Genomic DNA, 115,343 nt, shown 5'->3' with positions numbered 1-115,343 from the left:
GGGCACCCCTCCCCCAGTGGCCGGACCGCTCCTCTTCCGCCCGCCCCCTTGTCTACGCAAGTCTCGGCACCCTGACCACCGCGATGCCGGGGCTCCGCACCGTCGTCGAGGACGTTTACCAAGAGACCATGGCCGCGCTCTCCGCCATCGACTGCGACGCGGTCGTTTCCGCGGGAGACCTCGCGGAGCACCTACAGAGCCCGGACCCCCGCATCCGAATCGCCAAGCACTTACCGCAGCCCGCGCTCCTGCATCGTGCCGACCTGTTCGTGACGCACGGAGGCCGGGCGTCCCTGCTCGACTCGGTACAGGGGAAAACTCCCGTCCTGGGCATGGGCATTCTCGCCGACCAGCCCGGCAACACCGCCGCATTCGCAGAGCGCGGCCTCGGCCGGGCACTGGAACTCACCGCGGCACGCGACGAGATAGCCGACGCCATGACGGATCTCCTCGGCAATTCCCGATACGGCGACGCCATGGCCGCCGCCAACACCGAGCTGTCACAGCTGCCACCACTGGACATCACGCAATTGCGGGACAGTAGGTGATGCCCACCCTTACGACGACCGAATGCCGCGGTGCAATTCCTGCCGTGGGCCACAGCCGGCCGCGCCACGGGGCGCGGCCGGCCGTCAGCACCGCGGTCAGCCCCGCAGCCGCGCCATCCATGCCTCCACCTCGTCAGCGGCCCGGGGAAGACCGGCCGAGAGGTTCTCGTTGCCCGCCTCGGTGACCAGGATGTCGTCCTCGATCCGGATGCCGATGCCGCGGAACTCCTCGGGAACGGTCAGGTCGTCCGACTGGAAGTACAGGCCCGGCTCGACGGTGAGCACCATGCCCGCCTCCAGCGTGCCGTCCACGTACAGCTCGGTGCGGGCCTTGGCGCAGTCGTGGACGTCCAGGCCGAGCATGTGCCCGGTGCCCGTCAGGGTCCAGCGGCGGTACAGCCCCAGCTCGTACGCCTCGTCCGCCGAGCGGTCGCCGAACAGGCCCCAGGCGGCCAGGTGCTCGGTCAGCACCCGCTGGGCGGCGTGGTGGAAGTCCCGGTACGCGGCGCCGGGCTTGACCGCGGCGATGCCGGCCGACTGCGCCTCGTACACGGCGTCGTACACCTTGCGCTGGACCGGCGTGAAGCGGCCGTCGACCGGCAGGGTGCGGGTGACGTCGGCGGTGTAGAGGTTGCGGCTCTCCACTCCGGCGTCGAGCAGCAGCAGGTCGCCCGGGCGGGTCTCGCCGTCGTTGCGGACCCAGTGCAACGTCGTGGAGTGCGGTCCCGCCGCGCAGACCGACGCGTAGCCGACGTCGTTGCCCTCGGTCCGCGCCCGCATGAAGAACGTGCCCTCGATGGCCCGCTCCGGGGTGGGGGTGTCGGTGCCGAGGAGGCGTACGACGTCCTCGAAGCCCCGCACGGTGGCCTGGCAGGCGTGGCGCAGGTCGGCTATCTCGAACTCGTCCTTGACCAGGCGCATTTCGGAGAGCGCGACGCGGAACTCGATGTCGCGCTCGGCGGTCACCTTGTCGTTCAGTGCGGCGTCGACGTGGGCGTCGTAGCCACGCAGCAGGCGGATCGGCCCGGTGGCCGCGGCGAGCCGCTCGGTCAGCGTGCGGACGTCGCGGCAGGGCAGGCCGAGGAGCTGCTCGTTCTCGCCGAGGCTGTTGCGGCGGCCGTCCCACAGCTCGCCGTGGTAGTCGAGCCAGAATTCGCCGGATTCACGGTCGGAGCGGGGCAGCAGGTAGGCGGCGGCCTCGTGTGCGCCGTCCCGGCCGGGTTCCAGGACCAGTACGGCGTCCTGGGACTGGTCGCCCGTCAGGTAGACGTAGTCGGAGGAGGGGCGGAAGGGGTAGGCGGTGTCGTTGGCGCGGACCTTCGGGTTGCCTGCGGGGATGACCAGCAGCTCACCGGGGAACCGTGCGGCGAGCGCCGCCCGGCGGCGCGCGGTGTGCGCCGCCTGCGCGATGGGCTTGAGGTCGCGCCGCTCGGTGTCGGCCCAGCCCTGCTTCATGTTCTCGGCGAGTTCGGTGCTCACGCCCCCGTACAGGCCGTTCTTCCGCGTCCTGTTCTCGTCTGTCTCTTCCGTCACCACAGCCTCCTGGAGTGAATCGCTCACGCACGTGCCTCCTGAATCGCAGACAGCCGGCTTCCAAGGGAGCGACCGACTGGGAAGTATCTCAAGGGAGCTGCGCCGTTCCGGCAACCACCCTTCGGGGCAATCGCCTTGAACCGCACCCGTACGTGCCGGACATCGCCTGGCAGGGCCCCTCATGCAAGGCGACAGGTCTTCTTGCCGCGAACGGCACTCTCGCAGACCCCCATCACTCTTACGTCATACAGATGCATGAAAGATCGCGGACGCTTTTGTGTCATCTGTCGATGGGGGGAGCACCGCGGTCCGGCTAGGTTCTCTTCGCTGCCTGGTGCCGGACGCCGCTTCGCCCCGCCCCCCTTCGCCCCGCTCGCGGATGCCCGCTGAGGCGAGTGCCGACCATCACCATGCGCAGGGCCTGTTCGGCGGCATCGGTCAGCAGTGCGGTGGCGTCGTCCATGGCCTCGCGCCGGGACATGGGGCCGCAGACGATGCAGGCGTAGGCGTCGATGCCGACCGGGCGGGTCTGCGCGGCGCCCCGGCCGATGACGCCGGCCAGCGCGATGACCTGCTTCCCCTGCAGTTTGGCGCGACGCGCGACCTCGGCGGGGATCTTGCCGTGCGGAGTCTGGTGGTCCAGCGCCCCTTCCGCGGTGACGACCAGGTCCGCCGCCGCCAGTTGCGTGTCGAGTTCCGGGTACCCCGGGAGCGCGTCGAAGCGGGGCACCAGCCGGGCGCCGAGGGCGGCGGCCAGGCCCGCGCCGAGGCCCCCGGAGGCCCCGCCGCCCGGTGTGAGCCGTATGTCTGTGCCGCACCGGTGCTCCAGCAGCGCGGCCCAATGCTCCATGGCCGAAGCCAGTTCTTCCACTTGGGCGTCCGTGGCGCCCTTTTGCGGCCCGAAAACCCGTGCGACGCCGCGCTCGCCGGTCAGGAGGTTGTACGGATTGCAGGCGACGAGGATCTCCGTACCGGCCAAACGTACGTCCAGGCCGCCGAGTTCCAGGGTTGCGGCGCGGAGCAGGCCGTTGCCGCCCGCCGGGACCGGGCGGCCGTCGGCGCCGAGCACGCGGGCGCCCAGCGCGGTCAGGGCGCCCGCGCCGCCGTCGCAGGTGCCGGAATCGCCGCAGCCCACCACGATCCGTTCGCAACGCTGGTCGAGGGCGGCACGGATCAGTTCACCGACCCCGTGGGTGGTGGTACGGCCGGGGTCCCGGGCATCGTCGGGTACGAGGGCGAGCCCGGCCGCCGCGGCCATTTCGACGACCGCGGTCAGCGGGCCGGCGCCACCCAGAACGGCGATGTGCGAGGAGACGGCGTCCCCGGTGGGCCCGGTGACCGTCACCGGCACCAGCCGTCCGCCGCTGGCGGCGGCCAGCGTGCGGGCGGTGCCCTCGCCGCCGTCGACCAGGGAGACGGCGGTGACGCAGGCGTCGGGCAGCACGCGCCGGATCCCGTCACTGATCGCCGCGCCGACCGCCTCGACGGGCAGACACTCCTTGAAGCCACTGGGAGCGACCAGAACGCGCAAGGTCATGAGTTCTTCCCGGTTCCTCGGCGGCGGCCCCGGCCGGGGCCACCACGGCGTACACGCGTCGCGGAACGCTCAGCGCAGGGGCAGGCCCAGCCACGGCCAGACAGTCAGGGCACAGCCGACGGTCACCGCGGCGGTGACCGGGCCGAGCCAGGCAGACAGGCGCAGCAGGTCCTGTTCGCCGAAGACCGGGGCGCCGCCGCCGCTCTGGGCGAACAGGGCGAGGGGCTTGGCCGAGGCGACGGTGGTGTGGCAGAACCCGGCGGCGGCGGTCGAGGCGAAGGCCAGCGCGGCCGGTTGCAGGCCCGCGGTCGAGGCCAGCGGGATGACCAGCGGCACCAGTACCGACGAACGCGCCGAACGTGACTGGAGCACCAGGTGGGAGGCCGTACTGACCACGACGACGGCCAACAGGACCGCGACCGGGCCCGCGGCGGCGGGAAAGACGAGGGAGGTGAGCCAGTGCGCCGCTCCCGAGGAGGCCAGGGTCCCGCCCAGCACGGTCGTGGTCACCATGAACATCAGCAGTGACCACGGCACCGCGTCCAGGGCCGCCGACATGCCGATGGTGCCCCACTTGGGCGCGGTGATCAGCACCGCGCCGCCGAGCGCCGTGACGGCGGGCGGGATGCCGTGCAGGGACTCGGTGCACCACAGGGCCATGACCACGAGGAGGACCGCGCCGGCCCGGGCCTCGTCCCGTGTGAGCCGCCCGTGCCGTACGGGCTGCCGCGGCTCCTGCTCGCCCACCGCGGAGCCGTTGCGCATACGCGGCAAGGGGGCGCGGCGCTCGTCGCGGTCGGTCATCGTCCGCAGCAGCCCCTCCGTCGCCAGGTGGGAGCAGATCAGCGCGAACGGGAGCCCCAGCACCAGCCAGCGCAGATAGCCGATGCCGTCGCCCGTCGTGCCGGCCAGGAGCTGACTGGTGATCAGGTGGGCTCCCGCGCCGGTCAGGGTGGCCATGGCGGAGAGCAGCACCACGGCGGGGAACAGCAGGGACAGGGCGCGTACGACCGTGACGCGCTCCCGCACCGAGGCGGCCAGCGCCGTGAAGACGGGAAGCACCAGGGCCGCCCGGCCCGCGGTGGCCGGGAGGGCGAAGGCCGTCAGTACCAGCGCCGCCGCCACCAGGTGGAACAGCTGGCGCACCGTACGGGCGCGGGCGCACAGGGCCAGGGCCGCCCGGGCCGGCAGGCCCGTCGCGCCGATGCCAGCCGCCAGTACGAAGGCCGCGATCAGCAACCACACCGTCTCGTTCCCGAGCCCGGCGAACAGCCGCTCCGGCGCCACGGTTCCGGCGGCGACGAGCACCAGTACGGCGATCAGGCCGACGAAGGTGGCGTCGCCCCGGCCGGACACCCACGCCAGGGTGGCCCCGGCGAAAACCGTCAGCGCGATCGCCGCCTGCGCGGACGGGCCCGCACCCGACCAGACGACGCCCAGCGCGGCGGCCACGGCCAGCAGGACGCCTGCCCATACGACGGCGGGCCACTGTTTGAACAGTCCGGGCAGCGCCGTGACGGACCTGCCGGTCGTCCCGGCCGTCCTCAGCAACAGGCAACGTATGTGCCGGTACGGATATCGCACGGTGGACCTCCCTGGTCGATCCCGGTGGGGCGCCGAGCGGCGGTCGGCGGTCCGGGCCGGTCATGGCAGGCGGGAGCGGACAACGGTGATCGTGATCAGTGGTTCCCGCTCCGGTCCCCGATGCCTCCCTGGTTCACCCCAGCGCCACGGATTGGGAGGGGTCCCGCCGGTCGTGCGCGTCCGCAGGCCCGTGCGCAGGCGCCGGATGCCCGTGCGCATACGTAAGCGGCATTGAATGTTTCGGAAATAAAAGCTAACTGGAGCTTTCCTTTCCGGCAGGGGACGCTGGAGGCATGTCCTCGCGCATCCCCTCCCCCCACGTCTTCGCCCTGGCCGGCACCGTCGTGCTGTGGGCCTCGGCCTTCCCTGCCATCCGGGTCGGCATCGACGGCCTGGGTGTGGCCGCGTTGTCGTTCCTGCGGATTGTGATCGCGGCCCTGGCGCTGCTGCTGGTGGCGCCGCTCGCGAAGGTGCGGCTGCCCCGGCGCCGGGACCTGCCGATGATCTCCTTGTGCGGGGTCACGGGCGTCACCGCCTACCAGGCACTGCTCAACTGGGGCGAGGTGCGGGTGGCGGCCGGGACCGCGAGCCTGCTGATCGCCGTCGCCCCCGTTTTCAGCGTGCTGCTGGGAAGCCTGTTCCTCGACGAGCGGCTGTCCCGCACCATCGTCGTCGGCAGCGCCGTCGCGCTCGCCGGTGCGGCCTTGGTGAGTCTGGCCGGAGGCGCCGGCGGGTTCACCGTCTCCGCCCTCATCGTCCTGGCCGCCGCCGTGGTCCAGGGGGTGTACCACTTCGCCACCAAGCCCCTGCTTCGCCGGTACACCGGCCTGGAGGTCGCCGCCTACGCCATGGCCGCAGGTGCCGTCTTCGCCCTGCCCTTGCTCCCCGCGACCTGGCACGCGGCCCTCCACGCACCGGCAGGCGCGCTGGCCTCCGCCGTCTACCTGGGCCTGCTGCCCTCCGCGCTGGGCTTCGTCATCTGGGCCTACGCCGTCGCCCGCCTGCCCCTCGCGGCCTCCACAGCCGCCCTGTACCTGGTGCCGCCGGTGGCGTTGCTCGTCTCCTTCGTCTGGCTGGGCGAGGTGCCCCATCCCGTCGAACTTCTCGGCGGGGCTGTCAGCGTCGCCGGCGTGGTCCTCATCAACCGGCGTAAGCGAAGCCGGTCTCCCCTCGGCCCCTCGGCTGAAAACGTGTCCGATGCCACCGCAGGTCAGGCGGCCGCCCGCCCGGCACCGGCACGGTGAAGGGCCCGGGGTCCGGTGCGTCCGGGCCGTTCGTTCTCCAAGCCCAGCCGTGATCCGAGTAAGGAGTCGCCCGTGCTCGACGTACGCCGCTTGCGGATCCTCCAGCACCTCGCCGCGTACGGAACCGTCGCGGCCACCGCGGAGGCCCTGCACCTGACCCCGCCCGCCGTCTCCCAGCACCTCGCCGCGTTGCAGAAGGAAGCGGGCACGCCCGTGGTGGAGAAGCAAGGGCGCACACTGCGCCTGACCGCGGCCGGAGAGCTGCTGGTCGCCCACGCCGAAATCATCCTGGCGGAACTGGCGGCGGCGGAATCCGGCCTGGCCGCCCTGCAGAGCGGCCGGCACGGCGTGGTGCGGATCACCGCCTTCGCCTCCGCCGCCCGCACTCTCGTGGCGCCCCTGTGGCAGCGTCTGGCCGGCACTGACGGCGCCCCGGACCTCTCGCTGCGGCTCTCCGTCGAGGAACCCGAAGAGGCCCTCGACGCGTTGCGCAAACGTTCCACCGACCTCGCGCTCGTGCACAGCTACACCGTGCTGCCGCGCAACTTCCCCGCCGTATACGAGCACGCCGTCCTTCTGGAGGAGCCGGTGCTGCTCGCTCTGCACCCCCAACAGGCCGACGCGCTGCACCTGGCCGCCGGGCAGGCCGCGGACCTCTCCCGCCTGTCGCACGTGCCGTGGCTGACTCCCGGGCCGGAGACCTCCTGCTACGAAATGGTCCAGCGTGCCTGCGGCGCCGCCGGTTTCGTCCCGGACATCCGGGCCCGCAGCAGCGACTTCTCCGCGCTGACGGCCCTGGCCGCCGCCGGCGCCGGCGCCGCCCTGATCCCCCGCATGGCCCTGCCGGACACCACCGCACCCCTCAGCCTGCACCCCCTGGTCCAACCCGTCTCCCGGACCGTCTTCGCCGTCAGCCGCGCAGGCACCGGCAACCACCCCGACCTGAGACGCGTACGGCAACTGCTCCACGACTCGGCCAACTCCCGCGACGACGGGGACGGTTGGCGCGACCCGCTCCGCGGCTACTGACGCGTGCCGTGCCGGTCGTGCTCGTCGGGGAACGTGGTGCGGTCCGCCTCGTCCTGGACGAGCAGGGACAGCAACGAGGCCACGGTCAGACCGGCTTCGGCCGGGTGGCGCAGGATCTTCCCGGGTTCGATCCGGTAGGTGTTGGCGCGCCCCTCCCGTATGTGCGAGAGGTACCCGTCCCGCTCCAGGTCGGCGATGATCTTCTGGACCGCGCGCTCGGTCAGCCGGCAGCGAGCGGCGATGTCACGGATGCGGGCGTGGTGGTCGTCGGCGATGGCCGCCAGCACCCGGGCGTGATTGGTCACGAACGTCCATCCGGTGTGCGGCTCGGGCACGTCATTCATGCGCCGATCATACCGACCAGGGATTCGCGCACCCAGATGCACGTAATTTCCTTCGTGTATTGGTTGACGTGTATCTGCGAGTGGGTAAGCCTGGATGCGGAGCCGGACAAGCCGACAAGGAAGAGGAAGGCCATGCCGGAGCCTGCGCACACCACTCCTCCCTGCGCGGGGCGAGACACCGGACACGCCGCCACGACGACACCGGTGGAGCCCGAACCGTGCCTGGTCGTCATCGAGGTCGCCGCGGACGGCGACCGCACCGACGTCGCGGTCAGAGGAGAACTCGACCTGGACACCGACCGGCACGTCGAAACGACCCTGCACGCGTCCCTCAATCACGCCGTTCACGGCCTCGACCTGCACCTCGGCGCCGTGCACTTCTGCGACTGCGTCGGCTTGGGCATGCTGCTGCGCCTGCGCAGCCTGGCCCTGGAACAGAAGAAGACCGTCACCATCCGCACCACCAGCCGCGCCGTCGGCCAGATCCTGGACCTGACCGGCACCCGGGAACTGTTCGGCAGCCCGGCCCCGCACGGCCGGAGCGCGCCCCGCTCCCCCACCCGAAGCCGGGCCGCCCCGCGCCAGGACGCCGACGAAGAACTCCGTACGGAGCTGGGCCAATTGCGCCGCGCCATGCAGACCCGCCCTGCCATCGACCAGGCCCGCGGCATCCTCATGGCCGCCTTCGGCCTGTGCCCCGAGGCCGCCTGGACCGTCCTGGTCACCACCTCCCAGAAAACCAACACCAAACTGCACCGCCTTGCCCAGTCCCTGATCGACAGCCTCCAGGGAACCGCACTGCCCAGAGCCACCCAGAAGCAACTGGCCACCGCAATCAACGCGGTCAACTCCACTTCCCCGGCCCCGGCCTCCTCACCGGCCGGCTCGCAGAGAAAGTGACGGAGTCCGGCGTGAGGATCTTGGTCCTGGCAAGGTGATCCGCCTGCTGCTGTGGGTGCCGCTGTTCGGCTGATCGCTACCTGCGAGGTAATCGACGGCGCGAGCCGCGCTGCCGGAGCGGGGCACGGCATCTTCATCACCCACGCCGGGCAGATCAATCAGGACCTGCTCGGCTTCATCGCAGCCACGTCATCCTGACGACCGCTCGGCCGGGTCGATGCCCTGCTCCCGTGCCATCTCCTTGGCCACGCGAGGAGCGGTCCAAAGAGTCGGGAGCATGATGAAGCCCACGGGCACCGCCGTGACGACGATGAACGACTGCAGCGCGGTGATGCCACCGTCGCCGACGAGGATGAGGACGGCAGCCGCTGCGCCCATGAGCAGGGCCCAGAAGGCGCGTACCGCACGGGTGGGTTCGCCGGTCCGCGTGCCGGCGGCGGCGATGCTGTACGACATCGAGTCGGTGGTGGTCACCACGAACGTGATGGTCAGCAGGAGCAGCGCCACCGCGACCACGGCCCCCATCGGGAGCTGTTCGGCCATGGAGATGACGGCGGCGTCCATGCCGACGGCCTTGAGCGGGCCCGAGACGGTGCCGGGGTGCTGCTGTTCGAGGAAGATGCCGGTGCCCCCGAACACGGTGAACCAGAACATGGTGGCCAGTGGCGGGATGATCGCGGTGGAAACGACGAGGTCGCGCACCGTACGGCCCTTGGAGATGCGTGCCACGAAGATCGACATCAGCGGTCCATAGCCGAGGAACCAGCCGAAGAAGAAGACGGTCCAGGAGCCGAGCCACGCGTGATCGCCCCGGTTGAGGGCCAGCGGTACGAAGTCCCGTGCGTACTGGCCGAGCCCGCCGAGGAAGGAGTCGAGTACGAAGCCGAGCGAGCCGAGTACGAGGAAGACGGCCATCAGGGCGACGGCGAGCCAGATGTTGGCCCTGCTGAAGAACTGGATGCCGCGGTCGATGCCGCTGGCGACGGACAGGACGGCGACGGCGGTCAGCAGGACAATGACGCCGAGCTGTACGGGGTAGCCGCCGGAGATGCCGAACACCTCGGACAGGCCGTAGGAGACCTGGAGCCCGAGGAAGCCGATCGGCCCGACGGTTCCGGCCACCACGGCGATGACGCAGACGATGTCGACGGCGGCCCCCAGCCGGGAGTGCCGGATGCGCTCGCCGAGCAACGGGTACAGCAGCGTCCTCGGACGCAGCGGCATCCCGCGCTCCTGGCCCCGGATCATCACGATCGAGGCGAGGGTCCCGAGGACGGCCCAGGCGAGGAAGCCCCAGTGCGCGAAGCTCTGGGAGAGCGCCGCGTCGGCCGCCTGCCGGGTGCCGCTCTTGACGCCCTCGTAGTAGGGAGGCGTCTCGACGTAGTGCTGTACGGGCTCCCCCGCCGCGAAGAAGACTCCGCCGCCCGCGAGCAGCGTCGACATGATCATCGCGACCCACTGGAACCTGCCGTACTCCGGGCGTGCCCCGGCGCCGCCCAGCCGTACCTTCCCGTACCGGGAGAAGCCCAGCCACAGCGCGACGCCGAACGTCGCGAGCAGCAGCACCTGCCACAGCGGGCCGAACCAGCGCGCGACGAACGTGAAGACGGCGTTCACCGCGTCGCCCGTGGCCGTGGGCGCGATCAGCGCGGCCAGGACGAACGCGGTGAGCAGTCCGCCGCTGACGGCGAGCACCGGTACGTCCGTACGTCTGCGGTCACCGGGCGGCGACGTGGGCGCCGTATGGCACTCCTCGTCACCGTCGGCGGTCGCTTCCGCGCAGGCGGGGGCGGCCGCGCCGGTGACGGTTCGGGCAGGGGGAGTCGGCATGGGGTTCCTTGCTGACGGGGTCATTCGCACACGGGGGCATGACGCATCGCAAGGACGCACGCGCTCACGAGACGCAGGACCGCTCGGTGCGCGGGTCAGAGGGGAAGGCTGCTATCCGTAAGGCGGTGTGGTCAAATTCGGGACAGACGCCCACAACCTGTCGGCACCTCCCCGGCCTGCCATTCCGCCCTTGAAGAGCCCGGTGGTTGATAAAGATCACTCCCGGGCCCGTACGGCTCCGGCCGCCCCCTGTCACGTACGGACCTCCCGGTGCGCGACGGCGAGGGCCGGCAGCGGCACGAGCCCGGCGGTCAGCCAGGCCAGGTGGACGTCGTCCCATCGAGGGCTGCCGAGGTAGGGCCAGACACCTTCCACGCAGGGCAGCGTGCTCACCGCGATGGTGAGCAGAGCGGCCGCCCCGGTCACCGCGGCGAGCCGTTCGGGCCGCCGTCGCACGGCCACGGCGGTGCAGGCCAAGCCGCCAAGCAAGCAGACGGCCGCCTCGGTCGCCAGCCCAGACGCTCGCAGCTGCGTACCGTCCGCCGTCCGGGCTGCCAGGACGAGGAATGTCGCGGCCCAGGCGGCAGCGGCCGCGCTCGTGACGAGGAGCGTACGGATCCACTGCCGCAGCCAGCGCGGTACCGGGGTCGCGGTGGTGGCCGCCGCCGCGACGTCGACCAGGGCGAAGCCGGCCGCAGCGCCGAGGAGCACCCCGGCCAGCCGCAGAGTGACGGCGGCACTGTCCGGCTCCACGACGGCGCCGGGCGCCGTCGCTGCTGCCGTGCCGAGGGACACCACAGCCGTGGCGAGCACGGGTGTCCAGTCGACGGCCCGGGCGAGCGGTCCCAGCAGGACACCGGCAAGGCTGATCAGTCGCACGGGGTTGATCCATCGCGTCGATCGCATCAATCGCACGGGGTTCCCTCCGGTGTCCGGGAGGCGGCTGTGCGATCCAGGCGAAGAAGCGGCAGGGCTTGGTCGACGGTGGTGGCGGGGTCGGTAAGGGCGGACCAGTTGGCCCGGACCCGCTCGCGGGCTTCGGGACGTGCCATGAGCCGTCGGGCGTAGGCGAGTTCGGCTTGGCCGTAGCGCACGGCCCCGAGATCGGAGGTCGGCACCTCGCGGTCCGAGAGGTCGCCGCCGTCCGTACGGACGGACATGCGGGTGCTCGTGGCGGGCAGCGGCTCCTCGGTCTGGCCGATCAGCCACAGCGCCACCACGGTCCTGGCTTGCCCGCTGGCATCGCAGCCTGCCGGGCCGGCACCGTGCCGGGTACCCCACGGGAAGCCGGTTGCTGCCGCCGCCATCTGCGCCGCGAGGGCCCGCCGGGAATCCTGTCCGGCGCCGTTGCGTCCCCAAGACGTCGTGGTGAGGACGCTGCGGTCGGTGACTGCGGGATCGAAGGTGCCGGTCTCGGCTCGCTGCGTCTTCCTGAGGTCTCCGGCGAGCGCAGCGGCGGCCGCAGCCGGGGAGTGCAAGGTCATCACGGTGGCGACCGCTACGGCCGCCGCGCTGCCCACCGAGGCGAGGACGAGTCCCAGAGATCGGCTGTGCCGGAGCAGGGCTGCGGTTCCGGCCACCAGGATCAGCGCAGTGACGTAGACCAGATGCCAGGCAGGCGGCCGCACGGGCTCGATGGCGAGCTTCAGGTAGGGCACCACCGGCAGCAGCCAGGACTGAGGGAACTGCATCAGCGTCCAGAAGAACAACAGAATGCCCACCGGGGCCGCGAACAGGTTGGGGGCCCAGCGCCCCACTGCCGTACCGAGCACCGCCATCAGACCGACCAGCAAGACGCCGGAGAGCAGCTCCCGGATGTCGAGATGCCCGATGGGCCGGCTGCCGACCAGCATGCCGGCCAGCTGGACTCCCATGGCGATCGCGGCATACGCCATGGCCACCGGCGGATACGCGAGCAGCACGGCCAGCGTGCGGGTCTGCGGACGTACCGGTAGCGGGCCGGTCAGTTCGACTGCGTCCGCTCGCCGGTCCCGGAGCGTTGCCAGGTTGGCGGCCAGCATCGCAGCAGCGCCGACCAGCAGGGCCGAGGTGGCTGTATCCACCGTCGCGACGGACCAGTTGGGCATCTCCTGCCAGGTGGCAAGGGTTCGTCCGGTCGCCGTCAGCAGCGTCAGCAGCCACAGGAGGGGGCTGCGCAGAGCGATGCGGGTTTCAGCCGCGGCGAGCGGAATCAGCGCGTGGTTCACGCTCGTACCCCCGTGCCCAGGAATTGCAGATACCCGTCCTCGACGGTGGGAGCGACCGCAGTGCTTCCCGGCGGGCGTTCGCCGGACGAACTCTTCATCACAGCAGCCACCGCGAAATCCCACGTGGCACGGCTGCTCGCCAAACTGAACGCCCGCGACCGGGTGCAGCTCGTGATCACAGCCTACGAAACGGGCCTGGTCACACCATCACCGTGACCGGGGTGTGCGGCGGGCGGGCGGCTCACTGGCGGCGTTCCGCTACGCCTTCTGGATTGCCGCCGGGCTCCTCGGGCTCACCGCCGCGACCGCGACCGCCATGCACGGTCGTCGTCCTCCAACGCCTCACGGCCCGCCCCGCGTACGCGGACGGAGCAGGCCATGAGGGCTGTGGGCGTTGGTACCGCGGTGCACCTGAGCCGACAGGCGGGGCTGGCAGTCAGGAGGCCGCGTGCCGGTTCAGGCTGCGTACTGGCCGCGCCCCGGACGCTTCAACAGCCCCGCCTTGACCGCGCGTTCCAGAGTGTTGCGCAGCGATTCGCGCTGGCCGGCGGTGTCCTCCCGCCCCAACTCGGTGTTGATCTCGGCCGGACGCATCGGGGCTCCGTGCTTCTGCAGGATCGTCAGGGCCGCGCTCAGGAGCGGCGAAGCCGCCTTCGTAAGCTCGTCAGCCGCCGAAGCAGTCGCGCGCGAACCGGCGGCCGTCTTCTTCTTGGCCGCCGCCTGGGACGACCTCGGCTTCTTCGAGGCTGCCTTGCCCTTGTCCGTCGCCGGCTTCTTGCCTGCCGGGGCGGCCTGGCGAGTCGTTCCGGTCGACTTCGTGGCCGTGCGGGGCTGGGGCACCGTGGTGGCGGCTTCGGCCGCCGGCGCGGAAGCCTCGGGTTCCGCGAGCGGCTGCGACGCCTCAGCGGGGGCTTCGCCGACCGGTTCCGGCTGCACCTCGTGCTCCGGAGCCGTGGCCGGCCCGGGCGGGACCGCGCCAGTCAGAACGCGCAGGTGCTGGAGTGCCTGCTGCGCCGATGCCAGGCGCTGCTCGACCTCACGGAGCTCGTTGCGCAAGGTCTCCTCGCGTGCGGTCAGTTCCGGCAGCTGTCGTTCGAGGTCGGAGATGGCCTGCTGGAGAGCGGACGTTTCGACGGTAGGAGTCACCTGTTGTCCTTAGGTCGTTGCCTGACAGTGGTTCAGTCACCGTACGCGCCCCACGGAACATTGGGGTCCGATTCCGCGCACATTGTGTTCCCGGCGGCCCTACCAGGCAAGGGCATACGCCTGGCAGGGCGCCGCTCCGATGCCTGGTGACGGCGCCATAGCTCCCGCGGAGTCCGCGCTTGGGGCCGTCGCGCCTCCTCACTCGGCGGGGCCCGCCACGAACGAGTCGCCACCAGCCAGCGCATTGACGGTCTCCCGCGCGCCGGCCTCGCTCGCGGGCCTGGTCCGGTTGCGGGGCACTACGACTCGCGTCAGGCGAGCGCCCGGTGCAGGAAGGTGTTGCACTCCTTGTCCCACAGATCGTCACCGCTGAGCGGACATTCCTCGAACTCGGCCTTGAACGTCTTCTTCAGGAACTCCGTCATGCCGCAGTCGTAGACCGACCACCGGGTGTCGGTGTGTCGTCCCCAGACAGCCACCGGCCACTGGTCGGGATCGTCGCCAGTGGTCAGCCAGCACAGAATGTCGGCACTGGCGTCCACTCCCCAGGCGATCAGCGGGGCTGCGTCCGGCCCGTCGACAGGCACGGGCTCCCATTCACCGCGTGCGTTGCATGTCTCCTCTTCCATCTCCGACGCGGAGCCATCGTCGTCTGCGGTGCATGGCGAAACAATTTCCAGGTACTCGTTTATGGCACCCTCGCCGTAGGTCGCAATGAACCTCTGGTAATCGGCCGGAAGCCGGGTGCCCCAGGTCTTTTCGACGCGCGCCCAGTCGACGTCCGGGCTTCCTGCGCCGGCATGCGGGGGCATAAGGCGGACCAGTTCGTCCCAGGCCGCTTCGTCCATTGTGACTTCTCCCTGTTTTACGGTGAACGCCCCACATTATTCCAGCCGGGGCCGCGGGTGCGGGCGCAGGCAAGCGTGAAGCCGCCGCTGAAGTTCAGCGGCGGCTACGGAGTTTGCGGAATGCCGTGAAGTCACGTGGCCGGCCGGGTCCGGACGCGGCGTTTACCAGGGCACGACCTGTCCCTGGTAATCAACGAAGTGGAGCCCGGGCTTCCCGCGGTGACGCTCGATCGATTCCGCCACTCCGGGAATGCTCTCTTCCACGCTGAGTTCGGCTTCGGGCCCGCCGAGTTCGGTGCGCACCCAGCCCGGGTCGACGAGCAGCAGCGCCCGCGCGTCCCCGGCGTAGCGGACGGCGTAGCTGCGCATCAGCTGGTTGAGCGCGGACTTGCTGGCCCGGTACAGGTCCTGCCCGCCCTCGGTGTTCAGAGAGATGCTTCCCTGGTCGGAGGACATGATGCCGATAGTTCCGGTGGGCTCGACCAGCGGGCGGAGGTACTCCACGACGCGCATCGGGGCGAGCGCATTGGTGATCATGACTTCGGTGAACATCTCCGTCGGTACCTCGCCGATCGGGAGGTCGCCGCGCGTGATGGCGGCGTTGACGAAGAGCAAATCGAGGGCGCGCCCTTCCAGTCGGTCGCGCAGTGACAGTATCTGCTCCGGGTCGGTCATCTCCAGCGATTCGACGGTCAGCCGCCCTTCGGACGCATCGGCCAGGTCGTGCAGGCCGGTGCGCCCGCTGCCGCGGACCGTGCCGATGACGTCCCAGCCCCGGCGCAGGTACTCGGCGACGAGTCCGAGACCCAGGGTCCGGGAGGCCCCGACGACGAGGGCGGTCTTGCGGGTGTCGGTCATGTGATTCCTATTCGTGGGTCGGGATCGGGTCGAGAGACTCGGCGGTGTCGTTCAAGCCGGTCACGTCGTCGACGCACTCATGGTCGGCACCGGAGGCTCGGCGGGACGCGCACGATGCCCCTGCCTCGTGCTGACGATCATGTTTCAAGTCTCCGGGCGCTTCGGCCGGGCGTCCAATACTCTTCCGACCGCATTGATACCGTTGCGGTATGGATCCGGTTTTAGATCTGCGAAAGCTGCGCTATTTCGTCGCGGTGGCCGAACACCGACACTTCGGCCAGGCGGCTCAGGCACTGTTCATCGCACAGCCGGTCCTCAGCCGGCAGATCCGCGCGTTCGAACAAGAGCTGGGCTGCCGGCTGTTCACCCGGACCACGCGCAGCGTCGAGCTGACCTCCGCCGGACAGCAGCTGTACGACGAGGCGCGGAGTATCACCACGGTGGTGGCCGCGGCGCTGCGGCGCGTGCACGAGGCCGCGCGGGGAGAGCAAAGGCTCGTCGTCGCCTTCTCCCCCGGCCTGCACGTGTCGGACGCGATCCGGGCGTTCACGGCGAGCCACCCGGAGGTCGGTATCGATGTCTTTCCGCTGCGCTGGTGGGAGCAGGACGCGCCGCTTCGCGACGGCCGCGCGCACGTCGGATTCCTGCGGCGCCCCTTCGACGACTCGGGGTTGCGCACCGTGCCCATCGGTCGCGAGACCAAGGTCGCGTGCCTGCCCGTGACGCATCCGCTGGCCGGCCGTCACACACTCACGTCGGCCGACCTCGACGGCGAGGCGATCCTCGACGTCAAGAAGCGGCGGACGTCCTCACTGGAGGAGAAGTTCGAGCTCATCGCCTCCGGGCAAGGCATCGCCCTCGTCCCTCTCAGCATCGCCGGCTCGTATTCCCGCCCCGACCTCGTCTACCTGCCCATCACCGACGCCCTGCCGGTCGAGACCTGCCTGGCGGTACCGGAGAGCAGTTGCGCGGACCCCGTACTGAACTTTTTGGACATCGCCACCGCGACGCTGCGCCGGCGCTCCGGCACCGTGGAGGAGGCCGAGGACGCGAGCCCGGCGTCCGGCGTCCGGTGACTGCGGCAAGAAATGGCGACTGTTGGCGTACCGAAGGCACGGGGGATCAGGAAGGCTTGGCGGGCGGCGGCAGCCCCGCCGACCTCGCCTCGCATGGGAGCCCGGATGCGCATTTCGGCCAAGGCACGATGGCAGCCGACTGAATCGCTGGACGACGAGCGCATTCTCAAGGAGCTCGGCTACACCCAGCAACTGCGCCGCGGAATGGGAGCGTTCGGCAATTTCTCCGCCTCCCTTTCGGTCATTTCCATCATGTCCGGGACCCTGCTGCTCTTCGGCTACGGTCTGAACTCCGGCGGCCCGGCCGTGGTCATGTGGGGGTGGCTCGCCGTCGGACCGCTGGTGCTGTGCCTGGCAGCAGCCCTGGCCGAGATCACCTCCCGCTACCCCACCAGCGGCGGCCTGTACTACATGGCCCGCCAGCTCGGCGGTGAGCGGTGGAGCTGGTACACCGGCTGGCTCAACCTCATGGGTCTGCTCGGCGGTATCGCGGCCCAGGACTACGGCATCGCGACCTTCACCGCCGCGTGGCTGAACCTGCAGTTCGGTTTCGTGCCGTCCCCTGGCTCCCTCCTGGCCCTCTACGCGGTCGTCCTCGCGCTGCACGCGGTCCTCAACCTCTTCGGCACCCGGTTGATGAACCTTCTGACGTCCCTGAGCGCGTGGTGGCACCTGGCCGGGGCCGTCGTCATCATCGGCGCCCTGGCGCTTCTCCCCGCCCACCACCAACCGGTCGGCTTCGTGCTCTCCGCGTTCACCAACAACACCGGTTGGGCCAGCCCGGCGTACGTCATTCTGCTGGGCATGCTGCTGCCGTGCTTCGCCCTGGCCGGGTACGACACCTCGGCCCACCTGAGCGAGGAGACCAACCATGCCTCCGTCGCCGCGGCGCGCGGGATCGTCCGCTCGGTGGCGGTGTCCTGGGTCGCCGGTGGCATCCTGCTGGCGGCGCTGCTGTTCGCCATCCAGGACTACACCGCGACCCTGGCCTCCCCCACCGGTGTGCCCGTGGCCCAGATCTTCCTGGACGCGCTGGGCCTGGCCACGGCGAAGACCTTGCTGCTGGTGATCATCGTTGCGCAGTTCCTGTGCGGCTACACCGTGACTGCCAGCGCCAGTCGCATGATCTACGCGTTCTCCCGGGACGGTGCGCTGCCCGGCTCGGCCCGCTGGCGGAAGGTCAGCCCCCGCACCGCCGTTCCGACCCGGGCCGTCTGGCTCGCGGTCACCGTCGCGTTCGCGCTCGCCCTGCCGTCCCTGTATTCCGCCACCGCGTTCTCGGCGGTGACCGCCATCTCGGTCGTCGGCTTCACCCCCGCCTACGCCATTCCCGTACTGCTGCGTCTGCGCCACCGCGACAAGTGGACGCGCGGTCCCTGGCACTTGGGCCACTGGAGCCGGCCGATCGGCTGGGTGGCGGTGCTGTGGGCAGCGGTCGTGACGGTGCTGTTCCTCCTGCCGCAGACCAGCCCGGTCACTGCCGTCACCTTCAACTACACGCCCATCGCGTCGCTGGCGGTACTCGCCCTGGCCGCCCTGTGGTGGCGCGTCGGACGCCGCTCGTACGGCGTACCCCGCTCCGGCACGGCCGACGCCCAGGACGAGGTGGAAGAGGCCCAGGGCATCAGCTGACGGCATCCGCCCGCGGTCGGCGTCGAGGGGCCCGGTACGACGCTGCGGTTCGGTTCCGCCGACGGGTGGACGAGCGCAGGACGGGGGGGTGTGACTGGTGTCTGGGCGGCTTCCCTGCGGACGTGGTGGAGATAGACCATGTGCGGCCCCTCTCCATGGGAGGGACAGAGTTCGGTTCTGCTGCGTGACGACCAGGACGCATTTATGCGTAACGCTGTGCAATATTGATGGGAAGCACCTTAACTTTGGGAACGTCGGCGCCCCCACATTCATTGAGGGGCGAGGTCACCGGCAGTGCCGCAAGCAGCCCCCCGGCGGTTCCGTTCCCATTCGTTGTCGCTCCCCGTTGTGTCGCGTGCCCGTGGTTGGTGCACGTGTTCTCGAACGACGGGGACGCGATGACGATGATTCCGCCTGCTGCTGCGGGGGTCGCCGACGCGAGCCCGCTTCCGATGGCTGCTGCGGTGACCGCGAGCACTGTGACGGTCCTACGGGTGGTCATGCCCTGCGAACGATGATCGGCGCGGTAGGTCACCGCTGACCGCATGGGCGGCCCCCCGCCGAGCAGTCAGCGTTCCCACCATGCGGGCCCAGAGCCAGCGCTGCGCCATCCATACCGGACCTGTCCTGGAAGTCCGCTGAAGATACAGATGGCGTGCCTGGTGTGTACCGGATTCATCCGACCGACTCTTGCGGGCAGGCCCGGGGGCTCCGGGCGGCTCATGCAGCATGTTCAATGGGCTGTTAGCTGTTTAGTCATCGTCGAACGCCTCGTTGAGGAGCGCGCCGCCGACCAGGCCGGCCGCTGCTGATAGCCCTGCTGCACCGGATGCGGATACCCCGTCTGGGGCTCGGGCGCGGTGTAGTACGGGGGCGGGGTGGTCTGCACCCGTTGGGCGCAGCCGGCGCACGTCTGGACCTGGCGGGGCACGCCCCACTGCGGGGACCACCATACGGAGGTCGTGCCAGAGCCGTGGCCGGGGTCGAAGAAGCACGTCATGCCGGAACTTCCCGTCGGTTGCTGGGGATGGTGGTAGCCGACGGAGCGGGGGTGTCCCAGCCGGCAGCGGCCACCGCCGTTGGGGGAGGCGGCGGGGAGGCTTGCACCGGGCTCGTCGGGCGCAGGACGCCGACGCCGAAGGACTGGGCGATGCCGGCCAGGCCGGAGGTATAGCCCTGGCCGATGGCCCGGAACTTCCGCTCCGCACCGTGGCGATAGAGCTCGCCAAAGACCATGGCAGTCTCGGTGGCGGCATCGTCCCGCAGGTCGTACCGGGCCATCTCGGAACCGTCGGCCTGGTCGATCACGCGGATGTGTGCGCTGCGGACCTGGCCGAAGTTCTGCCCGCGCTGCTCCGCCGCGTAGATGGACACCGGGAAGACGAGCTTCGCGACCTCGGCCGGGATCCTGGTGAGGTCGACCTGAATCTGCTCATCATCCCCGCCGCTGCCGGTCAGTGCATCGCCGGAGTGCCGCACCAAACCCTCGGGGCTGCTCAGGTCACGAGCCCGCTACCGGTCATCAGCCTCTCCGCCGCAGCGGTACGTACGCCATAGCCTCGTGTCGGCACCGGAGGCACGGACTCTCCTGAGCCCGTCCCTTGAACAGGCAGCCGACCAACCTGGCCCCTGGCTGCTTCCTTTCTCCGCCCGGACTGATTCACCAGCCACCCGCCGGTTCCCAGCACCCGCTGGGCGCAGCCCTCGCACGTCTGGATCTCACGGTGCACACCCCACGGCGGGAACCACACCACAGGGATCGTTCCGGGGCCGTGGCCGGGGTCGAAGAAACATGCCATATCAAAACTCCTTCACCCGCGGATGATGTCCAGAGCCCGGCCGAGGTGCCCCACGGGACCGTCGGATGATGCCAAGCTGTCGTCCGCCGCTCCCTTCGCCAGCGCTATACCGCCCCACAGCGCCGCCACGAGCAGCGCGACCATGGTGGTGTTCCGAGCACGTCGGCCGACGGTCGTCCTGGACCGCATAGTGATCTCCTCTTGCGTACGGTTCGGCACCTGTCCGGCCTCTCCCTTCCATTGCGTCACGGAAATACGACCGAGCCGAGGCCGCCTTGATGCCCGAGGCAGGCGAAGTGCCTGGGCAGCGGCCGTGCGGCGAGGGCTGGGGCTTGCGTCATACCGTCCACCCTGGAAGAACCGGGGACCTGCGGCTATCCGGCACATGACCGGATCACCCCCGCCGATCGGCTGCAGACACCCCCCGATCGGTGGAGACATTCCCGCACCTGACAGGTGTGCCGGGACGAGACTGTGCGCCCCGCCACCTGGCGGGGCGAGTCCGCCAGGTGGCGGGGCAAGGCTGGACATCTGTCGGGTGCCAGCGCGGCCAAGGGCGCGGGAGGCTGAAGTCGTTGCTCACCGGATCGGTCGACGCCTGGGTGTCGTTCGGGTTCGTGCCATGTGCCGGCCTGTCCGGCCGCCCTTGCGGGCTGCCCCCGGGGCGCAGCCGCAAGGTGGTGACGCAGTCGCCGAGTCCCTCGTCGTGGTTCGGACACCGCCGCGTCTTCGGGCACTCGCCCGTCCTGCCCGGCGGGCGAAACATCACAGGCCGACCCATGAGAGACCCGCGTATGACTCCCCTGACCTTCTTCCTCAGCCGCCGCCATCGACGTGTGCGAAGTCTGTTCCGAAGGGAGATCTTTGCGGTGAGCAGCCACCCCGGCCGGTATGCGGCAGCGGCCGGTATCGGCAGGGGGCGGTCTGTTGCTGTTCGGACTCGATACCCGCGTCGCGATCGCGGCCTTCATCGGCTCCGGAGCTACGGCATTCGCGTACTGCACCGCGTGCCGGCCCTCTGGCCTGCGGCCGTTGCAGCATGGCGAACCCTCCGCACCGCTGGTCTGCTAGGAGTCACCGCTCCTCGCCCTCGCTGCGGTGGACGGCTGGCCGGGCGCGCACGACGTTGGCGGCGGCAAGCCGGCGTTGCCGGGCGGATGCGGCGATGACCCAGCGTCGCGGACATCGCGGTCTAGCCCACGAGCAGCGCCGGCAGCAGTGCGAACGGCGCCCCGGAGGCGTCCACCGCTCGTGGGCCTCCTCGGCCAGGTCGAGAATCGCACCGGACGCGGTGCGGTGGCCTACTCGCCGTTCTCGATTCTCTTCGACCACAAGGTCGCGCCGTTCTCGTCCAGTACCGCGGTACGGCGGTCCCCTTGCCGGCGTCGCTGCCGCGTGATCAGCGACCGGAAGACCGGGCGGCCATGCCTGGGCAACCGCTGAAGACGCATTTCCATCAGCCCTACCCGGCTTCCCCGGGTCGCACAAGATCACCTTACGGAGACCTCGTACCCATGCTCATGTCCAAGGGCCAGCAGCTCCACTTGACCAAGCCGGACGGCCACCCGCTCACCCTGATGAGTATGAACCTGGGCTGGAAGATCGCACGGGACCAAGGTCTGCTGGGGCCTCTCGGACGTCGGCGGCGTGCCCACCTCGGCAGCTTCGCCGTGCTGTACGGCCACGGTCGGTTCATCGACGTCATTTTCAGTGACAATCCCGTCAGCCCCGACGGATCGATCGAGCACAGCGACGGCCCCATGCCCGACGGCATCGGGGCCAAGGATGACCGCATGTTCTTCTTCGTCCAGCTGTCGAAGCTCCCGCCCCGCGCCGACCGGATTGTCTTCGTCGTGAGTTCCTTCGCGGGAAGTACCTTCGAGGGAGTACGCAGCGCGCACTGCCGACTCGTCGATGAGAGCTTCGGGCGGGAAATCGCCCGCTACACCTTCGCCGGAGGCGGTAAGCACACTGCGCTGATCATGGCTGAAGTAAGGCGCGCGCACAGCGATTGGCACATGACCGCGATCGGCGAACCCGCGACCGGCCAGACCTTCGACGACCTGCTGCAAGCCATCGACCGACACAGCTGACCGACACGAACGGTCACCGCACAGCCCTGCCCACCCGGCCGCGGAAGACGCGTGAGGTGCCGCCCCTTACGACGCTGAGCGCGACAACGCAGCGTGGCCGTGCTGCGGTACGGGGGGCAGCTCGGTCAGCTCGGTACGAACGGGATTCGCCAGAAGCAGCCGTCTGAAAGAGAAGGGAAAGGTACGGAGTGTCGGTGCCTGACATCGGCTTACTTGATCAGTGCGTTGGCCACGACCACGGCCATGCCGAGCCCCGCGTCCCCCGCCCCCACGGCCAGGGCCGAGCGCCATGTACGGCCGACCACACGGGAAGCGAACAGGCCCCAGCCGAAGAGCAGCACCGTATTGATCGCGAAGGCGACGTACTCGATGCCCCGCGATGCCCACCAGCCGAGCCCCGCACCGAACAGGAGCAACGCCGTGGGCAGGGTGGCCACGATCAGCGGCCACTCCTGCAGCAGTGCGCGCACCGCGGGACGGATGCCATGATGGGCCCGGTCACCACGCCGGGCGACGAGGTGCGCGTAACCATGGGCCAGCGCCGAGGCAGCCGCGGTAACCAGCAGCCACTTGGCGTCGTAGAGCCGTTCGGCGCGAGCCGTCTCGCCGTACTGCGTCAACGCGGCCACCATGGAGCTGGCGAGGACCGTCCCGTAAACACCACCGAACAACACGTGCGGTGCGATGACAGGGCGCTGGAAGGGACGGGTGGCCATAGCGGAGGCTTCCTTGGCGAGTGCGTGACGCGGAGTGTCGAGGCCGGGCACCCGGAAGGCCACCCCTCGCTCACAAGCCATGCCATCACCTTCGCCCCGCGGCGACCACCCATGGGCGCCCGTGCGGGCAATTGCGCAGGTCGGACCCGGTCGACCCCGGAACCGGCGGAAGCGACCCGCCGACCGGCCGCCGGACCCTGCCACACCGCCACACCGTATGGACAGAACATAAACTCGACGCGGCAGCTTCATCACAGTGCGGAGGAACAGGCGTGATCCGGGTAGTGGTGGTCGACGACGAGGCGCTCATCCGGTCCGGGTTCGAGTTGATCCTCAGTTCCGCCGACGATCTCCAGGTCGTCGCGACGGCGGCGGGTGCCGAGGCGGTCGACACGGTGCGCAGGGAGTGCCCGGACGTCGTACTGCTCGACATCCGCATGCCGGACGTCGACGGCCTGACCGTGCTGCGCCAGGTACGGGCCCTGCCTGAGGCGCCCGTGGTGGCGATGCTGACCACCTTCGACACCGACGAGTACATCCTGACGGCGCTCCGCTCCGGGGCCGCCGGCTTCCTCCTCAAGGACACCGAGCCCGAGCAGCTCGCCCACCTGGTACGCACCCTGGCCGCGGGCGGAGTGGTGATGTCCCCGAAAGCCTCGCGTGCCCTGCTGCGCAGCCACCCCGGCGCGGGCGCGCCGCAGGACGCGGACGTGGCGCGGGTGGCCCTGCTCAGCGACCGGGAACGCGACGTGCTCGTCCTGATCGCGGAGGGCCTGTCCAACACCGACATCGGCACCCGCATCCACCTCAGCGCGGGCACCGTCAAGGATCACGTCAGTTCGATCCTGACCAAGCTGCGGGTTTCCAGCCGCGTCCAGGCAGCGCTGCTGGCCCAGCGGGCCGGGCTGCTCAGTGGTGATACCGCACCGGACGAGGGACGCTGAGCATGGGCAAGCCGCTGTGGCGCCGCACGCTGCCCTGGTCCCTGGACGCGGGCCTCGTGGCGCTCGCCGCCCTCGACGCCTGGATCAGCCTCCTCGACGAGGAGCACCCCTTCGTGCTGGCCTGCGCCGCCGTCGGCTGCGCCGGACTGTTGCTGCGCAGGCGCTTCCCGCTGGCCGTCTTCCTGCTGACGCTGCCCATGACCTTCTACCTGGACGTCGCGTTCGCACCGCTCACCGCCCTGTACACCCTGGCCACGCACAACCGCAATCGTCCCTTGCTCGCCGGCTGCGCCCTGCTCCACGCAGTGGCCGGCTCCCTTGACCCGTCTTCGCTGTCCGTCGCTTTCTTCAATGACGACCACACCTGGACGCTCGTCCAGACCGTCTACACACTGGCCACGGCCTTCGCCCCGGTCCTGTTCGGCCAACTTGTACAGGCCCGGCACGACATGGCCTGTCAGCTCATGGAGGTCGAAGAGGCCCGCGAACACGAACGCGCCCTGTACGCGCAAACCGTGCTCGCCCGTGAGCGGGCCCAGCTGGCCCGCGAGATGCACGACGTCGTCTCCCACCAGGTCAGCCTCATCGCCGTACGGGCCGGAGCGCTGCAGGTCGCCACCAAGGACACCGACACCCGCGAGGCCGCCCGCACCATCCGCTCCCTGAGCGCGAACACCCTCGACGAACTGCGCCACATGGTCAACCTGCTGCGTGCCTCCGGCGGCAGGACCACCGAACTCACCCCCCAGCCCACCCTGGCCGACCTGCACCACCTGGTCGCCACCAGCGGCATCGAGACGACTCTGACCGGCGACCTCCCGCCCGGCATCAGCACCACCGCCCAACGCGCCATCTACCGCACGGTCCAAGAAGCCCTCACCAACGTACGCAAACACGCACCCGGAGCCCGCGCCGAGGTGCAACTGTGGCACGACGCGGACCACTTCGGCGTCACCGTCACCAACACGGCACCCACCCGCCCCTCAGTCGCCCTCCCCAGCTCCCGGCAGGGCCTGATCGGCCTACGGGAACGCGCCGACCTCCTCGACGGCACCTTCACCACCAGCCCGACCCCCCAAGGCGGTTTCCAGATCCGACTGCAGGCCCCTCTAGCAACCGACTGAGCCCGCAGACACCACCATGCCTCCCCTGCGCGCAGCCCCGGCTCCTACTGGTCGGCCTCCAGCCGGAGCAGGTCCGCTGAATGCGGCTGCCACGATCCGGATCACTCAGGGACCGACGCATGCCTGGGGCCCCTGACCGCCGTGCCCACGGCCCGTACCGCGCCGGGCGCGGATGCTGGAGAAGCTGGTCGCGTCGCTGCCGTTGCCGTGCATCACAAGCGCGTCGCAGTACGCGAACCGGCCCAGCACCCCGTTCCCGTCGGCCCTGCGCTGCTCGGGGCAGCGGCCTCGATCACGCGGCTGGGGCGAGGTATCCATCGACTTGAGCCGACCTGTGCGGTGGAGCGCGCAGCTACCGCACCCGGTGTCGGACCGGCACACCGAGCTTCTCGGCACGGAGCCGCTCTCCCGGTCACCCGGTGGGGTCCCGGTGCCGGCGGGCGCCACCCGGAATGCGGGCCACGGCAACCAGGCAGCTGCCGCGTCCTCGAAATGAGCCATCCCCCACGCGCCACGCCATGACGCCACGCCTTCCCGCACCCGTCCGCGTCCACGTTTGTGCCCCGGGCCGGGGCCCGTTCGGTGCCCGTCTCGCTAGCGAATCACCCTCGCGCCGCCATTCCCGGCGTCCGGACAAGATCCGGACAAACCCCGGTGTCATCTCCCGCGCACGCTGCGCACCTAGCTACGGTGACGGTCATGCCCCACCTCCTCCTCGTCGAGGACGATCCCCTGCTGCGCGCTACGTTGGTGCGCGTGCTCCGCGGCCGTGGCCACGCCGTGGCCACCGCGGCGACCGGCATGTCCGGCCTGGACGCCGCCGTGACCGACCGGCCGGACCTCGTCGTCCTGGACCTCGGGCTGCCGGACGTGGACGGCGCCCAGGTGCTGCGGATGCTGCGGGCGGTCAGCGACGTACCGGTGATCGTGGCCACCGCGCGGAACGAGGAGCCGGTCATGGTCGCGGTCCTCGGGGACGGTGCCGACGACTACATCGTCAAGCCCTTCGGCCCGGCCCAGCTGGATGCGCGGATCAAGGCGGTGCTGCGCCGCTTCGGCACCGCCGGGCCGGAGCCCGCGCTGCGGGTCGGCGGACTGCTGGTGGACGCGGCGGCGCGGGAGGTGACGTTGGACGGCGCGCCGCTGGAGCTGACGCCGCGCGAATTCGATCTGCTGGTGTACCTGGCCCGGCGGGCGGGGCAGGTGATCTCCCGGCGGGAGCTGTTGGCGGAGGTGTGGCAGCAGCCGCTGGGCGGCACGGACAAGACGCTGGACGTCCATCTGTCGTGGTTGCGGCGGAAGCTGGGCGAGACGGCGCAGCGGCCGCGGTATCTGCACACGGTCCGTACGGTGGGCGTGAAACTGGCGGCGCCCCACGAGCTGGCGCTGGCAGGCGCCTCGAACACGGCGGGCGGATCGGACGCCGCGCCCGCCGGCTACGGCGACTCCCCCACCCCCGTACTGCCCGGCACTCCGTAGCCAGGCACCGCAGCCTGCTCCTTCGCACCGGCGCTACCACCGCGCTCGTGCACACTGCCAGCTGGTTCCGCCGGCCCTGCGCATCCGCAACCGCGCCGGCAACCGGGCTCCCGCCGACACCACCTCGGGCGCCCGTTCACTGGTCTCCCAGAACGGTCAGACATCGACCGTCTCTCGGGACGGGAGCCGGGTTCGCCGCTGTCGGGGCCCTCGTCGGCAATGTCTTCACCCACCCACCCGACGGCGTCGGCACGCTCCATACGGCCGTTCTCGAGGGCGGCGGGAGAAGCGGACCATCATCGAGGACGACGGGCCAGGCATTCCGCAGGGGTGCATCCCGGCACTCGGCGACTACGGTGGCAGTGCAACGGGTCTGGGCCTGGAGATCGTCCAGGCCCAGACCACCGCGGAGCAGTCGAGCGGCTCGTCGTCAGGGGCGTGGCGGCTGTGGGCGGTGGCCGTGTCACAGCGCTCCCTCCGGCCTGGCGGATCCCGAGTCTGGAGGTGGGCAGCCACAGGCCCGGCCGCGGAAGTGCCGCCCGGACAGGTCCTACGTCGCCTGCTGAGGGAACACCTTCCGTACCGCCCGCCCCCACTTGTTGGCCTTCAGTCCGGGGCGCAGGGCTGCCATGGCGCCGCAGTACTTGGTGAACTGGACTGCGCGCAGTCCGTAGGTGTGCAACAGCCGGTCCGCCTCCGTCAGGTGGCCGGTCACCGCGGTCTTCGTCTCGACGAGCACCACGTCTTCGTCGGCGCGTACGCTGCGGCCGGTCCCCGCGTCCTGGCAGACCAGGCCGGCGTCGCAAGTGATGCGTCGGCCGTCGGCGACGAACGTGGCGCGCTGGTAGTCGGTCACCAGCGACGGGACCAGATCTTCGGGTGCGGCGATGCCGTACGTACCGTGCAGCACGCCGGCCAGGAAGTCGCGCGGGCCGCGCCCCAGCGTCGCCTCGTCGGGCAGCAGGGGCCGCCTTCGCTTGTCCGTCTCGCCGCGCCGTCCCTTGAGCTTGATCTCGAACTGCCGCTCACCGGAATGCTCGTACAGCCGCTCGCGGATCTTGTAGCGGTTCCGGCGGCCCTGCCGGTGGTCGTGGAAGGACCGCAGGTCGAGGGTGTCGTAGTAGACGGAGTGGTAGCCGAACCAGCGGCGGCCGTTGATGCACAGCGCCTGGAACGGGCCGCCGGGCCGGTGCGGGTCGGTCAGCCGGGCCGCGAAGTCCGCGAAGACCTCGGCCGGTACGAGGTAGCTGTGATCGATGCGGGCCATCAGCTCTGCGCGGGCCTGGAGTTCGCAGAGGGTTATCGGATGTGCAGCCATGGTGGCATCGGCGACGGCCTGTAAGGCGGGGATCACACGGTCTCCTCGGAGAGGGAGCGGGGCTGCGGGTGATCGTCGGAGGGGACGGGCGTGCGGGTCCTTCGGGAAGGCTCGTCCAGGGGTGCCGTGCGGGTGGGCGCCGTGGACGTGTCCGGAAGGCGGAAGCGGACGTCCACCACCATGAGGTCCCGGACGTAATCCACCTCGTTGACCGTCCAGTTGAGGGGGGCGCCGAGTCTGCGCGCCAGTTCGTCGCGTACCGCCTGGGGGTCGGCGTGCACGGTGTCCAGGGTGACGACGGCGCGGCGGGTACGGGCCATCAGGCGCGGGTGGTCGGCGCCGTACATCACCAGGAGCAGCAGCCCGGCGAGTGCCGCGGCGACGGAGAACCTCAGATGCGGCAGGCCGCACAGCAGGCCGAGCACCAGGGTCGTGAAGTAGTAAGCGACCTCCTCGTGCTGGACCGAGTCGGAGCGCAACCGGACGATCGACAGCACCCCGAACAGACCGAAGCCCAGAGCCATGCCTCCCTCGCCGACCTGGGCCAGCGCCGAGACGACCGCGAACAGCGCGACGTTGAGCGCCAGGTAGGCGGGCACCAGGTCGCGGCGCCGGTGGCGCGGGTAGTAGATGGCGAACGTCAGCACGCCCACCGCGACGAGATCGAGCGCCAGATGAGCGGCGAGCTGCCCCAGCGTCTCCATGAAACGTCTCCTTCGGTCGCTGATCGGTACGCGTCAGACGCTAGGAACGGACGGGTTAACTCCACCCCCCTTCCGGGTTAACGTCACGGCCCTCCGAACGGCCGGCGCATCCGCCTCCTCCAGGGACGACACCTTGTCGTCGGGCGGGGAGGTCGATATCGCGCAGCCGGGCCGCCTAGCTGGATACCGGCAGACGTTCAGGATCCCGGCGGAACGTCGGACTCTGTACGCGAGCGAGTGAAAACCGATCCACCAGGGCGGCAGTCCAGCACATGATGTGCTTCTCCCTGTCTACTCACGGGACTTCCTACACAACGGGTCTGAGTGCGGGTACTCAGGCGTCCTGAGCGCTTGCCGTACAGGGTGAAGGGCATGTTGAGCCGTGAGCTACGCGTCTGGATGAAGGGGGTCGCCGTCGCGGCCGTCGCGGCCCACGTGACGTACTGGGTCTCGCGGTCCGCGCAGCGATGGGCGGTGGGGGCGCGCCAGGCGCCTCCGGAGGGCGGAACAGGTTCGGGGATGGTCGAAATGGTGCTGGCGTCGATCGTTCCGGTCGTCGTGGTGCCGTTGGTGCTGGCGGTGGGGATGCGGCTGCTCAGGGAACGCGAGACGCACGTCTTGACGGCTGCCGGGTCGGGGGCCTGGTTCGCCTTGGGCGCGCAGGTGACCGTCAGCGGGACCGGTGGTGCGGAGCGGGAAGCCTTTCTCGCCGCGTTCGCCTTGCTGGGCGGCTTCCTGGCCCTGGTGCGCCTGGGGTCTGAGAGGTGACCGGCGGTGAGGCCCGAGGCGCGGGACGGCTGCCGGCGTGCCGGAGTGCTACGCGGCGCCGGGCCCGTCGAGGAACCGGAGCAGCACGGCTGCCTCCGCGCGCAGCCGCGCGGCCCGGTCGGCGTGCGCAGGCGCGGTCAACTGTGCCGCGGCGTCCAGGCGTTCGGTGGCCTCGGCACGCACAATGTCCACCACCTCACGCTCGCTCAGTTCGCGCCGTACCGCTTCGGTGGCGCCGGCGCCGACCGGCGAATGCTCGATGGCCCCGCCGCGCAGCTCCGCTTCCTGCGGGGGCACCGCCTCGGCGTTGTCCAGCGCGGCGAGTGTCGCGCGCAGTGCGCTCACCGCGGCCTTGTCGCGGGCACGCATGGCTTCGGGGAGGGCCTGACGCAGTTGAAGACGTAGGGACATACCGATGATCTTACGGCCCGGCCGCCGGAGTGGCGGCAGCCTCCGGCGGCCCGGTCGTCGCGGAGGCACCGGCACCGGTGCCTCCGACCCGCTGCCGGTCAGCCACCCGGCGCCAAAGCCAACTCCTGCAGGTAGGCACCGAAGCCGTGGGCAGCGCGGGGATCCGTACGCCCGGAGGTGAGGACCGGGCAGCGGTCCGTCCTGAGGATGCGGGCGCCGGCCCGTTCCAACGCGGTCGCCAGGGCGTGGTCTTCGCTGTGCGCGAGCGCGGGAAAGCCCCGCACCCGGCGGTACGCGTCGGCGGCGACCCCCAGGTTGGCGCCGTGCACGTGCGGGTGGGCCCAGGCGCGGTCGTGGTCGTGCCCCGGCCGCCCGGCGAAGTACAGCGTGCGGTGGCGCTGGGCGACCGCGGCGCTCAGCTTGGGGTGCGGTGCGACCCGTATGGTGCCGAGCACGCAGTCCCACCCGGCGGCGGCCTGCTCGACCTGGTGGGCCAGCCAGGTGGTGGGGACGAGCGTGTCGGCGTCGGTGGTGGCGATCCAGGCCCGGTCGGCGGCGGGTCCGAGCAGGCCGAGGCCGTGTGTAATGGCGGCGGCCCGGGCCGCGCCGACGTTGCGCCGCGCCAGCTCCACGACGTGCGCGCCGTGGCGGCGGGCGAGCGCGGCGGTGTCGTCGGAGCAGGCGTCGGCGGCGACCACCGTCACCACCCGCACCCGCCGCGCCGTCAGTTCGGGGTGCCGGGCGGCCGCGCGCAGGGCGCGGAGTGCGGCCGGCAGGGCCGCTGCCTCGTTGTGGGCGGGGACGGCGACCACCAGGGCTGTCGGTGTACGGGCCGGGTGGTTCACACCAGCCCCTCGGCTGCCGCGGGGGCGGGAGCGGCGCTGCCGTCGGGCAGTCGCCGGGTGAAGGTCTGCAACACGAAGTCCACGTCGTTCAGCTGCCCGAGGGGGACGAGTTCGTCCACGCCGGTGAGCAGCGGGGCGAGCTGTGTGCCGGTACGGAGGTGGTCGTCGACCGGGTGGTCCCAGTGCACGGTCACGAGGGTCGCGCCGGGCTCCAGGCTGTCCACGGTCCGCTTCAGGACCTCCCGGAGCGTGGCGTCGTCGAAGTAGTACAGAAGCTCCGAGAGCACGATCAGGTCAAAGGTTCCCGCAGGCCACTCGTCCGGTACCGCCATGGGCCGTACCTCGACGTGCGGCAGGTCGCGGTTGCGGCGGGCGGCCGCTTCGACGGCCGCCGGCACCCGGTCGGTGGCCAGCACCTCGTCGCACCGTTCGGCGAGCAGCCGGGTCAGGACGCCGACGGAACAGCCCGGCTCGAACGCCCGGCGGTAGCGGCGGCGGGGCAGCGCGGCGACGGTCAGGGCGTACTTGCGCTGTTCGTACCACCGGACCGCCAGGTCCCAGGGGTCGGCCGAACCGGCGTACATGGTGTCGAAGTAGGACGGGGGCGTGGCCCGGTTCGTTCTCATGTGAAGACCACCTCGAAGGCGCGCGTGTGGTGGGCGAGTTCGGCGGGCGGCAGGATCACCGTGTCCCGGCCGGCGTCGAGCGGGGCGATCTGGCTGGTGAACCGGCGGATCGCCGCCTGCTTGCGCGACCGCGCCGGCCGGGGCAGCGGCAGCCGGCGGGCGGCGGACCACGGCACGCGCGGGTCGCCGGGCGACGCCCAGTGCCACATCCATACCGGGTAGTGCCAGCAGGGCGTGCCGGTCTGCCGGGCGGCGGCCTCCGCCGCCCGGCCCGCCGCTTCGTGATCGGCGTGCAGGTCGCCGGTCCACGGCGCGACGCACAGCGAGGCACCGGTCTCACGCAGCAGCACGACGAGCTCCCGCGTCAGCTGCTCCTCGTGGGCATCGACACCCGTATCGGGGATTTTCAGCCGGTACGTACGGTGCTCGCGCAATCGGAGTTCGCCGAGCGCACTCTCCAGCTCGGCCGCACGCAGCGCGGCGATCCGCTCCGCCGCCAGGTGCGGGTGCGAGCCTTCCCCGTCGGTGACGGTCACGAGATGGACATCGTCCCTGAGCTGCGCCATCGTGCCGCCGAACCCCAGCACCTCGTCGTCGGGGTGGGCGGCGACCACCACGACGGGCCCGGACGGGGGCCGTACGACGGGCAACCGCGCGAGCCCGGACCAGGCCGCCCACTGCGCTTCGTCGGTGCCCGGGGCCTCGATCGCCTCGGCGGCCGCCTCCCGGTCGAAGGAACCGATCACTTCTGCGACCCCGCTTCCTGCCCCGCCGGCGTACCGACCAGCGCCCCGAGCTCGGCAAGACTGCGATCGGCGTGGTGTTGCCGGATGTACACCGTCAGGTCGACGGCGTTGCGGGCATGGCGCGGATCGTGGCACAGCGGTCCGGCGCCGGTGGCCCGCCCGACCCGGTCCAGTACGTCGCTGCAGGCGCGCTCAGCGACGGCCCGTACCCGCAGGCTGCGCAGCCGGGCGGTGTCCGAGCGGTCCAGCGGGTCGGCGTCGATGGCCCACGCCGCCTCCCACAGCACGGTCTCCGCCGCGTACAGCGCCACATCCACCGCCCCCAGATGGGCGGCGGTCAGCGGATCCTCCGTGCGGGCGCCGTCCTGGAGGGTGCCGGCGACCGCCCGGGCCCCACCGAGCCAGCAGGCGGCGACCCCGATGCCGCCGTGCTGGAACCCCGGCCGGTCCAGATAGGCCCCCACGCCGCCGACCGGCCGGCCCGGCACCGCCGTGAAGCGCACATCGGGGGTGTCGCTGCCTGCCATGCCGATGGCCTGCCAGGTCCCCTCAAGCGGCGCGTAACCAGGGTGGTCCGTGCGCACGGCGAACAGCCTGCGCCCCTGCGCGGTGTCCGCCGTGACCAGGCCGTGGGTGCAGGAGTGCGCCCCTGAGCAGTACGCCTTGTATCCCTCCAGCAGCCACGCCCCGCCCTCCTGGCGCGCCTCCAGGCCGGTCCCCGGCGGCTGGGCGGCCCACACTCCCCAGCGCTCGCCCTGACCGGGTGGCGCCTCCCCCAGCTCCCGCAGGATGGCCGTGGCATCGGCATGCCCCTCCGCCAGCCGGGCCAGCGACAGATCGGCGCGCCCCAGCGCGTACAGGGCGGCGAAGCGCTCACGCGTACGCCCCGCCCCCGGCAGCGGCAGGTCGCCCGCTTCGGCGTCCACCCAGGCACGGAACCGGTCCGCCACCGACCGCCGTACCTCTTCGGCATCCGGGACGAGTCTCGTCTCCAGGCCCACATTCACGTCACGTCCCACCTTTCGCACGGCCGTGACCGGCAGTCGCATCCAGGAATCCGCACGGGCCGCACCTCGTCGTCGGCCCCGCCCGATCCGAATACCCCGCAACAGATCCCTTATACGGTGGTTTCTCTCAGCTGCCTGCCGGTAGCACAGTGCACCCTGTACCCATCGGCCTCGGAGAGCACCGCCGATCGTCCGCAGTCACTCTCCGTCACACACGGGCGCCCCTGGTCCCGGGCGGGCGGGACCAGGGGCTGGGGCTGCGGCTGGAGCTGGGGCTCCGAAAGGTTCCGGGCCGGCGGCCCGCCGCATCGGGGAGGGGCGGGCCACCGGCGCGAGGTCAGCCGGCCACCGGCGTGACGTAACCGCTGATCTTCTGGCTGCCGTTGGCCCAGCTGCCGACCTTGTAGGTGGACCAGGTACGGGAACTCACGTCGCCGGGGCTGCCCTGGTTGCCGCCCACCACGGTGATCTTCGAGCCGGATCTGCCCACCACGATCGCCACATGGTCGTCCTCGACGCTCGCGGTGTGCTGGTTGTAGAGGATCGCGTCGCCAATCTTCGGGGTCGAGTGCATCGTGCCGTACTTGGCGAAGCTGGAGGCGAGGTCGTTGAGCTTGCTCATCTTGCCGCCGACGCCGTTCTTCCACCACACCCAGCCCACGAAGTCGGCGCACCAGGCGTGCGCCTCGGTGCCGTTGCGGCCGCAGCTGCCGGTCTGGGCGGTGCCCCGGCCCCAGTAACTGCCCTTGCCGTTCAGGCCGCACGGACCGGCGCCGAGCTGCCCCTCGGCAGTGGTGGCGATCTTCGCTCCCAGTGAGGCGGCCTGGGCGTTGCCGACGCCGGTGACGGTTATCGCGCTGCCGGCGAGCAGGGTGATCGCGGCGCCCCGGGCCGCGAGGGAGGTGAGCTTGCGCATGCCTGACTCCATAGGTCGAGAGCCGTGATTCGCACGGCTGTTTCCGCTGGGATGGCAGAACTCTCGACGGGCCGGTGTGGCGCGGCCAAGCACTTCCCTGTCCGGGACAGTCCGGGACGGCGCGGGCCCCTGTCCGGGACGACTGGACACGCTGTCCGGGCAGGTCAGAGGGCCAGAGGGGGTATCCGCAGCAGCACGCCGGAAGCCGCACGGCATGCCGCCGGACTGAAAACCGGCAGCGCCGGCGGGACAAACGGCATCATGGCTGCCGCACCCGCCGGCGCTGTACGGTCAGTACGTCACGAAGTCGGCCCGGACCCAGCCCTTCTGGCCCTGGTGCGGACCGGAGGTCACCTTGCCGTACCACCACACCTCGGGGTACGTCTTGGTGCAGTAGTACGTGAACTTGGTGCCCTTGCTCAGGAGCCCGTAGGACCCGTACTTCGTGCTGGGGCCCTTTCGGAAGTTCACCCCGTTACCCCTGATCTTGTAGTAGTTCGCGTCCGGTTCGTCGAGGTTGCACTTCGGGTGGGTGACCGCGCTCGCGGTGGTGCGGTGATCACCGCACCCCCGCTCGGCGCGCCGCTCCGCCACGCCGGTCGACGGGCGGAGCGTGATCTTAGTTGACGTGGTCGCGAACATGACACGCCGGTGACCGGCGACCGATGGCCAGGCAAGCCCCCGAGGCGCGTCGGCGGATGTCGGGCTGCGAGTTCGTGGTGACCTCAGGAGGTAGCTGGGGGCTTACAGGCACAGGGGTTGCCTGGATGGTTCCCCTCCGGTTACGGCCTCCGCCGGCCCCGAACCGCCCAGTCTCCGGCGGTTCGCCCAACGCCTTGAACGCGGCCTGTGCCGCCGTCCTGGCAAGATGCCACGATCACTCCGCTGACCTGGTGATTTTGCGCTCGTGGGTGCCGGCACCCGAGCACCGTGTGGCAGCGACAGTCGTCCCCCCTTGATCACGCACACTGACAAGGCAGCGTCGAGGCGTGCTCATCGTGGGCACGCGGGGTGGTGGCGGGGCGGGTCCGGCAGGTAGGTGGAGCGTTCCTGGGGGGTGAGGTCCCGGCCTACGGAGTGGCAGATTCTGCTGATGGCCTCGTCGGGTGTGGGCAGGTCCAGGTGCCACAGGTGCGCCTTGTTGTCTCCTTGGCCGACGGCGAGTGTGCGGCCGTCCGGGCTGACGGCCATCGATGTCACCGGCCAGCCGCGTCCCGGCAGGGTCGCGCGGGGCCGGACCGAGGTGATGTCCCACAGCCGGACGGTGCGGTCGTCGCCGCCGGTGGCGAGGGTGCGGCCGTCGGGGGTGAAGACCACGGCCCGTACGGTGCCGGTGTGGCCGGTGAGGACGGTGCGGGCCTTGCCGGTCGCGGTGTTCCACAGCCGTACGGTGCCGTCGAACCCGCCGGTGGCCAGCGTGCGCCCGTCCGGGCTGAACGCCACGGCCCACACCGTGTCCTGGTGCCCGGTCAGGGTCGCGCGGAGGCGTCCGGTGGCGGTGTCCCACAGGCGTACCGTTCTGTCGAAGCCGCCGGTGGCCAGGGTGCGGCCGTCCGGGCCGAACGCCACCGCCACCACGTTGTCCGCGGACTCGCCGAGGGTGGTGGGCGGTCCCCCGCCGGCCGTGTGCCACAAGCGGACCCTGCCGTTCCCGTCGCCGGTGGCGAGCGTACGGCCGTCCGGACTGAACGCCACGGCGAAGACGGTGCCGCCGACGTCGAAAGCCTCCCGCCTGCGGCCGGTTACGGTGTCCCACAGCTGGACCGTCTCGTCCTCGCTGCCGGTGGCCAGCGTGCGCCCGTCACGGCTGAGCGCCACCGCCAGCACCGCCCCGCTGTGGCCGCCCAGGATGGCACGGGAGCGGCCGGTGTCCGCGTCCCACAGCCGCGCGGAGCCCTCGTCGCTGCCGGTGGCGACCGTGCGCCCGCCGGGGCCGAAGGCCACCGAGGTCACGTCGCCGGTGTGCCCGGTGAGCGTCGTACGGGCCTGCCGCCGACGCACGTCCCACAGCCACAGCGCGCCGTCGGCACTGCCGGTGGCCAGGGTGCGCCCGCCGTGGCCGAAAGCGATCGCCGCCGTCCCGCCGGTCTGCCCGATCAGGGCCGCACCCGACTTGCCGGTCCCGGTCTCCCACAGCCGTACGGTGCCGTCGTCGCTGCTGGAGGCCAGGGTGCGCCCGTCGGGGCTGAACGCCACGGAGGTCACGGCGTCGGTATGGCCGCTGAGTACCGCACGGGTCGTCCCGTCGGCCGGGGAACGCAGCCGTACGGTGCCGTCGTCACTGCCGGTGGCCAGCGTGCGCCCGTCCGGGCTGAACGCCAGCGTCGCCACCACGTCGGTGCGGTCGGTGAGGGTGGTGCGGGGGCGGCCGGTGTCCGCTTCGCGCAGTTTCACCGTACCGTCGTCGGCGGCGGTGGCCAGCGTCCGCCCGTCCGGGCTGAACGCCACCGCCTTCAAGCGGTCGCTGTGGTCGGTCAGAACGACACGGATGGCGCGCCGCCGCGTGTCCCACAGCCGCACCGTGGTGTCCCAGCTGCCGGTGGCCAGGGTGCGCCCGTCGGGGCTGAACGCCATCGACGTCGCGGCGGCTTCGTGACCGGAAAGGGTGGCCCGCACCGTGCCGGTGGCCGCATCCCGTAGGCGCACCGTGCCGTCGTCGCCGCCGGAGGCCAAGGCCAGCCCGTCGGGGCTGAACGCCATCGCGTTCACGTCGACTTTCGCGCCGCCGACCGTGTCGGGGGCGGAGACGCTCCGCGGCCGGCCGGTGTCCGCGTCCCACAGCCGTACGGCGCCGTCGTCGCCGCCGGAGGCCAGCGTGCGCCCGTCGGGGCTGAACGCCACCGCCCGCACGGCCTGGGTGTGGCCGCTGATGCGGCGCCGCAAAGGCAGGGCGGCAGCGGCGAAGACACTGGCGGTGGCCTCGGCGGTGGGGCGGATGCGGTAGGCGTGGGCGGCGAGGAGGGACGCCAGGTCGGGGTGGCCGCCGAGCAGCGTGGAGGACTGGGCGGCCAGTTGCCGCGAGAGCGCCGTGCGGCGCTGGTCTTCGCTGTTGCGGTACTGGACGAAGGCGGCCACCCCCGCGACCAGGGCGAGAACCAGCAGGACCGCCAGCGAGGCGGCCGCGCCGCGCAGGCGGCGGGTGGTACGGGCGGCCGCGCGTTGCTCCTGTTCGTGTGCGGTGGTGCTGGCGGTGAGGAAGTCCTGTTCCAGCGGGGCGAGATCGCCGCGTGCGGCGGGGGTGGCGAAGGTTTCGCGGGCCGCGGCCAGCCGGGTGCCGCGGTACAGCGCGCCCGGATCACGGTCGAGGGCTGCCCACGCGGCGGCGGCTTCGGTCAGGCGGCGGTGCGCCAGCAGCCGTTCGCGCGCTTCGTCGACCCATTGCTGCAGCCGGGGCCACGAGGTGATCAGTGCCTCGTGCGCCAGGTGGACGGCGTCCTCCTCCGTGGTCACCAGGCGGGCGCGGGCCAGTCGCTCCAGTACCTGGGCCGTGGTGGGGTCGTCGGCGTCCAGTTCGTCGTGCGGCGCCGGCCGGCGGGTGTCCGGGCGCCCCTCCCCCGGGGCGATCAGGCGCAGCAGGATGCGGCGGGCGGCCTGGGCCTGGGCCGGTGTGAGGCGGGTGTAGAGGTGTTCCGCGGTCTGGGCCACGGCGCCGTGGATACCGCCGGCGGCCTCGTAGGCGTCGAGGGTGAGGGTACGGCCGCGGCGCCGGCGCCAGGTTTCCAGCAAAGCGTGCGAGAGCAGCGGCAGGCCGCCCGGCTCGTGGCCCACTTCCTGGATGAGGCGGGCGGTCAGCGGGCGTTCCACGAACAGGCCGGCGGCCGCGGCCGGTTTGACGATCGCCTGGCGCAGCTCGGCCGGGCTCATCGGTGCGACCGGCACCGTGGCTTCGCGTACGGCCGCTGCCAGGTCGGGCAGTTCCAGGACGCGGCCGTAGAAGTCCGCCCGTACGCCCAGCACCACGCGCAGACGGGCGGCCGCCGCCCGCGCGGTGAGCAGCAGTTCGACGAAGCCCGCTTGTTGCCGCGGGTCGTGGCAGAGCGTGAAGAGTTCCTCGAACTGGTCCACGATCAGCCACGTGTCCCCCGCCCCGTCCCCCGTCTCCTCCTTTTGACCGGCCGGGGCACACAGCGCGCGGTGTGTGTGCAGCGGCCGTGGGCCGGGGGTCAGAATGCGCAGTGCAGCGGGTCGCGAGGCCGGGTCGGTGGTGTGCTGCAACCGGGGAATCAGGCCCGCCCGCAGCAGCGACGACTTGCCGCTGCCCGACGGCCCCACCACCACCGTGATCCGGTGCGAGACCGCACAGTCCACCAGCGTGGCGACGAGAGCCTCCCGGCCGAAGAACCGGTCCCCGTCCGCCGCGTCGAACCGGGCCAGCCCACGGTACGGTGGCTCGCCCTCGTCCTCCCCTCGCTCCGGGGGTACGGCCGCCACCTCGCGCGCGGCCCGGCGCCAGCGCTCCTCCCATTCCGCCGCGTCACCACCACATGCCTTGGCATACGCGAGCACCGTCGGCAGTGAGGGGAGTTGTTCCCCCGAGGCGGCCCGGGACAGTGTCGGAGCCGAGCACTCCGTACGGTGCGCCATCGCCCGGTACGTGATCCCGCCGGCCTGCCGGCGCAGTTCTCGCAGCTCATGGGCGAAGCGCTGCACCGGGCCCGCGGCCGGATTCAGCGGCAGTTCGCGCCGTCCCATCCGCGCCCTCCCCGATCGGGTTCACCACCTGATCACCCCAGCACGGCCCGCTTCCCGGGCAGAAGACGCCCGTCAGCCAAGCCTCGCGCCACCCGGCGCCGCCGACGGTTTTGTTTCAGCGCAGGTGACAGCCGTGCGCATCAACTCCGGATCCCCAAAGCTCGGATGCGTCGCGGTCGGCGGGCCGGAAACATTACGGGGGTGCGGCCCGCCGGCCGACGTTCGCACCCGGCACGTCTCGTCAGTTCCCCATGTCGAACCCGTCAGTCCCACACGTTGAAGAGGGCGCCGCCCACCGTGGTGGTGTCGTGGTAGCGCGCCTCCCGCCATTCGCCCTCGGTGAGCGTCGAGGGGTGCAGGCCGGAGAGCGGCATGGCGAGTTGTTCCCTGCTCAGGACCACGAAGCCCGCGTCGGTGAAGGCACGGGCCCAGGCCGGTGGAGCCAGGAATTCCTCGCCGTACCAGTACCGGCGTTCCGGCGTGAAGGCGATCCAGGGGTGATGCGCGTGGCACAGGACGACGCTCTCGCCTGCACGTCCGGTGACCGTTGCGGTGTGGAACGTCCGGGGATACGTCCGCTCCTCCACGTTGCCTACGGTGCCTCCGGCAGCGCGAGCAGCGGCATGCAGTGCGGCGCGGAACGCCCGGACGTCGGTCTGCGGAAGCGGGCCGTCCTTCGGCCGGAAGAAGCCCGTCGCCCCTCGGGGCAGCGTGAATCCGGTGTCCCCGTCACTGATCAGAGGGCTCGTCTCGTCGTCGGCCATGGGCCCTATTTTGCCTGGTGGTGACGCGGGAGGCGCGTGCTCGTCGCGTTCCTTCACTCCGGTCCCCGGCCCCCGGTCCGCGCGTCGATGCCCCCGCTTAGACGGCCATCGCCTCCGGCGCCCAGCGGCCCCTTCCCTCCACGGTCAGCCGTCGTCGTTCGAGCGCCGCTGCCTGCGTCGCCGGCGTACGACCAGGACCGCGAGCCCGGCGACGACGACCGCGGCGGCCGCGGCGGAGGCCAGCCGGACCGGTGCGCCGTGCGCGGCCTTGCCGGCGGCCTCGGTCTCGCCCTTACCCGGCTGCCCGGCGGGGTCGTCGTAGCGCGCCACCCAGTCGGGCGGATCGTGCTGCGGGTTCGCCGCGACGCCGGTGATCTCCAGCTCGATGGGCCGCTCGTTGTCGTCCGGATTCTCGTCACCGGACGGCACCGGCGCCTTGATCCGGCCCTCGGCGCCCGGGACGGCGCGGTCGATCCGCACCCGGAGAACGGACGGGTAGCCGTTGGCGCACCTCCCCTCCCGTCCCCTCCCGGAGCAGTAGGAGAAGTCGGAGGCGTGCCGCTCCAGCGGAAGCGGGGCCATCGAGGTGCCCTCCGGGAGCCGGACCCGGAGCGGGGCCTGCCGCGAGACCCCGTCGGCGCCGTCCGCCTGGAGGACGTCCGTCTCGACGTACTCTCCCACCTTGCCGCGGATCTTCATGGTCTTCTCGGGGAAGCTCCAGCCTTCGGGGACGGTGAAGCCCTCGGTCCGGAAACCCATCCGGGCCTTGGCGCCGCCGGTGACGGTGTCGGCGCCGACCGGCTTGAGACCGAGCACGGGGCCGCTTCCCCGCAGGGGGTGGCTGTCGCGTGCCGTCGCGTCGAGAGGTTCGTTCCCTTCCGCCCACACGTCGTAGGTGTAGGCGCCCCTGACCTGGCAGCAGTCGGGGTTGTCCGCCTGGAGCGGCGCGTCCGTCTCATACGCCTGCCCCACTTCCAAGGGCCCCGGGAACTCACAGAAAATCACGCCTCGCCCGGTTCCCGTCCCGGAGTCGGAACAGTTGCTGAAGGAAGACGTGAACCTCGGCGACTGGAACCGGCCCTGGTACGCGTCGTCGGCGACCGAGACCCGCAGGACGACCTTGCCCGGCGTCCGCGTCGAACCGGCGTTGACGAAGGCGGGGGTGATGGGCGGCGGTGTCCCCCGTCCCGAACGGGGCAGCTCCACGTCCTCGTGAGTCCGCGTACGGAAGTCCGGCACCCCGACGTGAATCCTGGCCGAGTGGGTCAGCCCGGGTCCGTTGCGGCTGGTGTACTTCTCGGAGACGGACCCGGCCATGCCGCCCTGCGCATCGGGGTACGGGGTCATACGGAAGGGCCTGAAAGTCCACGCGCCTTCGTCGTCGCCCAACTGGCAGGTGACGACGTGACCGGCCGCTCGGCAGCGCGGGTGGAGTGCGGTGACCTTGACCTTGTCCGCGACTTCGGAGAGGTCGTATGCGGCGACGACACCGCGAGGCCGCTCGACTCTGGAGCTGTCACCGGGGTACAGGGCCGTTTGGTAGGGAGTGCCGCCGGCCTCGTACCGGGAACTGTTCTCGTACGCGACGAAGTACAGGTCCTCGGGATTCTCCTGTGTCAACGCAAGAGGATCCGTGGCCGCAGCAGGGACGACAAACCCCGAGCCGAACACCGCCGCCACCACAATCACCAGAACGGATACGAATCTCGCACTGCTCCGTATGCTCACGTTCTCTCCCGTTCGTTCGATGTCGGCAGTCCGGCGGGTCTCAGGTGCCGGATGGTGGGCGGGGTTCGCGGCGCATGGACCACAGCACCGGGCCGCCGCCCGGGAGTTGAATCTCCTCGCGCACGGTGAAACCGAAGTGCTCGTAGACGGGGAGGTTGGCCAGCTTGGAGGACTCCAGGTAGGCGGGCAGGCCCGCCGCGTCGGCCTTGGCGAGTCCCGAGCGCAGCAGGGCGGCCCCGTGACCCTGGCCCTGGGCGGCCGGGTCGGCGCCTATCACCGCGAGGTACCAGTGCGGTTCGGTCGGTGTGTGTTTGGCGGCCGCCTCGACGGCGTCGCGGAACAGCAACGCCCGGTCGCCGAGGATGTCCTGGAGTTCCTGGATGGTCTCCGCGTCAGGGACGGCCTTTTCCTGCCCCTCCGGCGGTACCCAGAAGGCGGCCGCCGCATCGGTGCGTTCGCACACGCCGTGGTGGGCGTACTGGCGGGTGAAGAGGGTGGTGAAGTAACGATTCAACCCGGCATCGCGGGAGGAGTCGTCGGGGAAGAACCAGCGCATCATCGGGTCGTCGTCGAAGGCGCGGGCCAGCGTACGGCTGACCGGTCGGGCGTCGTCGAGCGTCGCCGGCTTGGGAGTGTTTATCGGCACACAGGGCATTCTGCACCCCCGATGATCTTCTTCTGACGGCGGGCGGGGTTCTCGCACCGGACGGGGCTCAGTGGCTGGTGAGCTTGCCGTGAAGGGCGGCGCTCGGGTCGTTCAGGCCGGTGATCTCGACGGTCTTGCCGCGCTGCCTGTACTTCGTCTCGACGGCGTCGAGAGCGGCCACGGAGGACGCGTCCCAGATGTGGGCGGCGGACAGGTCGATGACGACGCGGTCGGGGTCGGTGGCGTAGGCGAACTGTCCGACGAGGTCGTTGGAGGAGGCGAAGAAGAGTTCCCCGGTGACGGAGTAAACGACCGTGCCGCTGCCGGTGCCGGTGCCGGTGTCGGTGACGGGGGTGACTTCGGCGAGGCGGGCGACGCGCTTGGCGAAGATGACCATGGCGGTGACGGAGCCGGCGACGACGCCGGCGGCGAGGTTGTGAGTGGCGATCACGACCACGACGGTGATCACCATGACGGCGGTCTCGCCGGCGGGCATCCGCTTGAGGGTTCTGGGTGCGATGGAGTGCCAGTCGAACGTCGCGAACGACACCATGACCATGACGGCGACGAGCGCGGCCATCGGGATGTCGGAGACCACCGGGCCGAAGACGATGCACAGCACCATCAGGAACGTACCGGCCAGGAACGTGGAGAGGCGGGTGCGGGCCCCGGAGACCTTCACGTTGATCATCGTCTGGCCGATCATGGCGCAGCCGCCCATGCCGCCGAAGAAGCCGGTGACGATGTTGGCGATGCCCTGGCCGACGGACTCGCGGGTCTTGTCGGAGTGGGTGTCGGTGATGTCGTCGACGAGTTTGGCGGTCATCAGGGACTCCATCAGGCCGACCAGCGCCATGGCGAAGGCGTACGGGGCGATGGTGGTCAGGGTGGCCGGCGTGAACGGCACGTCCGGCAGGCCCGGCACGGGGAGGGAGGACGGCAGTTCGCCCTTGTCGCCCACGGTCGGTACGGCGATCCCGGCGGCGACCGTGACGGCCGTGAGGACGACGATGGACACCAGCGGGGCCGGGACCACCTTGGTGACCTTGGGGAAGAACACCATGAGCGCGAGCCCGCCGGCGAGCAGCGGATAGACGGCCCAGGGCACGTCGTGCATCTCGGGAACCTGGGCCATGAACACCAGGACGGCGAGGGCGTTGACGAAGCCGACCATCACCGAGCGGGGGACGAACCGCATCAGCCTGGCCACGCCGAGCGCGCCCAGGATCACCTGGAAGATCCCGGCCAGGATCACCGCGGCGACCAGGTAGCCGAACCCGTGCTCGCGATTGAGCGGGGCGATCACCAGCGCGACGGCGCCGGTCGCCGCCGAGATCATCGCCCGGCGCCCGCCGACGACGGAGAGGGTGACGGCCATGGTGAAGGAGGCGAACAGGCCGATCGCGGGGTCGACCCCGGCGATGACCGAGAAGGAGATCGCTTCGGGGATCAGCGCCAGCCCGACCACCAGGCCGGCCAGGATCTCGGTGCGCCACACCTTCGGGTCGGACAGCCAGTCGGGGCGCAGGGCGCGCAGCCGCGCGGCCGGGGACAGTGCGGACGTGGACAAGATCAGGTACCTGACGTGCTCGGGCACACCGGGCGTCAGCCGGGCGTGCGGGAGGGCCGAGCAGCCGGAGCGGCTCCTCGCGAAGCCCGTGCCGACCGGTCCAGGCGACGGTCAACCCTACCCTAACGTTAGGGTAGAGATGCGGGTGGCTGCCGGCGGCCGCCGCCCGGGACGAGGGACGAGGAAGGCGCGTACGTGGGCAGCGAGCACATGCAGATCGGCGAGGTCGCCGCACGGACCGAGCTGTCCCTGCGCACCATCCGGCACTACGAGGAAGCCGGCCTGGTCATTCCCTCCGCCCGCTCCCAGGGCGGCTTTCGCCTGTACACCGAGGCCGACGTCGCCCGCCTGATGGTGATCCGCCGGATGAAACCCCTCGGCTTCACGCTCGACCAGATGCGCGACCTGCTGGACGCCACCGATCGCCTCGACGCCGGCACCGGTCTCGGCGCCGGGGAGAGGGCGGCCCTCCTGGAACGCGTACGCGCCTACGAGCAGGCCGCTTCCGACCAGGTGGAGAAGCTCCGCGTCCAGCTGTACCGGGCGGAGGACTTCGCCGCCACCCTGCGAGCCCGCCTGGAGCGCGCCGGACAGGCCGCGGCACCACAGGACTGACCGTCCCGGCAGGGCGGCACGCTCTGGGGCGGCACGCTCTGCGTCGCCCTCAATGGCCCCAAGGGCCAGTCTTTCGGGCATCTGCCTCCACACACCTCACGGGTCCCTCCAGAATGACAAGTGAGCAACCCCTCCGTCGCGTGAGCCCTCATACGGGGCGTGAGTAGGTGTACGTACGCATCCGCGCGTGACACACGGCCCGAGTACGACGCACGCCAACTTGTGCTGCCCAGGCGGCGCTTAGGAACAGAGAGGTCTACTGGATGAAGATTCACCGCGCCCTGTCGGCCGCAGCGGCGGCCGCCGTGATGGCGCCCGCCGCGGTACTGGCCTCACCCGCCGCCGCGTTCGCGACGGGACCGGTGGCGGACTCCGGCGCACGGACCGCTCCGGGCAAGGGACCGACGTCCGACGACAACGACGGCAAGACCTGTGCGTTCGGCTCCGACCAGTTGCGTGTGGCGGTCCGCGGGCTGCCGTCCCAGCTGGCGGCGGGCGGTGCCTGGTCACCGTTCTCCATGACGCTCGCCAACAGCACCGGCACGTCCATGGACAAGGTCCTGCCGTTCCTGCACCTGTCCTCGCACAAGAACGTCAAGTGGCCGTACGGGGAGCTGGAAACCGAGTACCGCGACAAGGAAACGGGTACCTGGAAGACCTTCCAGGACACGACGCCGAAGAACCTGTTCGGCTTCTTCGAGATCGGCGCGCACGACACCATCACGCTGCAACTGCGCACCCGCGCGCTCAAGGCCGCCAAGCCCGGCACCGGATTCGCGCTCGCCGCGGGCGACTTCCGCAACCGCGACGGCTCCTGCGGATCGGCCAAGGAAGCCTGGTCCGACTTCACCATCCTCCCCCGGGGCGCGAAGCCCACGCAGGCACCGACCGCCAAGCCGGAGCAGCCGGGCAGCCCGGCCGGACCCGGCCAGAGCGCCCCGCCCGGCGGGGGTACGGACGCCTCCGGGCCCGGCGGTGGCGTCAAGCCGCAGGGTGGCGGCGATCTCGCGGCTACCGGATCTTCCGCCGCGCTTCCGGCGGTCGCGCTTGCGGGCGCCGCGGCGGTGGCCGTCGGCGCGGGCACGGTCTTCGCCGTACGCCGCCGGAAGGCCGCGGCCGGCCCGGGCGGTACGGGCGCCGCCACGTAGGCGGCACTCGCGCGCCGACGCGTGTTCCGGTTCCGGTCCTCCTCCCTGGACCCGCAGCACCCGCCGGATCCATGCATCCTCCAACCGAGAAAGAGAACTCCATGAAACTGCGCCGCGCCCTGTCGGTCACTGCCGTGACGGCCGCCCTGCTCCCCGCGGCGGTGGCCGCCGCACCCGCAACGCAGGCAGCCCCCGCCGCGGACCTCCCGAGCTGCTCGGACGTCTCCAACGGGAATTACCCCGACAACGCCCTCGTAGGGCGGTCCTTCGGCATACCCGAGTCGATCACCCTCGGCAACCACTGGAACACCTACACCGCCACGCTCACCAACGTCTCGGCAAAGGAACTCAAGTCGTTCAGCCTCAGTGCCCGGCTGGACAGCTACATCTACAACGAGGGCGAGCACGACCTGCGCCCCTACGGCGACCTGCAGTACTGGGATGCCGGGCAGAAGACCTGGAAGACGCTCCGCCAGGCAGACGGTGAGACCACGGGCCCCGTGCCCGGGCCGCGAACGCTGAAGCCCCGCGAGTCCGTCAGCGTGCAGCTGCGGTTCAGGGTGCGCGAGGGGCTGCCCAACACCCAGAACTACGACGCGTACACCCACCTCGAAGGCACCTTCGCCGACAGCTACAACGGCACGGCCTGCGCAGCCAGCAACGAAGCAGGCGACGCTTTCGGCATACCGATGCCCAGCAAGAAGTGAGCTGCGGCGGCGCCCCGCCGACCGGCAGGGCGCCGCGCGCCCGCTAGATATCGACCCGCACATCGTAGGCGCGCACCCACGTGTTGAACTCGACGAGCCGTTCCAGTACGGCGCGGGCGCTCCACGGGCCGCCGACCGCGTACGCGCCCTCCGGCCTGGCCAGGAGGCCGCGTACCCCGTTCTCGCCGACCAGGCGCAGCACCGGCGCGTCCGGGGTGAGGAGGTCCGCCACCATCCGGCGCAGGGCGCGTTCGTAGGTGAGGTCCTGGGTGGAGGGGTAGGGGCTCTTCTTGCGGTCCAGTACCGAGTCCGGCAGCAGGCCGCGCATCGCGGCGCGTAGCAGGCTCTTCTCGCGGCCGTCGAAGTTCTTCATGGCCCAGGGGGTGTTGTAGACGTACTCCACCAGGCGGTGGTCGGTGAACGGGACGCGCACCTCCAGGCTGACCGCCATGCTGATCCGGTCCTTGCGGTCCAGGAGGAAGTTCTCCCAGCGGGTGAGGTTGAGGTACGTGATCTCGCGCATCCGCGCCTCGTGCCCCGTCTCGCCCGCCAGGCGCGGCACCTCGGCCAGCGCCTCGGCGTACCGGCGCTTGACGTACGCGGTGAGCCCCAGCCTTTCCCACAGGCCCAGTTCGCGCAGCGCCCCGATGCCTCCTGCCTGCTCGAACGGGTGGTGCCACGGGAACGTGTCGAGGCTGACCGCCTCCGGGGAGTGGAACCAGGTGTATCCGCCGAAGAGCTCGTCCGCCGCCTCGCCGGACAGCGCCACCGTCATGCGTTCTTTGAGGACCCTGCAGAGCAGGAACAGGGAGTACTCCATGTCGCCGGTGGACACCGGCAGGTCCTGGGCGCGCAGGACGGCGTCGCGGACCCGGGGGTCGAGGATGTCGTCGTTGGCGAGCTCCACGATGATGTGCTCGGCGCCGACGTGTCTGGCCACTTCGACCGCGAACGGGGTGTCCGGGTCCTCCCACTGCACGTTGGACCGAAAGCGTTCCTGGTGGCCGGTGAAGTCGACGGAGAAGGCGCGTACCGGTTCGCGCACGCCCCGCCGGGCGCGGGAGGCGGCGGCGAGCGCGGTGACGGCACTGGAGTCCAGGCCGCCGGAGAGCAGGGTGCCGACGGTGACGTCGGCGAAGAGCTGACGCTCGACGATGTCCTCCAGCAGGGTGCGGACGGTGGCCACGGTGGCGTCCAGGTCGTCGGTGTGCCGGCGGGCCGTCAGCTTCCAGTAGGTCCGCACGTCGCTTCCGTCCCGGGTGAAGCGCAGTACGGTGCCCGGCAGGACTTCGTGCATACCGCGGAACACCGCGTGTCCGGGTGTCTTGACGATGCTGAAGATCTCGCTGAGGCCGTCGGCGTCCACGACCGCCTCGGCCTCTTCGTGCGCGAGAATCGCCTTCGGCTCGGAGCCGAACAGCACGCCGTCGGCGGTCGGGTAGTAATAGAGGGGCTTGACGCCCATTCGGTCGCGGACCAGCAGCAGTTCACGGGAGCGCGGGTCCCACAGCGCGAAGGCGTAAATGCCGTTGAGGTGCTCGGCCAGTCTGTCTCCCCACTCCAGGTAGGCGCGGAGTACGACTTCCGTGTCGCTGGACGTGTGGAATGTGTGCCCGAGGGTCCGCAATTCTTCGCGCAGCTCGCGGAAATTGTAGACCTCGCCGGTGTAGGTGATGACCGGCGAGTCCCCGGACCCGGCGTCGTCGGCGCCGGTCATCGGCTGCCGTCCGCCTTCGATGTCGATGATGGCCAGCCGGCGGTGCCCGAGCAGGGCGTGCTCCGACGTCCACAGCCCGCTCGCGTCCGGGCCGCGGCAGGCCATGGTCTCGGTCATCCGCCGTGCGACGTCTTCATAAGCGGTCAGGTCACGTCGAAAACTTACCCACCCGGCAAGACCGCACATGGAAATCACACGCCTCATGGGGAGTGCGCGGGCTTGGGCTTATGGCAGCCCCTCGCGTATCCCGAAAGTACCTGCCGATAAGTGTAGCCGTTGTGCCGCTTTCCGTCTTTCCGGGGCATTTTCTCTTGAAAACCGCATCGTGTTCTCGCGAAAACCGCATCGTGCGGCTCGACGGCAGGCGTGCGAGCCGCACGTACCGCGGGCGGCGGTCAGGTGTGGCGCGGGGTGAGTGTCATGGGTATGCGGTCCGCCGCCGCCACCGCCGAGGCGACCTGCTTCGGGGTGTGGCCGGGGACGGGCACCAGCTTCCAGCGCGGTAGCCAGGTCGCCAGGGCGATGGTCGCCTCGGTGTAGATGAACTGGTCGCCGATGCACTTGCGGTTGCCCGCGCCGAACGGGATGAACGCCTCGCGCCCCAGCCCGGCTTCCCGCTGCCGCTCGGGCAGCCACCGGTCGGGGTCGAAGCGGTCGGGTTCGGCGTACACGTCCGGGTCGCGGTGCAGGGCGTAGAGGCTGAATCCGACCTCGGTGCCGGTGGGCAGGGCGGCGCCGCCCAGGACCACGGGTTCGGTGGTCCTGCGCATGAGGAAGGTCACGCCGCGCATCCGGATCACCTCGTCCAGCACCCGGCGGACGGCCTGGAGCCGGGGGACGTCCTCGATGGTCACCGGCCGGTCGCCGACGACCTCCGCGATCTCCGCGACCAGTTGCCGCTCCACCTCGGGGTGCCCGGCCAGTTCGTGGAAGGTCCAGGCGAGGGTGGCCGCCGTGGTCTCCGCGCCGGCGAACAAGATGGTGCTCAGTTCGTCCCTGACCTCGGTGTCGGACAGGCCGTCGCGCTCCGCGAGCAGCAGCGACAGCAGGTCGTCGTGTCCGGTGGGCTCGGCGCGCGCGGTCCTGATGACCTCGTCGATGACCTGGCGCAGTTGCGACACCGCGGCGTCGAACTGCCGGTTGGGCCGGATCGGCAGCCGGTCCAGGATCTTCGGGGACGCCGCGCGGACCAGCAGGTTTTTCAGGGCGATCGGCAGGTTCTCGCGTATGGCCTCGACCGCGGGCAGGCCGATGTCCGAGGAGAACATCGTCGAGGCGAGCGTCTCGATGCTGAAGGCGGCCATCTCGTGTGCGACGTCGAGTTCGCGGCCCGGTGTCCACCTGTCGGAGAAGGCGCGGGCGTTGCGGCTCATCGTGGCGGAGTAGGCCGCGATGCGGTCCTTGGAGAACATCGGCTGGATCAGGCGCCGGTGCGCACGGTGCAGTTCGCCGTTGGCGTTCGCCAGGCCGTTGCCGGCCAGGGGGCGCAGCCGGTCGAAGAAACGTCCCTTCTCGAAGGACCTGGCCTGTCGCACCGTCACCTCGTGGACCAGCTCCGCCGAGGTGGCGACGTAGATCGGCAGCGTGCCGAGATTCAGGCGCACCAGTTCCCCGTGCGCCCGTAGTGACGTCAGGAATCCGAAGGGGTCGCGCAGCAAGCTCAACGCGTGCCCGAGCAGCGGCACCGCCCCGGGCGCGCGCGGAACCGACTCTGTACCGACCGACTGCACCGCTACTGCCACGAATCATCCTTTGCTCAGGCCGGGCACCACACCGGGAGGTGCGGCGCACTCCGGCGGTTCCGGCAGGAGACGCCGTGTCAGGGCCACCGCGCTGCTCCGGTGTTGCGTCACCGGTGCCTCCGTCTCCCGCGGCGCCCTGGGCGGCCTCTCCGTCCGGCTCTTCCGGGCCCTATCATGATCAATTGTTGGCGAAGAGCCGTAAAGGGGGCATGCCGCTCCGGGGACCGCTGCGGAATCCCCCCTTCGGCTCTTGCGCCGGGACCGGTCGCCGTGGTGCGGGAACTCCCCTGCCGGTCAGCGGGGTTGGCGTCGCACCGGCGGAACGTACGTACCGGAATCCGCGGCGCCCGCCGGCCCGTCCCCGCCCACGGGCTGCCTGCGGGCGCGGGCCGGACCGGGGATATGCTGCGCGTTGCCCCGCCGTTGCTTCTCGGAGGACCTGTGACCAGCCCCTTTCCCGGCGCCCCCAGCACCTCGTCCCTGCCGGCCCCGCCCCCGCAATGCCCCGCGCACGCAAGGGGAGCCGACGGGCTGCGACGGCTCTACGGCCCCGAGGCGGAACGCGAACCGCACCGTCTGTACGAGAAGCTGCGCCAGGAACACGGGCCGGTGGCCCCGGTGCTGCTTCCCGGTGACGTACGGGCCTGGCTGGTCCTGGGGCACCAGGAGAACCTGGACGTGCTCCGCAACCCGATGCTGTTCTCCGCGGACTCCCGCCGGTGGAACGTCCGCCTCCCGCCCGACTCGCCGCTGCTGCCGATCACCGCGTACCAGCCGGTGATCGCCTTCGCCGACGGCGACGAGCACGCGCGGCTGCGCAGCGCGGTCACCGACAGCCTGGCCCGCATCAACCGCCACGGCAACCGCCGCTACGTGGTGCGCTACACCGACCGGCTGCTGCACGCGTTCGCGGCGGCCGGCCGGGCCGACCTGGTGACCGACTTCGCCGAGAAGCTGCCGATCCTGGTGCTGAGCCGGCAGTTCGGCATACCCGAGCAGGACGCGCTGCCGCTGGGCGAGGCGGTACGCGACATGGTCCGGCCCAGCGAGACCGCCGTGAAGAGCAACCAGGTCGTCGTCGAGACCATGCAGGAGCTGATCCGGCGCAAGACGGCCGCCCCCGGCGACGACCTCGCCAGCTGGCTGCTGCGCCACGAGGCGGGCCTGAGCGAGGACGAGGTGCTGCAGCACCTGCGCCACGCCCTCGTCGCCGCGAACGAGAACACCGCCAACCTGATGGCGAACACGCTGCGCATGGTGCTGACCGACCGCCGGTTCCGCGGAAACCTGGCGGGCGGCCAGATGACGCTGCCCGACGCGCTCGACCAGGTGATGTGGGACCAGCCGCCGCTCGCGCTCGTACCGAACCGGTGGGCCACCGGCGACACGGTCCTCGGCGGCCGGCAGATCAGCGGCGGCGACATGGTGATGCTCGGCCTGGCCGCCGGCAACCGTGACCCGGCCGTCCGCCCCGACCTGTCCACGCCCGTGCACGGCAACCGCTCGCACCTCGCCTTCGGCCAGGGCCCGCACGAGTGCCCCGGCATGGACATCGGCCGGGCGATCGCCGACACGGCCATCGACACGCTGCTGGCGCGGCTGCCCGACGTGACGCTCGCCGTTCCGGAGAGCGAGCTGTCCGTCACCACCTCGCTGGTGTCCAGCCGCCTGAACACCCTGCCCGTGCACTTCACTCCCCAGCGCCCCCGGCAGGAGACGCACGCGCCCCAGCCGCAGCCCCGCTTCGAGCCGCCGTCGACGGCGGCGCCCGCTCCGGAGCGCACGTCGTGGCGGAACCGGAAGTCCTCGCGGTAGCGAGGGCCGGGACGCGGGCCCGGGTACGCGCCCGGGCCCGCCGCCGTCAGCCCAGGCGGACCGGCAGGGCGCCGACACCCTGTACGGAGAGGGAAGCCAGCCGCTCGGGAGCACCGGCCAGTTGCAGGCCCGGGTAGCGGGCGAACAGCGCCCGCAGCGCGATCCGGGCCTCCAGGCGCGCCAGTCGCGCCCCCAGGCAGTAGTGCGCGCCGTGGCCGTACGCCAGGTGGTCACGGCGCGTCGGCCTGGTCGCGTCGAAGGCGTCGGGGTCCGGGTGCCGCTCCGGGTCCCGGCCGGCGGCGTACAGACAGGCGAGGACGGGATCGCCCTTGGCCACCCGGACGCCGGCGATGTCGGTGTCCTTGACCGCGTACCTCATCAGGGCGTGCCGCACGGGCGAGGAGTACCGCAGTGTCTCGTCGACCACCGCGGCCCACACGTCGTCATCCGGCTCCCCCGTGACCGGTCCCCCGGCGTCGCGGGCTGCCTTGCGGACGGCCGCCGACGAGTCCGGGTTCTGCAGTACCGCGTGCACGGCGTTGGTGATCAGGTTGATCGTGGTCTCGTGCCCGGCGATCAGTACGAGGAAGAGCGTCTCGACCAGTTCCTGCTCGCTGAGCCGGTCGCCGTCGTCCCGCGCCTGGATCAGGGCGCTGGTCAGGTCGTCGCCCGGCGCCTGCCGCTTGGCGGCGAGCAGCGCGGTCAGGGAGCCGTGGATCGCCGCCTGCGCGTCGCGGATGTCCGACTCCCCGTCCTCCCGGGGAGTGACCAGGCGCTCGAAGGCGTCGCGCAGCCCGGACACCGCCGTGTCCGGTACGCCCAGCACCTCGCAGATGACCCGCACCGGAAGCCGGTAGGCGAATCGTTCGCGCAGATCGACCGGCTCCTCCGGGTCCGCGGCCGCCAGGTCGTCCAGCAACTCGTCGACGATCTCGGTGATACGGCCTTCCAGCGCCGCGATGGGGGCCCGGGTGAACGCGCCACTCACCAGCTTCCGCAGGCGGCGGTGGTCGTCACCGCCGGCGTGCAGCATCCCCGCCCCGCGTATCACGGCGATCAGCTCCCAGTGGTCGGGAACCCGGCCGGACACCAGGTCGGGCCAGTACGCGGCGTCCTTGGTCAGATCGGGGTGGCCGAGCACCGTTTGGGCGGTGCGGTGGTCCACCGCCGCCCACGCCGCCACGTCCCCCGGAAGTCTCACCGGCACCAGACTGCCCCGCGTATGAAGTTGTCTCGCCTCCTCCGCCGGATCGGCGTGCGGGACCAATGGAAACAATGGCTGGCTCTTCAACGACACGGAACACTCCAGTCAAAAAACAGTGCACTACGGGCATGTACAACAGAGCTCGCATCGCGAGCCCCGCCTCACAATCTGCCCATACGGACACCTGAACAAATCCAGCCACCCGCGGCGGTACGGCCCGTGCCCGCGGCACGGCGGCTACCCGGCAGGACGGCCGGCCGCCGCCGCGGCGTAGCGGCGGGCGAGTTCCGCGCACGCCGCCTTGAGTTCCGGTGGTCCGAGCACTTCGATGTCGCAGGCGAAGGTCCCGGTCAGCGCCGCCAGGCCGGTCCACGACCACGCGCCCAGGGCGAGCCGGCAGCGGTCCGGGGCGATCTCCTCCACCACGGCGCCGCCGGGCGCCCAGCGGGCGACGACCGAGGCGGGCAGGTCGAGGATCACCTCGCCGTGGCAGGGCCACTGGCCGGGGGTGTCGCCCCGGTCGTGCTGGCCGACGACGAACGCCGTGACGTCGGCGCCGGGCAGTTCGCGCGGGGTGAAACGGACCCCGGTGGGGGCGTGCGGCGTGATGCGGTCGACACGGAAGGTACGCCAGCCGGAACCCTCCAAGTCCCAGGCGACGAGGTACCAGCGGCCCGACCACACGACGAGGTGGTGGGGCTCCACGCGTGGCGACGACGGGGACGCGGACGCCTCGGCCGTCTCCGGGCGCCGGTCCGGCGGCGCCACGAGCGCGAGCTCCCGGCCCGCCGGGCCCGTCGCGTAGTCGAATACCAGCACCTCACTGTTGCGGACGGCCGTGCCCAGGGCCAGCAGCACCTGGGATGCGACCGGGGGCGCCGCCAGGTCCCAGGCGTTGTCGATCGAGGTGACCCGCACCGCGTCGACCCGCTGCCGCAACCGGGACGGCATGACCTGGCGGACGGCGGCCAGTGCACGTGCGGACGCCTCCCCGATGCCGGCGACCGTGGAGGGGGCGGTCTGCAGCGCGACGGCCACGGCGACGGCCTGTTCGTCGTCGAACAGCAGCGGCGGAATCTTCGCCCCGGCGTCCAGGCGGTACGCGCCACCGGGCCCCTTGCCGACGCGGACCGGATAGCCCAGTTGCCGCAGCCGGGCGACGTCCCGACGCACCGTACGCGGGCTCACCTCCAACCGCTCTGCCAGCACGGCGCCCGGCCATTCGCGCCGCGACTGGAACAGGGAGAGGAGGAGAAGGAGGCGTGCGGAGGTCTCTGCCATGGTCCCCGAGCCTGCCAGGAATAGCGGCCGGTATGTGGCCGCTACCGCTGCCACGCTGGTCTTCATGTCCACACCCAACGAAGGTGGCGGCCGGTCGGCCGCCGCCCCGCCCCGCATGCCGCAAACGCCACGCGCCCCGCGCGCAACCCGGGCCACACGACCACCACACGACCCGGCTCCCCTCTCCGGCTCCGCCGCAGTGGTCGCTCTCGTCGTGGTGCTCGTCGCCTCTTTCATGGAGCTGCTCGACGCCACGATCATCACCGTCGCCGCCCCGGCGATCGCCGAAGGGCTGGGGGCCGGCGAGGCCACCCTGCAATGGACGGTCGCCGGCTACACCTTGTCCCTGGGCGCCGGGCTGATCACCGGTGGCCGCATCGGCGACCAGTTCGGACGGCGGCGCGTCTTCCTGACCGGGCTGGCCGCGTTCGCGACCGCTTCGGCGGCCTGCGCCCTGTCGCCCGACCCGGCGTTCCTGATCGCCACCCGTATCGGCCAGGGGCTGGCGGGCGGCTTGATGGTCCCGCAGGTCTTCGGCCTCATCCGGTCGTCCTTCGCACCGACCGCGCGGGCGAAGGCGTTCGGCGCCTACGGCGCGGTTCTCGGGCTCGCCTCCGTCGCGGGGCCGCTGCTCGGCGGACTGCTCGTGGACGCCGACGTGTTCGGCCTGGGCTGGCGGACGGTCTTCTGGGTGAACGTTCCCGTCGCGGCCGTCGGGCTCGTGCTGGGCGCCCGGTTCCTGCCCGAGTCCGGCGAGGTCGTACGCTCCCGGCTGGACCTCCCCGGCGCGGCCCTGGCAGCGGCGGCCGCGGTGTGCGTGCTCCTCCCCCTGGTGCAGGGCCACGAGTGGGGCTGGCCCTGGTGGGGGTTCGGCATCCTCTTGCTGTCCGTGCCGGTCACCGCGCTCTTCCTCAGGCGGGAACGGCGCCTGATCGCGCGCGGCGGTCTGCCCGTCCTCGACCCGGCGCTCCTGCGCGTGCGGGCCTTCAGCAGCGGCCTGGCCGCCTCCGCCCTGTTCTTCGGCGCCATCGGGTCGTTCTTCCTCCTGCTGTCCCTCTACCTCCAGTACGGCACCGGACGCTCGGCCCTGGAAACCGGGTTGATCATCCTTCCGTACGCGGTCGGCTCGACCCTCACCTCCGGCATCGGCGTCCGGCTGGCCTCCCGTGCGGGCCGTGGGCTGCTGGTCTCCGGTTCGCTCGTGCTCGCCGCCTCGCAGCTGCTCCTGCTCCTCGTCGTCCGGGACGGGGCGAACCCCGGCTTCTGGCAACTGGCGCTGCCGCTGTTCGCCGGCGGGCTCGGGCTCGGGCTGACGTCGCCTTCGCTGGTCAATGTCGTCCTCGCCGGGGTGCCCGTACGGGACGCCGGTGCCGCGGGCGGGGTGCTGACCACCGTCGGCCAGGTCGGGAACGCCGTCGGTGTGGCCGTCCTGGGCGCGCTGTTCTTCACCGGACTCGGCGCCTCGTCCACGGCGGGCGCTCCCCCGCTCGCCGCCTACGGAGACGCCTTCGCCTCGGTTCTCCCTTGGCAGGTCGCGTTCTATGCCGCGGCGGCGGCGCTCATGCTCCTGCTGCCGAAACACGCGGCGGCGCTCGGGGGTGAGCAGCGGCCCGCGGACACGCCGGAGCAGTGACGCCCGGCCGGCCGGGCGGAAGGGCCCGGCCGGCTGTCCGCCGACTTCCCGTCAGCGTGAACGGCCCTCAGCGTGAATGGCGTACGCTCTCCCGCTCCGGGGTGCTCACGTAACCATCCCAAGGGGATTTGGTGATGTTTTTGTAGGCAGATTCTCCCCGTAGGGGAGTCGCGCACCTCAGGAGGCCGGAGAAGGGCATCATGTGAGACAACCGGTGCGGCGCCCAGGTCGTCCAAGGGCCCGACGGCAGACGGTCGTGCAACCGCGGAGCATCCGGATGACAGAACAGCCTTCCGCCACGGCGGAAGACAGCGCAAGCCCGGGCGAACAGCTCACGGCGTACTTCACCTCGGCGACGTGCCCCGAGTGCCAGAGCGCGAACGACGGGCTCAACGGCCGTTTCGCCTGCGGCGCGTGCGGCACGACGTACGCCCTTGAGCCCCCGTCCTTGTGACGCCCCGGCGCCGCGCCGGACACACGCCCTCAGCCCTCGGCCCGCTCCTGGGTGAAGCTCCAGGCGTACTGCAGCCAGTCGGAGATCGCGACGGCGCCGAGCCCACCGGCGACCAGCCGCGTGGCGCGAGGGGCGACGGCATACCCGCAGACGAGCGCGGTGCCGACCCAGGCGGCGAGACAGAAGGGGCAGGCGAGCAGTTCGCCGGTGGCACGGCGCACGCCGTGGCCGCGCGGCTCGTCCATCACCTCACTGGCGCTGACGGTTCCCGCGCGCCGGGTGAAGGGGGCCCGCACCAGGCTGGTGATCTTGTCTTTCGCCAGCAGCCGCGACGCCTTGTACGTCGCCGCGCCCAGGAGCAGCAGGTCCCACGGCGGCACGCCGGACGGCAGCGTACGCCCGGACCTGCGGACTCGCAGGGCGAACAGGGTGGTGGCCCCCGCGTACGTCCCGGCCAGCACCGCGTAGCCCCGCATGGGGACCTCCTCCCCCTGCGCGTACCCGCCTGCCCGCTCGTCTCCGCGTCCCGCGCCGCCCGGCCCGCGGTCCCCTTCGCCCACCGATTCGCCCGCCGAACCGACGCGGTCCGCCGTGCCGCCGGGTTTGCCCTCTTCTGGGAGCGGGTTGAATGCCATGGTGCCCTCCTAGGACGACGCTGCCGGGTGACCGGTACCCGCACGCCCGCCCGGTGCACGCGGCGGCGCCGAGATGCGGCCGAACGGGCTACACCCGAAGCGCTGCGGCGGGGCGAGGGGCATCGCGGGCGGGTAGCAGCCGCCCACCCCCTTCACCCGCTCAGGCTCACCCCGAAGCTGAATTCCCCGCCCGGCTCCTCGCGCAACGAGTCCGGCACCCCGCCGACACCCTTGAGCAGCGCCTCGGCCATCCCCCGCGTCAGCGGCCCGTCCGGCCGCGGCGCGTCCTGCGCGTCCGGCTGAGGTGCCTCGCCGGCCGACGTCACCCACTCGCCGCCCCGGGCCGTGAACCGGGGCAGCGCCACGTGCCCGGTCCCCGGTCCCATGAAGCCGCGCGCCGCGGCGGCGACGACCACGCGGGTCCAGGTCTCCGTACGCTCCGGGACGTACTCGCTGAAGACGGTCAGCCGTACCAGGCCGTTGCCGTCGTCCATTCCCCACGGCAGGGTCCACTCCAGCACCCCCGGAAACGGGGGAAGAAAGGTTCCTTCACGCCGCTCGCGCCGACAGCGGTCGCGGCTCGCCTCCAGCACCGGCTTCACATGCCCCAGCACAGTGGCATGCCAGATCTCCACCGCCATGTCGCCCACCCCTCCACCGTCCACGATCCGACGCAACGGAACGGTATATGCGGCCGGCGCCCTCCGGAACCGGGCTGCGGCCGGTGACCCTGTCGGCGGCTCCCGGCCCGTGGCCGGGAACCGCCGGGCGACAGGGCGTCAGGAGCGCGAGCTTCGGCTGCGCCTCATGAGTACGGCGCCGGCGAGGAGCAGAGCGGCGCTCGCCCCGGCCGCGACGTCCAGGTGGCTGCTGCCCGTGTCCGCGAGCGTCGGCGTCTGCGCGGCCGGTGTGATCTCCCGGCCCTTTCCGCCCGCCGGTGAGGCGGCAGACGGCCGGCGGGGGTCGTGCGCGGCAGGCATCGCGCGGGTGTCCACCGCGCCGGCGACCTCGGGAGGAAGCCGGTGCTCAGGGGCCTTGGCCCGGGCGGGCGGCTGGTGGAGCGGGCGCGGGGAATCCGCCGCCCGCTCGGCGGGGCGCGACTGCCGGGCGTGGCTCGGTGGCTCGTGCGCGGGCGGCTTGTGCCCAGCCGGTTGCCCGGGCTCGGGAGGCTTGTGCCTGGGCGCGGACGGCTGTTGGGGTTCGGAGTGCTGTGGTCCGGGCGCCGGCTGGTGCCCGCCGGAGTTGACGCACTGGTTGCCGAAGGCGGGGTTGAGGACGCCGACGACGTCCACGGTGTCCCCGCACAGGTTGACCGGTACATGGACGGGGGCCTGGACCAGGTCGCCCGTAGCCACGCCTGGGGAGTTCGCGGTACGCCCCGCGGCTCCGGTGTCGGCGTGGGCACTGGCTGCCACGCCGGCCAGGATGCCGGTCGCCGTGGCGGCGATCAGCACACTCTTTTTCACGGTGTGTTGCACGTGTGGTCCTTCATCTCTTCGCAGATGACGAATCGGGCCCGGGGCGCCCGTCGGGCAGCCGCAGCGGAACCGCTCCGGGTGCTGAGCACGTCGTATCGGGCCAAACGATCGACCGGGCGGAAGGAAACGCCTGGGACTCCGGCGGACCGTCACCGGTCGTCGGCCGGCCGTCGGCGGAGCGGGCCAGGCCCAGCCGAAGGTGCACGATGCGGGCGAAGTCCGCGATGGTGCCCTCGGACCTGAGCAGCTCCATCGGGGGCAGGTCGAGGTCGAACTGCTGCCGGACGGTGACGAGCAGTTCGGTGCCCATCAGCGAGTCCATGCCGTACTCGTCCAGCCGTCGGTGGTGCTCGATCTGTTCCGGCGACATGTGCAGCACGTCGGCGAACAGGCCCGCGACGATGTCGGCGATCAGCGCGCGAGCCTCCTCCACCGGCATGCGGGCCAGTGTGCGCGCCAGCTCTTCCTTGCTGTGCCCGGCGTCGTCGGAGAGCACCGGCAGCAGTGCGATGATGCGGGGAGAGATGCTGGCGGGCAGGACGCGGGACAGCGGCGCCCAGTTGTAGCAGCCGACCCCCAGTACGTCCGTGCCGTGCGTCAGGACCGCGTCGACGGCGTGCAGGGCCTGCCGGGAGCTGACCGGTTCGAAACCGACACGGCGCATGACGTCGGTCAGGTCGTTGCGGGCGACGTAGCCGGTTTCGCCCAGTGCGCCCCAGGCCAGCGCGGTCGCCGGAAGTCCCATGGCCCGTCGCCGGCGTACGAGGGCTTCGAGGTAGAGGTTGCCGGCCACGTAGTTCGCCTGCCGGATGTTGCCCAGCATGGCGGTGACCGAGGAGTACAGCAGGAAGAAGTCCAGGTCCAGGTGGCGGGTGAGGTCGTGCAGCACCGCCGCACCGGCCATCTTGGGTGCCAGGACGGTGTGCCACTGCCGGTCGGTCAGCTCGGCCAGTGAGCCGTCCTCCAGGTGCATGGCCGAGTGGACGACTCCGCGCAGCGGGTGCCCGGAGGCGGCGGCCCGGGCCACGATCCGTTCCATGGCCCGGGTGTCGCCGGCGTCGGCGCGGTGGACCGTGGCCTGCACGCCGCGCGAGGCGAGGTCGGTGAGCAGGGATTCGGCTTCGGGGGTGCCGGCTCCCCGCCGTCCGACCAGGGCCAGGTGGCGGGCGCCGCGCTCGGCCAGGTGGCGGGCGGTGAGCGCGCCGAAGCCGGACAGACCGCCGGTCACCAGGTAGGTGGCCGCGGCGTCGAGGGCGGGTGTGGTGTCCCGCGGCTCGACGCGGGGTGATCCGTCCCGGGAGTCGAAGGTCACGACGATCTTGCCGACGTGGCGGGAGTGCTGCAGCGTTCTGAACGCCTCGTCGACGCGGGCGGCCGGGTAGTCGCTGTGCAGCAGGGGCCGGTAGGTGCCTTGCTGTACCAGTTCGGTGACCTCGGCGAACTGTGCCACGGCCAGCCGGGGGTCCTGGAGGAGACCGATGAGATCGACCGCGTGGAAGGCGATGTTCTTGCGGAACGGGCGCAGCAGCAGGGGGCGGTTCTCGTAGATGTCGCGCTTGCCGAGTTCGATGAAGCGCCCGCCGTGGGTGAGCAGTTCGAGGCTGCGGGCAGCCGCCTCACCGGCGAGCGAGTTGAGGACGACGTCCACACCGCGCCCGTCGGTCAGCCGCAGGATCTCGTCGGCGAAGGCCAGGCTGCGGGAGTCCAGGACGTGTTCGGCGCCGAGCCGGCGCAGCAGGTCGCGCTTGGCCACCGTTCCCGCGGTGGCGATGACCCGTGCGCCGCAGCGTCGCGCGTACTGCAAGGCGGCCAGGCCCACTCCCCCCGCCCCGCCGTGGACCAGCACGGTTTCTCCCTCGGCCAGCCGGGCCAACTGCCGGAGGCCGTAGTGGACGGTGAGGAAGGCCACCGGGAGGGTGGTGGCGTCGGTGAAGGACATCGTGTCCGGGATGCGGCCCACCGCGTGCTCGGAGGTGACGGTGTGGGTGCTCAGAGCGTCGGGGGCGAGGGCGAGGACACGGTCGCCCACGCGCAGCGAGGCGACCCCGTCCCCGACCGCGGTGACGACGCCCGCGCACTCCAGGCCCAGTCCGGCCCGTCCGCCGGTGATCTCTTCGGCTTCGGCGGGCAGCAGGCCGGTGACCTGCATGAGGTCGCGGTAGTTGAGGGCGGCTGCCGCGACGGCGATGGCCACCTGCCCCGGCCCCGCGTGCGGGGGTACGGTCTCCTGCCAGACCAGATCGTAGGACAGGCCCGGGTTGCGGGCGTCGAGCGTATAGGCGGGGACGTCGTCGCCCGGGCAGGTGCCGGTGGGCGAGGGCAGTTCGGTCAGGCGCGGTACGAAACGGCCGCCGGAGGTCAGGGCCAGTTCGGTTTCGTCGGTAGCGGTCAGCAGTTCCCCGGCGACCCGCTGCCCGTCGGCGGCGACGTCGTCGCCGCGCTGGAGGGACAGCCGTTTGACCACCAGGTCGGGGTACTCGTTGCTCACCGTGCGCGCGATGCCCCAGGCGGCCGCGTCCACGGGGTACGAGGGCAGCTCCGGGGCGGGCAGCGCACCGCTGGGCCCGGTGACGAGCCACAGGGTGCGCCCGCGGTCGAGGGGCAGCGCGTCCAGTGCGCCGGCGAGGGTGCGCAGGATGCCCGCGCGACGGGTCGTGAGGTGAATGGCGTGCGGGGTGCCGGTGTCCGCCGCCGTCCGGGGTTCCGGGGTGTCCAGGACCAGTACGACGGCCAGTCGGGTGTGCGGTGCGGGGAGCCACGGACGGCCGTCGCGGTGCAGGTCCGCAACGGACCACCGTTGGACCGAGGGCGCGCCGGCGGTGGTCAGGGCATCGGCCACCGCCGCGCTCAGGCCGCCTGGCCCGGTGTCCTCGGCGACCACGATCCAGGCGGTGTGGGGGTCGGCTGCCGGTGCGGCCGGTGCGGCGGCCGACGCGGAGGTGGCAGTGGCCAGGAAGACGGAGAATGCCTCGTCCGGTGCGTCGGCGGTGGGCCCGGCTGCCTGCGTGGCGTCGGTGAAACCGCACGAGGGCAGCAACTGCAGCCACGCTTCGGCGGACAGCAGAGGAGTGTCGGCGCGCAGCACGCGGTCGGTGCTGTTCCAAAAGCTGTCCAGGTAACCGAACAGCGGGGCCAGCAACTCCGGATCGTGTGATTCGAGCGCGATCAGCCGTCCTCCGGGGCCCAGCAGGCGCTCCACCCGTCGTAGCGCCGGGGCCACCTCGACTGCGGTGTGCAGTGCGTTGCCCGCGATGACGAGGTCGAAGCTCCCCTCGGCCAGTCCCTGGCCCGCGCTGTCCCGGTCGAGGTCGAAGGTGCGGTAGCCGACGAAGTCGTAGCGCGCGAAACGCTTCTGCGCCGGCGTGAGGAACTGCGGGGAGACATCGGTGAAGACGTACTGCGTACGGTCGGGCGGCAGCACCGGCAGCACGGCTGCCGTCACGCCGCCGGTGCCCGCTCCGCACTCCAAAATGCGCAGCGGCCGGTCGGCGGGCCACAGGTCTACCAGCTGCGACACCACGGCTCGCAGGACCCGGTTGTAGCGGCGCAGGGGGAATTCGATGTCGTAGAGCTGCTCGAAGGCCGCCGAAACGCCGTCGTCGAAGAGCTTCCCCAGGATTTCCGTTTCGCCTCGCAGCAGCTTGGGGCCGTGCCGCGAGCACAGGTTGTTCAGGAGGGTGACGGCGGGCCCCACCGTGCTGCCGGCGTTCAACGGGTGCGGGGACGTGGCGGGGCAGCCGTCCGGGACGGACAGCAGGAACCGCTCGCCGTCCACGCGGGCGACGAGGCCCTGGCGCTCCAGGAGACCCAGCAGCAGCCTGGCCTGCTTGCGGTGTCGCTCCGGCATGCCGCCGGCCGCCAGATCGTCGATGGTGAAAGCAGCGTCCGGATGCGAAACGAGCGCGGCGAAGACCTCCGCCGCCCCGCGTGCGAAGACCTGTTTCAACTCCCGGCTGGAGACCGTGGCGTGGTCGGCGGAGCCGGGCGACGGGGTGCCGCGGTGCTGCACGCGGGCCAGAAGGCCCGCGGTGGGCGGCAGCGGGCTGGGAGCGACGGCGTGCCCGTCGTGCGGGGCGGCGCGCATCACCGTGCGCTGATAGCTCAGCGGGGCGGAGCGCATGCCGTCGAAGCGGCGCAGCCGGCACCCTTCCAATTGCGCGTGCACCGTGCCGTCCGGGCCGGTGACGACGATGTCCCAGCACAGCTCGGTGGCGGTACGGCTGCGCCGGCGCACGTGGACCAGCCCCTCGGGGGCGGGCGAACGCCATACGCGTACGGCGGCGAACCCGACGGGAAGGTAGGCGTCACGTTCTTGCCCCACCGCCTGCTGGATCAGGGGCAGGCCGGCCTGGAGGGCACCGTCGAACAGCGAAGGGTGGACCTCGTAGGCCCCCACATCGGCCGACAGGCGGTAGCGGGCGAGGACTTCGCCGTCTCCTACCCGGAGTTCTTGCAGGACCCGGAAGGTGGGGCCGTAGTCGATGCCCACGGCGGTCATGGTGGCGTAATGCTGGCCGGCGGTGATCCGGTGCGGGCAACGGGCCTGCGCGGCCGCCACGTCGAGGCCGGCGCACGGGCGGCCGAACAACTGCCGTACCCGGCCGCGGGCGTGCCGGCGGGCCCGCCCGGCCCGGCCGTCCCCGGAGGCGATGCCGACCACGCCGTCCTCGGGGGACCAGGTCAGCTCCAGGCGCACCTGGCCGGGGTCGTCCCAGGGAACGACGACGGGCCTGGTCAACTCCAGGTTCTCGACCTCACAGGCGGCGTCGAGGACCCGCCGCCCGGCCGCCAGGGCCATCTCCACGTAGCCGGCGGCGGGCAGGATGACCGCGCCGGCGACACGGTGGTCCGCCAACCACGGAACGAGGGCAGGTTCCACCGGTCCGCTCCAGGTCGGCTCGCAGTGAGCCGTGCGTACGCCCAGCAGCGGGTGGTCGTATTCGCCGATGTCGCCCGACCAGGTGTAGTGCTCGCCGTTCCAGTGCCGTTCGCGCTGCCACGGGTAGGCGGGCAGCCGGACGACGTGCCCGGGGCCGGGAAAGTGCGCGCTCCGGTCGGTACGGGCCCCGGCGGCGATCAGGCCGGCGGTGGCGGCCCGCATCTGCCGCGGGCCGTCACCGCCGCGGCAGAGCGTCGGCACGACGGCCACCGGAGTGGGCGAAGCGGCCGTCATGCGGCGCACGTAAGGCCGTGCGACCGGGTGGGGCCCGACGTCGACGAACACGTCGTAGCCCGCCTTGAGCAGGCCGGTCACCGCGGGCTCGAACTGGACGGTGTCGCGCACGTTGCGCCACCAGTAGGCGGCGTCGAGTTCGCGGCCCGCCACCGGCTGCCCGGTCACCGCCGAGATCATCGGGACGGTGCCCTCGCGCGGCTGCAACCCTGCCAGGCCGGCGAGCAGTTGTTCGCGGACGGGGTCCATGGCGCGGCTGTGGAAGGCGTAGTCCAGGTCGAGCAGGAAGCAGCCCACGTTCCGGCCGGCGCAGTGTTCGACCAGCGCCTGCACGGCGTCGGCCGGGCCTGCCACCGTCACGTCGCGCGCGGTGTTCACACAGGCGAGTTCCACCCGCGGGTAGTGTTCCAGCAGCTCTTCGGCCTGCCGGCGGGACAAGGTGAGGGCTGCCATACGTCCCCTGCCCGCGGTGGCGGCTTGGGCCCGGCCGCGCGCGGCGATCACACGCGCCGCATCCGGGAGCGACAGGGCTCCTGCCACGTGCGCCGCCGCGATCTCGCCGACGCTGTGCCCGAGTACGGCGGACGGTTCGACGCCCTGGTGGCGCAGCATCGCCGTCAAGGCGACCTGGATCGCGAACATCAGCGGCTGGGCCACCTCGGTCTGCGCCAACCGCCACTGGCCGGCAGGCCGCTGCAGCTCGCGCAGTACGGGCCAGCCCAATTCGCCCTCCAGTGCGGCGTCCGCGGCGGCGAACGCGCGGCGGAACTCCGCGTCGCCGCGGAGCAGGTCGGCCCCCATGCCCGCCCACTGGGCCCCGTTGCCGGAGAAGACGAACACCGGGCGCCCGTCGCGCACCGCCTCAGCCCGCTGCGCCCGCGGCTCGGCGGGGTGCTTCCTTTGGCTCCCGGTGCCTGCCGCCTCCGGCTCTTCGACCAGTCGTGCCAGCGCGGCCGCCGCTTGCAGCCCGGATGTGGCCAGCACGGCCGCCCGCAGGGGATGCCCGCCGCGCCGGTTGCTCATGGTCCATGCCAGGTCGTAAAACGCGTCCGCGTCGGCAACCGACAGCTGCTGCGCCGCTCGCCGCAGCGCTTCGTCGAGCGCGGCAGCGGAGCGCGCCGAGACCACCACAGGAAGCGGCCCCGGTGCCGGCGGTGTGCTCTTCTGCGCGGCTCGCGCGGGGCCGGGGGCCAAGACGGCGTGGGCGTTGGCGCCACCGAAGCCGAAGGAGTTGACGCCGACCACCGACCGTTCGCCGATGTCCACCGGGCAGGTACGGTCCACCAGCCGCAGCCGCAGCCGGTCGAAGTCGATACGCGGGTTGGGGGACGTGGCGTGCAGGGACGGCGGGATGACGCCGTGCCGGAGCACCAGCAGGGCCTTGAGCAGGCCGGCGATGCCGGAAGCCGGTTCCAGGTGGCCCAGGTTGGACTTCACCGACCCGATGGGCAGCGCGCCCGCGGTGCGGTGCACACCCAGTGCTTGCCCGATCGCCTCGGCCTCGGTGGGGTCCCCCACCGGCGTACCGGTGCCATGCGCCTCAAGGTAGGCGAGATCGTCCGCGGTCAGTCCGGCGCGGCGGTAGACGTCCTCCAGCAAGGCGCGTTGGGACTCCATGCGAGGCAGGGCCAAGCCTGGCGTGCGCCCGTCGCTGTTGGTGGCGCAGTCCACGATCACCGCGTCCACCCGGTCCCCGTCGGCGAGGGCCTCGGCCAGTCGCTTGAGCAGGATCACACCCCCGCCCTCGGCCCTGACGTAGCCGTCGGCGTCCGCCGAGAAGGAGCGGCACCGCCCGCTGGGCGAGAGCATCGACGCCTGGGAGAAGCCCACGAAATTCTGCGGGCTGAGCAGCAGGTTGACGCCGCCGACCAGGGCGGCGTGGCTGGTGCCGTCCCGCAGCGTCCGGCACGCCTGCGCCAGGGCCACCAGCGACGACGAGCAGGCGGTATCGACGATCATGCTGGGGCCGTGCAGGTCGAAGAAGTGCGAGAGCCGGTTGGCGGCGATCGACGACGCGGCCCCTGACATGGTGTACGCGTTGACGTTCTCCGGCGTCATCATCTGCAGCGCGCCGTAGGACTGGTCCGACACGCCCACGTACACGGCCGTGTCCGTGCCCGCCAGGGTGGCGGGGGCCACTCCCGCGTCGTCGCAGGCTTCGACGGCCAGCTCCAGCAGCAGCCGGTGCTGGGGATCCATCTGCGCCGCTTCCTTCGGCGAAATACCGAAGTAGGCGGCGTCGAAGCCGCTGACGTCTTCCAGGAATCCGCCGGCTTTCGTGTAGCTCTTTCCCGGCCGCGGCATGGCCGTATCGACGAACCGCGCCACCTCGAACCGGTTACCGGGAACCTCCGAAATCTGGTCCGCGCCGGCCGACAGAGCCGCCCACAGACTTTCGAGACCGGTGATTCCGCCGGGCAGCCGGCAGGCCGTTCCGATGACCGCAATTCCCCGATCGAGGGAAGGTGCCTTGCTGGAGTTGACTGACATGAGCCTCCCACTGCAGATAAGCACGAGAACGGCAGGGCCGACGTCAGCGCATCCTGACCAGAACATCTCCGCGGCACAAGAGACCGTCCCCCTAACGAGCTACAAAACAGCTACCCGAAAATCGTCACTCCGGCACGTTCCCAGGCTTGCCGCGCGCTCGTTGAGTGTGCGAGCTCACTTCTGTCGGATTTTCTTTCCCAGGAGGTCGGCAATGACCGATCGTGACAGTCCTGTCGGCCGATTCCTCTCCGCCGTCGCCTCGTTCGACGTCCTGGGCGGGCGCGTCATCCGGATCCGGGTGGCTTGCAACCCGGCGAAGCTGCGGCCGTGGGCGTGGGAAGGCCGGACGTCCATCGGATCGCCCCGGGAGAAAATCGGTGGATGGACATCCGGCAGCTGGAGTACTTCCTCGCGATCGTCGACCACGACGGGTTCAACCGTGCCGCGTCGGCCCTGTACGTCTCCCAGCCGTCGCTGTCCCAGGCGGTGCGGGCGCTGGAACGCGACCTGGGCAGCGACCTCTTCCACCGGATCGGGCGGCGGGCGGTGCTCACCGAGGCGGGCCGGGCGCTGATCGAGCCGGCCCGCGCCGCGGTACGCAGCCTGGCGACCGCGCGGGCCGGCGTCGCCGCCGTGCACGAACTGCGGACGGGCCGGGTGGACGTGGCGGCGATGCCGTCGCAGGCGGTGGAGCCGCTGACCACGATGATCCGTGCCTTCAGCGGCCGCTACCCGGGGGTCTCGGTGGCCGTCAAGGCGGCCTTCACCTCCCGTGACGTGGTCGACCTGGTGCGCACGGGCGCCGTCGAGCTCGGGCTGCTGGCCACGGCGGGGCCGCTGCCGGACCGGGAGGTGGCGTCCCACCCCGCCGGGGAGCAGCGCTTCGTGCTGGTGACGCCTGCTGACGGGCCGTTCACCGGCCGGCGGAGCGTGGCGTGCGAGGAGCTGGCGGGGCAGCGGTTGATCGTCGGGCAGCGCGGTACGGGGATGCGCGCGTACGTCGACGGTCTGCGCGAGCGTGGCATCGCGTTCACCATCGCGGCCGAGACCGAGCACCGGGTGGCCATTCTCCCCCTGGTGCTGGCCGGGGTGGGGCTGGCGGTGGTGACGGAGTCCTGGCGTGCGGTGGCGGAGCGTACCGGCGCCCGCGCGCTGGACATCGAGCCGAAGACCACGCTGAACATCGGGCTGGTGAGCCGCCGCACCGGGCTGTCCCCTGCCGCGCGGGCCTTTCTGGCGGCGGCCTTGCCCGAGGGCGGAAACGCACGCCGATAGCCCCTGTCAGGCTCTGGTAGACCCTGATTGACCCTGATAGGCCCTGCTTATAAGGCAGATCGCAACTGCGTCTTGGACGGTTGCGCGGGCCCGTTGCTGCAATCAACCGCATGACGAACCACCGCATCGCCCTGATCCCCGGTGACGGCATCGGCACCGAAGTGCTGCCCCCGGCGCGGCAGGTCCTCGACGCCGTCGGCCGCCGGCACGGCTTCGCCTTCTCGTACACCTCGTACGACGACTGGTCCTGCGAGCGCTATCTGCGCGAGGGCGCGATGATGCCCCCGGACGGCCTGGAGCAGCTGCGTGACAAGGACGCCATCCTGCTCGGCGCGGTCGGCTTCCCCGGCGTGCCGGACCACGTGTCGCTGTGGGGACTGCTGATACCGATCCGCCGCCGCTTCCGCCAGTACGTCAACCTGCGTCCGATCCGCGTCTTCGACGGGCTCGACAGCCCGGTGCGGGGCGCGGTGGCGGGGGAGGTCGACTTCGTCGTCGTACGGGAGAACGCCGAAGGCGAGTACAGCGAGATCGGCGGGCGCCTGCACCGCGGCTTCCCGGAAGAGGCGGCCGTTCAGGAGTCGGTGTTCACCCGGGCCGGGGTCACGCGGGTGCTGGACTACGCCTTCGGGCTGGCCGCGACCCGCGGCGGCAGGCTCACCTCGGCCACCAAGTCGAACGGCATCGTGCACACCATGCCGTTCTGGGACGAGCTGGTCGCCGAACGCGGCTCCGCGCACCCGCGGGTGGCCTGGGACCAGGAGCACATCGACGCGTTGGCGGCGAAGTTCGTGCTGGAGCCGGCGCGGTTCGACGTGGTGGTCGCCTCCAACCTCTTCGGGGACATCCTCAGCGACCTGGCCGCGGCCGTGGCCGGTTCGATCGGCATCGCGCCGGCCGCCAACCTCAACCCGGAGCGCGACTTCCCCTCGATGTTCGAGCCGGTGCACGGTTCGGCGCCGGACATCGCGGGCCGCGGCATCGCCAACCCGCTGGGGGCGATCTGGTCCGCCGCCATGCTGCTCGACCACCTCGGCCACCGTGCAGCGGCCGGGGACGTCACCGGTGCCATCGCGGCGGTCCTCGCCAAGTCGGACGTCCGTACGCCCGATCTGGGCGGCACCGCCACCACCGCGGAGTTCACCGGCAAGCTCCTCGAACTCCTCTGAACGGCCGCGCGCACCGCCTCGAACAGCCGCGGCGTCCCCGCCCGGCCGTGCCCCTCCCCCGACGAGGAGAACCGCCATGGCACCACCCGCGCCCGCCGCCCCGGCCCCGCCCCGCACCAGGCCCTGGTACCGGCAGCTCTATTTCTGGGTGCTGACCGCGATCGTCTCCGGCATCCTGACCGGCTGGCTGTGGCCGGCAGCGGGCGTCGCGCTGGGCCCGGTGGGCACCACGTTCGTGGCCGCCGTCAAGATGCTCATCACGCCGATCGTCTTCCTGACCGTCGTGGCCGGCATCGGCAGCGTCGACAGTCTCGGCCGGGTCGGCCGCGTCGGTCTCAAGGCGCTCGCCTACTTCCAGGCGGGCACCCTGGTCGCCCTGCTCCTGGGTTTGCTCGCCGTCAACGTCTTCCGGCCCGGCGCCGGGGTGCACGCCCACCCCGGCGATCTGCGGCTGGAGGGGGACGCCGCCCAGTACGCCAAGGAGGGGGCGGGTCAGAGCTGGTGGCACTTCCTCACCGACCTCGTGCCGACCAGCAGCGTCGGCGCCTTCGCCGAGGGCAACATCCTCCAGGTCATCTTCTTCTCGGTGCTGTTCGGCGTCGCCCTCAAGACCGTGGGGCCCGTCGGCGAGCCGATCGCCGACGGCGTGGCCCGGCTGAGCGCCGTGGTCTTCAAGATCCTGCACTACGTCATGCTGGCCGCGCCCGTCGGCGCGTTCGGCGCGATGGCGTACACCATCGGCAAGTACGGCGTCTCCATGCTCACCAGCCTCGGCCGGCTCGTCGGCCTTTTTTACGGTACGTCCCTGTTCTTCGTCGTCGTGATCCTCGGCGGCGTCACCGCACTCCTCGGCGTCAACATCCTCCGGTTGCTGCGCCATCTGCGCGAGGAGTTCCTGCTCGTCCTGGGCACATCGTCCTCCGAGAGCGCCCTGCCCCGGCTCATGGGCAAGCTCGAAGGGCTCGGCGTCCGCCGCGACATCGTCGGCCTGACCGTACCGACCGGCTACTCCTTCAACCTCGACGGCAGCTCGATCTACCTCTCCCTGGCCGCCGTCTACATCGCGCAGGCCACCGACACGCCCCTCGGTATCGGCGGGCAACTCGGGCTGCTCGCCGTCATGCTCCTCACCTCGAAGGGTTCCGGAGGCATCACCGGCGCGGGCTTCATCGCCCTGGCCGCCACCCTGTCCACGGTCGGCACCGTCCCCGCCGCCGGGATCATGCTCGTCTTCGGTATCGACAAGTTCATGTCCGAGTGCCGTGCGCTGACCAACCTCGCCGGCAACACCGTCGCCACCCTCGTCGTCGCCCGCTGGGAAGGCGTCCTGGACAGGGCTCGCGTCAACCGCGTCCTGCGCACGGGGCGCCCGGAGCCGGACGTACCGGAAGTACCCGAGGTCACGCGGAAGGACGCCCCCTCGGACAGGCCCGGCAGGCTGGTCCGTTAGGCGAAGCCGAGGAGCGGATCGCTGCCGGTCAGGTCGCGGCTGGCGTCCCACAGACGCGCCGCGGTTCCGGTGTCGGCGAAGCGGCCCTTGACCGGCTCGGCCCGTGGCATGCCACGCAGGCCGAAGACCCACGGACCCCACAGCTGGCCCCCAGCCACCTCCGGATCGAGGACGGCCCGCACGATGGGCCACGCGCCCGCGTCCTTGCCCTGGACCAGGAGGCCGGCCGGCAGGCCGCGCAACCGTTCGCCGGTGGTGCGCACGTGCACCGGCGGCCGTGCGGGGGTGAGGGAGTCCAGCGCGCCGCCGGGGTGGGCCACGACGCTGCGTACGGGGCTGCCGGCGGCGCGCAGGCGGCGGTCGAGTTCGAATCCGAAGAGCGTCTGCGCCAGCTTCGACCGTCCGTAGGTGCGTTTCGGCCGGTAGTCCCCGGTGGATTGGAGGTCGTCCAGGTCCAGCCGCTCGGACTTCGCCGCGAAGCTGCCGACGGTCACGACGCGGCCGGCCGGCGCGGCGGCCAGCAGGGGCGCGAGCCACCCGGTGAGCGCGAAGTGCCCGAGGTGGTTGGTGCCGAACATCAGCTCGTTGCCGTCCTTGGTCTCGCGGCGCGGCGGGTCGTCGAGCGCCACACCGGCGTTGTTGACCACCGCGTCGAGCGGGTCCTGCCCCAGCGCGTCCACCGTGTCTTCCAGGGACGCCAGGTCGGCCAGGTCCAGCGGGACGTGGCGTACGCGGGCGCCGGGGACGCGGGAGCGGATGGCGTCCGCTGCTGTCCCGGCCTTCGTACGGTCGCGGCTGCCCAGCACGACGTGGGCCCCGGTTCCGGCGAGCTGTTCCGCGACGAAGTAGCCGATGCCCGCGTTGCCGCCGGTGACCAGGAACGTTCTGCCGTCGGCGCGCGGCAGCCGGTGGACGTCCCAGGGCCGGGTCCTGGGGTGGGCCTGCGGCCGTGCTTCCGTGGACATGACGACTCCTTGATCTTGGGGACCGGACGGCGGGCGGTGCCGGGGCGGCCCCGCCGGTCGCCCCGGTGCCGTCCCATGTGCCAAGGTCGCAGCGCCCGCCGACACGCCACCGACACGGCGCCGACGCGCTGCGGCGGCCGGTTCCCGCCAGCACCGGCGCCCGGTCGCCAGGGGCATGCCAGAAGGGTCGGGGTAGATGCGAGGATGGTTGGTATGGACATCCTTCGCAGGAACAACGTCACGGTCACCGGCAACCCGGAGGGGCCCGCGGTGGTGCTGGCCCACGGGTTCGGCTGCGACCAGAACATGTGGCGTCTGACCGTGCCTGCCCTGACCGATGTCTACCGGGTGGTGCTGTTCGACTACGTCGGCTGCGGCCGCTCCGACCTCTCGGCCTTCCAGGAGGACCGGTACGCCTCCATGAGCGGCTACGCCCAGGACGTGGTGGAGGTGGCCGAGGCCCTCGACCTGCGCGACGCGGCGTTCGTCGGGCACTCGGTGAGCGCCATGGCCGGTGTGCTCGCCGCCCGGCAGGCCCCGGAGCGGATCGGCTCCCTGGTGATGGTCGCCCCTTCGCCCTGCTACATCGACGACGACGGCTACCGCGGCGGTTTCAGCGCGGCGGACATCGACGAGCTGCTGGACTCGCTGGAGTCGAACTACCTGGGCTGGTCGGCCGCCATGGCGCCGACGATCATGGGCACCCCGGAGCGGCCCGCACTGGGCGAGGAGCTGACCAACAGCTTCTGCGCCACCGACCCCCGCATGGCCCGCGTCTTCGCCCGTACCACCTTCCTGTCCGACTGCCGCGACGACCTGAAGACCGTCACCGTGCCGACGCTGGTGCTGGAGAGCGCGCAGGACGTGATCGCCCCGCGGGAGGTCGGCGCCTACGTGCACGCACGGATCCCCGGCTCGACGCTGGTCACCCTGGACGCCACCGGGCACTGCCCGCACCTGTCCGCGCCCGAGGCCGTCAACCAGGCCGTCACCGCCTTCCTCGCGGGCCTGCGGTGATGCGCCGCACCGGACAGGGGGACCCCGACCCCTACGGAACCGGGGGCAGCGGCGCCGCGAACGCCGCGTTCGCCGCCCTGCTGGAGGACAGCGCCGAGGAACTCTACGACTCCGCCCCGTGCGGCTACCTGTCCACATTGATGGACGGCACCATCGCGAAGATCAACGCCACGCTCCTGGGCTGGCTCGGCCTGAAACGGGACGCGGTGGTGGGGCGCATGCGCTTCACCGACCTGCTCACGGTGGGCGGCAAGCTCTACCACGAGACCCACTTCGCGCCGCTGCTGCGCATGCAGGGCGAGATCAGCGGGATCGCGCTGGAGGTCAGGCACTCCGACGGCACCCGGATGCCGGTGCTGGTCTCCTCGACCGTCAAACGCGGTTCCGAGGGTGAGCCGCTGCTCGTCCGCACCACCCTTTTCGACGCCCGCGACCGCCGCGCCTACGAGGAGGAACTCCTGCGGCGCCGGCAGGAGGCGGAAGCGGCCCGCAAGCAGGCGGAGGACGACCGCGCCCGGCTCCAGGAAGCGCTCGCCGTCCTCCAGCAGAGCCTGCTGCCCAGCGTGCTGCCCGACATCCCCGGCCTGGAGGTGGCTTCGTACTACCACACCGCCTCCCCCGACCGGCTCGGCGGCGACTTCTACGACCTGTTCGCCTTGGACGGCAAACGCTGGGCCTTCTTCCTCGGGGACGTGAGCGGCAAGGGCCCCCGCGCCGCCGCCCTGACGTCGCTGACCCGTTACACCCTGCGCGCCGCCGCGCTGCACGACGCCGACCCGGTGACCACCCTGGCCACCCTGAACACGGTCCTGCACGAGCGGTACACCGGCGGCGACCCGCGCTACTGCACCGCCATCTTCGGCACCCTGGAACCCGACGCCGACAGCGGGCAGGTCACCGTGCGGCTCGCCTCCGGCGGGCACCCGCCGGCCCTGGTCCTGCGCGCCGACGGCGCCTGCGACTACCTGCCCACCCCCGGCGGCCTGCTCGTCGGCATCCTGCCCGACCCGCACTTCGCCACCGCCACGACCACCCTCGCCCCGGGCGACTCCCTGCTGCTCTACACCGACGGCCTCACCGAGGCCCGCACCGGCCCCGACCGTGCCCTGTACGGGGACGAGGCCCTGCAAGAGTTCGCCGCCGGCCATGCCGGCGCACCACCGCACGCCGTGATCCGGGCGCTGACCGGGCTGCTGGACGGCTTCGGCGACGGCCTGGACGACGACACCGCCCTGCTGGCCCTCGGCATACCCGCCGAGGCCCGCCCGACCGCCGACCCTGCGACGAACCACCGCCGATGAGCCCGCCGATGAGCCCGCTGAAGATCACCGCCCGAGACGCCGCGACCGGACCCGTACTGGAGATCTCCGGCGACCTCGACTACGACCACGCCGACGAACTGCGTGCCTTCGTCGCCGGCCTCACCCTGGAACCGGGCCGGCGCCTGGTCCTCGACCTGGCGGGCATGGAGTTCTGCGACTCCAGCGGCATCACCGCCCTGCTGGCTGCCCGCAACCACGCCCTGGCCGCGCGGGCGGACATCGCGCTCGCCGCCGTACCGGCCAACACCCTGCGGATCCTGCGGTACGTCGGTCTCGACCAGGTCTTCCCCTGCCACACCGACAGCGAGAGCGCCACCGCGCCCTGAGACCTGTGTCCAAAAACCAACCTCGCGGCCGCCGTTCTCGTACCGTGAGGGACGGCGCGCCACGGCCCCGGAGTGTGGCCTGAACGGCGTGTGACTGGGGGCGGGCCGTGGGCACAGTGCGAGATTTCCTCCAGCGGCGCGGCGGCCGTGCGCTGCTGACGCGTTCGGTGCTGCTGTCCTGCGTGGCGGCCGTAACACTCGCCGCGCTGGCCGAGGAGCAGGTCCTGCTGATCACGGCCGTCGTGGGGGCGGCCGTCGCGCTCCTCCAGTACCTGCGGCCGCGGCCGCGCGAACCGCTGGACGTGGCCGAGGCGCTCGTACGGGAACGGGCCACGCTGGAACGGCAGTGGGCGGACGAGGCGAGCCGCCGGGGGCTGGGCAGCGCACCCCTGATGCCGTTGACCCTCCAGAGCCTGCGCAGCGGGGCGGCGGTGGTCAACGCACCTGCCCGGCCCGAGAGTTACGCGGGATGGGGGACGGCCGAGTGGGCTCGGTACTACGCGCGGCTGACCGAGCGGGGCGGGCCGCTGTTCCGGGCCGTGGTCTTCGGCGAAGGAGGCACCGGCAAATCCACGCTCGCCCTCCTGGTCACCCAAGGACTGTTCCTGGCCGGACGGTTCCCGCTGTACCTGCCGCTGGCCCGGTGGCGGGACGAGCAGCATTTCTGGCCCTGGGTCGAACGGGAAGTGGCGAGCCAGCACCCGGCACTGGCCCAGGCGCTGGCAGCCACGCGCAACACGCTCTACGACGTGGTCGTACGGCATCCGCAGATGGTGTTCGTCCTGGACGGCGCCGACGAGATCGACGAGGACCGCTGGAATCAGGCCGTCACGCGCCTGTACGCCGAGATCCCCCCTGAGCATCCGGCGCTCGTCTTCGCTCGCCCCGGCCCCGACCCCGTCAGCCAGGCGGGCGGCTTCACGCCACTGCTGCTGCCTCCTCGCACACCGTCCGAAGTACGGGCCTGCCTGCACCGCCGCGCGGTCGGGACGGAGACCGTCGCGGACTGGCAGCCCGTCCTCCGCCGGCTCGGCCGGGCGCCGGAGGGCCCGGTCAGCGACCTGTTACGGCTGCCCTTCCACCTCGACCTGGTGTGGCGGGTGTACGGCCCGCGCGCGACCACGCCGCCCGCGCACGTACCGGCCACGCTCGACCGGTGGGCGGAACTGGCCGAGCGGGACGGCCCGTCGGCGCGCGAGGCCCTGATGGACGGCTACCTCCAAGAAGGGCTGCGGCAGTTCCCCGCCGGGCAGGACGCCCGGCTCCGCCGCCTGCCCGGCGGCGCCGACCGGGCCCTTGAGCGGCTGGCGTACTGGGCCCGCGCACGGTCCGGGCCGCGATCGCCGGGCGAACTGGCCTGGTGGCGCCTGACCACCCTGGTGCCACCCGCCGTGCCGGTCGGTGCCTGCGCGCTGCTGCTGGTGCTGACGTACTGGCCCGCGATCTTCATGCCCAAAGGGTTCACCCGTGGCCTGGCCATCGGCATCACCACCGCCGTCACCCTCGCCCTGCTGCGGGACACCCGGCCGCGCCGACCGGCCGAAGTGACGGCCGCACTCGCGGCCGGCGGCGCGGTGGCCGCCGTCGGCGCGGCGTGCGCCCCCGCGGGCGGGGCCGTCGACGGCCTCCAACTCGGCTCAGCCTTCCTCCTGGTGCTGCTCCTGCGCCCCCGCCTGACCGCAGGCCCGCGCAACGCCCTACCGGCGGCCCTGGCCTGCTGCGCCGTCCCGGCCGCGCTGATGGCGGCGGCCCGGGCCGTGCTCGACGCCCGGCCGCCCGCCGGCGGCTTCTGGCTCGACGTACTGCTGTCCATGGCCACCGGTATCGGGCTGGCCACCGTCACCGTCCACCTGCTCGCCGACGTCCGCCGCCCCCGGGAACCCACCCACATCACCTTCACGCACCGGCGCGAACTGGGACCGCCGCTGCGCCACGTCCTCCACGGAACCCTGCCCGCCTGCGGCATGGGCTGGCTGGCCGGGCTCACCCTCATGCGCCAGTCCCCCGAACACGCACTGGCCCTCACCGTCGTCTTCGGCCTGATCTTCGGCCCGCCGCTCGGCCTGGTGGCCGGCCTGCTGAACTGGGCCAACCAGCCGCGCTCCCTGCGCGAGGGCGCCACCGCCCAGGGCTCCTGGCGCAACGACCGGCTCGTCGCCGCCGGTTGCGTGCTGGGAACGGCCCTGCTCACCACCCTCATCGTGCTCGGTCTCCGGTACGGACCCGGGCAGGTCCTGCTGCACCGGATCGGCACCGGAACCCTCCGCCTCCAGCCCTGGCACGGCGTCTTCCTCGGCCTGACCGTCGGCCTGGTCCTCGCCGCCCTGCACACCGCCGCCCTGCCGACCGCCCTCGCCCACGCCTGGCTCGCCCTCCACGGCCGTCTCCCCTGGCGCGCCGCCACCTTCCTGCACGCCCTCCACCGCCGCGAAATCCTGCGCCAGCACGGCCGCACGTACCAGTTCCGCCACCAGGAACTCGCCGGCCACCTGGCGCGACGCCGGGACCGTGCCGGACGGGGGCCCGGCTAGTACGGGCGCGCGATGGCGGGGACGGGCGGTTCGCTGTGCTAGCCCAGGGGCGGCGTACCAGGCTTCGCATCGGGCTTCGTACCAACCTTACTCCCAGGCTTCGTACCAACCTTGCTGCCGGGCTTCATGCCGGGCTTCGTACCAACCTTCACGCCGGGCTTGCCAGGCTTCGTGCCGCAGAACTCCGCCTCGATGACGTCCTGGTAGAACCGCGCCGTCTGCTGTGTCAACCAGTCACCATTGATGTTGAAAGTGAGCACGTGCCGACCGCCCACGGTGCCGGACGCGTGCGACAGCGAGCCCTGCAGGCTTCCGTCGTGGCCCCAGACCGTCTTCCCGCAAGACAGCTCGCGGCCCATGAGTCCGAGCCCGTACCGGTCGATGAGGGCCCCTTCCGGTACGCGTACCGACTGGAGCATGGCCCGCAGCTGTGCCGCGGGCAGCAGCTTCCCACCCAGCAGTGCGGCCAGGAAGCGGTTGACGTCCCCGGCCGTGGACACCAGATCGGCGGAGCCCGCCCACATGGTGGTGTTGTACTCCGTCGCGTCGTGGACCTCGGCGTGCGGCCCCGGCACGTACAAGGTGGAGTACGCGACGGGGTGCGGAGCAGGCAGCGTGGGGTCGGTGCCGGGGAAGAACGTCTCGCGCAGCTTCAACGGGCGCAGGATGCGGCGCTCGATCTCGTCGCGGTAGGAATGGCCGGTCACCGCTTCGACGACCAGCCCGGCGACGAGATAGTTCGTGTTGGAATACGCCCAGCCCTTACCCGGTTCGAACAACGGCCGGTGCCGCAGCGCGGCGCTCAGCACGTCCTCGGGCGCGAACGTGTCGTAGCGGTGCTCGAGGAACCCCTCTGCGCTGAAGAGCTTCCTCATCTCCGGGTCTTCGCTGAAGCTGAACAGTCCACTGGTGTGCTGGAGCAGTTGGCGTACGGATATCCGGCGGCCGTCGTTGCCGTTGCCGCGGATCACGCCCGGCAGCCACCGGTCCACGCTGTCGTCGAGAGCGAGCTTCCCCTCGGCCTCCAGTTGCAGGACGAGAGTGGCGAGGAACGTCTTGGTGATGCTGGCGGCCCGGAAGTGGTCGGCGGCGCTGCGCCCGCGTCCGGTCTCAAAGTCGGCGACCCCGGCCGTACCGCTCCACACACCACCACCGTCCCGGGCCTGGGCGGCCACACCAGGCATCCAGGTCTCGGACACCAACCGGTCCAGCGCTTCCTGCGTCAACTCATGGCGCTCGGACGCCTGTTGTTCGGCGCGTTCGACGTGTTCGGCGCCCGTGGCCCGCGCCGGTCCTGTAAGGACGGTTACGCCGAGGACGATGGACGCCACCGTTCCCGCGTACACACGGAATCGGCCGCGACGAATACGGGCACGACGGACATGAGCCCGATCGATGCGGGCAAGGTCGGCACGAACACGGTCGGTACGGACACGTTCGGCACGGCTCTGCATGCGCGATCTCCCTCCCCAACTGCGCGCGGCGCCCGGCGGAAACGGGAAGCGTCAACACTCCGACCGCATGTGCCGCGCATGGCTCCTCAAGCACCAGCCGACCGAGCATAATCGCCGCCTCCGCGCGTGTCCCGCGCGATGCGCAAAGCGGCGAAAAGGGGGCCTCGCTGTGCGGCACCGACCGCGATCACCGGTCGCGTCATCACGGTGACCACACCACCGTTCACTCGTTTGATGGAGGGAAGCGACAGCTCACCGACAGCCTTTGGGAGGCACCTCGCCGCATGGTCACCTTCAAGAGCCGCTTCCCGAAGGGCAGTGAACGCACGACGGCGCTGGGCGAGGCCGAGGCCGGCCTCGTCGAGCACTACACCGGCCTGGTCCGGCTCGCCTATCTCACGCTGCCGCCCTCGCTCGGCAGGCACCGCAGAGTGCTGGTGTCCCACGGCCTGGTGCAGCGCGCCCTGCCCGGCTTCCGGCTGCGGCAGTACGCCCTCCGGGTACCGGCCCAGCGGCCGGGGCCGGAGCGTCACGGGCCCGTGTGGGCGGTGCGGGAGCGCGTACTACGTGCCGCACTGGCGTACGAGCGACGCCCCCGCTGGTGGCCCAAAACCCTTCCGCCACCTCGTGCGCTGCGCCCCACCCTGCCTGTGGTGTGGGGGCTGCGGCTCTTCCCGCGCGCGGGTGACCGGGAGGAGATCGCGCTGGGGCAGGCGCTGTCCGGGGTGTCCGCCGACGTCCGCGCGGCCTTCGTCCTGTGCCGCGCGGACGGACTGCCCGAGGCGCACGCCTTGGAACTGCTCACCGCGGCAGGCGCGAGCCGCGCGGACAGGGTCGTACGCCTTGCGCGCCAGTTGGACGCCCCCGCCGTCGAAGCAGCCAGGCCCCTGTCCCTTCTCCGCTCAGCCGAGTTCGACGCCTGCTCGGTGCGCATCCGTCCCACGGACCTGCTGCGGCGCAGGCACCGGTTCCGCCTCGCCTGGGCCGTGGCGGCGGTGGTGGCGGTAGGCGCCGTGGTACTGACCGCCACCGGGTCGGCCCCGGGGGCGAAGGCACCGCCCACGACTGCCGGCGCGGAGGCGGCCTCCCCCGATGCCCTGGTACGCACGCCCCGAAACGAATGGTCCGGCACCGCGCGGGTGGACTTCACCGCCTGGCCGCCCCGCGGCGGGCGCACCGGAGACCGCGACCTGCTCGCCCGCGCACTGGCCACCTGGGCGGCACCCCCCGCCGGCGCCCGCGTCACCCGTACGCCCGACACCGCCACGGACCCGCCCCTGCACGGCACCCGGCTGCTGTACGCGGGCGAGGTGGACGGCAAGGCCGTGGCACTGTTCCACGACGGCCTGCGCGCCGTCCGGTACAGCGAGCCCCTCTCCCCCGACGGCAGTTCCGCCCTCGACTTCGCCCGCACCGACAACAGCGACCTGACTACGGCCGCCGCCCTGGTCGTCAGCCGCGGGCACGGCACGTCCCGCTACTTGACCGCCCCCTGGATCGCCAGGGCACAGACACGCGACCTGCTGCGCCCTGGCGCACCCGCGCAGCCGCTACAGGTGTCGAAAACAGGCGTCACCGACCCTGTGCGCACCCCCGCGGCCTCGGGCCCTTGCCACTCCTGGCCTGCATTGCACCTGCACACTTCACCCCGCATCGCGGAGCAGCACGCTTTCGTCGTCACCGACCTCGGCGGGCTCGTCCCCGCCCACCTCACCTACACCCCACCGCCAGGCAAGGACACCACAGCGTGGCAACCGCACGAGGCCACCGGCACACCGGCACAGCCGAGCTGGGCACGCGCGGCCTGCCACCTTACGGAACTGCCCGACGACGTACGCACGGTCAACATCTGGGACTTCGCCAATCAGCATCTGCCCGAGAACGGCGGACACGCCGTGTGGTCCTGCGTACGAGCCGACACATGGCGCGGCCTCGGCGACGTAAGCGTACGGCTCACGAGACCCGGGGCGGCGGCGCGGGTGGTGGCCCGCTCCCGGTCCACCGCAGCATGCAGCCGGTACGGCCGGCAGGTGGTGGCGAGCACCCGGTGGCGGGCCCAGTCCGGGCACGGGTATCTGCTGGCGGCGGGCAGCGCGGCGGTCACGGACATCGAGGTGACGGGGGCGGCGCAGGCTTCGGCCAAGGGGCGGACCCTGGCGGTACGGGCACCTGCGGGCGCGCGGGCCCAGGTCAGCGCACGCCTGGCCGGAGGCGGGAAGGTGACCGAGATCGGGCGCCCGGCGGAGAACTGACGGGAGGGCGCCGGGCTGTGCGGCACGGCCAATGACTGCGCCGGAGCCGACGGCGCCCCACTCCGGCCGGAGCGGGGCGTCCCGAGTGCGGTGCGGCGGTTCCGATACGTGCACCACAGCCAGGAGCCCGCACTGGCCACACCCCCGCACACCCATGCCCGTTTCCCGCAGTTTCCGGCAACTTGCGGCAGTTGCCCGCAGGAAACCGCCGCACCGATTTCCCATCCGTCTCCCAGTCGATCCCGCCGAACCGCCACGAGGCCGCCCACGACAGAGGCGGACCTGAACCCCTGAACCGACATGCCGCGTCCCGGCCTTCTGCTCACGAAAGGGGACCCGCCACGCACCAAGGAGAGCAGCTGCCCAGCCTGGCACCCCGGATCTGGGCACCAGCGACGGACGCCGCCGTCTTCGCACCGGCGAACCGCTCGCCGTAGAACCGATAGCGGACCAGGTCGATGCTGCGCCGGCGCCCACGCACGGCGTGCACGCCCTGAGAGCCCCTAACGCAACGTGAGTAGCCGTGTCCCCTGGAGGGATGTGCCAGTTGCTGGGGTGTGAGTAAACGAAGTGCTCGGCCGTGGCTGATGGAGGACGAGTTGTGGTCGAGAGTCGAGCCGCTGTTGCCGGTGCCGCCTGCCGGGTGTCGCAGGCCCTGCCGCAAGCCGGTATTGGAGGACCGCAAGGTGCTGTGCGGCATCCTGTTCGTCCTCTACACCGGCATCCAGTGGGAATGGCTGCCGCAGGAGCTGGGGATCGGCTCGGGATGACCTGCTGGCGGGCGGGACTGGAACGCGGCCGGGGTGTGGCAGCGGCTGCACGAGGTGCTGCTGGACGAGCTGCGGGCCGCCGACCGCCTGGACTTGTCGCGGGCGGTGATCGACAGTTCCCACGTCCGGGCGCTCAAGGGCGGCCCAAAACCGGGCGGAGCCCGGTCGACCGGGGCCGGCCGGGCTCCAAGCACCACGTGATCTGCGATGCCACCGGCATCCCGCTGGCGGTGACGCTGACCGGCGGCAACCGCAACGACATCACCCAGCTGATGCCGCTGCTGGCGGCCATCACGCGCATCCGCGGCAAACGCGGCCGGCCCCGGCAGCGACCCAAGGAGGTCTATGCCGACCTTGGCTACGACCACGACTGCTACCGCCGCCAGGTGTGGGTCACGAGCATCAAGCCAATCATCGCCCGCCGGGGCACCACCCATGGCTCCGGGCTGAAAACCAAGCGGTGGGTCGTTGAGCAGACCATCGCGCTGCTGCACTGGTTCGGCCGTCTGCGCATCCGCTGGGAGACCCGCGACGGCATCCACGAAACGTTCCTTTAAAACTCGCCTGCTCACTCATCTGCTGGCGACGCCTGCGTCCCACATCGCGTTAGGAGCTCTTATGCTCTTTCGCCGGGAATTGATGAGTACATCTCGTGAAGCTCACCCAACGCGGCGTGATCAGTTGGCAGTTCAGATTCGTCGATGGTTGACAGGGCCCTGACACCGATACTCGCATTCGTCGCAAACGCAGCCGCCATGCCCTTGGCCTGTTGCAGTGTGATGGTGGCAACCTGGTGCTCGGTGAGCTGCTGCAGCAGCACCATGGTGACGCCGGGGAGCACCGTGGCCTTCGGCCACACTATCGTTCCGTCCTGGTTGACGAAGCCCACGTTCCACGTAACGCCTTCACTCACGAACCCATCGCGGCCAACGAACAGTGCGTCGCCGAACCCGGCGAGCTGGGCCGTGCGGCGGGCGTGCAAAGCACCGCAGAGTCCGACGTGCTTCACCTCAGGCAGGTCACGCTCGTACGGAACGCTCATCACGCGCAGCGGCGCCGAGGTCGTCGAGCCGACGCCACGTAAAGACAGCAGCACTCGCGGCTCACCCACCTTCGCCGGCCACCCGATATCCACCTTCGGATCGTAGACCGTGACACGGACCACGCACGGGCCTCTTCGTCCATCCAAGGCCTGCCGGATGTAGGTGCGTACACGGCCAGTGTTCAGGTCGGCGCCCCAAACGCTTCTGCAGTCCCGCGCGAGGCGCTCCATGTGCAGCGCCAAGCCGCGGATGCCGCCGTCGGCGTCGACCCGCATGGACGTGAAATGCCCTAGATTGGCCAGAGCCAGAGGCATCAAAGCGTCAGCGGCCAGCGGTTCTCCATCTAGTGTCACCTCACGGCCCAGCGTGTCCGGGCAGGCGCTTCCGGCAACGCCCGGAGCATGGTTGCTCTGGGTCAACGACATCTGCGCGTCACTCCTAAGCCTTCTCTCTGGCAATATCGGCAGTACTCCGCCGGGTGGTGTCCGCACTGGGCACCACCCCGACGTGCTTGAGACGATCGTCCAACCGTGGCTCTGGTGGAGAGGAGGTCACCGATGACATGTCGACCCCGGTTCCACTCCAGAGCGGGCATTACCCCCATCAAGCGAGAAATTCGACGACCTGCAGACGCTCCCGACTCTGCTCCAGTCGAAGCCGAGTTCGCCCCTTTCTTCGATAATTCGTTCCCACCAGTCGCGATGTTCCACATACCAGGCGACCGTCTCGGCCATGCCGACGCCGAAGTCGTGCACCGGTCGCCAGCTCAGCTGCGTCTCAATCTTTCCCGGGCCGATCAGGTAGCGGCGGTCGTGGTTGGGCCGGTCCGGGATGTGCTCTATCCACTCCGCCGGGTCCAGGCCGAGCGCCGTGACGACCCGGTGGGCGATGTCCAGGTTGGTGGCCTCGCAGCGGGCGGATATGTCGAAGACCGGCAGCAGTTCCGGTGCCGTGGCCGCCTGCGGGGGGATCGGTCCCAGGTCGGCGTGCAGCACCCGGTGTACCGCGGCGCAGTGATCGGCCACGTGCAGCCAGTCGCGGCTCTGCAGCCCGTCGCCGTAAACCGGAACCTTCCGGCCACGCAGGAGGTTCGTCACCGCCAGCGGGATCAGCTTCTCCGGCAACTGGTACGGGCCGTAGTTGTTGGCACAGTGCGTCATCCGAATGTTCAGTTCGGGATAGGTCTGCATGTAGGCGCGCACGATCTGGTCCCCGGCGGCTTTGGCCGCGCTGTAGGGCGTCTTCGCGTTCAGAGGAGACCCTTCGGTGAACCACTTGCCTCCGGGCGGCAGTTCGCCGTACACCTCGATCGTCGACACGTGGACATGAGACCGGACAGGCACTAGCCGGCTGCACTCGGCCATCACCTGTGCCCCGAGCGCGTTGGACCGCATGAACGCGCTCGGTTCCAGGATCGCACGGTCGTTGTGCGACTCCGCTGCGAAGTTCACGACGTAATCCGGCCGGTACCGCTGATAGATCTCTTTCATCGAGTCGAGGTCGGCGATGTCGGCCTTTTCGAACACGATGCGGTCTGACACCGGGTCCAAGTTCGCCTGATTGCCAGCGAAACCGAGATAGTCCACCGCAATCACTTCGGCATCTGGAGACTCCCACTCCAGCAGGTGCTGCACATAGTTCGCGCCGATGAAACCCGCGGCGCCGGTCACGAGGTAGACGGGCATGGCCACTCCGGAGGTCGGACAACTCTGGGACTAGGGGGTTTCTGGTTGCTCGCCGTAACGTTCGGCCAGGTGGTCCGCCAGGGCGGACGCGGTCGGATGGTCGTAGATGTCGGAGACACCCAGCCGGCGGTCGATGCGCACCATGCTTCTGATCGCCTTCATGGAGTCCCCGCCGTTCTCGAAGAAGTCGTCGCGGCCATCCAGGTGGTCGACGCCCAGGACGTCCCGCCACGCATCGAGCACCACGCGATACCAGCTCCCGGTCTGCTGCGGGCCCTGCTGCGGCAGGGGCGGGGCGGTGGCGCTCCCGTACGCCGGTGAACTCAGCGCGCGCCGGTCCACCTTGCCGTTCTTGTTCAGGGGCAGTGACTCCACGACGTCGATCGACGAGGGGATCATGTGCTTGGGAAGCCGTGCGTGCAGCGCGTCGAACAGCGACGCGTAGTCCGGCGTTCCGCCGCGCTTGGCGGTCACATACGCGACCAGCGTCACATGCCCGTCCGGAGCCGTCCGGGAGACGACCACCGCACGCTGGACCGCGGGGTGGGCGGCCAGGGTGGATTCGATCTCTCCCAGTTCCACCCTGATCCCGTTGATCTTGACCTGGAAGTCCTTCCGCCCGAGGATCTCGATCAGTCCGTCGGGCCGGAACCTCGCCATGTCACCCGTGCGGTACAGGCGTTCCTCCAGGTGGTCGCCACAGGACCATCGCACGAACCGCTCGCTCGTCTCCTGGGGGCGGTTCAGGTACCCACGGGCCAGGCCGACCCCGGCGAGGTAGAGCTCTCCGGGGACACCCACCGGTACCGGCATCATCCGCTCGTCGAGGATGAACGTCCGCTGGTTGGCCAGCGGCCGACCGTAAGGCAGGTGGCCGCTGCTCCACTCCTCGGAGGCGTCCCACTCGTAAGCGGTCGAATGGATGGAGGCTTCCGTCGCTCCGCCCAGTGCGACGAACCGGAGCTGGGGAGCGACCTTCCGGAAGCGCGCCGGCATCGTCGCCGGCACCCAGTCCCCGCCGGTCATGCAGAGCTTCAGCGGGAGCGGACGGGCGTCCCCACCGGTCTCGACGAAGTCCAGGAACAGCTCGATCAGCGGCGGCGCCGTGTTCCACACCGTGACGCGGTGCCGGTCGACGAGCTCCCACCACGAAGCCGGGTGGTACCCGGCCTCCGCGTCCGGGATGACCACCGTGCCGCCGGCGATGGTGATGCCGAGGAACTCGTACACCGACATGTCGAAACTCGGCGAGGACAGCGCGAGAACCGAGTCCCGGGGCCCCACACCGTATCTCGCGTTGAGATCCGCGAGGTTGTTGAGCACACCGCGGTGGCACAAGGCGATCGGCTTGGGCGTTCCGGTGGAACCCGAGGTGTGGATGACATAGCAGAGGCTGTCCGGGCGGACCCCGGTGACGGGATTGCCGGCGGGCGCGCCCGGCCGGCTCCCCAGGTCGTCGACCAACAGATGGTGGCGCACCTCGGAGAGAAAGGTCCGGTCGAGTGCCCGGCTGCTGATCATCACCTCACAGCCGGTGCCGAGGACCATCCTTGCGAGACGGTCCCGCGGATACTTCGGATCCAGGGGGACGTACGCCCCGCCGGCCTTCAGTACTCCCAGGATCGCTACCAGGAGATCAGGGCTCTTTTCGAGGTGGATACCCACCCTGGCATCGGGTCCGACCCCGAGTTCGATCAGGCGGTGGGCCAGTTCGTTGGCCCGTCGGTTCACCGTGTCGAACGACCACGCCTCGGTTCCGAAGACGGCGGCCACCGCATCGGGAGCCTCCGCGGCCCGGGCCTCGAACGCCTGATGGAGGCAACTGTCCTCGGTGAGACGCGTGTCCGTGGCGTTCCAGGCGCGGAGCATGGTGTCGGTTTCCTGGGCCGTCAGGATGTTCAGCCGGGCGACGGGAGCATCCGGGGTGCTCACCATGTGGTCCAGCAGGACCTTGTAGTGACCGGAGATCCGGTCGGCATAGGCGTCGTCGAATCCGGCGGCATCGAAACTCAGCGTCACCTTCGACGCCTCCCGGTCCGCGGAAAGGACCAGTTCACGTACGACTGAGGCGTCCAGGTCGGGTACGACCGAGCTGTCCGCACCGCCGGAGCCGCCGGTGAACGAGAGGGCGAGGGGGCCGGGTTCGCGATCCGGTCGCGGTGCGGTGCTCAGCCCTTCGACGAGATCGATCGTGCTCGACTCATCGGTGAGGACAACGGAATGAGCGCACCGGCCGTCGAGTACGTCCATGGAGACCCGCTCGAGGGCAGTGTACCGATAGACAAGAGCGGCCAGCGCCACCGTCAGGACCGAGGTGCGAGAAAGCTCCCCGCTGTCCGGGGGAAAGACCACCTCAAGGGATCGTTCCAGCCGCTCGCCCAAGCGTCCCCGGTTTTGCGTCGAACGGAAACCTGGCGCCGGCGGAAAGAAGTAGGAGGCCGGCTGCGTCATGGAATCGGCGAAAGTCATGCCTTGTTCCTTCCGATCGGAGCGGTCCGTCTACTTGTCATTGAACTGAAGCGGGAAACGCGCACAGAGTGCGTGTACGCGGTCGCGCGCCGCATCACGGAGTGCCGCGTCCAATTCGTAGTGAGTGGTATCCCGGACCCGGATGGCGGAGAGCACGTCATGCACGATTCCCGCACAGGCACGGACCTCGAAGGGGCCCATTCCACGCTGCGCGAGGATATTGGTACCAAAGCGCAGACCGCCGCCCACCGCAGGTGGAAGCGGATCTCCGGGAATTTTGTTCCTGTTGACCAGGATTCCGCTTTCTTCGAGCGCCCGTTCCGCCACGATGCCGGTGAGCCCGGCGGCCTGGACGTCGACCAGAACCATGTGGTTGTCGGTGCCGCCGGTCAGGACGTCATGTCCGAGCGTCAAGAGTTCATCCGACAGCGCCTTCGCGCCGTCCACGACGCGTTTCATCGTGGCCTGGAAAGCGCCGCTCGACGCGATGGCCAGGGCGCGCGCCTTGGCTGCGATCGATGACGGGTCCGGTGTTCCCTGGAACCCGGGGAACACGGCGCGCTGCATCAGCTTCCACAGTTCGGTGCGTCCGTCCGGCGCGGTCCGGCGGTGGTCCTTGCCGAGCAGGATCAGACCGCCCCTGGGGCCCGCGAGCTGTTTGTAGGTGCTGGTCGTGGTGATGTGGGCGTAGTCGATCGGGCTCGGATGCAGCCCCGCGGCGACCAGTCCGGCGATATGGGAGATGTCGGCGAGCAGATAGGCGCTGACTCGATCCGCGATGGCCCTGAACCGGACGAAATCTATCCACCGGGGGTAGGCGCTCGCTCCCGCGATGATGACGTCCGGGCGGTGTTCGAGCGCGCGGTCGAGGATCGTGCCGTAGTCGAGGGATCCGTCGAGGGCGACACCGTAGTGGGCCACGTCGTAGTACTTGCCGCTGACCGATGCTCCGGCGCCGTGCGTCAGATGTCCGCCGGAGTCGAGCTCCAGCGCGAGAATTCTGCCGCCGCGGGGCAGCAGTGCCCCCAGGACCGCCAGGTTGGCTGATGAGCAGGAGTGGGGCTGGACATTCGCGTATCTGGCGCCGAAGAGGCTCTTGGCGCGTTCGACGGCAAGTGTCTCGATCGCGTCGAAGTGCACGGCACCCGGGTGGTAGCGCGCCCCTGGGTAGCCCTCGGCGGTGACATTCGACAGGACCGTGCCATGTGCGCACAAGACGGATGGCGGAGCCATACTGGCCGAAGCGACCATCGACAGGCTTGCGCTCTGGTAACTCGCCTCGGCGTCGAGAAGTGCCCCGAGATCCGGATCGTTTCTCGTCAGCACATCCCAGCCCAGCTCGGCGATGGACCTGGACGTGAGGTTCACTGTTTCCCTGGATTCAAGCACAGAAAGTTCCTTACATGCGATCGCGGTGCAAGGTCGCGCCGAATGCCGAATGAGGCATGCAATCCATTACTGGGATCGTCTCGGCCGCACAGCGGTTCCGAGCGAAACCCGTTACGGGCTGTACCGGCATGTGTCACGGATCGCCGCGGTGCGGGGCGCGGCCGTACATGCCGGGGATGCGGCTAGCCGAAGGTCTGCTTCAGCCAGGAATCATCGACATATTCGGTCGCCGCAGGGAAATCGATGTCCAATTGGCGCAGGAAGGAGCTGACCACATACACCTTGTCGGGCGCGAACTGCCGCAGGGCAGCCACCAGGCCCGGAACATCGAGGGGCCCGGTTTCACTCGCGACGAGAGCCTTCGCCGCCTGTGCGTCGGAGGAGAGGGTGTACATGCCTGGAATCGCCGTGACCACCGGGGTTTTCGGGGGGTCGAGCGCGTTCTCCTTCAACAGCGATTCAAGGCGCCGGCGACTGGGCCCCCGGAGCGGTGAGTGGTACGCCTGATGTGCAACGGACCGTTCCACGACCTGCAGATCCGCCGGGCCCTCGCTCCGCGCCGATTCGAGTGCCGCACGCAGGCCGGACACCATGATCATGCGGCCGGCACCGCCGAGGACGGAACCGAAGTCGCAGGAGATGGTCATCCGCTCCGGCTGCTCGTAGTAGCGCCAGTCGACCGGCGCGGGCACGAACGCGAACCCGATCGCCTCGTCCAGGTCGGTGTCTTGCAGATGTCTCTCCCCAAGGAAGCTGACCACCAGTTCGGTCGAGGCCGCTCCGGACGCGTGCAGGGCGGCGAGCTCGCCCAACGAGATACCGCCGTACACGGAAGCCGCGCCGTGCTCGTCCTCGATGATCCGTCCCACGCTGAGCATGGCGGCCAGTTGCCGGATCCAGCGCAGAAGCACCGGATGGACATGTGGCACCTCGCCGTCGATGAGGTGGTCCACCGGGATGTCGACCGCTTCGGCGAACTCACGATAGATCGACTGCGCGACCGCCGAACTTCGCAGCATCGGTTCGTATCCGCGAAAGACTGTCGCGGCGTCGGCGGGTCCGAACAATATGCACTTCGTCATGGCAATTCCACCTCTCGCTCTTGCGGGAAACTCAGTACTCCGCCACCACTTCCGCACCGCTCGGTGTCTTCTTCGAGGCAGCGATGGCCAGTGCCAGCAATGCCAGTGCGCTCAGGCCGAGGACGGCTGCGACGGCCGGCAGCAGGCCCGCCCCCAGGCTGCCCAAGGTCAGGCCGCCGATGGCCCCGCCCAGCGAGACCCCGAGATAGGTGCTCGACGTGTTGAGTGCCAATGCCTGAGCGGCGACCGGCCCGGCGAGCAGGTACAGGCGTGTTTGAATGGCCGGTGAATTCCAGAAGGCCATGCCGCCCCAGATCGTGCCCACCACGAGGAGGACGGAGAAGGGCACGGGACGAACGAACCAGAGCAGCCCGAGTACCGCCATGATTCCGGTGAAAATGCCGATTCCGATGACCAGGGCGCGGTCCGGCCCCCATCGGTCGGTGGCTTTCCCGCCTGCCCAGATACAGATGATGCCGGCGAATCCCGACAGGCTGAACGCGATGGCACGCTGGTCCACGCCGTCCTCGCTCACCGCGGCGAGGTAAGGAGCCATGTAGGTGAGCATCATCATCGAACCGGTCATGAGCACGCAGTTCGCCAGGAGCCCGAGCGATACCGGTGCACTGGTGAGGGCGCGCAACTGCTCCCGGACAGTCGGCACTTCGCCGCCGCCCTTGTGGCCCTGGCGAGGCAGGGTCGCGAGCAGGAAGGCCAGCGCCGCGACCCCGCCCACCGCCATGGAGACGAAGGTTGTCCGCCAGCCGTAGTGGCCGCCGATCCAGGTACCGATCGGAACTCCGGCCGCGATCGAGCCCGTGACACCGAGGGCCACCACCGCGACGTACCGTCCGATATGGCTTTCCGGAGCACGCTCGGCGGCGAAGGCGAACACCGCCGGAGTCGAGGCCGCCGCCGCGAGCGCCGCCACGATCCGCAGGGCGACCAGCAGCCCGAAGCTGGTCGTTGTGGCCGCCACCAGGTTCGCCGCGATGAAAATCACGAACGCGGCGGTTAACAGGTATCGGCGGGACACCCGCGCCAACGTGACTCCGGCGATCGGTGCGGCCACGGCAACGGTGAGAGAGAAGATGGTCACCAGTTGGCCGGCGTACGCCTCACTGACATGCAGATCCCGCGCGATCTCCGGCAGGACCCCGGCGATGACATAATCGTCGGTATAAAGGACAAAAGCCGCAGCGAGCAGCGCGAACAGCCACGCGGGCACAACTGATCTCCTTATGTATGTCGACCGTGCCTGATGGCGCAGCTATCAGGTCAGTCGTCGGTCGGTGCGGCGTCGGCGCCGGCCGCCAGAACTGAGCGCAGGTGCGCCCGTAGCGTCGCGCGAAGACGCTCGACGCCGAGCGATCCATGCGGTGTCACCGAATCCAGGACCAGACCACCCAGGAGCGCAACGAGCCGTTCGGCTTCCTCTACCGGGTCGTGGATGTCGAGAACGCGCAGGGCATCCGTGATGACCTGGCGCATGTCGGCGGCCATCTGCTCGGTCACCGGGCGGAAAATCGCGTTCACCCGGGCGGCGATGATGAATTCTGTCAGCACGATCGATTCGACGCGGCGTTCCTCGTCGATCGGCAGCAGCTCCTCCAGCCGATTCTGCAAGGCATCCACGGCGGGTTCGCCCGCGAGTCCAACCAAAGCGTCGGTCGGATACCGGGTGAGCCTTTTCCCCATGCGATTACCGACCTCGGTCACGGCCGCCACGAGAAGGTTGCGGTGATCATCGAAGTAGTGGCGCACCGAACCGATGTTCAATCCTGATTCGGCGGCGACCTTCCGCAGCGACAAGCCACTGAGGCCTTCGGCGACCAAGAGGCGAAAAGCCGCCTCGATAACATCCTTGCGGCGCTGTTCGAGGTCAATCCGAGCTGGCATTGCCACATAGTATCACAGGCGTGACAACAAAGGGGAGTGCGGGTGCGCGGCCGCCGATGCGGAGTGACAGGAAGTGCGGGCAAGCCTTGCGTTCGACCCAAACCGGGACCATTTCCCGGCCTTGACCTGCGGTTCGTCGAGGCTTCGGGAGCGGGCTGGGCGACATACGGCCGAGTGGTCGGGTCACGGTCGGAGGACCGGCAACCGGGCGAACAACTGCGTACCGTAGGGGAGCCACCGGCCGCCACCTCCACTTCCTCACCAGGAAAGCGGGCGGCCGCCGCCCGCGCGAGGATTCACCCTCGGCGTCGGACCACGCGCTTCTCATCCCACACCGGCTCGGGCGACTCATAGACGGCGCCGTCGGAACCGAAGACCAGGAACCGGTCGAAGTCCCGGGCGAACCACCGGTCGTGGGTGACCGCGAGCACGGTGCCCTCGAAGCCGCGGAGCGCATGCTGCAGCGCCTCGGCGGAGACGAGGTCGAGGTTGTCCGTCGGCTCGTCCAGCAACAGCAGCGTGGTGCCGCCGAGTTCGAGCAGGAGGATCTGGAATCGCGCCTGCTGCCCTCCGGACAGGGAGTCGAAGGTCTGCTCCGCCGCACCCGCCAGCTCGTACCTGGCCAGCACCCGCGACGCCTCCTCGCGCGGCAGCCCCTCCCGGCGCTCGTCGCCGCGGTGCAGGATGGACACGAGTGTGCGGCCGGCGAGGTCGGGCCGCCCGTGCACCTGCGCGAACCACCCGGGGCGCACCCTCGCGCCCAGACGCGCCACTCCCGCGTGCGACACCGGTTCGACCGGAAGGTCACCCACCGGCTCGTGTTCGGGCTCGGGGGCGCTGCCGCCGGCGGCGAGCAGCCGCAGGAAGTGCGACTTGCCCGAGCCGTTGGAGCCGAGCACGGCGACCCGGTCCTCGAACCAGACCTCCAGGTCAAACGGCTTCATCAGGCCGGTCAGCTCAAGGCTTTCGCAGACCACGGCCCGCTTGCCGGTACGCCCCCCGCGCAGCCGCATCGACAGATGCTGCTCGCGCGGCTGCGCGGGGGGCGGCCCGGTCTTCTCGAACCGGTCGAGCCGGGTCTGGGCGGCGCGGTACCGGGAGGCCATGTCCGAGTTGTAGGAAGCCTTCTGCTTGTACATCTGCACAAGAGCCTTCAGCTTGGCGCGCTCTTCGTCCCAGCGGTTGCGCAGCTCGTCGAAGCGCTCGAACCGCTCGACCCGGGCCTGGTGGTAGGTGTCGAAACCGCCGGGGTGCACCCAGGCGGTGTTTCCCGCCGCGCCGAGCTCGATCGTGACGATGCTCTGCGCCGTGCGGGCGAGCAGCTCGCGGTCGTGACTGATGTAGAGAACGGTCTTCGGAGTCTCGATCAGGCGGCTTTCGAGCCATCGCTTGCCGGGAACGTCGAGGAAGTTGTCCGGCTCGTCGAGCAGAAGCACTTGATCGGGGCCGCGCAACAGCGCTTCGAGCACGAGCCGCTTCTGCTCGCCGCCCGACAGCGTGTCGACGGCGCGCCGCTGGCACTGGTCGAAGGACATGCCGAGGGCCTCCGTGGTGCACACGTCCCACAGCACCTCGGCGTCGTAGCCGCCGGCATCACCCCATTCGGCCAATGCGTTCGCGTACGCCATCTGCGCCGCGGTGTCACCGCTCGCCTGCATGGCCGCTTCCGCTTTGTCCACGGTGGCCGCGGCGCGGCGGATGCGCGGGTCCGCCACCGATAAGAGCAGATCGCGCACTTGGTCACCTTGGCGGGCGATGAACTGACGCATGACGCCGAGGCTTCCGCTCCGCTTCACCGCCCCGCCATGAGGAGCCAGGTCACCGGCGATCATCCGCAGCAGCGTGGTCTTGCCGGACCCGTTGGCGCCGATCAGCGCGGCTTTCGCTCCCTCGCCGACCCGGAACGAGATCTCGTCCAGCAACACCCGGCCGTCCGGCAGCCCGTAAGAGACAGAGTTGACGTCTATATATCCCACGGACGCGATCTTATCACGGGCGTGATACAAAGATGCTTCGACTTCACGCCACCTCGCCGCTGCGGCCCCTCACGAACTCGATGATGCTCTCCACCACGTAATCGATCTTGTCGATGCTCAGACCGGGATAGACCCCCACCCAGAAGGTGTGCTCGGTAATGATGTCGGCGTTGGTCAGCTCACCGGAAATCCGGTGGTCGCGTCCGATGTAGGCGGGATGACGGGTGAGGTTGCCGCCGAACAGCCGCCGGGTCCCGATGTGCCGCGCTTCCAGAAATCCCACCAACTCCTGCCTGGTGAACGGTGCGTCTGGCAGCACGGTCAGTACGAAGCCGAACCAGCTGGGATCGCTCCCCGGGGTCGCCTCGGGCAGCAGAAGGCCGGGCAGCCCGTCCAGCGCCTTTCGCAACTGATTCCAATTACGGCGCCGAATCTCGCCGAATTCAGACAGCTTGCCGAGCTGGCTGAGCCCGAGCGCCGCCTGCAGATCGGTCGTCTTCAGGTTGTAACCGATCTCGGAGAAAGTATATTTGTGGTCGTAGCCGTGCGGGAGAGTGCCGAGCTGGTAATCGAAACGCTTCAAGCAGGTGTTGTCCTGGCCGGGCTCGCACCAGCAGTCCCGGCCCCAGTCACGCAGCTGCTCCACGAGCCGTGCCAGTTTGAGATCATTGGTGAGAACACAGCCGCCTTCCCCCGTGGTGATGTGGTGGGCGGGGTAGAAGCTGACCGTGGCGAAGTGGCCGAAGGTACCGGTGAGCCGGCCCTGATACGTCGAACCGACGGCGTCGCAGTTGTCCTCGATCAGAAAGAGGTCGTGCTTCTCGGCGAGAGCGGCCATCTCGGCGACCTGGTAAGGATTGCCCAGCGTATGGGCAATCGCGATCGCCCGGGTACGGGGCGAGATGGCCGCCGCCACCCGCTCGACCGTGGTGTTGTACGTGCCGAGCTCGACGTCCACGAACACGGGGACCAGGCCGTTTTGAACGATTGGATTCACCGTGGTCGGAAATCCCGCGGCCACCGTGATGACCTCGTCCCCGGGGCGCAGCCGCCGCTCGCCGAGCTGCCGTGAGGACAGCGCGGACACGGCCAGGAGGTTGGCGGACGAGCCGGAGTTCGTCAGATGCGCCTTCCGCAGCCCGAAGTAATGCGCCAGGCCGCGTTCGAACTTCCTCGCGGTGACGCCGGCGGCGATGCGCATGTCCAGCGCTGCGGCCACCAGAGCGACGCGGTCGTCCTCGTCGAGGGCCGCTCCGGACGGCCAGATGGGCGTGACACCGGGAACAAATTCTTCCGCGGCACCGGTTCGATGGTATGCGCGGGTGAGCTCCAAAATCCGGTCTTTGTCGCTGTCGGCGGACACACTGCCTCCTGATCGTTCACCTGTGCCGGCTCGGACGTGCTGGGTCAATCGATGTCTCCGAAGGCGGACTTCGGAGCGGCCGCCTTCACCAGCGTCTCGGCGTACTCCGCCTCCGGGTCCGACAGCAGGGTGATGGCGCCCCCGACTCCGAACGACGCGCGGTCCTTCTCGATGACCAGGGTCCTGATCACCACGCTCAAGTCGGCGCGTCCGTCGAGGGACACCCATCCGAGCACGCCGGAGTAGATGCCTCTCGGCTCCTCTTCCAGTGCGGCCAGGATCTCCATGCTGCGCAGCTTCGGCGCGCCGGTCATCGAGCCGGGCGGGAATGCCCCGCGGATGCAGTCGACCGCCGCGACATCCTTCCGGAGTTTCGACTCGATGGTGCTCACCATCTGGTGGACCGACGCGAAGGTATGGACCCCGAACAACTCGACGGGACGTACGGAGCCGATCTCCGAGACGCGACTGAGATCATTGCGCATCAGGTCGACGATCATGAGATTCTCGGCGATCTCCTTCACGTCGCTCGCGAGTTCCCGCTTCAGTGCCGCGTCCTCCTCCTCGGTGGTGCCGCGCCGACGCGTGCCTTTGATCGGGCTCACCCGCACGAACCGCTCACCGTCGATGGTCATGAACCTCTCGGGTGACGCGGACAGCACGGAGAATTCAGGCGTCCGCAGGAACGCGCCGTAGGGAACCGGGCTGGCGGCCCGAAGGCGGATGTAGGTCTCGGCGGCATCGAACTCGCCGGCTATCGAAGCGGTGTTGGTCAGGCACAGTTCGTAGGACTCGCCGCTGCTCAGATAGGACTGGCACTTCCGGATCTTCGCCAGATACGCCTCTTTGCCGTCCCGGAAGACGACCTCGACCGGCTTCACGCGGGGTGTCGGTTCCACGTCGCGAGGAGGTGCCGTCACCGCGCGAGCCACCGTGCGGGACGCGGCCTCGAACCACGCCTGCGCCTCGGAGCGTTCTCCGAGACCGGGGCCGGATGCGAACAGCAGGTAGACCCTGTTCTCGCGATGGTCGACGATCACATAGCGATCGGTGAGGAGGAAGCGGGCATCGGGCAGCCGCGAATGCCGGGACACGGTCATCTTCTCGGTGTCCGCCCTCAACTCGTACCCGAGGTAGCCGACGAAGCCGGGGCGGAACTCGAAGGGCAGCAGTTCCTCCCTGTCCACGCTGATGATGCACTGCCGGCCCTTCAGGAAAGTGAAGATGTCGGCGTCGATGTACCGCACCGAACCGTCGGGTTCCGTCACCGTGGTGCGGCCGTCGGCCACGCGGTAACTCGCCGTCGTCGACCGGGCGTCCGGCAGCCCGCCGATGACGGAGAATCGCGCCTGGCCGGTATCGGAACTGTCGAGCCAGAAGCTCTCCGTCGATGAGCCGCAGAACGCTTCGAACAGCGCCCGGCCGTCGACCTCTCCTTCCACGCACCTCCACGTGCAGTCGATGGCACCGTTCCGGACGGCGTGACCGGACGATGTGGACGATGCGCTCCCGCTCTCCGCCGCGATCTCGGAGAAGTTGCGCAGGAGGAGTCTCCCGTCGTCGCTGAGAATCGACTCCGGATGGAACTGAACGCCCCAAAGGGGACGGCCGCTGTGACGAATCGCCATGGCGACACCGTCCTCGTTCTCGGCGATGACCTCCAGCGGCGCCTCGATGCCCGACAGGGCCAGGGAGTGGTACCGGACCGCAGTGAACTCCTCCGCCATACCGCGGAACAGGCGGTCACCGTCGTGGCGGACCAGGGACGTCCTCCCGTGCATGATCTTCGGTGCCGGTCCGACCGTCGCCCCGTGCACACTGCCGATGAGCTGATGTCCGAGGCAGACACCGAGAATCGGCAGGTCCACCGACGTCACGAGTGTGCGGGAAATTCCCACGTCGGCAGGTACGCCGGGACTCCCCGGGCCCGGCGAGATCACTATGCCGTCGAACTCCTCCAAGGGTATCGACGACAGCGGGTCATCGTTCTTGACGACCACGCATTCGACATCCGGGAGCTCGCTCAGATACATCCAGATGTTGTAGGTGAAGGAATCGTAATTATCGACGAGAAGGATACGAGTCATCGAACCATTCCAATTTTTCGCCGCCGAGCACAGAGCTCAGCTGGTGCCTCATGATCTTGCCGCTGCCGGTTCGCGAAATTTTCGCCACCGACGTCCACCGTTTCGGGACCCGAAAAGGTTCCAGATGCCGGCGAAGGCTCGTCCGGAGTGCGGCGAAGAATGCGTCCGGACTCCCGGACGACGGAGCAAGGACCACGAGCGCGGACAGCGTGGAAACACCGTCGACCAGGGGGGCGAACACGGCGCAGTCCTCGACGCCCGCACAGCTCCTGACGGCCGTTTCTATCTCCACCGCCGACATGGAGATTCCACCGACATGCAGGAAGTCATCGGTACGACCGACGACCGTGAGTCCGCCGTTGGCGGCCCAGTACCCGTAGTCCTTCGTTTCCAGCCAGCCGTCGACCAGCAGTTCTTTCTTCCCATCCGCGGCGACCGCATGCTGCGGGATGGTCGGTCCCGACACCCACACCGCGCCGATCTTGTGCTCCGGTCCGGCTCCCGGAACAGGGAGATCGGGGTCGCTTCGCAGTTCCACCTCGTAGCCGGGACAGACGAAACCCGCGGTGCCCGCCGCCCGGCGCGTCACTCCGTTCGCGCAGAAGGCGTTGCCCACTTCCGTGGAGCCGATCTGGTTCAGCACCTGGACCTGCCAGCGGTCCTCCAGGCGAGCGGCGACGGCGTCGGGAAGGGGTTCGCCCGCGGAGACGATCGCCCGCAGTGACCTCGGACGTTCGACGGCCGCACGCTCGATGTGGTCGGCGAGCTTGGCGAGCGCCGACGGTACGGAGAACGCCAGCGTGGCGCCGTGCCGGTGCAAAGCGTCGACGAATTTCTCTTCGTTCCTGCGCTGCCGGCTCAGTACGACCGATGCGCCACTGAAGAGCGGGTAGACGAACTGATTGTTGAACCCGTAAGTAAAATAGTATTGCGAGAGCGAGACTATGGTGTCGGTCGTCCGTATGTCCAAGCCGTTCGCGCCGCCCACCGCACCGTAGAGGAAGGACAGGTCCGCACTCGTATGCATCACGGCCTTGGGATTTCCGGTCGTGCCCGAGCTGTACAGGTAGTAGCGCGAGACCGCCGACCCGTCCCCATGGTCGTCGTGGCTGGCCGAAAGCCGCGGGCTGCGGCTCTCGATGTGCAGCGCGCGCTCTCGGTACGAGATCACGAACTTGGTGGGCAGAATTCCCAGCATCCTGGACTGCACGTGTTCGTCTAGGTCCGGATTCACCACCAGTGGAACGGCGCCGATGGCGTGCAGGGCGAGGAAGGCGGGCATCCATTCGGGCCTGTCGCCCACCAGGAACCCGACGTGATCACCTGCACCGATCCCGCGGTCGAGGAATTCCTCCGAGAGACTCCGGGCACGAGCGTGAACGTCTTTGTGCCGATGGATGTCACCCGTCTCTTCGTCTGTGACAGCGGCGGCGTCTGTCCAGCCGCCCCCGTCCGCAAGGCGCGCGGCCAGAATGGATGTATTGCTGTTCATGTATCTCCTCGGTTCCATGGGCATGCCCTGGTACGGGTCGAATCAGCCGAGCGTGGCCGACGCCGCTGCGTCGAGACCGAGGGCCGCGCGAATGGAGTCGGTCAGGGTGAAGTGCCTCATCCAGCCGAGGTGGGTTGCCGCACGTGTGATGTCGGCGCACTGCCACGTCGACCCGGTGCGCAGGCCGCCGGGATCTCGCGCGAACCGGTAGGGAATCCTGGTCTGCTCGGCAAAGGCGTCGAAGAGCTGTCTGATGCTCGTCGCGGTCCCGGATGCCGCGTTGTAGACAGCCACCGCGGGTCCCGGACGTCCGGCGGCCAGACTCACCAGACCGGCCACGTCCCGGACATCGATCAGATCCCGCGCCGTCTCCGGTAGCGGAACATTGGCCACCACCTGGTCCGAGCCGGCCTCTGCCGCGGCCCGGTACAGCCCTACCGCGGCGGCCCAGATGCCCTGCGTGCCGTGACCGGGTCCGATCACGTTGAAGGCGCGGACCAGCGTCACCGGCCGGTCCATCCGGATGGCCGCGCGCACCAGGTAGGAGGCACCCATGGCCTTGGACTTCCCGTACTCCGTCACGGGCGCCAGGACGCCCGATTCGCTCACCGGGACGCCCGGGGCGGTGTCCCCGTATTCGTGCGACGACCCGAGGTGCAGAATCGCCTCCGTCGTCCCCGACAGTTCGCACGCTTCCGCGAGGCGGCAGGGCCACACGACGTTGTCCCGACGCACCACCGAGGGATCGGTGGACCAGGAAGCGCCCACGGCGTTGACGATCACGGCGGGGCCGCAGGCTCGCAGGAAGCGGGACAGCGCGACGGACGACCAGTCGTGACCCCGGTAGTAGGGAGCACCGACATTTCCGGCACCTTCCGTCGTACGCCCGTACCGGTCCACTCCTACGCAGCGCCATCCGTCGGCGGTCAGCGCCGCGGTCACCCGCCTTCCGATGAACCCTTTGGCGCCGAAGACAACTGCGGTTCCTGGCATCCTGGCGTCCCGTCATCTCCTGACGACCGCGCGAGCCGTGTCGAGCACGACCTCCGCGGCCACCTTCGCGCCGTCCGTCCCCACCTTCTCCACCAGGCCGGTCCAGACGTCGGCAGGAAGCGCCAGACATTCCGGAATCAACTGCTCCAGCTGCGCTCGGACGGACCGGCGCGTGGTGTCGAGGCGCCGACGGAGACCGTCCGCGATGGCCCCGTAGACGTAGTCGTTCCCGGCGGCCTCGGTCTCCGCCGCCTTCCGCGCGACCACCGCTTCGTCGACGACGTCGGTGGGCCACTTCACCCCGGTGTGGGCCCCGGTCGCGAGCCTGTGGGTCTCCGCCTGCTGGAACCCGGAGACGTTCTGCGGTGGCAGGCGGACCAGCGGCGTCCCACAGGAGCTCGCCTCCAGAAGGCTCATGAGTCCCGGCTGGCTGAGGCACAGTGCGCTCTCCGCGATGCGCGTACGGTACTCGGCACGGGTCAGCGGACCACAACGGAACTCCGCGCGCCCGAGGTACGGGGAGACGATGGCGTCCAGATCCGCCTGAGGGGTGTTGCCGGCGATGAGGATGCTGTCGAATCCGGTTTCGATCAGGGCCTCGATGGCTCCTGGAAGCACGAGGGACGGGTAGCTCGTGGTGTCCCGCGTGGTCAGGCCGAGCATCCCGCCGAGTGCGATGAACGCTCGCCGGTTTCCGTCGGCGTATCCGTACGTGTGTCGCGCCGCGGCGACCGGTTGCCACGGGACGACCGCGCCGATCCACCGCAGATTGCGGATGTCCCGCATCCAGCCGAGGGTTTCTCGGGACAGCCCGGGAAGCCGCAGGGCGAGGTAATGGCTCACCTCCAGCGGTGGCACGGCGAGGTCCGCGCCGTGCCACAGGAACGGCATGAGGTCGACGAAGACCGTGCGCACACCCGCTGCCTCGAAGGCCCGGGCAGCGAACCCCTCCAGTGTCACGAGAGCCACGTCGAGATCGTTCGCGGCAGCGGCCCGCGTCAACGCGTCGTAGTCCGAACCGTCGAACTCACACCACTCGTCGACGACGTCCTCCATGAGGGACCGCCCGTATTCGCTCCCGAAGGCGACGACTTGGCAGTCCCCCGGCGCTGTCCGCCGGATCTCACTGATGATGGTCTCCAGCGCGGCGTGCGGCCCCCAGCCGAAGTTCACGCCCAGGATGCCGATCCGCACGCCGCCGGAAGCCGCGGCCGGTGCATTCACTTCGCTTCTCCCCGCGAGCGGAACTTCAGTGCGCGGTCGATGTCCGCGCTCTCCCAGAAACGGTCCGACTGCCGGTGATTCGAGCCGAGGTCGAACGCCACGGAACATGCCTTCTCGATGACCGCCCGACTGCCCACATCCCCCTCGACCACCTCGAGTTCGAGCAGGGTGCCCATGCCGCGGATCATGGAGGAGAGCGAGGCGAAGGATGAGGTGACAAGGACCGTGGGCCGGCGGACCGAGGCGGCGTAACCGAGTTCGAAGGCGACCCCGGCCGAGGGCTCGTCACCGACGATTGCGCACAGACTGTCGGAGGCGTGCAGCGCACGGAGGTCGTCCCGCATGCAGTCCTCGGGCGGCAGCCCGGCGGCGCCCCACTCCTCGTTCATGTGGGAGCTGAAGACCGAGGCACCCAGCTTGGACAGCCGTGTGTGATAGCTGAGGATTTCAGCCTTCTTCTCCGGCAGGAATACATCATCGCGTACATAGTTTCCGAAAGGCGCCGCAAGGAACACCTTCGGACCGTGGACGATGGAACCGCTCATGCACTGACCGCCTTCACTACGATGCTCCCGCCGAACCGGCCGCGTTGCTGCCCCGTCGCATAATCCCGGAAACCGAGGCTCGCCACCTTGAAACCGGACGCCCGGAGCAGCCGGGCCACTTCGGACGGACTGAACAAATGAACCGGGGTGTGCAAGACCTCCTCGCCACTCCGGTATGACGCCGTGAAATCCCCGCCACCGGGCAGTAGGCAGTCCCTGGCCACATTGCGCATGACGCTGAGCGGTCCGTAGGTGACGGCGTTGTACCGGTTGTTGACATCGAACACGAACGCGCCGCCGGGCTTCAGCAGGCTTCTGACCTGCTGAAGCCCCGGGACCAGTTGCGTCCGCGGAATGTGGCCCAGGACGTTCGACAAGCAGGTCACCAGGTCGAACTTCGCCGAAAGGGCGGCCGGCAGTTCAGGCGCCGCAAGAGGTATCGCCAGGACCTGGGCGCCGGGACAGTTGCGCTGCGCGAGCGCCGCCATATCGGGGCTCTCGTCAATGGCGGCGACATGATCGGGGCGGATCTCCGAGACCACGCGTTGCAGTCGTTCGCCGGTACCGGTGCCCACGTCCAGCAACGCCAGGCCCTTTCGGTTCCCGGCCGCTGCGGCTATCTCTTTCTCGACGGCCCGGAAATACCGGGTATGGCGCTCCAGGTATGTACCGTAGCCGCGCGAATAGGCGTCGTAGAACCGCTTCGAGGTCACCGAGGTCGCCTGCGGTGTGGAACCCTTCGACATACGTCTCCTAATTCCGGATGTATCCCAGGCAGCTCTCGGTGTCGAAGCGCCCCCAGTCCGCGGCGTGCTCCAGGCCGGCGGCGACGGTGTCCTTCGGGAGCCCTTCGGTGGCCCGCAGCACGAACCTGCTCACCTTTCGCAGGTGCTCGACGGGCACGCCACTGGACCAGGCCAGGTAGTAGAAGGCATCCGCGCCGCGCCCGAGCGCGCGGAACTCCGCATCCGCCGTCGACAGCACCAGGTCCTCGACCGCCTGCGGCGCTCGCCACGGGTCGTCCAGGGTGGGGTTGCGCCCTGCGGGGACGGACATCTCCTCCCACAGAGCGGCGGTGATCGCGTCCCACGGGACGAATTCCCGTGCCCGGTAGACCTCTGCCAGTTCCGTGTAGACCGCCGTGTACTCCGCGGCCAGCGAACGCGTCGACAGCCGCTCGGACAGGGGGCGTGCAGCCGCGACGAGCCGTTCCCTGGCCTCCGGGTCGAACCACAGGGCGCGCAGCGCCTGAGCGATCAATGCGCCGTCCGGCGCGTCCACGTACAGCGCGCCCGTCTCGCCTCCCAGGTATTCGCTGATCCCTCCGGCCCGCGTCGCCACGACCGGACAACCGGCCGCCTGGGCCTCTACGTTCACCAGGCCGCCGCCCTCCGACTTGGAGGCCACGACGGTGGCGAACGCGCCCTTCAACAAAGAGGCGGCCTCCTCGATCGGCACCTCCCCGATGAAGTGGACGCGGGAGGCCAGGCCGAGCCGGTCGACGTACTCCTCGAGCGCGGCCCGCTCGCTGCCGTCCCCGGCCACGATCAGGTGGAGCTCCGGGATCTCGTCCTTCAGGAGGCTGATCGCCTCGATCGTCCTGTCCACGGACTTCGCGGGCTCCAGACGCCGCAGCGACAGTACGTAGGGCCCCCAGGCAGCCGCTTTCTCGTGGGGTGCCGCGGTGCTGAACAGCTCGTGGTCGATACCCACGTAGAGGGTGGGTATCGGGGCCTTCTCGCCGACCAGAAGCTCGGTCTGCCGGGCGAGATCGTCCGACGCCGCGTTCAGGAGGTCCGCCCGCCGCATGGCCGGGAGAACGAAGTCCCGGCCCGTCTGCCAGACGAGCCGCGGGTCGGGGTCGACCACATCGGGGATGTCGTAGCCGCCCACGGTCTGGATGACCGGCACGTGCCACAGACAGGCCAGAAGCTCCGCGATCATCGGAAGTGGCCGGCGCAGGCCGACGACATGGATGACGTCCGGCTTCCGGACGCTCCGGATGAATTCCCGCAGTTCGGCCGTCAGCGCTCTGAAGTCGGAGGGCAGCACCGCGTTGGGGACCCGATGTATGCGCACCCCATTGCGCTTCGCTTTCTTCGGTGTGGTGTCGGGAACATGCCGCGTGAGCACGTCCACGTGGTGTCCGCGGGCAACCAGCTCGGCCCCGAGTTGGTCGATGGGGTCCTGCGCGCCACCGGTCACCGGGTAATACACGCTGCATACGAATAGAATGTTCACTGGCTTCGGCTCCTCGTCCGACCGGCCGTCCTCGCCGGGCTCAGCGGTTGGCCTTGTACCGCTTCCCTTTCAAGCCGTGCACTTCCTCCACCGGGAACCGGTCGATGTTGACGGCCAGCTTCTTGTCGGCCGCCTCGATCAGATCGAAGTCGCAGTAGCGCGCGAAGCGGATCAGGTAGTTGAGGATGTCCGCCGCCTCGAACGACAGCCTGGTCTTGAACTCCCGGTCGGTGCTGAGCAGGTCGACGACCTCGGGCTCGCTGAGCCACTGGAGTTCGGCCAGCAGCTCGCCGGCCTCGCCGCCGACCGCCATCGCGAGACTGCGCGCCTCCTCGAGCTGGTCCCAGCCCCGGTTCTGCACGAAGGTAAGAAAGCGTTCGGTGTATGCCTTCAAGCGGTCCGAGTTACGCCCCAGGTGAGTGGTCTCGCCGGGGAGCCAGCCCCATTGGGCGGCTACCTTTCCCGCGGAATACGCTTCCGGGAGCAGCCCTTCGAGCGTCCACATCTCGCTCTGGAAGGCTGTCACCACCGCGGGGTCCACATGCTGGTGCGTGTACAGCTTGTGCGTACGTCCTTCGGCCCAGGACTGGGCGAACCTGAGGGTTTCCTGTAGTGCGCGCTGCGATGTCGCGCTCAGCGGCATCAGCTTGACCGCACCGCCCTTTTTCGGCCCGAACGCGATGACCGAGCTGAGGACGTCGGAGTCGTAACCGAGGTAGATTTCCTTATACTTGGATTCCACCTCGCGCGAGCTCCGCCGTTCGTGCCCCGCCACCAGGGCGCGGACGAATTCCTCGTCTATGCCGTCGACGAAGACATCCATGCCGGAGGTCAGGAACCGTTCGAGCTCTTGGTACTTCGACGAGGAGTACTCCTCGAACTTCAGCGGCTCCCGTACGGGCTCGGACTCGTCACTGTCGACGTTGTAGTAGATCGCGTGTTCGACGACTCCGGGGCGGTACTGGCTGTTCGACTGCGACCCGCACGTCCAGCCGCGGTTCAGGTAGAACGTCTCGATCCAGGAGCTCGGCTCGGCAACGGTGCCGTAGAGCTGCCGGACGCCGCGGGCCCTCGCCACCTCGACGGATTTCGCGAGCAGCGCGGTCCCGGCGCCCTTGGAGCCGCGGAAGTCGGGGTTGACGATGAGCGGGCTTATTTTCATCGTGCCCTGGTGCTTCTCGGCGATGTTCATGACGCCGACCACCTCGCCGCCGGCCTCGGCGACGTACACATGCTGCGTCTTCGAGAAGTGGCCCACGGGGTCCTTGCCGCCGCCGAGGTGTGCATCGATGATGCGGTCGGCCTGGGCGACGTGATTACCGTCGTAGTTCCTTCTGAGGGAACCGTGCAGAAGCCCTTGGATGACCGCGCGGTCCGCTTCCGTGGCATCCCTGATGACAATCCCGTCGACCGCTTCGGATGAGGTGTCATCACTGCCCTGCTGCATAGTCAATTTCATCTCCCCTGACATATTGCGGTAATTAGGCGAGCAGGCGTCGACGGGCGACCGCGGCATCGACCAGACGGTCGGGTGTGCCCACGTCGAACCACCCGGCTTCCTCGGGAACGGCCACTGCGGCAAGGCCCCCGTCATCGATGTACGACTGAAGCAGAGAAGTCATTTCCAATTCTCCACGGCCTGACGGAACAATGGACTCCAGCCTCTTCCATATTGATCCATCGAAAGAATAGAGACCCGTGCACACCTGGCTACTGTGACGCACATCGGCCTTTTCCTGAACGCGGACGACTGTCCCGTTCGCGGCACTCTCGACGACCCCGAAGTCTCTCGGATCGGGGTGTTCGATGACCGCGACGGCAGCACTGCACCCGGTGACCTCGATCTTCGCGATGATGTCTCCGGACCAGGTCGAGCTGGACACGTAAAGCGTGTCCCCGAGCGCGACGACGATGCGCTCGTACCCTTCGGGTTCCAGATGTTCCCGGGCGCAGGCGATCGCACCGGCGATGCCGTTCGGTTCTTCCTGGACGACTGTCCGGATTTCGATGTCAGAGTACCCGAGCCACGCCGGAATGCTCCGATATATCTCTTCGTCCGCCGCATTGCAGACGAGGACCAAGGTGTCGACTGCGCACTCTGTCATCACATCCATCGAGAATGCTATCGCCGGCTTGTCGTAAACCGGAAGAAGATGCTTGTTGACAACGTGGGTCACCGGAAACAACCGTGATCCGGTGCCTCCCACCAGAACGATACCGGCGACTCGTTCTTGGGCAGGGTTCGCTGCTCCCATTACTTACCTCCTTCTGGCCCGCAGTGGGGCCGTGGTCGATGTACGGTCGAGAGGTGTGGGTTATGCAGGAAGGGTTGCCGCCGCTTTTTCCAGCACGGCGATGCGGCGCAGAACGGCCGGAAAGCCGACCAGGCCCGCCGTCTTCGCGTCCCGCAGGTGCCTTGTTCCTGCGGTCAGACATGCGCGCGTCGCGTTGGTCGGTCGGGAGGTCGCGACGACGGCCGGCCCGGCTTCGCCCGACGTTCTTTCGAGGACCCGGACCGGGGCGCCCACCGGTGGTGAGAACGCGCGGATCAGTTCCAGACGCCGACGGGGGTCTGCCACGACGACACTGTTGGCGTAGGAGTCGCCGATGGCCCACGATCCGGTGTAGGTAAAGGTGCGCCCGTCGATCAGCCGACTCGTGAGCGCCGCGCCGCCGTCGGTCTCCGAGTCCCCGAACAACACCGGGGCGATGTCGAGGTCTTCGGCTACGGCACCGAGCCTCAGCAGCGCGTCGACGCAATAGGTTCCCAGGTCCGCGGCCGCCCCTCCGTGGCGAGGATGCCGACGGAAGTCCGTCGGTTTCCGCCCCGGTGTGCGGAACACCGCGGAGACGGACACGGGGTCCGTCCAGTCCTCGACGCGCACCCGGGCGACGAAGTCGGACCAGGCAGGGTGGTACGGGTAGGAAAGGCACTCGAAGACCGTGCGGTCGCAGGCCCGAGCCATCGAGTCCAGCTCGCGGGCCTCCGCAGCCGTCAGACAGACTGGCTTTTCCACCAGCGCATGTTTCCCGGCGGCCAATGCCGCACGGCAGTCGTCGAAGTGACCGCCGGTCGCGCTGGAGATATAGACGATGTCGACGTTCCGGTCTGCCAGCACCGCGTCGCGATCGGTGACCTCGATCCCTTCGGGCCGTACGGCGGAACGCGTCTCGCGGGGATGGTCGGTGCCCACAAGGAGGGCGTCGGTGCGGTTGAATTCCTGGAGCAGTGGAGCGGTCCGTCGGCTCAAGTACTCGGAATTTCCCATCGCCGCGATCATGGTTTCAGGGATCCGATCGTGATGAGGCCCTTCACCATCGTCAGACAGGTGCGCAGTTCGACGCTGAGTCGGTCACCGCCTTGATCGAGCGCCTCTACCTCGTTCAGGGCCATCCATCGTCCGGCCGGCTGCTCCTCGACGGCGTCGGTGAACAGTCCCAACTGGTAGGTGACGATGGCACCACGGAACCGGCCACCTTCCTCGGTGTGTACCGCGGAATGGATTTCGTGACAGCGGACGAGACCCGACGACTCCGCGATCATCGACCTGCGTCGAGACTCCGTTGAGTAGTCGGTGATATCGCCTCGCTGGAACCGCGCCTCAAGACTGGGACCGCGGACGGAACCGATCCGGACGCGTTCCGCGACAAGCAGTTCCGGGCCTTCGGTGCCGGGCCGGATCAGCAGTGTGCACTGGCCCATGCCGGCCGGCGCCAGCAGCGGCTGGTCCCAGGACGCGACCTCACGTCCCTGTCCTTCGACTCGGCAGCCCACGACGGAGAAGAACCGACGCTGTCGGTGCTCGATACTTTCCGCGATTTGCCACTGCGACAGCCGGTTCAGGGGAATGATTTCGGGATGCGAGCCCGCCGGTTCCGGGTCTTGTCCGCCCTGGCACGGTGCTTTCGTGACCGGGCCGAGGCGGTCCCGGGACGTGGCAGCGTCCAGCGGCCACATCGACAGGACCGACCGCAGATCCATATTAAGCAGGCGGCTTTTCAGTGCCGCCGCCAGCAGAACAGGTACCGGAACCCAGCGGCTTTCTGGGACGGTCCGCGCGATATCGACGGCATCCTTGGCGTCGAGCAGTATGATGCGGTTGCGGTTGATCTTTCCGAGAAACCACGACTCCTGCTCGCGCTGCACAGCATCGGCAAGCTTGCATGTCGTCTCCGATAGCGCGAGTTCGGCGGCGGGTACCCTGTCTCCACCGTGTGCGGCCTCGTAGTTGCTACGGGTGGCCTGCACGGTCGGCGCCACTTCGATGCCGTCAGGGGTACCCGGCTCGAATTTGAAAGTTATCAGGCCATGGAACTCGCCATCGAAATGTGTGACGAAAAGACACAGCATTCCGACTTCGCGCTGCTCGATGAGTGGCTGTTCCAGAGGTTGGTCTAGGCCCGACAGATCTCTTGTACCGATGATTCTGAAGAAGCGGCCCGTCTCGTGGGCAAATGCTCCGTCGTCGGTCATGGACCAGGAGCGCAAGTCGGATAGCGGCACAGGGAAAACCTGTGCGGTAAGTGAATGACGTCGGCGCAGGCACTCCGAGCGCAACTCGCGAACAGTTTTGATCACCTGCATACCGAACTGGCGAATGTCATGGGTAACCCCTGTTGCGTAGGCGTTCATGCCACGCATTCGCTCAACCGGTCGCAGACGTAGTCGATCTCATCGAGGCTGATCAGCGGATGAATGGGAAGACAGATGACGTCGCGAGCGAACCGCTCCGCAACTGGCGTGGAGCACGACGCGTCGAGCGGGAAGTCACTAAGCGGTCTGAAATAAATTTCCGATTCGACTCCTGCGGCATCTAGTTGCTTCCGTACACGCTCCCTGTCCTTGACCAGGATCGGCACGGCGAAGCCTCCGGAACGGTCGGAGTCATACGCTTCGCGCACAAGTTCCACTGATGATCCGGCCAAGCGTTCTCGGTACCGACGCATGATTGACCTGCGCTTTTTCAACTTGTCAGGTAGTCCTTCCAACTGGGCAAGGCCGACCGCTGCCGCGATGTCGCCCATGTTGTACTTGAAGCCGAGCTCCGGAATGTCATAAGGCTTCGACCAGGACCGAGATCCCATGTCGATCCCGAATCTGCGCAGCCGCTTGGCCCGCTCGGCGGAAACAGCATCGGGGAATGTTACACATCCACCTTCGCCAACGGCGAGGACTTTTGTCGCATGGAAAGAATAAGCTTGGATATGCGGCGACTCACTCATCGGAAGCCCCTGCCACATCGAACCGATAGCGTGGGCGCAGTCCTCGATGACTGTCACGCCATGCTTGTTGGATATCTCGTTCAATCCTGCTACGTCACAGGGAATACCCGAGTAGTGGACGGCGATGACGGCACTGACGTCTGGCTCAGTGCCAAGAATTTTGCGCACCGAATCCAGATCAATGTTGCCTGTCGTGCGTTCGATGTCGGCAAGAATCACCCGGCACTGATGCTGTAGCGCCACTGCCGCCGTCGCAACGAATGTGTTGGCGGGCACGATCACGGCACTGCCCTTAGGTACGCCTGCCACTACCAGTGCGAGATGAAGGGCTGCGGTGCCGGAGTTCACGGCGACCGGATGCTTACCGACCAACTCCGAGCGCGCTAACTCTCGTTCAAATTGCCGCGTAACAGGCCCAAGGCCGATCCAACCAGATTCCAGAACCTGCCGTACGCGTTCCAGTGATGGCGGCTCGACTTGCGGCCGGTACATTCTTATCTTGTTCACCGGCAGAAATGGATGCATTTCAACTCCCCTATGTGCCGCCTCCGTGGCGCAGCTTCGACTATTAGGGAGCGGAGCACATCTCCCACCGAGCCACTGCGTCAAGCAGCGTGATTACACTTTATACCGCCTGTGATAAACCACAAACTTACGCAGGGTCCGCCGCTCGATAACCGATGCGACCTGCGATGCCTTGACTCATCGAGCTGGTGTGTCGTCCGCATCGCACCAGCCGCCGTATGACCACCTGGCGCATACGAAAGGAGAGCTGCGGACACGATGACGGTCCTGAGCTGAGCCGGTTTCCTAGGGGATCGTGAACACGTAACGGAAGGCACAGGGCGCTGGGTGAAGCACCGACCGGCGATACATGCGACACGTAAGCAAGCCCTTCCTCGTTCCCCGCACTTCCGCAGCAACTACTGCCGACCGCGGCGCTGCCCCTTGGCCGCAAGCTCCGCGGCCCTCCCGGACACGAAGACCACCGGTTGAAACGTGCAGCCCACTCGGACGAGCTCGGTGAGCACCTCCCCGAAGGGGCCGTTTCCCTTGCGGACAATGCGGTACCGGAAGTGTCCGCAAGGAGCCATCGGTTCAGGTGAGGCACGTATTTCGATACGACCGTACGTGACGGACCTCAAAGGTCGTGTTGTCGATTGACCGCCAGTTTTTCGATCTCCTGAACCGACGCCTGACTCGTCAATTCCCTTCCCAGCAGGATCGGCCACCACGCCCCTCACTCTCACTCGACTGCGGTTCTTCAATCATGCGTGCAAATAGCCTATGCACCGGCCATTCGAGTTGACGAGCACGTGGCACGTTCTACCTCTACCTCGCCCCGCGAATTGCCCCCTCCATCACAGAATGGTGCGCGGAGCAGCGGCGGGTCCGTACTTCCGCACCCTCTGCCGACAGAGACCAGACTCTGGGATGGCCGCGCAATTGACAACCTTTTTAGTGTCATCTTAAAAGACCCGTGCATTACTGCCAGCCGCTCAAGTCCCGATGCTCGCGGGCGCACACCACCGCGCGACCGCAGCCCAAGGGGCGTAGGCCAGCATCGGCTACAGCGCGGCGAGGAAGGATGCGACGGCGGCCGACACGCGGTGCAGGGGTGGGGAGAAGGCAGCATACGGGCGCCCGGTAGGTACACAGTGAACGTTGGCCGGTATCAGCAGCGCGGGCGGGTGCCCGGGAGCACAGTAATATGCCTTCCACCAGCACCTGGACACCACGCCCACCGGCTACCTGCGCCACGCACACGAGAACTTGCTCGAGGCCGACCCGGCCGGCGGACCACCGCGGTCGCCTACCACTGGCGTTTCGCCCACCGGGGCACCTGGTTGTCGGTCCATCGACGCGGTACCAGCAGTTCGGGAGGTGCTGTGCCCGCTCTGGCAGCGGTATCAGCGGACACCCTTCCACGCAAGATCCGAGGCCAGCCGGGGCGCCGCTTTCAGCGGACGATGCTTGATCACCTTGATGCGCGGATCTGCGTCGAGAGAACGACACTCTCTTTCAGCAAGTTCCAGACAGGACGGTAAGCCCTTTGCACCAGCTCCTGCAGACAGTCGAGCAACACGCCAGTCTCGCGGAGGACAGCCTTCGAATCACTGCCGTCCTGCACTTCCGGGCGGCCCATCGCATCCTCCCGCCTTCCACGTGGCAAGCTTTTTAGGATGTAAGACCCCAGCAGGCGGGACAAGAGGGGGACCGCTGCGGCCCCTCGAAAGCGACAATCGCTCAGTTCCGGGACCGACTGAGACTGGCGAGATCGATGACACTGACGGGGCCAGTGAGCGAGCGTGGGTCACGGCAATGCGCACGGCCATCAGCGAGGCAGCCGATGCCTTACCCAGACCGGGTCGTTCGTCCTCTGCCGGGCCGGGGAGAGCCTGCGGCAGCGAAGCCCACCGGTTGTCGACAGCGCCGACCGGCAGTATCCGCTCTATCGGTTCCGCGAGCACTCGCCGCTGGTTTCACATACGTGCTCATCGAACGCGACGGTCGGCCTCCTGGACCGCACCGACCTCCCACCCAATGCTCTCCCTGGTGGAGACCAAGATCCGGACCATACACGGACCAACGACTGGCCAGCAGTGGTTACAACGGTCATCGCGGCAGGTCAGCGCCGCCATGCGCCCTGTACCACCAGCAGACGAAGAACCTGCAGTGAGCTGCGGTTCCTGTCTGTCCATCGCGGGCTGGAGCTGCGCAGCAACCTGCCGTTCGACCTGGGAGGTTGGGTCCCGGTTAGCCATCGGTGCGGGGCTTGCTGAGTGTGCTTTAGGTGTCTGTTGGTGGTTTCTTGGCGTCGGTGGCGTGTGCTGGGACCGTTCTGCTGCCTGTGCCGAAGGAGGCTTCTCATGGCCGCAGCCCGACGTGTGCGCGCTGCGCGGTACCGGTGTCTGCCGCTGAACCTGGTGCGCGAGGAGTTCACCCGCCTGGTCGGCGGGCCCGTCCCGCCCGCGGTGGATGGGGCCGCCTTTACCGACCTGCCCGACCGGATGCTGGAGCTGGGCGAGTTGCTGGGCTTGCTGCTGCGGCCGGAGTGCCCGGCAGCGGTGCGTGATGCGGTGTGGGCGCATCTGGTGGCTCGGGCGCGGGCGGAGGGCGGGTGCTGGACGGTGGGGTGTGCGGGAATGGCGCTGCCGGCGCTGGTCCGGGTGGCGGCCTGGGTGGTGGCGCGATACCCCGGTGATGTGCAGGACGCGGAGGCCGGGTTCTTCGCCGGGCTGGCCACCGTCGATCTCGGCCGACCCCACGTTCTGCTACGGCTGGTGTGGGCGGCGCGCCGGGCCGGGTTCGCGGCCCTGACCGAGGCGCTGGATGCGCCGGTGCCGGTGGCGCCGCGGTTCGGACCGGCGCCGCCCCGACCGGGGTGGGGTCATCCGGACCTGGTGCTGGCCCGGGCGGTGGGCGCCGCGGTCCTCAGCCCCGCCGAGGCCGAGCTGATCGCAGTGACCCGGCTGGAGCGGACGCCGGTCCTCGTCTGGGCGCGGGAGCACGGGGCGCCGGCGCAGGGCGTGTATGCGCGGCGGCGCAGAGCCGAGCGCCGACTCGTCACCTATCTGCGGGAAGGGCCCCCACCGCCTGCCGCGAGGGCCGGCACGAGGCCTGTGCCGGGGCGCGCCGCCTGCCCAGGTGCTCCAAGTACCACGTGTCGCCTCACGTGTTACGACGGCGGCGAGAATTCCGAAAAGTCTCGGCTGCCGGTGCATAAATCGGCGGTGTTTTCCGGCCTTTAGAGATGAGGGGCTGCTCAGGCCCCGCCGCCGCTCCTGGAGAAGGCCCGGTTTCCGTCCGCACCCGTCGCCTCGGAGGCGCGTGGCGTCCGGCTGCCCGCGCCGCGGCCGCGCGCTGCCGCGCCGACCGTGGTGGCCGGTCGTGGGCACAGTGACGGCGGTGGCACTCCTGGTGGCGGCGGCACCGGCCACGGAGCCGGCGCAGTGGGTGCTGGCGCTGGCCACGGTGGGCCAGCTGCTGACCAACCTCCGTAACTGGCTGATGGGGGTCCTGGCCGGTCTGGCCACGGTGTTCCTGACGGTGGGCGGGGTGCGCTACCTGCTGGCCGGCGGGGACCCCGGGGAGGTGGCCAAGGCCAAGTCGGCCTTCAAGCACGCCGGTCTGGGCTATGCGCTGGCCGCATTGGCGCCGATCGTGGTGCAGGTTCTCAAGGGCCTCGTGGGGGCGTGATGGGCTGGCTCACCAACCTGCTCACCCAGGTACTGGAGCGGTTCTTCCGTACCGTGGTCGACCAGGCTCTCAACCCGCTGCTCAAACTCCTGGGCTCCACCCTGCTAGCCACCCCCACCCTCGGCAGCGTCCCGCGGATCACCGGGCTCTGGTCGACCTCCTGGACGCTGGCGCTGGCCTGCTACACCGTGCTGGTCACCGTCGCCGGAGTGGTGGTGATGGCGCATGAGTCCGTGCAGACCCGCACCGGCCTCAAGGAGATCGTGCCCCGTCTGGCGGTGGGCGCCGTGGCCTCGGCCTCGTCGCTGTTCCTCGCCGACAAGGCGATCACTATGGCCAACGCCCTCTCGCGGGCCCTGCTGGGACCCGGCCTGGACCCCGGCGACGCCGGCCGGGCCCTGGCCCGCATGATCCAGGGCACCGGCAAGGGATTCTTCGTGCTGTTCGTCGGCGTGTTCGTGGTCGGCATGCTGGTGGTGCTGCTGGTCTCCTACGCGGTGCGCATCAGCCTGACCCTGATCCTGATCGCCGGGGCGCCGCTGGCGCTGATGTGCCATGCGCTGCCGCAGACCGACGGCATCGCCCGCTGGTGGTGGCGGGTCTTCGCCGGCCTGCTGGGCGTGCAGCTGGCCCAGTCGCTGACCCTGATCACCGCGCTGCGCCTCTTCCTCGCCCCCGACGGCTTCACGCTCTTCGGCCCCACCCCCACGGGCCTGGCCCACCTGCTGGTCGCCCTGGCGCTGATGTACATCCTGATCAAACTGCCGTTCTGGATCCTGCGCTCGGCCGTGCCCGGCTACCGCGGCTCCCTCGCCGTCGGCCTGGTCCGCTCCCTGCTGTACGCCAAAACCTTCCACGCCCTCAACACCACCTCCCCGTCCGCCCCCGCCGCCCACCCCCGCGGCAGGGGCGGGCCACCGGGCCCCGGACCGGCCGCCGGCCGGCCCGGCGGGGGCGGCCCCGGGCCCGTTCCCCCTGTCCCCCGGAGCGGGCCCGGCTCCGGCCCCCAAGGCGGCGCGCCCCGACCGCTGTTCCACCGCGCCGCCTCTGCCGGAGTTCCGCTCCCCCGCCCCCGAGGAGCCCGTACCACCGCAGTCGGCCCGACGCACCGCACCCGGCTCGCCCGTCTTCCACCCTCCGATTCCCCACGCGCCCGGCCCGGCCCCGGCTACCCGGCACACGCCCCCGGCCCCGCCGGCCTTCCGCCCGCCGGTGACCGAGGAGACCCCGCCCCCATCCCCCGGACGCACCCCGCGCCAGCCGTCACCGGCTCGGCCCGTGTTCGTCCAACCCGTGTCCGAGTCGCCCGGCCCGGTGCGGGCCACCGGGCCTGCACCCCCGGCCGTCTTCCGCCCACCCGTCCCCGAGGAGCACCGCACACCACGCACCCGCAGCACACCGTCCCCGCCCCCGACATTCACCCCGCCACCCCAGCCCGCCCTCAGCACCACCCCCGCTCCGAGGCGGAGCGGAAAGAGGTGACCCACGATGACACAGCCCGTGCGGATCCCCGCCGACGTCGACCGCGAGGACACCGTCTGGCACGGCCTGACCGCCCGCCAGCTCCTCATCCTCGCCGTCGCCGGCCTGGCGCTGTATGCCCTGTGGTCGGCCACCCGCGCCCTCCTGCCGCTGGCCGTCTTCGTAGTCTTGGCCCTGCCCGTCGCGGCCACCACCGCTGCCCTGGTGCTGGGCCGGCGCGACGGCCTGCCCCTGGACCGTCTCCTGCTCGCGTCTCTGCGCCAACGCCTGGCTGGCCTCCACCACGTCGCCGCGCCCGAAGGCCTGTACCCCGCCCCGGCCTGACTCACCGCCATCGCCACCTCCACCCCCGAAATCTCCACCGGCCCCGGGGCGGGCGCGGCGCCGCTGCGTCTGCCCGCGCAGGGCATCACCGACACGGGCCTGGTGGACCTGGGCGACGACGGAATAGCGCTGGTGGCGGTGTGCACCACCGTAGACTTCGCTCTGCGCACCCCGGCCGAACAGGACGCCCTGATCGCCTCCTTCGGCCGCTACCTGCACTCCCTGACCGCTCCGGTCCAGCTCTTGGTACGAGCCGAGCGCCTGGACCTGACCACCGCGATCGCCGAGCTGCGCGCCCAGGCCCCCACCCTGCCCCACCCAGCCCTGCGAGCCGCCGCCGGCGACCACGCTGACTTCCTCACCCTCCTCGCCCGCGAACAGGACCTGCTGCGCCGCCAAGTGCTCCTCGTTCTGCGCGAACCCGCCCGGCCTTGCGGCCCGGTCGACGGCCTCGGCGGCCCCGGCTTCTGGGCCACCGCCACCGCCCGGCACACCGCACGAAGTGCCCGCCCGGCCACGGAGGCCGACCGGCAGGCCTCCGCCATCCGGCTGAGCCGCCGCCTGGCCGAGGCCACCGCCCTCCTCGCCCCGGCCGGCATCACCCTCTGCCCGCTGGACGCCGGCCAGACGACCGCCGTGCTCACCGCCGCCTGCCCCCCCGGCAGCCTCCTTGCTCCCTCCCCCTACCTGGCCGGCGCCGATCAGGTCATCACCGCTCCTTCCGCCGATGTGACGGCCGAGCCCGCCCGCCTCCCGTCGGCCTAGAGCAACGGCCACCGGTCGTGGGAAAGCACCGCAATCGCCTTCCCGGCAGAGGACGACACCGGACACCTGGGCCTACGGAACGGGCCGTCGTGGTGAGGCATCGCCGCACGGTACCGACCCGGGCCGGCCGACACCACCGTCCAAACACGACGACACTCGCCGCCGACGGCACCGGTGCGTTCCTCCCCGACGCCATCACCATCGCCCCGCGCCATCTGGAGGTCGGCGACGTGTGGGTGGCGTCCTTCGCCGTCACCGGCTACCCACGAGATGTGCAGCCCGGCTGGCTGCAGCCTCTGCTGACCTACCCCGGCCGCCTCGATGTCGCCCTGCACATCGAGCCGATCGACCCGATCACCGCGGCCCGCCGCCTCAAGCGCCAGCTCGCCCGCCTGGAATCGGGCCGCCGCCACACCCAGGAAAGGGGCCGCCTACCCGACCTGCAGATCGAAGCCGCGACCGAGGACGCCTATGACCTGTCCGGCCGCGTCGCCCGCGGCGAGGGCAAGCTCTTCCGCCTCGGCCTTTACCTCACCGTCCGCGCCACCACCGACCCTGCCGAACTCGCCGCACAGGTGGCGCAGACGCAGCCCCCGGACACCTCCGCCTACCTCGACCTGGGCGCCTCTGCCGACCCGTCGGAGGAGGGCCTTTGGCCCGAAGGCTGCAGCACACAGATCGAGTTCGGCGCTGTTTGAACGCCTGACGGCCCGCTGCCCTGCGGGTGCGCAGCACCGCAGGGATCACCACCGGGCCGTAGACGGCTCGCAGTCCGGCTGCCTCCACGTCCAGGTAGTCCCGCAGCGCCGCATCCGCGACGTCGGCAAAAGCCCGGTAGCCGCCGTGGCCCTGTGTCACCTGGGCCCACTGCAGCAACGCGTCCCGCACGTCCGCCTCCGCTTCGTAGAGATCGGCGAGGCGTTCGACGTCGGCGAGGGCTGGGCGGCGGCGTCCCGCCTCGATCCGGCACAGCTTCGAGGAACTCACATACAGCGCGCCGGCGACCGTGGCCAGCGTCAGCCCCCGCCACCGGCGCAGCCGGCCCAGCCGGTCGCCCAACACCAGCCGGCAGACCGTCGCCCCCATCATCCGTGCTCCCCACCCCGTCATCCGGCCCTCCTCACCGTCGCCTGCTGTCAGCCCAGCGCGCCGTCGCACGGCGCGAGAGGGGCGGCCCGCAACAGCGCACACGATGTGCGCGCGATGCGCATGCCGTGCAACTACGCGCGTCATCCCACCGGTTGGCGAGACAATGGCCCTGCAGACGGCGAAAGGGGAACGATGGGCCTGGACGCGGCACACCCGATCCAGCGCTCGCCGGCCATGCGGAATGAGATCACAGACAACGAGCCGGCCGCCATCATCCGCCTCGCCCGCCGGGCCGCCGGGCCGCCGAGCTGACCCAGGGCGAGCTCGGCGCCGCCGTCGGCTACAGCGCGGCCTCCATCTCCCGGATGGAGCACGGCAAGCAGCCGTTGCGCGACATCGTCCTGCTGCACCGCATCGCCGAGACCCTGCACATCGCGCCCCAGCTTTTCGGCCTCGCACCGTCACACGAACCGGCGAGCCTCCCGGTGTCCAGCCCGCCCCAGCCGTCCGGCAAGGCTAGAGGTTGTCCCGTATGGGGTGTGAGTTATCCCGTGAGGGCCAGGTTGTGCAGCCGGGCGATGCCGAGCATGGCCTGGTGAACTCCGTCGTCCTTGAGCCGGCAGTTCCGAAGGATCTTCCGGTTCTTCAGCCGCGGCAGGGCGTGTTCGACCCGTGCTCGGGCCCGGCGATGGACGGCGTTCTCTGCTTCCTGCTGTGGGCTGGGGTGGCTTTGGCGCCGTTGTTTGCGGTGTGGGATGAGGAGGCCGGTGCCTTGGTAGCCGCCGTCGGCGATGGTCGGGGCTCCGCGGCAGGCCCGGTCGACGCCGGACTCGGTGACGGCGCGGCAGTCGTTGCGGCTGCCGGGCAGCGGCAGGCCGACCGTCACCACCAGGCGGCTGTTGGCGTCGATGACGACCTGCAGGTTGGTCGAGTACCG

The 115,343-nt window shown here is 70.1% G+C and carries 91 protein-coding genes and 5 pseudogenes (1 of these 96 running past the window's edge); 34 read left to right on the top strand and 62 right to left on the bottom strand.

The window, feature by feature from the left end; genetic code table 11:
• Positions 1 to 548, top strand: partial view of a glycosyltransferase gene (locus ACH4OW_RS29295; protein WP_398030720.1) — the 3' portion only. The gene continues 556 nt to the left of window position 1, outside the view; 548 of the gene's 1,104 nt are visible here — the last part of the coding sequence; its start codon lies beyond the left edge, outside the window; the stop codon is at positions 546 to 548.
• A gap of 96 nt (positions 549 to 644) precedes the next feature.
• Here the strand turns inward: ACH4OW_RS29295 and ACH4OW_RS29290 are convergent, their stop codons facing one another.
• From ACH4OW_RS29290 to ACH4OW_RS29280, 3 genes are all read right to left on the bottom strand, one after another.
• Positions 645 to 2,108, bottom strand: coding sequence for an aminopeptidase P family protein (locus ACH4OW_RS29290; protein ID WP_398030719.1), 1,464 nt, complete (start codon positions 2,106 to 2,108; stop codon positions 645 to 647).
• Positions 2,109 to 2,394: 286 nt separating this feature from the next.
• Positions 2,395 to 3,618 (bottom strand): glycerate kinase, encoded by a 1,224-nt coding sequence (locus tag ACH4OW_RS29285; RefSeq protein ID WP_398030717.1) that lies wholly within the window; start codon positions 3,616 to 3,618, stop codon positions 2,395 to 2,397.
• A gap of 69 nt (positions 3,619 to 3,687) precedes the next feature.
• Entirely contained in the window at positions 3,688 to 5,127 is a 1,440-nt protein-coding gene (locus ACH4OW_RS29280; RefSeq protein ID WP_398030790.1) for an SLC13 family permease, read from the bottom strand.
• A gap of 368 nt (positions 5,128 to 5,495) precedes the next feature.
• Here ACH4OW_RS29280 and ACH4OW_RS29275 point away from each other — a divergent pair, with 368 nt between their 5' ends.
• Both ACH4OW_RS29275 and ACH4OW_RS29270 read left to right on the top strand, forming a co-directional pair.
• Positions 5,496 to 6,446 carry a DMT family transporter gene (locus ACH4OW_RS29275; RefSeq protein WP_398030715.1) on the top strand — a complete coding sequence of 317 codons (951 nt, stop codon included), beginning with the start codon at positions 5,496 to 5,498 and terminating at the stop codon, positions 6,444 to 6,446.
• A gap of 72 nt (positions 6,447 to 6,518) precedes the next feature.
• Positions 6,519 to 7,475 carry a LysR family transcriptional regulator gene (locus tag ACH4OW_RS29270; protein ID WP_398030713.1) on the top strand — a complete coding sequence of 319 codons (957 nt, stop codon included), beginning with the start codon at positions 6,519 to 6,521 and terminating at the stop codon, positions 7,473 to 7,475.
• On the opposite strand, the gene ACH4OW_RS29265 is transcribed toward ACH4OW_RS29270, so the two are convergent.
• Positions 7,469 to 7,819: a helix-turn-helix domain-containing protein gene (locus ACH4OW_RS29265; protein WP_360133774.1), complete on the bottom strand. Its 351-nt coding sequence runs from the start codon at positions 7,817 to 7,819 to the stop codon at positions 7,469 to 7,471. The genes ACH4OW_RS29270 and ACH4OW_RS29265 overlap by 7 nt on opposite strands.
• A gap of 132 nt (positions 7,820 to 7,951) precedes the next feature.
• Here ACH4OW_RS29265 and ACH4OW_RS29260 point away from each other — a divergent pair, with 132 nt between their 5' ends.
• Positions 7,952 to 8,719, top strand: a complete 768-nt coding sequence (locus ACH4OW_RS29260; protein WP_398030712.1) for an ANTAR domain-containing protein — start codon at positions 7,952 to 7,954, stop codon at positions 8,717 to 8,719.
• Between the two features lie 51 nt (positions 8,720 to 8,770).
• Positions 8,771 to 8,917: a hypothetical protein gene (locus ACH4OW_RS29255; protein WP_398030710.1), complete on the top strand. Its 147-nt coding sequence runs from the start codon at positions 8,771 to 8,773 to the stop codon at positions 8,915 to 8,917.
• Here ACH4OW_RS29255 and ACH4OW_RS29250 read toward each other — a convergent pair.
• From ACH4OW_RS29250 to ACH4OW_RS29240, 3 genes are all read right to left on the bottom strand, one after another.
• Positions 8,909 to 10,549 (bottom strand): BCCT family transporter, encoded by a 1,641-nt coding sequence (locus ACH4OW_RS29250; protein WP_398030709.1) that lies wholly within the window; start codon positions 10,547 to 10,549, stop codon positions 8,909 to 8,911. The two genes, ACH4OW_RS29255 and ACH4OW_RS29250, sit on opposite strands and share 9 nt — an antisense overlap.
• A gap of 252 nt (positions 10,550 to 10,801) precedes the next feature.
• Entirely contained in the window at positions 10,802 to 11,428 is a 627-nt protein-coding gene (locus ACH4OW_RS29245) for a hypothetical protein (protein ID WP_398030708.1), read from the bottom strand.
• Between the two features lie 26 nt (positions 11,429 to 11,454).
• On the bottom strand, positions 11,455 to 12,756 hold the full coding sequence (locus ACH4OW_RS29240; protein ID WP_398030707.1) for a hypothetical protein: 1,302 nt from the start codon (positions 12,754 to 12,756) through the stop codon (positions 11,455 to 11,457).
• Positions 12,757 to 12,840: 84 nt separating this feature from the next.
• On the opposite strand from ACH4OW_RS29240, the pseudogene ACH4OW_RS29235 reads away from it, so the two are divergent.
• Positions 12,841 to 12,972, top strand: a pseudogene (locus tag ACH4OW_RS29235) (LuxR C-terminal-related transcriptional regulator); the annotation flags it as partial.
• 240 nt (positions 12,973 to 13,212) lie between these two features.
• On the opposite strand, the gene ACH4OW_RS29230 reads toward ACH4OW_RS29235, so the two are convergent.
• The 3 genes from ACH4OW_RS29230 to ACH4OW_RS29220 form a co-directional block, all read right to left on the bottom strand.
• A complete protein-coding gene (locus ACH4OW_RS29230) occupies positions 13,213 to 13,902 on the bottom strand; it encodes a hypothetical protein (protein ID WP_398030706.1) in 690 nt (229 codons plus the stop codon).
• A gap of 311 nt (positions 13,903 to 14,213) precedes the next feature.
• A complete protein-coding gene (locus ACH4OW_RS29225; RefSeq protein ID WP_360133745.1) occupies positions 14,214 to 14,750 on the bottom strand; it encodes an SMI1/KNR4 family protein in 537 nt (178 codons plus the stop codon).
• Between the two features lie 162 nt (positions 14,751 to 14,912).
• On the bottom strand, positions 14,913 to 15,608 hold the full coding sequence (locus ACH4OW_RS29220) for an SDR family NAD(P)-dependent oxidoreductase (protein ID WP_398030705.1): 696 nt from the start codon (positions 15,606 to 15,608) through the stop codon (positions 14,913 to 14,915).
• Between the two features lie 209 nt (positions 15,609 to 15,817).
• On the opposite strand from ACH4OW_RS29220, the gene ACH4OW_RS29215 reads away from it, so the two are divergent.
• Both ACH4OW_RS29215 and ACH4OW_RS29210 read left to right on the top strand, forming a co-directional pair.
• The gene (locus ACH4OW_RS29215; RefSeq protein ID WP_398030704.1) at positions 15,818 to 16,684 is read left to right on the top strand and encodes a LysR family transcriptional regulator; all 867 of its coding nucleotides are present in this window, start codon (positions 15,818 to 15,820) and stop codon (positions 16,682 to 16,684) included.
• A gap of 105 nt (positions 16,685 to 16,789) precedes the next feature.
• Positions 16,790 to 18,316, top strand: coding sequence for an amino acid permease (locus ACH4OW_RS29210; RefSeq protein ID WP_398030703.1), 1,527 nt, complete (start codon positions 16,790 to 16,792; stop codon positions 18,314 to 18,316).
• A 1,125-nt stretch (positions 18,317 to 19,441) separates the two neighbouring features.
• On the opposite strand, the pseudogene ACH4OW_RS29205 reads toward ACH4OW_RS29210, so the two are convergent.
• A pseudogene (locus tag ACH4OW_RS29205) lies at positions 19,442 to 19,819 on the bottom strand (TerD family protein); the annotation flags it as partial.
• Positions 19,820 to 20,127: 308 nt separating this feature from the next.
• On the bottom strand, positions 20,128 to 20,304 hold the full coding sequence (locus ACH4OW_RS29200; RefSeq protein WP_398030702.1) for a hypothetical protein: 177 nt from the start codon (positions 20,302 to 20,304) through the stop codon (positions 20,128 to 20,130).
• 1,325 nt (positions 20,305 to 21,629) lie between these two features.
• Here ACH4OW_RS29200 and ACH4OW_RS29195 point away from each other — a divergent pair.
• Positions 21,630 to 22,208 carry a TerD family protein gene (locus ACH4OW_RS29195; RefSeq protein WP_398030701.1) on the top strand — a complete coding sequence of 193 codons (579 nt, stop codon included), beginning with the start codon at positions 21,630 to 21,632 and terminating at the stop codon, positions 22,206 to 22,208.
• Between the two features lie 209 nt (positions 22,209 to 22,417).
• Here ACH4OW_RS29195 and ACH4OW_RS29190 read toward each other — a convergent pair whose 3' ends face one another.
• Positions 22,418 to 22,924, bottom strand: coding sequence for a hypothetical protein (locus tag ACH4OW_RS29190; RefSeq protein ID WP_398030788.1), 507 nt, complete (start codon positions 22,922 to 22,924; stop codon positions 22,418 to 22,420).
• A 272-nt stretch (positions 22,925 to 23,196) separates the two neighbouring features.
• Here ACH4OW_RS29190 and ACH4OW_RS29185 point away from each other — a divergent pair, with 272 nt between their 5' ends.
• Both ACH4OW_RS29185 and ACH4OW_RS29180 read left to right on the top strand, forming a co-directional pair.
• Complete coding sequence (locus ACH4OW_RS29185) at positions 23,197 to 23,868, top strand: response regulator (protein WP_398030700.1); 672 nt, start codon at positions 23,197 to 23,199, stop codon at positions 23,866 to 23,868.
• A 2-nt stretch (positions 23,869 to 23,870) separates the two neighbouring features.
• Positions 23,871 to 24,992, top strand: coding sequence for a sensor histidine kinase (locus ACH4OW_RS29180; protein ID WP_398030699.1), 1,122 nt, complete (start codon positions 23,871 to 23,873; stop codon positions 24,990 to 24,992).
• Between the two features lie 105 nt (positions 24,993 to 25,097).
• On the opposite strand, the gene ACH4OW_RS29175 is transcribed toward ACH4OW_RS29180, so the two are convergent.
• Positions 25,098 to 25,310, bottom strand: coding sequence for a chitosanase (locus ACH4OW_RS29175; RefSeq protein ID WP_398030698.1), 213 nt, complete (start codon positions 25,308 to 25,310; stop codon positions 25,098 to 25,100).
• A gap of 381 nt (positions 25,311 to 25,691) precedes the next feature.
• On the opposite strand from ACH4OW_RS29175, the gene ACH4OW_RS29170 reads away from it, so the two are divergent.
• On the top strand, positions 25,692 to 26,471 hold the full coding sequence (locus tag ACH4OW_RS29170; protein WP_398030697.1) for a response regulator transcription factor: 780 nt from the start codon (positions 25,692 to 25,694) through the stop codon (positions 26,469 to 26,471).
• A 550-nt stretch (positions 26,472 to 27,021) separates the two neighbouring features.
• Here ACH4OW_RS29170 and ACH4OW_RS29165 read toward each other — a convergent pair.
• Together ACH4OW_RS29165 and ACH4OW_RS29160 are read right to left on the bottom strand one after the other, a co-directional pair.
• On the bottom strand, positions 27,022 to 27,825 hold the full coding sequence (locus ACH4OW_RS29165) for a polyphosphate polymerase domain-containing protein (RefSeq protein ID WP_398030696.1): 804 nt from the start codon (positions 27,823 to 27,825) through the stop codon (positions 27,022 to 27,024).
• Positions 27,822 to 28,493 (bottom strand): DUF4956 domain-containing protein, encoded by a 672-nt coding sequence (locus ACH4OW_RS29160; protein WP_398030695.1) that lies wholly within the window; start codon positions 28,491 to 28,493, stop codon positions 27,822 to 27,824. Before ACH4OW_RS29160 ends, ACH4OW_RS29165 begins: the two co-directional genes overlap by 4 nt.
• A gap of 372 nt (positions 28,494 to 28,865) precedes the next feature.
• On the opposite strand from ACH4OW_RS29160, the gene ACH4OW_RS29155 reads away from it, so the two are divergent.
• Positions 28,866 to 29,261 (top strand): hypothetical protein, encoded by a 396-nt coding sequence (locus ACH4OW_RS29155; RefSeq protein ID WP_398030694.1) that lies wholly within the window; start codon positions 28,866 to 28,868, stop codon positions 29,259 to 29,261.
• A gap of 48 nt (positions 29,262 to 29,309) precedes the next feature.
• Here ACH4OW_RS29155 and ACH4OW_RS29150 read toward each other — a convergent pair whose 3' ends face one another.
• The 12 genes from ACH4OW_RS29150 to ACH4OW_RS29095 form a co-directional block, all read right to left on the bottom strand.
• Positions 29,310 to 29,630 carry a hypothetical protein gene (locus ACH4OW_RS29150; protein WP_398030786.1) on the bottom strand — a complete coding sequence of 107 codons (321 nt, stop codon included), beginning with the start codon at positions 29,628 to 29,630 and terminating at the stop codon, positions 29,310 to 29,312.
• A 140-nt stretch (positions 29,631 to 29,770) separates the two neighbouring features.
• Complete coding sequence (locus tag ACH4OW_RS29145) at positions 29,771 to 30,517, bottom strand: glycosyltransferase (protein WP_360133709.1); 747 nt, start codon at positions 30,515 to 30,517, stop codon at positions 29,771 to 29,773.
• Complete coding sequence (locus ACH4OW_RS29140) at positions 30,514 to 31,143, bottom strand: class I SAM-dependent methyltransferase (protein ID WP_398030693.1); 630 nt, start codon at positions 31,141 to 31,143, stop codon at positions 30,514 to 30,516. Before ACH4OW_RS29140 ends, ACH4OW_RS29145 begins: the two co-directional genes overlap by 4 nt.
• Positions 31,140 to 31,889, bottom strand: a complete 750-nt coding sequence (locus tag ACH4OW_RS29135) for a PIG-L deacetylase family protein (RefSeq protein ID WP_398030692.1) — start codon at positions 31,887 to 31,889, stop codon at positions 31,140 to 31,142. The genes ACH4OW_RS29140 and ACH4OW_RS29135 overlap by 4 nt, the downstream gene beginning before the upstream one ends.
• Positions 31,886 to 32,896, bottom strand: a complete 1,011-nt coding sequence (locus tag ACH4OW_RS29130; RefSeq protein ID WP_398030691.1) for an acyl-CoA dehydrogenase — start codon at positions 32,894 to 32,896, stop codon at positions 31,886 to 31,888. Before ACH4OW_RS29130 ends, ACH4OW_RS29135 begins: the two co-directional genes overlap by 4 nt.
• A 337-nt stretch (positions 32,897 to 33,233) precedes the next feature.
• Positions 33,234 to 33,812 carry a CHAP domain-containing protein gene (locus ACH4OW_RS29125; protein ID WP_398030690.1) on the bottom strand — a complete coding sequence of 193 codons (579 nt, stop codon included), beginning with the start codon at positions 33,810 to 33,812 and terminating at the stop codon, positions 33,234 to 33,236.
• Positions 33,813 to 34,103: 291 nt separating this feature from the next.
• Positions 34,104 to 34,454, bottom strand: coding sequence for an SH3 domain-containing protein (locus ACH4OW_RS29120; protein WP_398030689.1), 351 nt, complete (start codon positions 34,452 to 34,454; stop codon positions 34,104 to 34,106).
• Between the two features lie 351 nt (positions 34,455 to 34,805).
• Positions 34,806 to 38,504 carry a helix-turn-helix domain-containing protein gene (locus tag ACH4OW_RS29115; RefSeq protein ID WP_398030688.1) on the bottom strand — a complete coding sequence of 1,233 codons (3,699 nt, stop codon included), beginning with the start codon at positions 38,502 to 38,504 and terminating at the stop codon, positions 34,806 to 34,808.
• 263 nt (positions 38,505 to 38,767) lie between these two features.
• Positions 38,768 to 39,268, bottom strand: a complete 501-nt coding sequence (locus ACH4OW_RS29110) for a hypothetical protein (protein ID WP_398030687.1) — start codon at positions 39,266 to 39,268, stop codon at positions 38,768 to 38,770.
• A 144-nt stretch (positions 39,269 to 39,412) separates the two neighbouring features.
• On the bottom strand, positions 39,413 to 40,888 hold the full coding sequence (locus tag ACH4OW_RS29105) for a hypothetical protein (RefSeq protein WP_398030686.1): 1,476 nt from the start codon (positions 40,886 to 40,888) through the stop codon (positions 39,413 to 39,415).
• A gap of 148 nt (positions 40,889 to 41,036) precedes the next feature.
• On the bottom strand, positions 41,037 to 41,651 hold the full coding sequence (locus tag ACH4OW_RS29100) for a GNAT family N-acetyltransferase (protein ID WP_398030685.1): 615 nt from the start codon (positions 41,649 to 41,651) through the stop codon (positions 41,037 to 41,039).
• Between the two features lie 58 nt (positions 41,652 to 41,709).
• Positions 41,710 to 43,212 (bottom strand): SulP family inorganic anion transporter, encoded by a 1,503-nt coding sequence (locus ACH4OW_RS29095; protein ID WP_398030684.1) that lies wholly within the window; start codon positions 43,210 to 43,212, stop codon positions 41,710 to 41,712.
• A gap of 210 nt (positions 43,213 to 43,422) precedes the next feature.
• On the opposite strand from ACH4OW_RS29095, the gene ACH4OW_RS29090 reads away from it, so the two are divergent.
• The 3 genes from ACH4OW_RS29090 (at position 43,423) to ACH4OW_RS29080 (ending at position 45,682) form a co-directional block, all read left to right on the top strand.
• Entirely contained in the window at positions 43,423 to 43,827 is a 405-nt protein-coding gene (locus ACH4OW_RS29090; protein ID WP_398030785.1) for a MerR family transcriptional regulator, read from the top strand.
• 263 nt (positions 43,828 to 44,090) lie between these two features.
• A complete protein-coding gene (locus ACH4OW_RS29085; RefSeq protein WP_398030683.1) occupies positions 44,091 to 44,975 on the top strand; it encodes a hypothetical protein in 885 nt (294 codons plus the stop codon).
• 101 nt (positions 44,976 to 45,076) lie between these two features.
• Positions 45,077 to 45,682, top strand: a complete 606-nt coding sequence (locus ACH4OW_RS29080; protein ID WP_398030682.1) for a hypothetical protein — start codon at positions 45,077 to 45,079, stop codon at positions 45,680 to 45,682.
• Positions 45,683 to 45,725: 43 nt separating this feature from the next.
• On the opposite strand, the gene asnB is transcribed toward ACH4OW_RS29080, so the two are convergent.
• Positions 45,726 to 47,585, bottom strand: coding sequence for an asparagine synthase (glutamine-hydrolyzing) (gene asnB, locus ACH4OW_RS29075; protein ID WP_398030681.1), 1,860 nt, complete (start codon positions 47,583 to 47,585; stop codon positions 45,726 to 45,728).
• A 209-nt stretch (positions 47,586 to 47,794) separates the two neighbouring features.
• Positions 47,795 to 49,141, bottom strand: a complete 1,347-nt coding sequence (locus tag ACH4OW_RS29070) for a cytochrome P450 (RefSeq protein ID WP_398030680.1) — start codon at positions 49,139 to 49,141, stop codon at positions 47,795 to 47,797.
• A 441-nt stretch (positions 49,142 to 49,582) separates the two neighbouring features.
• On the opposite strand from ACH4OW_RS29070, the gene ACH4OW_RS29065 reads away from it, so the two are divergent.
• Positions 49,583 to 50,956: a cytochrome P450 gene (locus tag ACH4OW_RS29065; protein ID WP_360133659.1), complete on the top strand. Its 1,374-nt coding sequence runs from the start codon at positions 49,583 to 49,585 to the stop codon at positions 50,954 to 50,956.
• 46 nt (positions 50,957 to 51,002) lie between these two features.
• On the opposite strand, the gene ACH4OW_RS29060 is transcribed toward ACH4OW_RS29065, so the two are convergent.
• Entirely contained in the window at positions 51,003 to 52,157 is a 1,155-nt protein-coding gene (locus ACH4OW_RS29060; protein WP_398030679.1) for a cytochrome P450, read from the bottom strand.
• 240 nt (positions 52,158 to 52,397) lie between these two features.
• Positions 52,398 to 53,441 (bottom strand): helix-turn-helix transcriptional regulator, encoded by a 1,044-nt coding sequence (locus ACH4OW_RS29055; protein ID WP_398030678.1) that lies wholly within the window; start codon positions 53,439 to 53,441, stop codon positions 52,398 to 52,400.
• Positions 53,442 to 53,505: 64 nt separating this feature from the next.
• On the opposite strand from ACH4OW_RS29055, the gene ACH4OW_RS29050 reads away from it, so the two are divergent.
• Positions 53,506 to 55,074, top strand: a complete 1,569-nt coding sequence (locus ACH4OW_RS29050; protein ID WP_398030677.1) for an MFS transporter — start codon at positions 53,506 to 53,508, stop codon at positions 55,072 to 55,074.
• Between the two features lie 277 nt (positions 55,075 to 55,351).
• Complete coding sequence (locus ACH4OW_RS29045) at positions 55,352 to 55,528, top strand: hypothetical protein (protein ID WP_360133648.1); 177 nt, start codon at positions 55,352 to 55,354, stop codon at positions 55,526 to 55,528.
• Positions 55,529 to 55,557: 29 nt separating this feature from the next.
• Here the strand turns inward: ACH4OW_RS29045 and ACH4OW_RS29040 are convergent, their stop codons facing one another.
• The 4 genes from ACH4OW_RS29040 to ACH4OW_RS29025 form a co-directional block, all read right to left on the bottom strand.
• Positions 55,558 to 56,163, bottom strand: coding sequence for a DUF1360 domain-containing protein (locus ACH4OW_RS29040; RefSeq protein WP_398030676.1), 606 nt, complete (start codon positions 56,161 to 56,163; stop codon positions 55,558 to 55,560).
• A 152-nt stretch (positions 56,164 to 56,315) separates the two neighbouring features.
• Positions 56,316 to 56,828 carry a hypothetical protein gene (locus ACH4OW_RS29035; RefSeq protein ID WP_398030675.1) on the bottom strand — a complete coding sequence of 171 codons (513 nt, stop codon included), beginning with the start codon at positions 56,826 to 56,828 and terminating at the stop codon, positions 56,316 to 56,318.
• Between the two features lie 114 nt (positions 56,829 to 56,942).
• Complete coding sequence (locus ACH4OW_RS29030) at positions 56,943 to 57,641, bottom strand: chaplin family protein (protein ID WP_360133639.1); 699 nt, start codon at positions 57,639 to 57,641, stop codon at positions 56,943 to 56,945.
• A 10-nt stretch (positions 57,642 to 57,651) separates the two neighbouring features.
• On the bottom strand, positions 57,652 to 65,304 hold the full coding sequence (locus tag ACH4OW_RS29025) for an SDR family NAD(P)-dependent oxidoreductase (protein ID WP_398030674.1): 7,653 nt from the start codon (positions 65,302 to 65,304) through the stop codon (positions 57,652 to 57,654).
• A 381-nt stretch (positions 65,305 to 65,685) separates the two neighbouring features.
• Between ACH4OW_RS29025 and ACH4OW_RS29020 the strand changes: the two genes are divergently transcribed.
• The 3 genes from ACH4OW_RS29020 to dctA all read left to right on the top strand — a co-directional run bounded on the left by ACH4OW_RS29020 (position 65,686) and on the right by dctA (position 69,198).
• Positions 65,686 to 66,579 (top strand): LysR family transcriptional regulator, encoded by an 894-nt coding sequence (locus ACH4OW_RS29020; RefSeq protein ID WP_360133633.1) that lies wholly within the window; start codon positions 65,686 to 65,688, stop codon positions 66,577 to 66,579.
• A gap of 110 nt (positions 66,580 to 66,689) precedes the next feature.
• Positions 66,690 to 67,748: a tartrate dehydrogenase gene (locus tag ACH4OW_RS29015; RefSeq protein WP_398030673.1), complete on the top strand. Its 1,059-nt coding sequence runs from the start codon at positions 66,690 to 66,692 to the stop codon at positions 67,746 to 67,748.
• A gap of 76 nt (positions 67,749 to 67,824) precedes the next feature.
• Entirely contained in the window at positions 67,825 to 69,198 is a 1,374-nt protein-coding gene (gene dctA, locus ACH4OW_RS29010) for a C4-dicarboxylate transporter DctA (RefSeq protein WP_398030672.1), read from the top strand.
• On the opposite strand, the gene ACH4OW_RS29005 is transcribed toward dctA, so the two are convergent.
• Positions 69,195 to 70,163 carry an SDR family NAD(P)-dependent oxidoreductase gene (locus ACH4OW_RS29005; protein ID WP_398030671.1) on the bottom strand — a complete coding sequence of 323 codons (969 nt, stop codon included), beginning with the start codon at positions 70,161 to 70,163 and terminating at the stop codon, positions 69,195 to 69,197. The two genes, dctA and ACH4OW_RS29005, sit on opposite strands and share 4 nt — an antisense overlap.
• A 213-nt stretch (positions 70,164 to 70,376) precedes the next feature.
• Here ACH4OW_RS29005 and ACH4OW_RS29000 point away from each other — a divergent pair, with 213 nt between their 5' ends.
• From ACH4OW_RS29000 to ACH4OW_RS28985, 4 genes are all read left to right on the top strand, one after another.
• The gene (locus tag ACH4OW_RS29000) at positions 70,377 to 71,180 is read left to right on the top strand and encodes an alpha/beta hydrolase (RefSeq protein WP_360133619.1); all 804 of its coding nucleotides are present in this window, start codon (positions 70,377 to 70,379) and stop codon (positions 71,178 to 71,180) included.
• On the top strand, positions 71,180 to 72,481 hold the full coding sequence (locus ACH4OW_RS28995; protein ID WP_398030670.1) for a PP2C family protein-serine/threonine phosphatase: 1,302 nt from the start codon (positions 71,180 to 71,182) through the stop codon (positions 72,479 to 72,481). Before ACH4OW_RS29000 ends, ACH4OW_RS28995 begins: the two co-directional genes overlap by 1 nt.
• An 8-nt stretch (positions 72,482 to 72,489) precedes the next feature.
• Complete coding sequence (locus ACH4OW_RS28990; RefSeq protein WP_398030669.1) at positions 72,490 to 72,828, top strand: STAS domain-containing protein; 339 nt, start codon at positions 72,490 to 72,492, stop codon at positions 72,826 to 72,828.
• A 107-nt stretch (positions 72,829 to 72,935) separates the two neighbouring features.
• Positions 72,936 to 75,359, top strand: coding sequence for a hypothetical protein (locus tag ACH4OW_RS28985; RefSeq protein ID WP_398030668.1), 2,424 nt, complete (start codon positions 72,936 to 72,938; stop codon positions 75,357 to 75,359).
• A gap of 38 nt (positions 75,360 to 75,397) precedes the next feature.
• Here the strand turns inward: ACH4OW_RS28985 and ACH4OW_RS28980 are convergent, their stop codons facing one another.
• Positions 75,398 to 76,690 carry a serine hydrolase domain-containing protein gene (locus ACH4OW_RS28980; RefSeq protein WP_398030667.1) on the bottom strand — a complete coding sequence of 431 codons (1,293 nt, stop codon included), beginning with the start codon at positions 76,688 to 76,690 and terminating at the stop codon, positions 75,398 to 75,400.
• A gap of 407 nt (positions 76,691 to 77,097) precedes the next feature.
• On the opposite strand from ACH4OW_RS28980, the gene ACH4OW_RS28975 reads away from it, so the two are divergent.
• Both ACH4OW_RS28975 and ACH4OW_RS28970 read left to right on the top strand, forming a co-directional pair.
• A complete protein-coding gene (locus tag ACH4OW_RS28975; RefSeq protein WP_398030666.1) occupies positions 77,098 to 79,065 on the top strand; it encodes a hypothetical protein in 1,968 nt (655 codons plus the stop codon).
• A gap of 587 nt (positions 79,066 to 79,652) precedes the next feature.
• Positions 79,653 to 80,445, top strand: a pseudogene (locus tag ACH4OW_RS28970) (IS5 family transposase).
• A 6-nt stretch (positions 80,446 to 80,451) separates the two neighbouring features.
• Here the strand turns inward: ACH4OW_RS28970 and ACH4OW_RS28965 are convergent.
• The 21 genes from ACH4OW_RS28965 to ACH4OW_RS28865 all read right to left on the bottom strand — a co-directional run bounded on the left by ACH4OW_RS28965 (position 80,452) and on the right by ACH4OW_RS28865 (position 107,071).
• Entirely contained in the window at positions 80,452 to 81,303 is an 852-nt protein-coding gene (locus ACH4OW_RS28965) for an aminotransferase class IV family protein (RefSeq protein ID WP_398030665.1), read from the bottom strand.
• Positions 81,304 to 81,429: 126 nt separating this feature from the next.
• The gene (locus ACH4OW_RS28960; protein WP_398030664.1) at positions 81,430 to 82,563 is read right to left on the bottom strand and encodes a dTDP-glucose 4,6-dehydratase; all 1,134 of its coding nucleotides are present in this window, start codon (positions 82,561 to 82,563) and stop codon (positions 81,430 to 81,432) included.
• Positions 82,564 to 82,593: 30 nt separating this feature from the next.
• A complete protein-coding gene (locus tag ACH4OW_RS28955; protein ID WP_398030663.1) occupies positions 82,594 to 84,813 on the bottom strand; it encodes an amino acid adenylation domain-containing protein in 2,220 nt (739 codons plus the stop codon).
• Between the two features lie 249 nt (positions 84,814 to 85,062).
• Positions 85,063 to 86,421 carry a serine hydroxymethyltransferase gene (gene glyA, locus ACH4OW_RS28950; RefSeq protein WP_398030662.1) on the bottom strand — a complete coding sequence of 453 codons (1,359 nt, stop codon included), beginning with the start codon at positions 86,419 to 86,421 and terminating at the stop codon, positions 85,063 to 85,065.
• 182 nt (positions 86,422 to 86,603) lie between these two features.
• A complete protein-coding gene (locus tag ACH4OW_RS28945; RefSeq protein ID WP_398030661.1) occupies positions 86,604 to 87,503 on the bottom strand; it encodes a hypothetical protein in 900 nt (299 codons plus the stop codon).
• Between the two features lie 31 nt (positions 87,504 to 87,534).
• Complete coding sequence (locus tag ACH4OW_RS28940) at positions 87,535 to 88,731, bottom strand: MFS transporter (protein ID WP_398030660.1); 1,197 nt, start codon at positions 88,729 to 88,731, stop codon at positions 87,535 to 87,537.
• A gap of 50 nt (positions 88,732 to 88,781) precedes the next feature.
• Positions 88,782 to 89,402, bottom strand: a complete 621-nt coding sequence (locus ACH4OW_RS28935) for a TetR/AcrR family transcriptional regulator (protein ID WP_398030659.1) — start codon at positions 89,400 to 89,402, stop codon at positions 88,782 to 88,784.
• Positions 89,403 to 89,698: 296 nt separating this feature from the next.
• Positions 89,699 to 91,378 (bottom strand): ABC-F family ATP-binding cassette domain-containing protein, encoded by a 1,680-nt coding sequence (locus ACH4OW_RS28930; RefSeq protein ID WP_398030658.1) that lies wholly within the window; start codon positions 91,376 to 91,378, stop codon positions 89,699 to 89,701.
• 43 nt (positions 91,379 to 91,421) lie between these two features.
• A complete protein-coding gene (rfbH, locus tag ACH4OW_RS28925) occupies positions 91,422 to 92,741 on the bottom strand; it encodes a lipopolysaccharide biosynthesis protein RfbH (RefSeq protein WP_398030657.1) in 1,320 nt (439 codons plus the stop codon).
• Positions 92,742 to 92,785: 44 nt separating this feature from the next.
• Complete coding sequence (pabB, locus tag ACH4OW_RS28920) at positions 92,786 to 94,828, bottom strand: aminodeoxychorismate synthase component I (RefSeq protein WP_398030656.1); 2,043 nt, start codon at positions 94,826 to 94,828, stop codon at positions 92,786 to 92,788.
• Positions 94,803 to 96,320: a class I adenylate-forming enzyme family protein gene (locus tag ACH4OW_RS28915; protein ID WP_398030655.1), complete on the bottom strand. Its 1,518-nt coding sequence runs from the start codon at positions 96,318 to 96,320 to the stop codon at positions 94,803 to 94,805. The genes pabB and ACH4OW_RS28915 overlap by 26 nt, the downstream gene beginning before the upstream one ends.
• Positions 96,321 to 96,362: 42 nt before the next feature.
• Positions 96,363 to 97,313, bottom strand: coding sequence for an NAD-dependent epimerase/dehydratase family protein (locus ACH4OW_RS28910; protein ID WP_398030654.1), 951 nt, complete (start codon positions 97,311 to 97,313; stop codon positions 96,363 to 96,365).
• Positions 97,314 to 97,325: 12 nt separating this feature from the next.
• Positions 97,326 to 98,537: a hypothetical protein gene (locus ACH4OW_RS28905; protein ID WP_398030653.1), complete on the bottom strand. Its 1,212-nt coding sequence runs from the start codon at positions 98,535 to 98,537 to the stop codon at positions 97,326 to 97,328.
• On the bottom strand, positions 98,534 to 99,082 hold the full coding sequence (locus tag ACH4OW_RS28900; RefSeq protein WP_398030652.1) for a nucleoside 2-deoxyribosyltransferase: 549 nt from the start codon (positions 99,080 to 99,082) through the stop codon (positions 98,534 to 98,536). Before ACH4OW_RS28900 ends, ACH4OW_RS28905 begins: the two co-directional genes overlap by 4 nt.
• Positions 99,079 to 99,828, bottom strand: a complete 750-nt coding sequence (locus tag ACH4OW_RS28895) for a class I SAM-dependent methyltransferase (RefSeq protein ID WP_398030651.1) — start codon at positions 99,826 to 99,828, stop codon at positions 99,079 to 99,081. Before ACH4OW_RS28895 ends, ACH4OW_RS28900 begins: the two co-directional genes overlap by 4 nt.
• Before the next feature lie 7 nt (positions 99,829 to 99,835).
• Positions 99,836 to 101,323: a glycosyltransferase family 4 protein gene (locus ACH4OW_RS28890; protein ID WP_398030650.1), complete on the bottom strand. Its 1,488-nt coding sequence runs from the start codon at positions 101,321 to 101,323 to the stop codon at positions 99,836 to 99,838.
• Positions 101,324 to 101,363: 40 nt separating this feature from the next.
• A complete protein-coding gene (locus ACH4OW_RS28885; protein ID WP_398030783.1) occupies positions 101,364 to 102,770 on the bottom strand; it encodes a GNAT family N-acetyltransferase in 1,407 nt (468 codons plus the stop codon).
• A 34-nt stretch (positions 102,771 to 102,804) separates the two neighbouring features.
• Positions 102,805 to 103,578, bottom strand: a complete 774-nt coding sequence (locus ACH4OW_RS28880; RefSeq protein ID WP_398030649.1) for a sugar phosphate nucleotidyltransferase — start codon at positions 103,576 to 103,578, stop codon at positions 102,805 to 102,807.
• 60 nt (positions 103,579 to 103,638) lie between these two features.
• Positions 103,639 to 104,604 carry a Gfo/Idh/MocA family protein gene (locus ACH4OW_RS28875; RefSeq protein WP_398030648.1) on the bottom strand — a complete coding sequence of 322 codons (966 nt, stop codon included), beginning with the start codon at positions 104,602 to 104,604 and terminating at the stop codon, positions 103,639 to 103,641.
• Positions 104,601 to 105,956 carry an NDP-hexose 2,3-dehydratase family protein gene (locus ACH4OW_RS28870; protein WP_398030647.1) on the bottom strand — a complete coding sequence of 452 codons (1,356 nt, stop codon included), beginning with the start codon at positions 105,954 to 105,956 and terminating at the stop codon, positions 104,601 to 104,603. Before ACH4OW_RS28870 ends, ACH4OW_RS28875 begins: the two co-directional genes overlap by 4 nt.
• Positions 105,953 to 107,071 (bottom strand): DegT/DnrJ/EryC1/StrS family aminotransferase, encoded by a 1,119-nt coding sequence (locus ACH4OW_RS28865; protein WP_398030646.1) that lies wholly within the window; start codon positions 107,069 to 107,071, stop codon positions 105,953 to 105,955. The genes ACH4OW_RS28870 and ACH4OW_RS28865 overlap by 4 nt, the downstream gene beginning before the upstream one ends.
• A 2,345-nt stretch (positions 107,072 to 109,416) precedes the next feature.
• Between ACH4OW_RS28865 and ACH4OW_RS28860 the strand changes: the two genes are divergently transcribed.
• Together ACH4OW_RS28860 and ACH4OW_RS28855 are read left to right on the top strand one after the other, a co-directional pair.
• Positions 109,417 to 110,298, top strand: a complete 882-nt coding sequence (locus ACH4OW_RS28860; RefSeq protein WP_398030645.1) for a hypothetical protein — start codon at positions 109,417 to 109,419, stop codon at positions 110,296 to 110,298.
• Positions 110,299 to 110,437: 139 nt separating this feature from the next.
• Complete coding sequence (locus ACH4OW_RS28855) at positions 110,438 to 110,746, top strand: pilin (protein ID WP_398030644.1); 309 nt, start codon at positions 110,438 to 110,440, stop codon at positions 110,744 to 110,746.
• Positions 110,747 to 111,236: 490 nt separating this feature from the next.
• Here ACH4OW_RS28855 and ACH4OW_RS28850 read toward each other — a convergent pair whose 3' ends face one another.
• The gene (locus tag ACH4OW_RS28850) at positions 111,237 to 111,398 is read right to left on the bottom strand and encodes a hypothetical protein (RefSeq protein ID WP_398030643.1); all 162 of its coding nucleotides are present in this window, start codon (positions 111,396 to 111,398) and stop codon (positions 111,237 to 111,239) included.
• Positions 111,399 to 112,234: 836 nt separating this feature from the next.
• On the opposite strand from ACH4OW_RS28850, the gene ACH4OW_RS28845 reads away from it, so the two are divergent.
• The 3 genes from ACH4OW_RS28845 (at position 112,235) to ACH4OW_RS28835 (ending at position 114,015) form a co-directional block, all read left to right on the top strand.
• On the top strand, positions 112,235 to 112,552 hold the full coding sequence (locus ACH4OW_RS28845; protein ID WP_398030642.1) for a PrgI family protein: 318 nt from the start codon (positions 112,235 to 112,237) through the stop codon (positions 112,550 to 112,552).
• A 102-nt stretch (positions 112,553 to 112,654) separates the two neighbouring features.
• Positions 112,655 to 113,317, top strand: coding sequence for a hypothetical protein (locus tag ACH4OW_RS28840; RefSeq protein WP_398030641.1), 663 nt, complete (start codon positions 112,655 to 112,657; stop codon positions 113,315 to 113,317).
• Positions 113,318 to 113,406: 89 nt separating this feature from the next.
• Positions 113,407 to 114,015 (top strand): hypothetical protein, encoded by a 609-nt coding sequence (locus ACH4OW_RS28835; RefSeq protein WP_398030640.1) that lies wholly within the window; start codon positions 113,407 to 113,409, stop codon positions 114,013 to 114,015.
• Positions 114,016 to 114,202: 187 nt separating this feature from the next.
• Here ACH4OW_RS28835 and ACH4OW_RS28830 read toward each other — a convergent pair.
• Positions 114,203 to 114,403: pseudogene (locus ACH4OW_RS28830) on the bottom strand (helix-turn-helix domain-containing protein); the annotation flags it as partial.
• 308 nt (positions 114,404 to 114,711) lie between these two features.
• Here ACH4OW_RS28830 and ACH4OW_RS28825 point away from each other — a divergent pair.
• Positions 114,712 to 115,005 (top strand): annotated as a pseudogene (locus tag ACH4OW_RS28825) (helix-turn-helix domain-containing protein); the annotation flags it as partial.
• On the opposite strand, the gene ACH4OW_RS28820 reads toward ACH4OW_RS28825, so the two are convergent.
• Positions 114,951 to 115,343, bottom strand: a 393-nt coding sequence (locus ACH4OW_RS28820; RefSeq protein ID WP_398030639.1) for a transposase, incomplete at its 5' end; no start/stop codon positions are given. The pseudogene ACH4OW_RS28825 and the gene ACH4OW_RS28820 overlap by 55 nt on opposite strands.

Origin of the sequence: Streptomyces sp. NPDC017056, from assembly GCF_044332485.1 — a bacterium.
GTDB lineage: Bacteria > Actinomycetota > Actinomycetes > Streptomycetales > Streptomycetaceae > Streptomyces.
This window is presented reverse-complemented; position numbering and strand designations above follow the sequence as displayed.

Excerpts from the sequence above, each read along its gene's own strand:
- ACH4OW_RS29285 (WP_398030717.1), bottom strand. The coding sequence starts at position 3,618 with ATGACCTTGCGCGTTCTGGTCGCTCCCAGTGGCTTCAAGGAGTGTCTG.
- ACH4OW_RS29275 (WP_398030715.1), top strand. The coding sequence starts at position 5,496 with ATGTCCTCGCGCATCCCCTCCCCCCACGTCTTCGCCCTGGCCGGCACC.
- ACH4OW_RS29265 (WP_360133774.1), bottom strand. The coding sequence starts at position 7,819 with ATGAATGACGTGCCCGAGCCGCACACCGGATGGACGTTCGTGACCAAT.
- ACH4OW_RS29260 (WP_398030712.1), top strand. The coding sequence starts at position 7,952 with ATGCCGGAGCCTGCGCACACCACTCCTCCCTGCGCGGGGCGAGACACC.
- ACH4OW_RS29250 (WP_398030709.1), bottom strand. The coding sequence starts at position 10,549 with ATGCCGACTCCCCCTGCCCGAACCGTCACCGGCGCGGCCGCCCCCGCC.
- ACH4OW_RS29225 (WP_360133745.1), bottom strand. The coding sequence starts at position 14,750 with ATGGACGAAGCGGCCTGGGACGAACTGGTCCGCCTTATGCCCCCGCAT.
- ACH4OW_RS29220 (WP_398030705.1), bottom strand. The coding sequence starts at position 15,608 with ATGACCGACACCCGCAAGACCGCCCTCGTCGTCGGGGCCTCCCGGACC.
- ACH4OW_RS29215 (WP_398030704.1), top strand. The coding sequence starts at position 15,818 with ATGGATCCGGTTTTAGATCTGCGAAAGCTGCGCTATTTCGTCGCGGTG.
- ACH4OW_RS29210 (WP_398030703.1), top strand. The coding sequence starts at position 16,790 with ATGCGCATTTCGGCCAAGGCACGATGGCAGCCGACTGAATCGCTGGAC.
- ACH4OW_RS29200 (WP_398030702.1), bottom strand. The coding sequence starts at position 20,304 with ATGCGGTCCAGGACGACCGTCGGCCGACGTGCTCGGAACACCACCATG.
- ACH4OW_RS29195 (WP_398030701.1), top strand. The coding sequence starts at position 21,630 with ATGCTCATGTCCAAGGGCCAGCAGCTCCACTTGACCAAGCCGGACGGC.
- ACH4OW_RS29190 (WP_398030788.1), bottom strand. The coding sequence starts at position 22,924 with ATGGCCACCCGTCCCTTCCAGCGCCCTGTCATCGCACCGCACGTGTTG.
- ACH4OW_RS29180 (WP_398030699.1), top strand. The coding sequence starts at position 23,871 with ATGGGCAAGCCGCTGTGGCGCCGCACGCTGCCCTGGTCCCTGGACGCG.
- ACH4OW_RS29175 (WP_398030698.1), bottom strand. The coding sequence starts at position 25,310 with ATGGATACCTCGCCCCAGCCGCGTGATCGAGGCCGCTGCCCCGAGCAG.
- ACH4OW_RS29170 (WP_398030697.1), top strand. The coding sequence starts at position 25,692 with ATGCCCCACCTCCTCCTCGTCGAGGACGATCCCCTGCTGCGCGCTACG.
- ACH4OW_RS29160 (WP_398030695.1), bottom strand. The coding sequence starts at position 28,493 with ATGGAGACGCTGGGGCAGCTCGCCGCTCATCTGGCGCTCGATCTCGTC.
- ACH4OW_RS29155 (WP_398030694.1), top strand. The coding sequence starts at position 28,866 with ATGTTGAGCCGTGAGCTACGCGTCTGGATGAAGGGGGTCGCCGTCGCG.
- ACH4OW_RS29150 (WP_398030786.1), bottom strand. The coding sequence starts at position 29,630 with ATGCGTGCCCGCGACAAGGCCGCGGTGAGCGCACTGCGCGCGACACTC.
- ACH4OW_RS29140 (WP_398030693.1), bottom strand. The coding sequence starts at position 31,143 with ATGAGAACGAACCGGGCCACGCCCCCGTCCTACTTCGACACCATGTAC.
- ACH4OW_RS29125 (WP_398030690.1), bottom strand. The coding sequence starts at position 33,812 with ATGCGCAAGCTCACCTCCCTCGCGGCCCGGGGCGCCGCGATCACCCTG.
- ACH4OW_RS29120 (WP_398030689.1), bottom strand. The coding sequence starts at position 34,454 with ATGTTCGCGACCACGTCAACTAAGATCACGCTCCGCCCGTCGACCGGC.
- ACH4OW_RS29115 (WP_398030688.1), bottom strand. The coding sequence starts at position 38,504 with ATGGGACGGCGCGAACTGCCGCTGAATCCGGCCGCGGGCCCGGTGCAG.
- ACH4OW_RS29110 (WP_398030687.1), bottom strand. The coding sequence starts at position 39,268 with ATGGCCGACGACGAGACGAGCCCTCTGATCAGTGACGGGGACACCGGA.
- ACH4OW_RS29100 (WP_398030685.1), bottom strand. The coding sequence starts at position 41,651 with ATGCCCTGTGTGCCGATAAACACTCCCAAGCCGGCGACGCTCGACGAC.
- ACH4OW_RS29090 (WP_398030785.1), top strand. The coding sequence starts at position 43,423 with ATGCAGATCGGCGAGGTCGCCGCACGGACCGAGCTGTCCCTGCGCACC.
- ACH4OW_RS29085 (WP_398030683.1), top strand. The coding sequence starts at position 44,091 with ATGAAGATTCACCGCGCCCTGTCGGCCGCAGCGGCGGCCGCCGTGATG.
- ACH4OW_RS29080 (WP_398030682.1), top strand. The coding sequence starts at position 45,077 with ATGAAACTGCGCCGCGCCCTGTCGGTCACTGCCGTGACGGCCGCCCTG.
- asnB (WP_398030681.1), bottom strand. The coding sequence starts at position 47,585 with ATGTGCGGTCTTGCCGGGTGGGTAAGTTTTCGACGTGACCTGACCGCT.
- ACH4OW_RS29055 (WP_398030678.1), bottom strand. The coding sequence starts at position 53,441 with ATGGCAGAGACCTCCGCACGCCTCCTTCTCCTCCTCTCCCTGTTCCAG.
- ACH4OW_RS29050 (WP_398030677.1), top strand. The coding sequence starts at position 53,506 with ATGTCCACACCCAACGAAGGTGGCGGCCGGTCGGCCGCCGCCCCGCCC.
- ACH4OW_RS29045 (WP_360133648.1), top strand. The coding sequence starts at position 55,352 with ATGACAGAACAGCCTTCCGCCACGGCGGAAGACAGCGCAAGCCCGGGC.
- ACH4OW_RS29040 (WP_398030676.1), bottom strand. The coding sequence starts at position 56,163 with ATGGCATTCAACCCGCTCCCAGAAGAGGGCAAACCCGGCGGCACGGCG.
- ACH4OW_RS29025 (WP_398030674.1), bottom strand. The coding sequence starts at position 65,304 with ATGTCAGTCAACTCCAGCAAGGCACCTTCCCTCGATCGGGGAATTGCG.
- ACH4OW_RS29020 (WP_360133633.1), top strand. The coding sequence starts at position 65,686 with ATGGACATCCGGCAGCTGGAGTACTTCCTCGCGATCGTCGACCACGAC.
- ACH4OW_RS29015 (WP_398030673.1), top strand. The coding sequence starts at position 66,690 with ATGACGAACCACCGCATCGCCCTGATCCCCGGTGACGGCATCGGCACC.
- dctA (WP_398030672.1), top strand. The coding sequence starts at position 67,825 with ATGGCACCACCCGCGCCCGCCGCCCCGGCCCCGCCCCGCACCAGGCCC.
- ACH4OW_RS29005 (WP_398030671.1), bottom strand. The coding sequence starts at position 70,163 with ATGTCCACGGAAGCACGGCCGCAGGCCCACCCCAGGACCCGGCCCTGG.
- ACH4OW_RS29000 (WP_360133619.1), top strand. The coding sequence starts at position 70,377 with ATGGACATCCTTCGCAGGAACAACGTCACGGTCACCGGCAACCCGGAG.
- ACH4OW_RS28995 (WP_398030670.1), top strand. The coding sequence starts at position 71,180 with ATGCGCCGCACCGGACAGGGGGACCCCGACCCCTACGGAACCGGGGGC.
- ACH4OW_RS28990 (WP_398030669.1), top strand. The coding sequence starts at position 72,490 with ATGAGCCCGCTGAAGATCACCGCCCGAGACGCCGCGACCGGACCCGTA.
- ACH4OW_RS28975 (WP_398030666.1), top strand. The coding sequence starts at position 77,098 with ATGGTCACCTTCAAGAGCCGCTTCCCGAAGGGCAGTGAACGCACGACG.
- ACH4OW_RS28965 (WP_398030665.1), bottom strand. The coding sequence starts at position 81,303 with ATGTCGTTGACCCAGAGCAACCATGCTCCGGGCGTTGCCGGAAGCGCC.
- ACH4OW_RS28960 (WP_398030664.1), bottom strand. The coding sequence starts at position 82,563 with ATGCCCGTCTACCTCGTGACCGGCGCCGCGGGTTTCATCGGCGCGAAC.
- ACH4OW_RS28955 (WP_398030663.1), bottom strand. The coding sequence starts at position 84,813 with ATGGACGTACTCGACGGCCGGTGCGCTCATTCCGTTGTCCTCACCGAT.
- ACH4OW_RS28945 (WP_398030661.1), bottom strand. The coding sequence starts at position 87,503 with ATGACGAAGTGCATATTGTTCGGACCCGCCGACGCCGCGACAGTCTTT.
- ACH4OW_RS28935 (WP_398030659.1), bottom strand. The coding sequence starts at position 89,402 with ATGCCAGCTCGGATTGACCTCGAACAGCGCCGCAAGGATGTTATCGAG.
- pabB (WP_398030656.1), bottom strand. The coding sequence starts at position 94,828 with ATGACTCGTATCCTTCTCGTCGATAATTACGATTCCTTCACCTACAAC.
- ACH4OW_RS28915 (WP_398030655.1), bottom strand. The coding sequence starts at position 96,320 with ATGAACAGCAATACATCCATTCTGGCCGCGCGCCTTGCGGACGGGGGC.
- ACH4OW_RS28910 (WP_398030654.1), bottom strand. The coding sequence starts at position 97,313 with ATGCCAGGAACCGCAGTTGTCTTCGGCGCCAAAGGGTTCATCGGAAGG.
- ACH4OW_RS28900 (WP_398030652.1), bottom strand. The coding sequence starts at position 99,082 with ATGAGCGGTTCCATCGTCCACGGTCCGAAGGTGTTCCTTGCGGCGCCT.
- ACH4OW_RS28895 (WP_398030651.1), bottom strand. The coding sequence starts at position 99,828 with ATGTCGAAGGGTTCCACACCGCAGGCGACCTCGGTGACCTCGAAGCGG.
- ACH4OW_RS28885 (WP_398030783.1), bottom strand. The coding sequence starts at position 102,770 with ATGCAGCAGGGCAGTGATGACACCTCATCCGAAGCGGTCGACGGGATT.
- ACH4OW_RS28880 (WP_398030649.1), bottom strand. The coding sequence starts at position 103,578 with ATGGGAGCAGCGAACCCTGCCCAAGAACGAGTCGCCGGTATCGTTCTG.
- ACH4OW_RS28875 (WP_398030648.1), bottom strand. The coding sequence starts at position 104,604 with ATGATCGCGGCGATGGGAAATTCCGAGTACTTGAGCCGACGGACCGCT.
- ACH4OW_RS28870 (WP_398030647.1), bottom strand. The coding sequence starts at position 105,956 with ATGAACGCCTACGCAACAGGGGTTACCCATGACATTCGCCAGTTCGGT.
- ACH4OW_RS28865 (WP_398030646.1), bottom strand. The coding sequence starts at position 107,071 with ATGCATCCATTTCTGCCGGTGAACAAGATAAGAATGTACCGGCCGCAA.
- ACH4OW_RS28860 (WP_398030645.1), top strand. The coding sequence starts at position 109,417 with ATGGCCGCAGCCCGACGTGTGCGCGCTGCGCGGTACCGGTGTCTGCCG.
- ACH4OW_RS28845 (WP_398030642.1), top strand. The coding sequence starts at position 112,235 with ATGACACAGCCCGTGCGGATCCCCGCCGACGTCGACCGCGAGGACACC.